General features: G+C 33.6%; 72 protein-coding genes. 42 read left to right on the top strand and 30 right to left on the bottom strand.

Features of this window, described 5'->3' with window-relative positions:
- Positions 1–150: 150 nt before the first annotated feature.
- From tssD to ACZIYX_RS09495, 5 genes are all read left to right on the top strand, one after another.
- Complete coding sequence (gene tssD, locus ACZIYX_RS09515) at positions 151–681, top strand: type VI secretion system tube protein TssD (protein WP_462681991.1); 531 nt, start codon at positions 151–153, stop codon at positions 679–681.
- Positions 644–1,192 carry a hypothetical protein gene (locus ACZIYX_RS09510; protein ID WP_462681990.1) on the top strand — a complete coding sequence of 183 codons (549 nt, stop codon included), beginning with the start codon at positions 644–646 and terminating at the stop codon, positions 1,190–1,192. The genes tssD and ACZIYX_RS09510 overlap by 38 nt, the downstream gene beginning before the upstream one ends.
- Positions 1,193–1,568: 376 nt before the next feature.
- Positions 1,569–2,153 (top strand): hypothetical protein, encoded by a 585-nt coding sequence (locus tag ACZIYX_RS09505; protein ID WP_462681989.1) that lies wholly within the window; start codon positions 1,569–1,571, stop codon positions 2,151–2,153.
- A 150-nt stretch (positions 2,154–2,303) separates the two neighbouring features.
- Positions 2,304–2,894 (top strand): hypothetical protein, encoded by a 591-nt coding sequence (locus ACZIYX_RS09500; protein WP_462681988.1) that lies wholly within the window; start codon positions 2,304–2,306, stop codon positions 2,892–2,894.
- 329 nt (positions 2,895–3,223) lie between these two features.
- Positions 3,224–3,811 (top strand): 2OG-Fe(II) oxygenase family protein, encoded by a 588-nt coding sequence (locus ACZIYX_RS09495; protein ID WP_462681987.1) that lies wholly within the window; start codon positions 3,224–3,226, stop codon positions 3,809–3,811.
- Between the two features lie 23 nt (positions 3,812–3,834).
- On the opposite strand, the gene ACZIYX_RS09490 is transcribed toward ACZIYX_RS09495, so the two are convergent.
- Together ACZIYX_RS09490 and ACZIYX_RS09485 are read right to left on the bottom strand one after the other, a co-directional pair.
- Entirely contained in the window at positions 3,835–4,275 is a 441-nt protein-coding gene (locus ACZIYX_RS09490; RefSeq protein WP_462681992.1) for a PIN domain-containing protein, read from the bottom strand.
- 112 nt (positions 4,276–4,387) lie between these two features.
- Positions 4,388–4,843: a helix-turn-helix domain-containing protein gene (locus ACZIYX_RS09485; RefSeq protein ID WP_462681986.1), complete on the bottom strand. Its 456-nt coding sequence runs from the start codon at positions 4,841–4,843 to the stop codon at positions 4,388–4,390.
- A gap of 351 nt (positions 4,844–5,194) precedes the next feature.
- Here ACZIYX_RS09485 and ACZIYX_RS09480 point away from each other — a divergent pair, with 351 nt between their 5' ends.
- The gene (locus tag ACZIYX_RS09480) at positions 5,195–5,548 is read left to right on the top strand and encodes a GNAT family N-acetyltransferase (protein ID WP_462681985.1); all 354 of its coding nucleotides are present in this window, start codon (positions 5,195–5,197) and stop codon (positions 5,546–5,548) included.
- An 89-nt stretch (positions 5,549–5,637) separates the two neighbouring features.
- Entirely contained in the window at positions 5,638–6,189 is a 552-nt protein-coding gene (locus tag ACZIYX_RS09475; RefSeq protein ID WP_462681984.1) for a hypothetical protein, read from the top strand.
- 143 nt (positions 6,190–6,332) lie between these two features.
- On the opposite strand, the gene ACZIYX_RS09470 is transcribed toward ACZIYX_RS09475, so the two are convergent.
- A complete protein-coding gene (locus tag ACZIYX_RS09470; protein ID WP_462681983.1) occupies positions 6,333–7,358 on the bottom strand; it encodes a helix-turn-helix domain-containing protein in 1,026 nt (341 codons plus the stop codon).
- Between the two features lie 111 nt (positions 7,359–7,469).
- On the opposite strand from ACZIYX_RS09470, the gene ACZIYX_RS09465 reads away from it, so the two are divergent.
- The 4 genes from ACZIYX_RS09465 (at position 7,470) to ACZIYX_RS09450 (ending at position 14,565) form a co-directional block, all read left to right on the top strand.
- Positions 7,470–9,851 carry a TonB-dependent receptor gene (locus ACZIYX_RS09465; protein WP_462681982.1) on the top strand — a complete coding sequence of 794 codons (2,382 nt, stop codon included), beginning with the start codon at positions 7,470–7,472 and terminating at the stop codon, positions 9,849–9,851.
- A gap of 32 nt (positions 9,852–9,883) precedes the next feature.
- Positions 9,884–11,158, top strand: a complete 1,275-nt coding sequence (locus ACZIYX_RS09460) for a DUF4374 domain-containing protein (protein ID WP_462681981.1) — start codon at positions 9,884–9,886, stop codon at positions 11,156–11,158.
- A 72-nt stretch (positions 11,159–11,230) separates the two neighbouring features.
- Positions 11,231–12,409, top strand: a complete 1,179-nt coding sequence (locus ACZIYX_RS09455; protein WP_462681980.1) for a PepSY-associated TM helix domain-containing protein — start codon at positions 11,231–11,233, stop codon at positions 12,407–12,409.
- 1,028 nt (positions 12,410–13,437) lie between these two features.
- Entirely contained in the window at positions 13,438–14,565 is a 1,128-nt protein-coding gene (locus ACZIYX_RS09450; RefSeq protein ID WP_462681979.1) for an SMODS domain-containing nucleotidyltransferase, read from the top strand.
- Between the two features lie 599 nt (positions 14,566–15,164).
- Here the strand turns inward: ACZIYX_RS09450 and ACZIYX_RS09445 are convergent.
- Entirely contained in the window at positions 15,165–15,653 is a 489-nt protein-coding gene (locus tag ACZIYX_RS09445; protein ID WP_462681978.1) for a glycosyltransferase, read from the bottom strand.
- A gap of 179 nt (positions 15,654–15,832) precedes the next feature.
- Here ACZIYX_RS09445 and ACZIYX_RS09440 point away from each other — a divergent pair, with 179 nt between their 5' ends.
- From ACZIYX_RS09440 to ACZIYX_RS09430, 3 genes are read left to right on the top strand one after another with little or no spacing between them, the layout of a single operon-like run.
- Positions 15,833–18,925, top strand: a complete 3,093-nt coding sequence (locus ACZIYX_RS09440) for a hypothetical protein (protein WP_462681977.1) — start codon at positions 15,833–15,835, stop codon at positions 18,923–18,925.
- The gene (locus ACZIYX_RS09435; protein WP_462681976.1) at positions 18,925–20,163 is read left to right on the top strand and encodes a hypothetical protein; all 1,239 of its coding nucleotides are present in this window, start codon (positions 18,925–18,927) and stop codon (positions 20,161–20,163) included. Before ACZIYX_RS09440 ends, ACZIYX_RS09435 begins: the two co-directional genes overlap by 1 nt.
- A complete protein-coding gene (locus ACZIYX_RS09430; protein ID WP_462681975.1) occupies positions 20,160–21,704 on the top strand; it encodes a cellulase family glycosylhydrolase in 1,545 nt (514 codons plus the stop codon). Before ACZIYX_RS09435 ends, ACZIYX_RS09430 begins: the two co-directional genes overlap by 4 nt.
- 443 nt (positions 21,705–22,147) lie before the next feature.
- On the opposite strand, the gene ACZIYX_RS09425 is transcribed toward ACZIYX_RS09430, so the two are convergent.
- The 5 genes from ACZIYX_RS09425 to ACZIYX_RS09405 form a co-directional block, all read right to left on the bottom strand.
- Positions 22,148–23,326: a glycosyltransferase gene (locus tag ACZIYX_RS09425; RefSeq protein ID WP_462681974.1), complete on the bottom strand. Its 1,179-nt coding sequence runs from the start codon at positions 23,324–23,326 to the stop codon at positions 22,148–22,150.
- A gap of 369 nt (positions 23,327–23,695) precedes the next feature.
- The gene (locus ACZIYX_RS09420; protein WP_462681973.1) at positions 23,696–23,992 is read right to left on the bottom strand and encodes an STAS domain-containing protein; all 297 of its coding nucleotides are present in this window, start codon (positions 23,990–23,992) and stop codon (positions 23,696–23,698) included.
- Between the two features lie 112 nt (positions 23,993–24,104).
- Positions 24,105–25,346 carry an oligosaccharide flippase family protein gene (locus ACZIYX_RS09415; protein WP_462681972.1) on the bottom strand — a complete coding sequence of 414 codons (1,242 nt, stop codon included), beginning with the start codon at positions 25,344–25,346 and terminating at the stop codon, positions 24,105–24,107.
- A 114-nt stretch (positions 25,347–25,460) separates the two neighbouring features.
- Positions 25,461–29,498: a DUF6923 family protein gene (locus tag ACZIYX_RS09410; protein ID WP_462681971.1), complete on the bottom strand. Its 4,038-nt coding sequence runs from the start codon at positions 29,496–29,498 to the stop codon at positions 25,461–25,463.
- A 99-nt stretch (positions 29,499–29,597) separates the two neighbouring features.
- The gene (locus ACZIYX_RS09405) at positions 29,598–30,404 is read right to left on the bottom strand and encodes a glycosyltransferase (protein WP_462681970.1); all 807 of its coding nucleotides are present in this window, start codon (positions 30,402–30,404) and stop codon (positions 29,598–29,600) included.
- 571 nt (positions 30,405–30,975) lie between these two features.
- On the opposite strand from ACZIYX_RS09405, the gene ACZIYX_RS09400 reads away from it, so the two are divergent.
- Together ACZIYX_RS09400 and ACZIYX_RS09395 are read left to right on the top strand one after the other, a co-directional pair.
- Positions 30,976–33,072: a tetratricopeptide repeat protein gene (locus ACZIYX_RS09400; RefSeq protein WP_462681969.1), complete on the top strand. Its 2,097-nt coding sequence runs from the start codon at positions 30,976–30,978 to the stop codon at positions 33,070–33,072.
- A gap of 569 nt (positions 33,073–33,641) precedes the next feature.
- On the top strand, positions 33,642–34,124 hold the full coding sequence (locus tag ACZIYX_RS09395) for a hypothetical protein (protein WP_462681968.1): 483 nt from the start codon (positions 33,642–33,644) through the stop codon (positions 34,122–34,124).
- Positions 34,125–34,236: 112 nt separating this feature from the next.
- On the opposite strand, the gene ACZIYX_RS09390 is transcribed toward ACZIYX_RS09395, so the two are convergent.
- From ACZIYX_RS09390 to ACZIYX_RS09335, 12 genes are all read right to left on the bottom strand, one after another.
- A complete protein-coding gene (locus ACZIYX_RS09390) occupies positions 34,237–34,842 on the bottom strand; it encodes a hypothetical protein (protein WP_462681967.1) in 606 nt (201 codons plus the stop codon).
- Positions 34,843–35,704: 862 nt separating this feature from the next.
- A complete protein-coding gene (locus tag ACZIYX_RS09385; RefSeq protein WP_462681966.1) occupies positions 35,705–39,748 on the bottom strand; it encodes a DUF6923 family protein in 4,044 nt (1,347 codons plus the stop codon).
- Positions 39,749–40,102: 354 nt separating this feature from the next.
- Positions 40,103–40,822 carry a LytR/AlgR family response regulator transcription factor gene (locus ACZIYX_RS09380; protein ID WP_462681965.1) on the bottom strand — a complete coding sequence of 240 codons (720 nt, stop codon included), beginning with the start codon at positions 40,820–40,822 and terminating at the stop codon, positions 40,103–40,105.
- Between the two features lie 12 nt (positions 40,823–40,834).
- A complete protein-coding gene (locus ACZIYX_RS09375) occupies positions 40,835–41,155 on the bottom strand; it encodes an Hpt domain-containing protein (protein WP_462681964.1) in 321 nt (106 codons plus the stop codon).
- Between the two features lie 4 nt (positions 41,156–41,159).
- Complete coding sequence (locus ACZIYX_RS09370) at positions 41,160–42,179, bottom strand: sensor histidine kinase (protein WP_462681963.1); 1,020 nt, start codon at positions 42,177–42,179, stop codon at positions 41,160–41,162.
- A 37-nt stretch (positions 42,180–42,216) separates the two neighbouring features.
- Entirely contained in the window at positions 42,217–43,350 is a 1,134-nt protein-coding gene (locus tag ACZIYX_RS09365) for an FIST signal transduction protein (protein ID WP_462681962.1), read from the bottom strand.
- 1 nt (position 43,351) lies between these two features.
- Positions 43,352–44,950 carry a sensor histidine kinase gene (locus ACZIYX_RS09360; RefSeq protein WP_462681961.1) on the bottom strand — a complete coding sequence of 533 codons (1,599 nt, stop codon included), beginning with the start codon at positions 44,948–44,950 and terminating at the stop codon, positions 43,352–43,354.
- Positions 44,943–45,488 carry a heme NO-binding domain-containing protein gene (locus tag ACZIYX_RS09355; RefSeq protein ID WP_462681960.1) on the bottom strand — a complete coding sequence of 182 codons (546 nt, stop codon included), beginning with the start codon at positions 45,486–45,488 and terminating at the stop codon, positions 44,943–44,945. The genes ACZIYX_RS09360 and ACZIYX_RS09355 overlap by 8 nt, the downstream gene beginning before the upstream one ends.
- A 106-nt stretch (positions 45,489–45,594) precedes the next feature.
- Positions 45,595–46,002 carry a response regulator gene (locus tag ACZIYX_RS09350; protein ID WP_462681959.1) on the bottom strand — a complete coding sequence of 136 codons (408 nt, stop codon included), beginning with the start codon at positions 46,000–46,002 and terminating at the stop codon, positions 45,595–45,597.
- A gap of 198 nt (positions 46,003–46,200) precedes the next feature.
- Positions 46,201–46,950: a LytR/AlgR family response regulator transcription factor gene (locus ACZIYX_RS09345; protein ID WP_462681958.1), complete on the bottom strand. Its 750-nt coding sequence runs from the start codon at positions 46,948–46,950 to the stop codon at positions 46,201–46,203.
- Positions 46,951–46,957: 7 nt separating this feature from the next.
- Positions 46,958–50,023, bottom strand: coding sequence for a sensor histidine kinase (locus tag ACZIYX_RS09340; RefSeq protein ID WP_462681957.1), 3,066 nt, complete (start codon positions 50,021–50,023; stop codon positions 46,958–46,960).
- Positions 50,024–50,359: 336 nt separating this feature from the next.
- Positions 50,360–50,932 carry a hypothetical protein gene (locus ACZIYX_RS09335; RefSeq protein ID WP_462681956.1) on the bottom strand — a complete coding sequence of 191 codons (573 nt, stop codon included), beginning with the start codon at positions 50,930–50,932 and terminating at the stop codon, positions 50,360–50,362.
- A gap of 343 nt (positions 50,933–51,275) precedes the next feature.
- Between ACZIYX_RS09335 and ACZIYX_RS09330 the strand changes: the two genes are divergently transcribed.
- On the top strand, positions 51,276–52,628 hold the full coding sequence (locus ACZIYX_RS09330; protein WP_462681955.1) for an alanine/glycine:cation symporter family protein: 1,353 nt from the start codon (positions 51,276–51,278) through the stop codon (positions 52,626–52,628).
- Between the two features lie 6 nt (positions 52,629–52,634).
- Here ACZIYX_RS09330 and ACZIYX_RS09325 read toward each other — a convergent pair whose 3' ends face one another.
- Positions 52,635–54,641 carry an OmpA family protein gene (locus ACZIYX_RS09325; protein WP_462681954.1) on the bottom strand — a complete coding sequence of 669 codons (2,007 nt, stop codon included), beginning with the start codon at positions 54,639–54,641 and terminating at the stop codon, positions 52,635–52,637.
- Between the two features lie 221 nt (positions 54,642–54,862).
- Between ACZIYX_RS09325 and era the strand changes: the two genes are divergently transcribed.
- The 5 genes from era to ACZIYX_RS09300 all read left to right on the top strand — a co-directional run bounded on the left by era (position 54,863) and on the right by ACZIYX_RS09300 (position 60,085).
- The gene (gene era, locus ACZIYX_RS09320) at positions 54,863–55,747 is read left to right on the top strand and encodes a GTPase Era (protein WP_462681953.1); all 885 of its coding nucleotides are present in this window, start codon (positions 54,863–54,865) and stop codon (positions 55,745–55,747) included.
- 173 nt (positions 55,748–55,920) lie between these two features.
- On the top strand, positions 55,921–57,453 hold the full coding sequence (locus tag ACZIYX_RS09315) for a choice-of-anchor I family protein (RefSeq protein WP_462681952.1): 1,533 nt from the start codon (positions 55,921–55,923) through the stop codon (positions 57,451–57,453).
- 310 nt (positions 57,454–57,763) lie between these two features.
- A complete protein-coding gene (gene der, locus ACZIYX_RS09310; RefSeq protein WP_462681951.1) occupies positions 57,764–59,071 on the top strand; it encodes a ribosome biogenesis GTPase Der in 1,308 nt (435 codons plus the stop codon).
- Between the two features lie 258 nt (positions 59,072–59,329).
- Entirely contained in the window at positions 59,330–59,569 is a 240-nt protein-coding gene (locus tag ACZIYX_RS09305) for a hypothetical protein (protein ID WP_462681950.1), read from the top strand.
- Between the two features lie 6 nt (positions 59,570–59,575).
- Complete coding sequence (locus ACZIYX_RS09300; RefSeq protein ID WP_462681949.1) at positions 59,576–60,085, top strand: DUF2335 domain-containing protein; 510 nt, start codon at positions 59,576–59,578, stop codon at positions 60,083–60,085.
- 76 nt (positions 60,086–60,161) lie between these two features.
- Here the strand turns inward: ACZIYX_RS09300 and ACZIYX_RS09295 are convergent, their stop codons facing one another.
- The 6 genes from ACZIYX_RS09295 to ACZIYX_RS09270 are packed head-to-tail and all read right to left on the bottom strand — an operon-like array spanning position 60,162 to position 64,457.
- Complete coding sequence (locus ACZIYX_RS09295) at positions 60,162–60,965, bottom strand: TPM domain-containing protein (RefSeq protein ID WP_462681948.1); 804 nt, start codon at positions 60,963–60,965, stop codon at positions 60,162–60,164.
- A 2-nt stretch (positions 60,966–60,967) separates the two neighbouring features.
- Positions 60,968–61,405, bottom strand: coding sequence for a TPM domain-containing protein (locus ACZIYX_RS09290; RefSeq protein WP_462681947.1), 438 nt, complete (start codon positions 61,403–61,405; stop codon positions 60,968–60,970).
- The gene (locus ACZIYX_RS09285; protein ID WP_462681946.1) at positions 61,406–62,008 is read right to left on the bottom strand and encodes a LemA family protein; all 603 of its coding nucleotides are present in this window, start codon (positions 62,006–62,008) and stop codon (positions 61,406–61,408) included. It lies immediately after the preceding gene.
- A gap of 24 nt (positions 62,009–62,032) precedes the next feature.
- Positions 62,033–62,362 carry a MerR family transcriptional regulator gene (locus ACZIYX_RS09280; RefSeq protein ID WP_462681945.1) on the bottom strand — a complete coding sequence of 110 codons (330 nt, stop codon included), beginning with the start codon at positions 62,360–62,362 and terminating at the stop codon, positions 62,033–62,035.
- Positions 62,363–62,366: 4 nt separating this feature from the next.
- A complete protein-coding gene (locus tag ACZIYX_RS09275) occupies positions 62,367–63,473 on the bottom strand; it encodes a CapA family protein (RefSeq protein ID WP_462681944.1) in 1,107 nt (368 codons plus the stop codon).
- A 6-nt stretch (positions 63,474–63,479) separates the two neighbouring features.
- Positions 63,480–64,457: a M23 family metallopeptidase gene (locus ACZIYX_RS09270; RefSeq protein WP_462681943.1), complete on the bottom strand. Its 978-nt coding sequence runs from the start codon at positions 64,455–64,457 to the stop codon at positions 63,480–63,482.
- 206 nt (positions 64,458–64,663) lie between these two features.
- On the opposite strand from ACZIYX_RS09270, the gene alaS reads away from it, so the two are divergent.
- Positions 64,664–67,297 carry an alanine--tRNA ligase gene (alaS, locus tag ACZIYX_RS09265; RefSeq protein WP_462681942.1) on the top strand — a complete coding sequence of 878 codons (2,634 nt, stop codon included), beginning with the start codon at positions 64,664–64,666 and terminating at the stop codon, positions 67,295–67,297.
- A 62-nt stretch (positions 67,298–67,359) separates the two neighbouring features.
- Positions 67,360–68,307 (top strand): GSCFA domain-containing protein, encoded by a 948-nt coding sequence (locus ACZIYX_RS09260; protein WP_462681941.1) that lies wholly within the window; start codon positions 67,360–67,362, stop codon positions 68,305–68,307.
- A gap of 102 nt (positions 68,308–68,409) precedes the next feature.
- Here the strand turns inward: ACZIYX_RS09260 and ACZIYX_RS09255 are convergent, their stop codons facing one another.
- Entirely contained in the window at positions 68,410–70,167 is a 1,758-nt protein-coding gene (locus ACZIYX_RS09255; RefSeq protein WP_462681940.1) for an aromatic amino acid hydroxylase, read from the bottom strand.
- 118 nt (positions 70,168–70,285) lie between these two features.
- Here ACZIYX_RS09255 and ACZIYX_RS09250 point away from each other — a divergent pair, with 118 nt between their 5' ends.
- The 18 genes from ACZIYX_RS09250 (at position 70,286) to ACZIYX_RS09165 (ending at position 91,410) form a co-directional block, all read left to right on the top strand.
- The gene (locus ACZIYX_RS09250; protein WP_462681939.1) at positions 70,286–71,926 is read left to right on the top strand and encodes a T9SS type A sorting domain-containing protein; all 1,641 of its coding nucleotides are present in this window, start codon (positions 70,286–70,288) and stop codon (positions 71,924–71,926) included.
- Between the two features lie 415 nt (positions 71,927–72,341).
- Positions 72,342–72,911, top strand: a complete 570-nt coding sequence (locus tag ACZIYX_RS09245; RefSeq protein ID WP_462681938.1) for a TetR/AcrR family transcriptional regulator — start codon at positions 72,342–72,344, stop codon at positions 72,909–72,911.
- Positions 72,912–73,016: 105 nt separating this feature from the next.
- Positions 73,017–74,090 (top strand): 2Fe-2S iron-sulfur cluster-binding protein, encoded by a 1,074-nt coding sequence (locus tag ACZIYX_RS09240; protein ID WP_462681937.1) that lies wholly within the window; start codon positions 73,017–73,019, stop codon positions 74,088–74,090.
- An 11-nt stretch (positions 74,091–74,101) separates the two neighbouring features.
- Positions 74,102–75,082 (top strand): 1,2-phenylacetyl-CoA epoxidase subunit PaaA, encoded by a 981-nt coding sequence (gene paaA, locus ACZIYX_RS09235; protein ID WP_462681936.1) that lies wholly within the window; start codon positions 74,102–74,104, stop codon positions 75,080–75,082.
- 68 nt (positions 75,083–75,150) lie between these two features.
- Positions 75,151–75,435, top strand: coding sequence for a 1,2-phenylacetyl-CoA epoxidase subunit PaaB (gene paaB, locus ACZIYX_RS09230; protein ID WP_462681935.1), 285 nt, complete (start codon positions 75,151–75,153; stop codon positions 75,433–75,435).
- A gap of 102 nt (positions 75,436–75,537) precedes the next feature.
- Positions 75,538–76,293, top strand: coding sequence for a 1,2-phenylacetyl-CoA epoxidase subunit PaaC (paaC, locus tag ACZIYX_RS09225; RefSeq protein ID WP_462681934.1), 756 nt, complete (start codon positions 75,538–75,540; stop codon positions 76,291–76,293).
- Between the two features lie 51 nt (positions 76,294–76,344).
- On the top strand, positions 76,345–76,848 hold the full coding sequence (paaD, locus tag ACZIYX_RS09220; RefSeq protein ID WP_462681933.1) for a 1,2-phenylacetyl-CoA epoxidase subunit PaaD: 504 nt from the start codon (positions 76,345–76,347) through the stop codon (positions 76,846–76,848).
- A gap of 73 nt (positions 76,849–76,921) precedes the next feature.
- Positions 76,922–77,701 carry an enoyl-CoA hydratase-related protein gene (locus tag ACZIYX_RS09215; RefSeq protein ID WP_462681932.1) on the top strand — a complete coding sequence of 260 codons (780 nt, stop codon included), beginning with the start codon at positions 76,922–76,924 and terminating at the stop codon, positions 77,699–77,701.
- A 322-nt stretch (positions 77,702–78,023) separates the two neighbouring features.
- Complete coding sequence (locus tag ACZIYX_RS09210; protein ID WP_462681931.1) at positions 78,024–79,202, top strand: 3-hydroxyacyl-CoA dehydrogenase NAD-binding domain-containing protein; 1,179 nt, start codon at positions 78,024–78,026, stop codon at positions 79,200–79,202.
- A gap of 59 nt (positions 79,203–79,261) precedes the next feature.
- Entirely contained in the window at positions 79,262–79,642 is a 381-nt protein-coding gene (locus tag ACZIYX_RS09205) for a four helix bundle protein (RefSeq protein ID WP_462681930.1), read from the top strand.
- Between the two features lie 67 nt (positions 79,643–79,709).
- Positions 79,710–80,132, top strand: coding sequence for a PaaI family thioesterase (locus tag ACZIYX_RS09200; protein ID WP_462681929.1), 423 nt, complete (start codon positions 79,710–79,712; stop codon positions 80,130–80,132).
- Positions 80,133–80,412: 280 nt separating this feature from the next.
- Complete coding sequence (pcaF, locus tag ACZIYX_RS09195) at positions 80,413–81,627, top strand: 3-oxoadipyl-CoA thiolase (protein WP_462681928.1); 1,215 nt, start codon at positions 80,413–80,415, stop codon at positions 81,625–81,627.
- A gap of 641 nt (positions 81,628–82,268) precedes the next feature.
- Complete coding sequence (paaZ, locus tag ACZIYX_RS09190) at positions 82,269–84,770, top strand: phenylacetic acid degradation bifunctional protein PaaZ (protein ID WP_462681927.1); 2,502 nt, start codon at positions 82,269–82,271, stop codon at positions 84,768–84,770.
- A 206-nt stretch (positions 84,771–84,976) separates the two neighbouring features.
- Positions 84,977–85,729 carry an enoyl-CoA hydratase/isomerase family protein gene (locus ACZIYX_RS09185; RefSeq protein ID WP_462681926.1) on the top strand — a complete coding sequence of 251 codons (753 nt, stop codon included), beginning with the start codon at positions 84,977–84,979 and terminating at the stop codon, positions 85,727–85,729.
- A 364-nt stretch (positions 85,730–86,093) separates the two neighbouring features.
- Positions 86,094–86,690: an acyltransferase gene (locus tag ACZIYX_RS09180; RefSeq protein WP_462681925.1), complete on the top strand. Its 597-nt coding sequence runs from the start codon at positions 86,094–86,096 to the stop codon at positions 86,688–86,690.
- Positions 86,691–86,766: 76 nt separating this feature from the next.
- Positions 86,767–88,071 (top strand): dihydrolipoamide acetyltransferase family protein, encoded by a 1,305-nt coding sequence (locus ACZIYX_RS09175; RefSeq protein ID WP_462681924.1) that lies wholly within the window; start codon positions 86,767–86,769, stop codon positions 88,069–88,071.
- A 135-nt stretch (positions 88,072–88,206) separates the two neighbouring features.
- The gene (locus tag ACZIYX_RS09170) at positions 88,207–89,280 is read left to right on the top strand and encodes a branched-chain amino acid aminotransferase (protein ID WP_462681923.1); all 1,074 of its coding nucleotides are present in this window, start codon (positions 88,207–88,209) and stop codon (positions 89,278–89,280) included.
- Positions 89,281–89,346: 66 nt separating this feature from the next.
- The gene (locus ACZIYX_RS09165; protein ID WP_462681922.1) at positions 89,347–91,410 is read left to right on the top strand and encodes an alpha-ketoacid dehydrogenase subunit alpha/beta; all 2,064 of its coding nucleotides are present in this window, start codon (positions 89,347–89,349) and stop codon (positions 91,408–91,410) included.
- Between the two features lie 274 nt (positions 91,411–91,684).
- Here the strand turns inward: ACZIYX_RS09165 and ACZIYX_RS09160 are convergent, their stop codons facing one another.
- Positions 91,685–93,397: a T9SS type A sorting domain-containing protein gene (locus tag ACZIYX_RS09160; RefSeq protein ID WP_462681921.1), complete on the bottom strand. Its 1,713-nt coding sequence runs from the start codon at positions 93,395–93,397 to the stop codon at positions 91,685–91,687.
- Positions 93,398–93,602 lie beyond the last annotated feature (205 nt).

Genomic DNA, 93,602 nt, shown 5'->3' with positions numbered 1-93,602 from the left:
TGTTTGCAGTAGATCACAGATGAAATAGATTTTCTATTGCATAATCTGGGTTTAAATGATTTATTAATTTAGCTACCGGTATAACAGATATGTACTATTAAGCAATTAAACCAAAATAATTGCGAACTCTTAAAACCTAAAACCTAACCAATGACTGTAGCCAAATTATTCGTTTTGGGAACAAAACGAGAATTATTATGGACAGATCTAGAATATCATAGATTTTTAAATCCTAAAACAGGTCGCTGTGGCGAAATCCCAATGGGAGGATTAGTTACACTGGCATTTGCTTCTGGTTGGGAAGATGACAGATTACTGCGTTGGATCACCCATAGTGAAAAAGACGAGCTTTGTAAATTAACCGAAGGTAAAATTGTATTTTATAAAGGCAATTTTGATGGTGTTATCCTTTTTGAATATAAATTTAAGGATGCTGCTTTAATCTACTGGAAAGAAATATTTACCGCTGTGGGAGAAACCCCAATGACAATTACCATGACCATTTCTGCCGCCATACAACAAGTAAAAGGAGTGACTTTGGTAAAACCTTGGCAAGAAAGCTGGGTTACACTAAGTGAGCAAATGCCATATCAGGCTGTAGGGAATGACCAAAAAAAAGAAGCTATAGAAATAACTAATGTAGATGGCCCTTTTGATAAAACAGGGAATAAAATATATTAGCCCTAAACATACATATTATTACCACGCTACTATAAAAAACTATAAAGAAGGAGATGATTTATACCAAATACAATGGTCTGCTACTTATGACGATGAAGATACTGCAAAACATCAAAAACTCATCACAGGCGGCACATATCAAGATGGAATCTTAAAAACACAAATACAAGTAAGTAAAGGCAAATATGCCGCTACAATATATGCTCACATAGACAACCTTAATCCAAATATAAATACCAAAGCCACCTATAAACAGGTAGTTACCTTTTTTATTGGAGGAGCTGGAGATAAAGAACCGTTTTATGGATCGGGAGCTACAAAAATTATGGAAGAGGTTAGAATTAATTTCAATAAAAAAATAAAATCAAAACTAGCCAATAATGATCTGTATACCTCATACTATTTGGGTTACAATGAAGTTAAAGGAGAAAATAATATTAAAAATAATATATTAAGCCAACTTCCTAACAAAGATGGTATACAAATAAACATTGTTGGTCATATAGTTTAGGAGGGTGGAACGGAGCACATTTATCTGATATTTTAACCCAAAAAGAATATATAGTAAATACTTTAATTACTTTAGATCCTGTTGGTGAAGGTGGCGGGGTAACAACTATTTCTGATATACATCTTTTATTTCCATCCCCAAAAGCAGGTTTTTGGGTATACATACATACCGATCCTGAAAATTATAGAGCTGATGATTTAATAGCTGATCTTGGGGGACAATGGATTCCTAGAAAAAATAAACCACATGTCATACATACTACAATATATAATCATGGTAAAGCGAATAATATGTTTAATGAAATTCTATCAAAAACAACAATTTCTGCATCTAGCTTGTTATTATCAACTATACAAAAATTCTTAGACTCTAAACTATGAAAAAGAAGTTTGAAAACATACCTTATCTAATGATTGTTTTTTTTATAATCATATTTTCTAATTCTTGTTTTAAAGATAACGGTATTCCAAAAGCTAATCTTGAGTTTCTAGAATTTAGAAAACATGATTCGAAAGAAAATTTCATAAACACTTACAAGATTAAATTTTTATCTGATGTTGCAATAAATGATAAAGTTTTTAAAAAAGCGGATGCCCCTCACTTAACTTGCTTATTAACAAAAACAAAAGATTTCACAATAAAAGATATTGACAACGCTAAAATTAAAATACTTGGGTATTTTGATGGTCAAAATGTTGGCTCTGAAATTGAGCCTAATGAAAAAAGTGAAGTTTTATATGAAAATAAAAAAAAGGAATATGAAATTGATATCATATTCTATGATAATAAAGGAAGTAATATTATAGATTCACCAGAAAATGATTTAAAAAAACTTCTTCTGGATAAATCTTGTATTCCTTGTAAATTAGAACAAAGATTCTATTTAAATACTAATAAACCATATTTATCCAACCCAATGTGTATACCGAAAGAAGATATTTTAAAAGCTCTAAATGATTAAAAAAAGTAACCTCCCCCTCTAATACATATACATTCATTAACATTAAAAAGTGTAAGAATTTAAAAGATTTATTAATTTAGCTACCTGTATAACAGGTTTACGTGTACTTATAGGTAGTATATTGCTATCAAATATTTTAAAATTACTAAATTGAAAAAAACATTAATCTTAATTATAAGTATACTATCTTTTGGATTAACAATTTCTCAAAATAAAAAAGCAGAGTTATTTTTTAAAGACGGTACTTCTATAGAAGGGTATGCAAAAATCACAGCTAATGATCAAATAAAATTTAGAGTTTCACTTGATCAAAAAGCTGATAAATGGACTGAATTGATGATTGAAAGCCTTACTATGTATGAATATGGAATAGCTGTTAAATATCAATATGTTTCCCTAAGTCCTGATAAACCTTCAATACTTCTTCGAGTACTTGCTGAGGGGAAAGTGAATTTATTTGGCGATATAAAAAGAACAAAAACAGTCATAAACTTTGGAAATTCCAACGATAAGTTCCCAACTAATATGATTTATGGAGAAAACGAAAGAGCTCGATATTATGTGCAGAAAGAAACCGAAAAATACCCTACTTCACTATTTGGTATTAAAGGTTTTAGGAGAAAAGCAAAAGAATATTTTTCGGACTGTATTGGAATTCTAGAAAAATTAGACACTCGTGAATTTGATATTCATAATTCAGGAGAAATGGTTAGCTATTATAACGATTTTTGTGCTGAATAAATATTTGCTTTCGGGGCAAACTCACGAGGTATGTTTCCGAAAATATATCTTGTTTTCAAGACAAGTCTCAGGGAATTAGACCTTCAATTAAAGCAATTAAACCAAAATAATTGTGAACCCTTAAAACCTAAAATCTAACCAATGACCGTAGCCAAATTATTCGTTTTGGGAACAGAACGAGAATTATTATGGACAAATTAAGGATATAATACATTTTAAAACCTAAAATATTTCATTCTCATTCGTAAATCGTATTATTCAAATTAATCCTATATTGTTGTCTTAATAAGATACTATAAAACCAGTAACTAAAACTTATTCTTTTCAAAATGTCGATCAATTATTCTTTTGGGCTTCCTCTTAAACATAATTTTGCAGAATTTATTTATTATGAGGGATTATTCTTGCCTCATGAGATTAATAGGATACTTGATTTTTGGCAGGACCAAAAAACCATAAAGGCCACAATTAGCGGAGAGGAAAAATATAATGATGAACTAAGGAAAAGCTCGGTTATGTTTATAGATAATATACAGGAAAATGATTGGATTTACAACAAGCTGGCATCTTTGGCAATAAAAACCAATAACGAAAGGTACTGGTTTGATTTATTAGGATTTCATCAAGAATTACAACTAACAAGATATTCTAAAGGAGATTTTTTTGATTGGCATTTAGACTTTGGAGCTGGTGAAATTTCAGCAAGAAAATTAAGTATGACCGTGCAACTATCAGACGAAGATGCTTATGAAGGAGGAGACTTGCAATTTATGGTAAATCAAAAAATTGTGAATGCTCCAAGAAAAAAAGGAACCATAGTAATTTTTCCATCGTTTATAATGCACAGAGTAACCCCGATCACAAAAGGAACTCGGCAATCTATTGTAGGATGGGTAACAGGTCCTCCATATCGATAAAAATAAGACTGTTTTAATCCATCTTAAATTAGGGAATGTAGATAATTGGCAGAATTAATTAACCCATTTTTTCTTAGATTATCTAAAACCTCGTATAGGTCTAAATCCGGATTCCTTCGGTTTAAGACTAACTTTCTAAAAGCTTCTAATGCTTGTTCATGATTTAAATCTATAATATCAGCAATAAAGTCATCTGCAGATTTTGCAACCAGCCCAAAAGTAGCAAGATAATCCTCTGGGAAATCTTTTAAATTATTGGTGACTATAATATTTGCATTAGTTTTAATTGCTGCTGCAAGTACATGGCAATCCTTTTCATCAGGTAAAGTTAACCCCGGGATTAATGGTTCATAATTTATGACCAAGGCATCAGGAAATGCTAAATTTGCAATAGCTGTCCTTTTTTTAATTTCTTCTTTGGTTATCCCTTTCCTTTTCATTACATCTTCCCACTCATCAAAAATATGTATGCTCTATTTAGCAGTAAACAATTCATAGTGAGCAAACCAAAACAGTAAGTCTCTAATTTCAATTGGATAAATAACATTAGTATCGAGTATACAGGTAAAACGAACACTATGAATCATATAAGCCTAATTCTTCGTCAGACTTCATCATATCTATTAGAAATTGTTCTTGCTTCAATTTCATTTCTTTCTTATAATTCATTACGTCTTCAAATTTAACTCTACGATGTCTTCCAACCAAAGTATATGGAATATTACCTTTTTCAAGTAGTTTAACAAAATGAGGTCTTGAACAGCCTAGTAATTCAGCCGCTGCTTGAGTTGTCATTTCAGTAGCAATAGGAACCAAAGAAATTGGTTGCCCTTGACTTGTTGCTTTTAATATTTTTGCTAAAAGTTTAAGGGCTTTCAACGGGATTTTTATTTTTTCAGCAGTTTCTTCAATTTCAATTTCTGGGTTCTCTGTACGTAGCTCTTTCAAAGTAGCGGTAAGCGCATTATACGATTTCATCGCTGCAACCTGCTCTTTTTTAGATGGTCTTTTTATAGTATCAAAGTATTCCATGTCGAATTAGTTTAATCTTAGGGTGTTAACAAATATAAACGAAATAAACGAAACGGTATTATAGCAAATGTTAATTTTTAAATTGAAAAATACAAATACTACAAGCGGTAACCATCACTAAACCTATACTATATTATAAAGCGATTTTCAAAACTAAAAAACCCGCAAGGCACAGATACAAAATTTTAGTATATATTTTTTGGAGTATCAAAAAATGTTAGGTTTGTAGAGGAGCTATATTCTTTATTTTTGCTGTTAACAAAAATAAAATTGTTTCAATCCTAAATATAAATGGAGTTTAAAATTGTCGAAATACCAACAGAAGAAACCTTAAATATTCGCCATAAAGTTATGTGGCCTAATAAATCAATTGATTACGTTCGAATACCAAATGATGATAAAGGAAAACATTTTGGCTTATTTGTTAATGATAAAATGATTTCGGTAATTTCTTTATTTATTGTAAATAAGGAGGCTCAGTTTAGAAAATTTGCAACGTTAACAAGGTATCAAGGAAAAGGATTCGGTACAGTATTGTTAAAAGAAATCATGAATATTATCAAGCATAATAAAGTCAATAAAGTATGGTGTAATGCTCGAATAGATAAATCAGATTATTACGCCAAATTTGGAATGACTTTGACAGATAATAAATTTATAAAGGACGGAATTGAATATGTTATAATGGAGAAAACATTCGATTGATTGAACCGCTATAAATTTTGAATTAGGTTATAATTATTATACTAATAAAGGTAACTGTTACATAAACCATCATTTTTTAAAAACTCTTAATGAATAGTATTCAAGAACTCACAGAAAAATATAGCGGGAAATATTCAGAGGATTATCTTAAAAGGATAAATAGCCCGATGGGAAAATACATATACCAACCAAAAAGCGGGGTTATAGAAGTTGACGGAACTAAAATCACTATAAACTTAAATGAAGTTAGTGGAGCTATGCCTGTAACAGAACCGTTTCGGATTACCCTACACTTAGATAAAGTTTATGAAACAGAGCTGGTCATTTACCCCAAAAATTTATGGAATAATTTTTTAGATCTTATTCTGCCAAAAAGGAAAGGTTTTATACCAAAATCCATTAAAAAACAATTTTGGTTTGGTGGTAATAAAGACCTGTTAAAGCAACTTGTTTCAGATATAACTTTCACAGAAAAAATAATAAACGAAAGAATCTATATAGCAACGGGAGATAAACCAATAAACCAAATTGTACTAACCCCACAATATGGAATTAAAGATATGGAGCAATTTGAAAAGTTTGTTTATATTCTTAAACAGATTGAAAATAAAATAAAGAAAACACAAAAAACTAGGACATAAAGAAGTTGTAAAGATTTTAATCTCAAATCTAAATAACCCATAAAAAGCCTATAAAGCACAGACATAAAATTGTAGTATATAGTTTTAGGAGTATCAAAATTTGTTAAATTTTTTGGATAGACGAATATGAGATATAAAGCATGTTATGCTTTTGTATTCTCTAAAACTTCTATATCACTTTGTCTGTATTTTTTGGGAGTTGTACCTTCTACTTTTTTAAAAGCAGCAGTAAAATGAGTAGAATTTTTATAGCCAACCAATTCTGAAATTTCATAAATAGGTTTTTTACTATGTTTTAATAACTTTTTTGCTTTTATCATTCGTAACCCGAGGGCATACTCAAAAATAGTCTTATTAAATACCCTTTTGAACTCCTTTTTAAGTACAAAATCATTTAACCCTACCTTACGGGCTAATTCATGAACAGAGTATTGTATGGTTAGGTCAGAGTTTATAATATACTGTACTTCGTATAATTTTTTGATAAGATTATCGGTAATGGGTATTTCTGGTTTAGCCCTTTTATTGACTTCCAAATGTAAAGAAAGTAATTCTAATGCTTTGGATTCTAAAAATAAACGTTTTAATAGTCCTTGTCTGGTATCGGTAAGTAGTTCTGCTAGGATTTCCTGAGTTTTGCTGCACAAAGGTTTTGCAAAATTTCTGTCTAATTTTTCTACCGCATATTTTTCATGGATTCCGTATTCTGAGTCTAGTTTATGTTTTTTGATGAAATCAGAATGCATTCTGATTTTGATTTCCTTATAGTGTTTGTTTTTATGGTATTGTATAGATCCCGATACTTGAGATATGTATACAAGATAGCTTTCCTGACCCTCATAAATCAAGTCATGGGATTTTCCATCGATTTTAATAATCTGCTCCCCATCAATCAAATAAGATAATTCTATAGCATCTATATTCTGTTCACCATGAATTTTAAAGTCGTTTTTTAATAAAACATCAAATACCCCTATAAATAAGCCGTCAAAACGGTTGTACTCAAAATTTCCGTCCCCAATTTCGGGTAAAAAACAAAATTTTTTTGTGTAGATACCACAATGCTCTTGTTGATTAACTAGTTTAGAAATAGTATGTAAAACACATTTGTTTTCATGTATTACTGGAGTTGATTTTGCAGACTCCTTATTGCGTCTTTTTTTATCCATAATGCGTCATTTTTCTCTTTCCTTAGGCGCTAATTTTGCATCCAATACTTATTTAGACCAAATATAAATAATAATATAAAGTCTAAACTACATTGTTTAAAAAAAATTGTCATGTTAGTGTTTGTTTTAAGAAAAAATAGTTGCCTTTTTTTTCTGCTGTTTGGGATTATGATCTGTACAGGTCAGAGCAGAATAAAAGGCACAATTCTGGATACTCAATCTAATCCAATACCCGAAGCTTCTATACAAATTATAGAACTTAAAAATAAAGGAGCTTTAAGTGATTTTGAAGGAAACTTCGAATTTGATGCTCCATCAGGTTCTTATACCTTAAAAATTAGTTTTGTAGGGTTTAAAGATTATCTTAAAAAAGTAGAAATCAAAGACTCAAAAACCACATCCCTTACTATTGTATTAGAAGAAGATGTTAAAGAGCTGGCAGATGTGTTGGTAAAAGCTAAATCCAAAGCACAAAAAACCAGAGAAAAAGCTTTTGAGGTAGAAGTAATACAAACACAAGGACTTAAAAATGCTAGTGTAGATATAAATTCGCTTTTAACAACAGTTCCGGGAGTAAATGTTAGACAAAGAGGAGGGCTTGGATCTGCATTTGAATTTTCGTTAAATGGGTTATCGGGTAAGCAAGTAAAATTTTTTATAGACGATATCCCATTAGAGAACTTTGGGAGTTCTATGTCTTTTAATAATTTTCCTGCAACGCTAATCGAAAGTGTAGAGGTCTTTAAAGGAGTTGTCCCTATATATCTAGGAGCAGATGCTCTGGGAGGTGCAGTAAATATTATAACCAACCAACGTAAAAATGATTTTATAGATGTATCCTATGATGCAGGATCTTTTAATACCCATCGGGCAACTATAAATACCCAATATTATAGTGATAAAGGATTTGTAATAAAAGCATTTTCATTTTATAACCACTCGGATAATGATTATAAGATTGATGATATCGAAGTAAGGGACGAATTGGGTAACGATACAGGTATCAGACGAGATAATGTAAGACGATTTCATGATGCGTACACCTCGCAAATGATCAACTTGCAAACGGGTTTAGTAGAAAAAAGCTTTGCCGATAAACTTTTAATAGGCATTACAGCCTCTGCAAATAAAAACGAAATACAACATCCTATAGATCCACAAAACCCTTTTGGGGAGGTTTTTACCAAAAATAATGTAATAAACGCATCTTTGATTTACGAAAAAGCAAACCTGCTTAAAGAAAAACTAAAAGTAAAACTATATGCTGCCGTTGGAGAAAATAACGATAAAGTAGCAGATACTTCTGCCAGAAAATACGATTGGTTTGGGGGGTTTATAGAAAGAGGGGATCAAAACCTGGGAGAACTGGAATTTAGTAAAACCCTATTCGAATTTAAAGATAAGACCCATTTAATTAACGCTTTTGCAAGCTATACCATAAATGACCAGAGTGCACTAAATTTTAATTTTACCAAGAATTATATAAAGCGAAAAGGGGAAGACCCAGCAAGAAAAGGAAAAATACCATTTAATGACCCTCATGTTATCAACAAAAATATAGTTGGGGTATCCTACGATTTGGAAGCATTTGATGCTACCTGGAATACCACTGTTTTTGGTAAAGGGTATTTTTTAAACTCAGAAGGGGTACTTGAAGACGTATTGACCAATATTGAAGAAGATCGGTTTACAAAATTTAATAACACTTTTGAAGAACTAGGGTACGGGTTTGCATCTACCTATAAATTTACCGATGATATACAACTAAAAGGTTCTTTGGAAAAAACATTCAGGATACCAGAAGGATACGAGATTTTTGGGGATGGTTTTTTATTGAAATCAAACCCCGAATTATTGCCGGAAGAAAGCTACAATGCAAATCTTGGGTTTCTTTTGCAAACCGATATAAATAAATTTAAAATCCGTTTGGACTCTAATGTATTTCTACGAGAGTCCGAAAACTTTATCACCATTAGGTCCGAAGGTATTTTTTCCAGATATTATAACACTGCTGCAGCTCGAAGTACAGGGGTAGAGGGAGAAATAAGAACCATATATAACGATGCTTTGTTTTTGGAGATAAATGCAACCTATCAAAACATTATAGATCGCAATGTAGGTGCAAATGCAGGAGTAGACTTTTTAAAAAACCAAAGAATAGCCAATATCCCTTATGTATTCGGTAATGCAAAAATAGGATATAATGCAAAAGATATTTTTTCTGCAAATGATAAATTAACTGTGTCATGGAGTTCTTATTATGTGCATGACTATCCCCTTACCTCATTTGTAGAAGGCAGCCCCAAAGAACGGGATATTATACCAGAGCAGTTTTCGCATAACGCACAACTAGGATATTCCTTTAAAAACGGAATGTATAATATATCGGTATTGGCAAGAAACGTAACCGATGCCAAGGTGTATGATAACTTCGAGATACAACAACCGGGCAGAGCCTTTTATGTGAAATTAAGATACTATTTGTCAAACTAAAATCAGTAATAATTATTTTAAATCATATTATAATGAAAACAATAAGTATAATAAAAAATTGGGTGCTGGGAACCGCCATTTGTCTATCTGTATTCTCCTGTAGTAAAGATGATGAAAATGTTGTTGTAACCCCACCAGAACCTACTGCGGTTTCTAAGTATGTAGTCGGTTTTCAGGCACTTCCTGTAGGAGATGCTTCTCCTGTAGACTATATCCTAGAGCTTCCGTCTTTAGAATCCCTTACCGCTGGGGAAATCTCTGTAAAAGGACAAGGAACACCTTTAAAAGGATGGCGGTTTTTTCATAATGTAAAAAATACTGTTTTTACAGCAGGGTATTCCGACGATGATAAATGCATAGCATACAGTCTTGATAAAGAGGGAAAACTAATAGAAAAAGGAAACTTTGCTTTTCAGTCTACATTAGATAATTATGCAGCCATAGATGATAAAACTTTACTGGCAGTAGAACTTACTTATAGTGGTTTGTCTAACAAAAGATTTCATATCATAAATGCAGAAACCGGTAAGCTGGAAAAGATAGTAGAGCACCCTATAGATATAGATAAAGGTGATGGTACGGCAGCAAACCCGGGATCTATTCCTTGGGTAACAGGTATGGTACTGCAAGGAGATAAATTATTTGTTTCTTATCATAAATGGCTTGCAGATGGCTCTTATGTAACCCCAGATGTGGATAGAGCGTATGTAGCGGTTTTTAAATACCCCGAATTTGAACTGGAAAAAATAATTTATGATGAAAGAACAAGCCCCATAGGGGTTAACGGGCACAGTACCGGTATCGAGAAAACCGAAAACGGAGATATTTATTCGTATTCTAGTTCTGCACTAAGCGCAGGTTTTACGGCAGCGACAAAACCATCTGGGATTTTAAGGATCAAAAACGGAACCACAGAGTTTGATAAAGATTATTTCTTTGATGTAGAAAAAGCGCCAAACGGAGGGAAACTATTCTGGATGGATTATATAGGAAACGGTAAAGCAATTGGTAGAATTATTTTAGATGATACAATAGGCCCTTGGGGGGTTTTTAAAGAGGTAGGTAGCTTTTTTAAATTGGTAGTGATCGATCTTCAAAATAAAACCATTACAGATGTACAAGGAATACCAACACATGCAAATCGATACACTTCTCCTATGTTTGTAGAAAGCGGTAAAGCATATATAAGCAGTTTTGCGGGTACAGAAACACATGTTTATATTGTAGACCCAGAAACGGCTACAGCAACCAAAGGAGCCAAAGTACAAGGGTTGGCGCTTAAAGGAATTTTTAAAATAACCAACTAATTTAACCTGTGAGAAGAAACACTCCTGGGCAGGTGTATGTCTGGGGGTGTTATTATTTTTTAAAACATAACTATGTCTTCGCCAAAAAAAAGAAATAACCGTAAAATCATTTTACAAATTCATAAAATACTAGGCCTAATTACAGGAGTAGTACTTTTTATCGTATCGATTACAGGATGTTTATGGGTTTTTAAAGACGAAATTGAAAGTTTTTATACCGATTATAAATATGTAACTCCACAAGAACAGGAGTTTATTATTTCTTCTAAGGTAAAGTCAATTGCAGAACAAGTAATTCCCGATAAAACTATTCATGGTGTTATATATGGGCAACCTAATGAAGCCATAGAAGTCGTTTTTTATCAGGCAGAACCAGAACTGTTTTATCAGAGTGTTTTTTTGGATCCATACTCGGGTAAATTTATTAAAAGGGTAGATAATGATTCGGGATTCTTTGCTTTTGTATTAAAGGGGCATATACGATTATGGCTTCCAGAAGCAATTGGTTCCCGAATAGTATCCTATTCTATATTATTATTTTTGGTAATATTATTTAGTGGATTTTTTCTTTGGATACCCAGAAACAAAAAAAACTGGCGACAACGGCTAAAATTTGATTGGAACAGTAAAACACGCTGGAAACGAAAGAATTTTGATTTGCATTCTGTAACAGGATTTTATATTTCATCTCTGGGGTTACTGTTTGCGTTTACAGGATGCGTTATGGCGTTTAATTGGTTTTATTTTATAGCGTATATAGCTACAGGAGGAGATAAGGCACCACAATTTATTATTCCACAAAATATAAGTACAACCATTACAAAATCAGATACAAACCCGCCATACGATCAATTAATACCTATGCTCTACAAGACATATACCAATGCCAAAAGTTTTGAATTGCATTATCCCGAAAACGATTCTACAACAGTGCTTGTTGAGGTAAGTAACTCTGCAGGGTTGTATTATAATATGGATTATCTGTTTTTTGATCAACATACACTACAAGAAGTAGAAACAACCAGTATTTATGGAAAATACAAAAATGCAGGATTTGCCGACAAGGTGATTCGAATGAATTATGATATTCATGTTGGTTCTATTGGGGGGGTAACAGGAAAAATAATTGCTTTTTTAGCAAGCTTGATCTGTGCTTCTTTACCGGTTACAGGGGTTTTGTTATGGTATGGTAGAGTGTATAAAAAACGACCTCAGGTTAAAGAAAAATTAGCTCCGGCATATAGTGCGTAGAGGTAAATTAACATAAGCCTACGGGTTTTGTGTCGACGAAGTCAACCCATCATCTTTTTGATTTATTATAAGGAAGCTGTTACTTTTTCTATATATATACAAATAGAATAATGTTAAATTTCGTTGATAAAACAGGCATCACCAAACCTTGATTTAATAACATTGGATAAACCCTGCTAAGTATTTATAGCTAAATCAACATAAAATAATAGTAATCTTTCTAGTAAAAAATCGAATTTCTACGTTAAAAATACTCGTCATAGCTCTGCTATGACTGCGTTTTTTGCCTTGAACTTCGATTTTTTCCTTTATAAATCTTTCATGTCATTTCATATTAATTTAGCTATATTTGAATTTAATTTTTTTTGAAATCTAGACAATAGGGTTTGTGTAAAACATTGTAAATCCAATTTTTATTTTAGATATATACCTGCAAACCATTATCGGTTTTCAAGGTGTTCTTAATATTTTAACGATACTTTTTGCTTGTTTATCGATATTTTCTCTCCGATAAACAATTTTTCATTTCTTTTTTAAACAAGAAAAGTAAATTTGATTCAATAATTTAAAAAGCAATTTATTATGAAACATTTCTACAAAACTTTTCGTTTAAAATTTAATAATAGCCTGCTCTTTTTTAAAAAACTTTCCTACTATATCTGCTTAAACAATACATGAGTAATTGTATAAATGAAGTTTTAAGCTATCTGTTGATTTTTAAAAGACATTCTTGGTATTTACGTAAGATTTTTTATTGTACTTTTTTTAATCACGGTACAATTGTACCGCAATTAAATTTATAGTGTTTTTGGGTATACTATCAACAACCGAAAACAAATAAATAAAATTCAGGTAACTATTTTATTTAAAAGCTTTAAGTAGGGTTGAAAAGCGATAATTACTTCAACAACTTTACTCTTGCCATTTATTCTCATAACCCAAAACCAACTCATTAAATAAATAATTCATTTAGCAAAAATTCTTCTTAAAACCATCTAATAATATAAAATTTTATGAAAAGAAATAGTATGGAAAAGAAGATTTATATGGATACATCATTAATGTTCAATTCCTTTTGTGATGATTTCATTATCCCAGAACGTAAAAAATCAATAATCTATTCAAGAGCTAATTCAATATGTAGGATACTAAATATGGAATATTGGGATTTGAAGTCTTGTTCAGGAGGTATTTTTATAGGTAGTTTTGGAAGAAAAACGGCAAATGCCCATGTCAATGAAATTGAACTCATGTTTGAAATTCCCATCTCAATAAAAAATAAATACATTAGAAAAAACAACAACCCTCAATTTGAATTTTTGATGGATGTAAAGAATGTAATTAGTAGGGGTTACACAAATGTAAAAATCAACAAAGAGAAACAGATGATTGAGGTTTGTTTTATAGATGAGATGCTTTTTCATATTTTACCTGTGTTTAGATATTTTGATAAATATATACAAGCAGATATTTCTGAAGAAGGGAATTGGATGGTAATAGATCCTATTTCTGGGATAAATGCAATAAACCAAGCAGATAGGGTTACAGGAGGGAATATTCAAAATTTGTGTAAAATGGCACATGCCTGGAGGTTACATTGTAATGTTCAGGTTAACAAAAAGCTATTAGATACATTAGTCTGTAATTTTCTTTTACAATGGAAAGATAAATGTTGTACTTATGAGCACTATGATATCATGTGCAAAGATTTTTTTAGGTACCTTAAAAGCCAACAAACTTCGCAAAAAATATGGAAAACAATGAAAAGTGACCAAATGATTTGCAATCCTGAAGACTTTATCAATAAAGCCACTCTTGCCTATTATAATGCAAGTAGTGCTATTGATTTTAAAAAAAAGAAAGAATATAGGTTGGCAATAGAGAACTGGAAAGCAATTTTTGGAAATAAATTTGGGCATGTAACAAAAAATAATAGAATAGAAAAAAAATATGAAGAGTTAATATCACGGTATACCCAAATTGGAAGTATAAAGTCTCTAGAAAAAAAAAGTTGCAAGTCAGTATGTTTTCAGGTTCTTTTAGCAATGGTTATGTTTGCCAGTATGTTGCTTATTGGTTATACAGGGGACTTGTATCCTGAATTTGTTATATTTATGGTAGCAACAATACTGTTCTTTTTTGCTTTGGATATTTAAAAAACAGTTAATTTTCTTTTTCAGTAAATTTAAAGTGTAATCGATTGGTATTATTTTTTTAAAAAAATTAAGAACGATATCATGTTTTTTGAAACCATCGTTCTAATAATAAGATGTACTAATAGGTGTTTTATTAAACCTGCTTTATGCAATAGAAAACCTATTACACCTTGTAGCTACTGCAAATACAGGCGCTTTGCTTCGTTTTTTAATTTAACCATAGCAGTTTACCCTGGGTTTATCGAAGGGCTATGCTATAGCTAAATCAACATAAAATAACATTAATCTTTCTAGTAAAAAATCGAATTTCTACGTTAAAAATACTCGTCATAGCTCTGCTATGACTGTGTTTTTTGCCTTGAACTTCGATTTTTTACTTTATAAATCTTTTATGCCATTTCATATTAATTTAGCTATAAAATCAAGAAAATGACTGCATTTATGGCATTTTCAAGCTTCATTACGAAGTTCTACTGCATAAAGCAGGTTAAAGCAATAATGAATTTTTGTCCATAAAAAAAAGAGAGTAAACTTATAATAAGTAATACTCTCTATCCGTACATATATATAGGGGTAACTTCGAGTCAAATAGTGTGCGCTCATTCTGCGAGCCTGTATGTTATAAACGATAAATCAAAAAAACAAAGAATTTGTGTCGTTTTGGATTGTGTACTGGTATTGTGTTTTTTTAAGAATGTATAATAACTGGTATTCATTACATATTTTGAAATAAAATTGGAAACCTTGTTTGTTTTCCATGGTTTTAAAACAGTAGTAAAATCTTTAGGGTTATTAGGGATATCGGTATCTATAAAGCTAATAAATTTTATATCCTTTCTACTTTGCAAGTATCGTACTCCTGCGCGTATAGCAGTTGATTTTCCTGAATTTCTTTTTATATCAACAATACTAACCTTATCCGGAGCTTTAAATTGAATTTCTTTTAAAATATTTATGGTGTTATCTTTAATTACATTAGTTACAAAACATAAATGAAGGTCATTTTCTTCTTGTACTAAGCTTAAAAACACTAAGATATTTAATCTTTTCTCATTAGTATTGCAAGGTATTATAATTCCGGTTTTCATATAGAGTATTTGATAGTTTATACGTCAAAAATAACCTTGTTTTTAAAACAGTAATGCAACATTTAGGTAAGTCGTATATTGCTATCGACGAATAGTATGTCTCTAAAGATTTACTATTGGTCTATCCCGAAGCTTTGTTGTATATTTAAGTCTAAGAAAACGGCGAGAGTTTATTTTATATGGATAAAACCACAAATAAGTATCTAATTAGTGCATTGCTCACAGGGATTGTTTTTCATGGTACGGCTATTTTTTTTACGTTAGAGAGCACTTATGATGCTTTAATTCACTTATTTTTTGGAAATCATTATGCAAATAGTTGGTTCGAACCATGGAACTATAGTTGGTATACTGGTTTTACAGTAATGGGATATCCCCCTTTGGTACACCAAAGTATAGGATTGTTTTCTTATATAGGAGGATTAAAGTTTGGCTTGTTTACAGTTGCACTTATAGCAATCCTTCTTTTTATAACAGGTATATATCGTTTTGCTCTCGTACTTACGTCTAACCAAAAAGTAGCAGGATATACCGCTATTTTTGCAGTATTTTCTTCCGCATTTATAGAAACATTACATATTTTTGGGCAATTACCCAGTATTATAGGACTTTCGGTTTTATTACATGCATTACCAGAGATTTATCTTTGGCTTAAGATAGGAAAATATAAGTATCTGCTCAATAGCTTAAGCCTTATTGCAGTAACCGTAACATCGCATCATGTAACCCCTGTTTTTGGAATGATTTTCTTTATTTTCCCTATAATAGGAATGGTGCTAATGGATGTTTCAAGAGAAACCGCAGGAAGCTATAAAGATGTAAGTTTACTAATCTTTTTCAAAAATTTTCTTTCTCTTTTTAAAAGAATAGTGGTTTTTGGTTTTGGATCTTTACTTTTAATTATCATTTGTATTCTTCCGTACTGGATCAATACCAAAAATAATCCTATAACGCAGGTACCTATACCGCATGGATCGCGAGATAATTTTTTTGAAGTTACATCATCCGGATTAGTGTTTTTTTTAATACCGTGGGGGATTTTATTGTTCTTGCTTCCGTATATATGGTTTCGATTGTACAGCAAACGATATTTATTTTTTGGATTGTCTTTTACTCTTTTAATCATTTTAGGCACAGGAGGAACAACACCCATTCCTAAAATGATTCTGGGAGAAAATGCATTTAATATTCTTACTCTGGATAGATTTACCTTATGGGGATCTATTATGGCGCTCCCCATATTTGGCGAATTTGGGTATCGATTTACAGAAGGGGATCTAAAACAAAAAATCCAAAAAAAATATGGAGGTGTTTACCATAGGGTTTTAGCAGGATTGCTTACAGGAGGAATCATTTTTACTACGTTTTTTACGATGAGTCTCGGGTATTTTAGACCCTTGCAACCTCAAAAAATTAAAATGCTACCCATTTTAAATTTTTTGAGCCAAGATCAACACGACCAATGGCGATATCTTCCATTAGGATTTGGAGATCAAATGGCATGGCTGTCTGCGCAAACCAAAGCAATGACAGTGGATGGCAACTATCATTCTGCCAGGCGATTGCCAGAGCTAACCACAAGGGCAGTAGAGCGTTTAGAAAACTCAAAATTTAGAGGGGTAGAAGGTATAGGCTCCTTACAACAATTTCTAACCGTACCCGAAAAATATAATTTAAAGTATGTATTCTCTAATGATAAATTTTATGACCCTATACTCTATTTCTGCGGGTGGCAACGATTACGGCAATTAGAAAATGGCATAATGGTTTGGGAAAAATTAAATGTTCCTCCCTTATCCAGTATTTTACCTAAAGATAAAACCCCTACGTTTCAAAAGCTAATGTGGGGACTGATCCCTTTAGCTACCGTATTGATTGCATTTATGATTAATATTCAATTAATATGGATACATGCTTTAAAAGCAAAACCAAAAACGATTCCTGTATATTTTAAATATGGGGTATCCTATCACAAGTTTAAAAATATAGTTTTTACCACCTCGTATGTGTGGGCAATTTTGATGCTACTATGTACCGGATATGGATTTTATTGGATATATATTAAAAATGTAAAACAATTAAACCCGATCAATGCAATAGAGTCGTATTATGATGCTTTGGATTTTAAAGAGTTTGAAAGGGCATACTCGTATATAGACCCCAAAACCGATAAGACCAAGGCGCAATATATGCTAGAAATTTCGGTTACCGATGGCTTGCTAAGTTCGTATGCTAAACTAAATGAAATAGATGTAAATGTTACTGCAAAAACAGATAGTACAGCTAAAGTAAAAGTGAATACACATTGGATTACATCATTAGAAAAAATAGAAAAAACGTTTTATCATGAACTGGTAAAATACGGTAAAAAATGGTACATAAAACCGTTAAGGTATGATTTGGATATACCGCCGGATCAATTGTTTGCTGAAAATATCACGTCATTTTATAATCATGGCAGACGAAGAATAAGTTCTGAGCAAACACACCATGAAGATGTTTTAAAACAACCAGTATTAGAGGTGTTATCTGCAAAAATAGTTGGGCATAAAAATGAATATAGCATTATAGGAGAATTACAAAATGTGGATAATGTACCAGCAGATGTAGTAATCACAGGAACATTGTATAATAGTGAAGACCAAAAATTAGCAAAGTTTAATGCTAAAAACCAAATGAAACATAAACTACTACCTAAAGAAATTACTAGTTTCCGTATTAATTTTGAGGGTATAGCCTGGATGAATACAGAGGAGCAAAAACCAAAAATATTTAACCCCGATGAGTTTACCACTTTAGTACTTAATCAAACCCCGGCAAAGTTTAATTTACAATGTGCAGGCAATGTAGTTACGGTAGATTTGTTTAAAGGGGTTACCATTAATGATTTGTCTGTTGTTGATAATACTACAGTAGAAGGTGTTTTATTTAACTCGGGTTTAGAAGAAGTCACCATCCCGATGTTATTGATCTCATATTATACCAAAGATCAAAAGTTAGTATGGGTAGATCATCGGTATTTAAGAGAAGGTATCCGACCACAACGCAAACAATATTTTAAGTATCCATTGTTAGATATATCACATATAAATAGTATAAATGATACTATGGATAATGTTTTTGTAAATGGATTAGCAAACGAAGAGATTAGCAATCAAGTGGTGCCCGATAGAAAATCAGAACATCAATCTTCGCAATTAATCCCTATACAAGGAAAAGGGTTTAGTTATATTAAAATAGAAATTTGCACCTATATAGGAGCTCCAAATTAATGAGGATTAAAAAGAAATATATAACTATAGTACTATCGGGGATCTTGATTTGCGTGGTAAGCATTGCTTTTAAAAGTGTGCTTAAAAAACCAGAAGAGATCTCTGTAACAGTATCTGCACACAAAAAAATAGCAGAAGCAGGAGATCCTATGGTATTAGATTTTAAAATAAATAAAGAAGAAATAGATATAGAACTTTTTTTACACACATCGTATGGCAGTACAACCATACAACCGGATACACAGGGAGGAACACGGTTTACGATTCCGGAATTTATAGCAAATAAAAAAGGAACCGTATCCTATACCTTATTTTATGAAAAAGAAAATCTTTATCAGGGCGAATTACAAATCGAATCTAATAGCAAAACAAAGGTTTGTTTAGAATCCTATATAGGACCTCCCAGTATTATAGCAGGGGGGATTGACTATGCAATGCAAGTAGTTATCCCTGCAGACTCTTATGATAATCCATTGCCAGACAGTACAAAGGTAACAGTAGGACATCAGTTTTTGGATACAGAAAAAAAGAAAGAACTTCGTAGTAAAGATATGATTGCCTGGCAAAATATATTTTCTTATAATCCATCAGGCAGAATATTAGTGTTCTCTAAAGTTAACGAAACAATTTCTAAAGAATTTTCTATCGATGTATTCCCTTCCTTACCCGAAAACTTTCAAATCCAGAGTAACCGAAAGCATTCTTATGCAGATGGTAATCAAATCACACAATTTATCACTTCTATAATAAAAGACAAATATGGTAATATTATAAGTGACGGGTCTTTGGTAAAATTTATTATAAAAAACACTAATGGATTGTTATTACACACCCAGGCAAGTACCGTTAATGGGCAAGCAATGGCCAAAATGTTACACCCCGATCATGAAGATACCTGGCAAGTTAAAGCATATATACATGGGATGGCAGAGAGCAACAGTATCACAGTACAGTATACCAAAGTTTTAGAAGATTTTAATACGCAATTTAAAAAAGGTAATCGTTATGTTACCGTAGGGCCTTTGGTTAGTTTTATGGGGCAGTTAATACCAGACGGAGCAATGGTAATACTCGAAATTTTTAAAGAAAATAAAAAAATAGATACAAAGGTAGAAACTTCGTCAAACGGAGTTGCAAGATTCTTTTTGCAAGAAGGGTTTTATGCCTCCGGGAAATATAATATTACCATAAAAGCATTGGGAGTAGAAAAACAATACAACGATATAGAGTTACAATGATACGATGGAGTAAATATATATATGCAGTATTACTAATTAGTTCCTTTATAGGGGTTATTATATTGTTGCTTTTTGGAATAAGTCAAGCTTTTTCTTTTCTGAATACTGGAGCTGACCGAAGTTCTATGTTACATATTACATTACATAAAGAGCAGGTGTATTTTCCTAAATTAAATTGGATAGATACCATTAATCCCGGGCGACCTATAGAAAAACAAACCCTGCAAGATATAGAGCAAGATTACCTTAATGCATGGTATGTACGCAATGTAGCATACCAAAGCAATACGATGGATGGGGTAAAAGATTATTATACCAAAAGTTCGAGAAAAAATATAGCAAATACCATACGCTCTAATAAAGAAAAAAATATAGAAATACATGGTACTACTACCAATCATAATATAGCTTTGGATTTTTATAGCGCAGATGGGCAATTAGCAATCTTAAGCGACACTAATGTAAAAGAATACCAACGAGTATATAGAGAAGATACATTTTTGACAGAAACACGATTGCAATCCAATTATCAGGTAATGCTACTTTTAGAAGATGGCTTTTGGCGGATACGGCATCTGGTGAAAAAAGGAAATCAGGATCAGGATACTAGTTTGCTATCTAATGGTTTAGCCAAAGTTATTAAGGATAAAATATATATAGAAAATACAGAATACACTATAAAGGGGATTAATTATTACCCTCAGAAAACCCCCTGGGATATGTTTGGAGAGAATTATAATATAGATGTTATAGCAAAAGACTTTGATATTATAAAAGGAGCAGGTTTAAATACCATACGAATTTTTGTGCCTTATGTAGTTTTTGGAAAAGCGAAGGTTATACCAGAAAAACTGCAAAAACTACAAGAAGTACTGGATAAAGCCGAAGATAAGAACCTTAAAGTTATTGTAACCTTATTTGATTTTTACGGAGATTATTCTGTGTTGGATTGGACATTAACACACCGGCATGCAGAGCAAATAGTAACCCCGTTAGCAAATCACAAAGCGATCTTGGCTTGGGATATAAAAAATGAACCCAATTTGGATTTTAATTCCAGAGGAAAAGAAAGTGTATTGGCATGGCTAAAAGAAATGATTTATCAAATACGAAAATTTGATCCTAACCACCTCATTACTATCGGATGGTCGGATATGGGGTCGGCAGATTTATTACAAGAAGAAGTAGATATGGTATCTTTTCATTATTACCTGGATATCGATGAATTTACACAAAAATATAAAGATGTATCTGCAAAAATAAGCAAGCCACTGGTTTTACAAGAATTTGGATTATCTTCTAGCAGAGGGCTTTGGAGTCCTTTTGGAGCTTCAAAAAAAGGGCAGGCAGATTATTATGAGCAATTTCAAAAAATAATAAAGGAACAAAATATAAATTATCTTTCCTGGACTTTATACGATTTTGAGGAAGTACCTACTGCCGTAGTAGGTAAATTGCCCTGGCGTAAGCATAAACAAAAGCATTTTGGATTTATCGATAGCAAAGGAAAAAAGAAACCAGCTTTTGAGTTTATAAAGTAATCTTTGGTTAATCCTTCATTTAGAGTCTCATTACAATGTCGATTAGTTAAGGTTTTAGACTAGGTAATGTTTTTCAAATATTTTTAATGTAATATCTCCTGCACCCCGCGAGAGTTCGATATTTTTAACTTGAGTTCGGTGTAAGAAAATTTACTCGTCTTCAATAGAAAATTGTACTTCGGCAAAACTCAGCATAACTATCGAAGACAAGTAAATTTTAAACCAAAAGCCTTGTCATCTTGAGCTTGTCGAAAGAACGATACAATTTTTCTTCGTTACCTTATGAAAAATCACTCCATTTGACGGCTTTTTTAAACCAAATTTTAAGAAACTTACGTTTATAATGTAGTATCTCCTGCATCTTGCAGCAGATCGATAAGAGGATAGAGCTACTAAGATAGAAACGGTAGTTATACAGATATATTAAAAAAGAAGGATTATTATTATTTTCTGTTCTGTATAGCTTTAAATTGTTGGATATACATATCGGTTATTTTAGGCATTGGCAGGGCAGTGGCAGCTTTGTAATTTGCTTTTCCTAATGCAATACGATATCCAGGATCTAATACAATTTTTTCTATAGCATTGGCAAGGCTATCTACACTTTCAGGATCAAAAAACTCTCCTTTATATCCTTCTTCTTCTACTAATAAACTTAAATCTCCTAAATCCGGCATAACTACAGCTTTACCATAGCTTCCTGCTTGGTGTAATACTCCCGAGCTTCCTGTTGTAGAGGTATACGGAAATACTACCATAGCACTTTCTGTAAAAATTCTGGGCACATCCACCTCTTCTACATAACCAGTAAACGTAAGTTGGGGTACATTAGCATATTTTTCTTTCATAGATTGTAAATACCCTATAACATTAGGGTTATCTGTTCCTGCGATTACAATTTCGAGATTGGTATTGGTTCTGGATCGTACCTTTTCTACTGCTTCAATCATAATCTCTACCTTTTTGTACGTACCAAATTTTCCGAAAGTCATAACTTGTAAAGGGCCCTCAGGAAGGGTGTATATTGGCTCTTCCGGTATTTCAAAAGTACCATGAGGGATCTGTACTATGTTGGTAGCGGTATATTTTTCTTTTAAGATATGTACATATTTATCTATAGTAACAGCAACCATATCTGCCGATAGTATAAACCGGGTAAGCATTGTACCTATACCTGTATATATTTTTTGAAGAATTTTATTTTTTGTAAACCCAGAGTTTTCTAAATCTACTTGCTCCATAATATTATGCAGTAAAACTATGGTAGGGATATTTTTTGAAACACAACGTTTTGGTAATAACAACCCTAATGCTGCAGCTATTTTTTTATCTCCAAACTTCATGAATTGCAGATTAAATAATATAGCATCTGGTTTGGTTTGGTTAATTACTTTCATTACAGAAAAAATGTTGTTATAGCTATTAAATTTCCAGCATTGTTTGACTACTATACGGCATCCTTTTTCGGTAAATGAAATATATGCATCTTGCGGGGAAACATCGGTTAACAATATAAGTTCAGAAATTTCTGCATGTTGTCTAAAATGTTTGACCAAGTGGTATGCGTATTCATTTAAAGTTACTTTACTGGGGGGGTAAGCGGTTACAATAGCTAATTTCATCTATAATTCTTTATGTTGGTTTTTAGAATCAGACAGAGACGAATTAAAACCTATTAGAAACCTTAAGGATAATAAAGGTTTCAAGATTTTAGGACGAACGGGATAGGTCTTTGTTTTTGTAAACTACAATTTATAATAACCAGATTAAAAAACCAACATAAACCAAACAAGAATAACAAGTATTTTTTGGGGTATAGCACGTTTTTATTATTTGAAGGTTTTAGTAACGATGGTTAATAATATTTTCTAAAAATATATTGGTTGTATCTTTTTAAAAGAGCTGCAAAAGCGAAATTACCTATTACTTTAAACGTTCCTGATGTATTTATAATTTGCAGTTTCCTGATATTTTATTTTGGGTATATTCTGTTATACAAAATCACTTTTCAGAACATAGTTTATCTTGCCAAAGGCAGCACTTACTTTTTTATTTTCTTTGCCTATAATGTATAAGATTTTTTTATTTTCGACAGCATTCCTAAATAGTTTATTTAATACGGTAACGCCAGACGAATCAATTTTTTTTACTTTATCCAGGCAGATAATTACTTTGTTTAAATTGTACAATAGCTTTTCAAAATGATGTTGTAAGGATTTAGCATTTTCTGCGGTTATACTTCCTTTAATTTCAAAAACTTCTTGATTTTGGGTAATTTGTAAGGCCATAACTTTTGTTTTATAGGTTATTAATATCTTAAAGTTGCATCTTTTTTTATTGATTTTGATGCTAATTACGGTGAGTTACATATATCTTTCCATGAATAGGTTCTATCGATCGTTATCCTCTTTTTTGATACATTAAAAAGAAGAATAACTGAAATACAAGAAGAACAGCCATTGCTATTATTTGCATAATAACAACCTGTGATAGTGTATTGTGAAAAAATAGGATAAGTACTACCTGCGAAACCCCAAGTAAAGCAGATAATACTACTGGTACATATTGATCCAGAGATAAAAAATAATAAGCAAAAATATTAGAAATAGCAAATAGGGATGTTGCAATTGCATATTTCCATAGTAGTGGTGCTATACTTATATATTCACTACCAAACATTATATTAATTACAAGTTCAGGAAAAAGATAGCATCCCAGTACAATCGCTGCCGAAAGTAAAGTAATATAAGATACATATTTGAATAATACAGGAGTGTGGGCTTCTCCATCCTTTTGTTTTTGTACTACTTTTGGTAATAATAACATAACAAACATCCAGGCAACAAAATATACGACTCTGCCAATCAAGGCTAAAGAAGCGTATAAACCAGCTTCGTACGTTTCAAAATAGTGTTTTACCATAAGGATATCACTATTGTTGATAATGATTTGAGTAAACTCATAAAATGCTGTTAGCAGGAAAAACTTGAGTATATATTTAGATTCTGTAGATGGTAATGTATGTTTTTTTGTGATTTCGATATGTTTAGATTGAAAGGGGAGAAGACCAAACAGAAAAGAAATAGCAATACCCAAAGCTACTAAAACAGAAGATTGTAATTGTGTAGTATAGATTAATAGTAAAGTAATAATAAGTCTGCTAATCATTTCTCCCTGATAGGTTATAGCAAGACTGTAAAATTTTTTGCTTCCTTGAAAAATCCCTCTGTTAACACTCATAATAAAGTATACAGGAACACCAATACCAAACAAAGTAAACATAGTAGAGGACTGGGTGTTAAATAGTGCTTGTAAAGAATTTGCAAACAGGATAAGTAAGACTCCTAAAACAATACCGATAGCACTAGAGTATTTGTATATAATATTGATAAAATTTTTAAATACATCCTTCTCAAAAATTACCGAAAATTTGGCTGTCGATAATTGAAATGTCATAGCAACAAAAGACAAAACTAAAAGAAAAGTGATTAATAGTGCAGCGTCTGCAAACGCTTCGGGACCTAAAATTCTACCCAAAATTAAATTATAAAGATAGTTTCCCCCATTAACGATAATGACACTGATCATAAATTTTTGCTCTGCACTTAATCTTTTTAAAGCAGTATGAATGATCATTTTCATGAGAATAGGTTTTTATGTTGTATTATGTATTTATTATAAAGGTACTTTCTTTTTAAAAAATACTCCTGTACTTTACATTTTTCATAAAGTGCAGGAGTATAGTAAGATATTGTGTTATTGTATTAGGAAAGTTCCTTCGTATCTTTTTTTGAAATTGTCTCCTCTAATAATATATTTATATACACCTTTTTGTAGGTTCTTGGCAGTAAAAGTAAAAGTGTCTGTTAAGACCCCGTTACCTCCAAGATGTTCTTTTTGTACGGCTCTGCCAAGCATATCTATTACCGATATGGTTAGTTTTTTTTGTGGTGTTGGCATTTTGATGGTTGTATTTGTTTTAAAGGGATTAGGAGAGTTAAAGATAGCAGTTGTACTGTTTTCGGGACTAATTTCTACATCCTCATTATCGATTGCTATACCCTCTGTGTTTTCATTACCTGTGGTTGTAGTATCGGTGGTTTCTTCTTGTTCTTTTTCTGCTGTAAATTTAAGCTTCGAAACTTCGATAGTAAAAGGGGTAAAAATTTGGTAATCTCCTTGTATAGAAAACACAACACTTCTTAGATTGTCTATACTAACATCTTGTTTTTTTGTAGTATAAAAACTAGAAAAAGGCAGGGTGTATGTTTGTTTTGTATCGGTTGCTTTTATGGTATACCTAAGTCTGTCGTTCCAATCTGTAAGATCTTTGGTTACCAGGATTACTTCTACCTCTTTATCTGCGTATAACTCAAACTCTACCGCTTTGTATTCTGTTACATTTAGAGTACGATCTCCTCCCAGAATATTTCTAAAAAGATTCATGGTTTCTTTAAGGTTACCACTTACCGTAGCATCTCGTTCTATTAGGTACTGATTAGCTTGGTTTTCCTGATTTTCGTTCTTAATAATATTAAAGTTAGTTATCGTAGCTCCTTGCTCCAGAAAATCAATACCCCACGGGCCATCTGCCAGGTATAATGCATCTGCTTTGTAGGGATCGTTACCCGTAATTGCAAATCCTATATCAAATAAATATCCTGTTTCTATAGTAACAGTTTCTTGATATTCACCAGACAGAGCAATTGTTTTGGTTAATAGTTCTTCATTAGATAATTCTGTTGCTCTTTTGTTTCCTCTAAAGTTAAGTTGGCTTGCTTGCGACTTGTTTATAATACTTAATATAAGTTTACCATTTCTATAATATCCTTCCTGAACAAATACAGGAGGTATATGGTTTGGAATAAAAGTTTTACCAAGTGATTTTTGCACCATCAACTTATCTATAATCGTATTTGCAATTGTTGCAACTTGTGGTATAGAACCACCCCAGATCTGAAAATTAAGATAGTCTCCTTCGGGGTATTGATCCATGTTCCATAAACTATATAACTCGTTTTGATATTCGTCTGTTCGAACAGAAAAATGTAAAGCTTGTTCGATCTCTCCTGTTGCTCTTCTAATTTTGGTATTCACCAAAGTATGGTTTCGGATTTTTAAGGTTCTGATGTCTTCTAGTACAGACCCATTAAGTCTGTCGCATATAGTTTTAGAATGGTCATAAACAGATCCTTTGGTCGCCATGGCCAATGCAGCACCAACTCTTTGATTTTGTTTGTAATAGTCTATAGAGAATACAGAGGTAGCATTGGTAATTCCAATTAAATCATCCGGGCTCGATACAAACGAGGTTTCTGTTCCTGTAGCTCCGGTTGTTGGAAAATAAACACTTAAGTCTACATTGTTACCATTTTTGTATGATTTTTGCCCCGGAGCAAAACGTTGTTGCAAGCTTTTTTGATTGTATATTTTATTGGTTTTGGATCGGGTAAAATTTCTTTTAGCAATTAAATTTGCCAGATCTCCGTTACTTTCTAACCCACCATCATTACCAGAGGTTACAATACCTTCTTCTGTTAGTTCAGGTATATTGGTTGTTTTTAAGGAACTGTATTGCTCTGCTTTTACATGAAACAATACATCGTTAAAATCATGATCTGCTTCTGGATAGTCTCGTCTAATATCTTCAAAACCAAGCACAATAGTTTCGTTGGCAGTGTCTGCTAGCAGGATATTGTGTGGTCGTAGTGTCTCATCACACTCTGGATTGTAATCTGGGTCAGAGTAGATTTGCCATAGCCCGGAGTCTATATTGTTGTTATCCCAGCCATCTGTAAGTAATACCCATCCAATAGCTGTATTTGCAGGAAAACTACCAATATTTACGGTATTACCGGCAGCTAATCCACCACCACCGCCTACTTTTGAAGTATTAGGAAAAACAACAGTAATATTTTCTGGGTCAGGAACCGTTGCAGAAGGATTATTTATATTATACGTATAAAAACCAAGTACATTTTTATAGTTTGTATTTTCATCAATAAAGGTTACTGAAATGGTTGTTGCGCTTTCTAAAATAACATTGGTATCGTAACCCGAGTAAATATAATTAGGATTAAGGTTAGGAACAGAATTACCTTCGGGCAAACCATTTTGTATACGGTTTATGTAATCGGAGGTTAGGATCTGATTAGTGACTAAATAATCTGGAATGCCATTTGCGCCAATTGTGCCCAGATATTGATATCGCTCACCTATACTGGATGCAGGAAAACTGGCAGGGGTTTGGTTGTTGTTATTCGAATCAAAAACAGTTTTTTTTAAATCAAAATTATCATCCAGACCATCTTGATCAAAATCATTTCCAGATGCTGTTGTATCTGCTGTTCCATCGCTATTTGTATCGTATGCATCTACCGTATCTAATGTTCCATCGTTATTAGAGTCGGTATCTAAAAAGTCGGGGTTATCTGTACCATCTGTATTAATATATCCTTGGGGAGTCCCGCCACTACTAGGATCAAAAGCATTATCCATACCATCTCTATCGTCATCCAGACCAGAAAGAGGTATAAAGTTAAGGCTGTTTTGCCCTTCAATAAGGTCAATGATCCCGTCTTGATCAGAATCAATATCGTATGCGTCATAAATTAGATCATTATCGGTATCTGCAGGATAAAAAACAACACCAGTTTGATCTACATCTACAATATCTGCAATACCATCCAGATCCGAATCGATATAATTAGAATCCTGCGCATTAAATTGACCATCACCATTAGTATCATAACTACCTAGTCCGGCTTCTACAATATCAAATATCCCGTCGTTATCACTATCCAAATCCAGTACGTTGGGCACACCATCCCTATCGGTATCAAAAGCTAAAGAAACGCCACTGTTACAGGTAGCTCCAAAATCGGGATCCAAATAGTTAAAAGTCCCATCAGAGTCATCATCTCCATAAGGATCTATACCGCCACCTTCTACAAGGTCAGGAATGCCATCTCCATCGGTATCTTTGTCAAAAGGGTCTAAGACTTCGTCCTGATCGGCATCTATAGGCGATATACCACTGGCACATTTAAAACCATCATTAGAGTTGGTTACTTCGGTGTTATTTAATAAAGCAGCATAAGGGGTTGTACTTTCATAATCATTCACCAAATATAATCCCCCACTGTTACTGGATACATATAGTCTGTTACTGGTATCGGTATAACAAGCACCAAATGTATGGTTGGGCAAATCGGTAACCGTATTGCTGCTAAAAACAGGGGTGGTTGTAGAAAGATCCCATTTATATACATCTCCTTTACTACCACCATATAAATTACCATTAATAAATACAATATCTGCACATGTATTAGGAGAAGCTTGGTTGGATACTACAATTTCAAATACAGGAGGAGTAGAGCCATTATAGCTTTGCAAATGGATTATTTTATGAAAAGATTTCTTGTCTAGTGCATTTTGAAAAACCCATAAGTTTCCTTCGTTGTCTACATCGGCAGCATAACCACCACCAAATGCGATACCTCCGTTAGGAGCAACAGCACCAAGATCTACGATTGCATCTTTTCCTATTCGTAATAGATGTTTATCGCTACTTCGTATTGCATATAAAAAATTATCTACGGGGTTGTACCCTCCTGCGTTATATGCGCTATGGGTATGAAGAGGATCAGAATAGGTCCCCGTTATAGGGTCATAGGATCGTAATGCTCCAGAAATTACTTGATAAAATTTTCCTTCATTACAATCAAAAGGTTGTTGTGCATAAGTACTATTTGTTATAAATAGTACCAGAATGATAACGACGGCTTTTTTCATAATATACAGGCGTTTGTATTTTCTGGTTCTAAACCGGGATACAGACGTTTTTTTGGTAGTTAGAGTATGTTTTTTGAATTGTTTTTTTAAAGAAAGTAGTTATCTTATCATATAGTCATTTATTTTAAGGTTAAAAATATCCGAGGCATTTTTAGTATGAGTTCTGATTTTGAAATAGTTAAACCAGATCATTAATAAGTTAATTGGGATGAGAAAAGAGTCTTTTAAAGTTATTTTAGAACCTTCTACTTCGATCCAACTATCCAATGGCTCTTCGCTAATAGAGTTTAACAGGTTTTTAATCCCTATATGTTTTTTTAAGCGAAGAAAAATTTCGATATCAAATAACCATCTGCTAATAAATCGTTGGCTATATACATTTTTGATAATACTTTTCTTAAATACTTTAGCTCCGCACTGCGTGTCTTTAATAGGAAGTTGAAGAATAAACTGAATAAAGAACCCTACAAAATTGGATAATATTTTTCTGGCTATGGTTCTTTCAATATTATTAGAATCTTCTGTTTTTCTGGATCCAAAAACCATGGTTAGCTTAGGGTTGCTGTTTAATTTGGTTACTAAGTTGTCCATTTCTTCTAATGATGTGGACAGGTCGGCATCCAAAAAGGCAATATTATCGATACAATCCAAACCGGCAAGATAATTAGCTCCTGTTTGTACTGCGGTAGCTTTGCCTTGGTTATCTTCCAGATCGATTACCGATATTTTTTTTGGGTTGAACTCTCTAAGTTCAAGTAGCATTTTTAAAGTGTTATCAGAACTTCCGTCATTAACAAAACAAAAGTGGTAATTTGTTTTTTGGTTTAAAAAGTCGCAAAACTTTTCTTTATCCAGTCTATAATATTCATTATAGCATGGAATAATAATTCCTGTAGTTTTCGTCATTTTTTTTTAGATTTTGGGGCATACTTCCGGGGTAATAGAAGTATTGGTTTTTAAGAGCAGCCTCTTTATTTTTTTTAGGCTTTTTATCTTTAAAAATATGTTCAACATTCTTCTGGGGATTTTTGAAGACTATCTCACATTTTGACGAATTTACTTTTTGTAGAATTAACTATATAAATGTTAATTATCAACTGTATGTAAAATTAACATCTGTTTTCGAGATTTCATTACGGTAAAACCTCAAAATATTTACGAAGGGACTAAAATTGTGTATTTTGTCGATAATTATGTGTTTTTAAATAAAAATTTAACACTTTTTTGTTAAAAAAAGAAGGTTAAATACTACAAATGTTAATAAATAAAAGGGTTTTTTTAGGAAAAATAATGTTAAAAAAGAGCTTTTTTTTTCTATTTTCAGTAATAATTATATAAAGTTATGTTAAAAACATCAAGATTTCTTAAATAAAAGAAAATTAAAAATATAATTTTAATAAAACTTAGAGGGTTTTTGATTGCTGTTGTTTTTGTTATTCTTAGCTTTAACAATATTAACCTGTTATTACACAAAACAATGTTCTTAAAACCCTTTTTTTTAAGTTTTTTATTTCTTTTTCCGCTTTCCTTTTTATCTGCGCAGGATATGCAGGAAGGTTTTGGTTATCTCGAAACGGGAAAGTATGATAAAGCAAAATCTTTTTTCAACATCATTTTAGAGCAATATCCTACAAATAGAACCGCTCTTTTGTGCTATGGCAGGTCGGTGGGTTTATTAGGGGATTCAGAAAAAGCAGTATCTATTTTTACAGCGTTAAAAAAAGATTACCCAAATGATTTTGAAATTAAGTTAAACTATGCCGAAGCACTACTTTGGGATAAACAGTTTACAGATGCAGAAAATTTTTATGAATCATTAATTCAGGAGGATAGCACAAGTTTTCCTGCTGTACTAGGATATGCCAACACATTATCTAATCTCAAAAAGTATAAAAAAGCATTAGAAATAGTGAATGAAGCACTGGTACTGCAAAAAGGAAACCCAAATGCTTTGTTATCCCGAAAATATATTCGTTTGGGGTATGCCAATATATTGGTACAAGACAAAAAATATAAAGAAGCTATAGAGTTACTGGATCAAAACCTTATAGATTTTCCTAAGGATAAAGACACATTTCTAAATAAAGCTACTATTTATTTAGTTACCAATAATTTGGAAGAAGCAGAAAAAGTGTATACGGATTTAGCGATAAACAAAGAGGATAGTATAATATCTTTAAATGGTAAAGCTTTGGTTGCCCATAAAAAAAATAAAGAAAAAAAAGCACTGAAAATAGCAAGTACCGCTAAAGAAAAAGTAGTGGATTTTAAAGATAATAAAAACCTTTATCTGTCTACACAAGAGCGATATATACAAGCATTGTTATGGAACAGAAAATTTAAGACAGCAAATAATGAAATTAACAAATTACAATTAGAGTACTCTAATAATAGGATATCTGCTTTGCAGGCAACACATGGTATGTATACCAGTAACTTTAAAACAAGTCTGGAAAGTTATACTTCTATATTAGAGAAAGACAAAAGTTCTTTTGATGGTAATTTAGGAATCGCAAATGCATATAGGGCAGTAGGAGAGGATATGAAATCTTATGTGTATGCTTTTAAAACATTACAATATTATCCAAAACAACAAGATGCAGAAAAATTGATAAAGACTTTAAAAAAGTCTCATACCCCTTTTATCGAAGAAAAAACAGCATTTACTTTTGATAATGGGGATAATGAAGCCTTTATGATAAATCTAAAATCAGAAATTCCTTTATCAGCAAAACTTACTACAGAGTTTCAATATGAGTATAGAACAACAAAAAATACGATAAGCAAAAACGAAGCTACATCAAATGATTTTTGGTTGGGATTGATGTATAAATTTAATGGTAAGCTCTCGTTACAATCTAAGGTGGGTATTACCAATGCAAATGCATTTACAACAGATTATACAGAAATGCTGGCAGAGATAATACTGAAGACGAAACCATTTAAACTTCAAAATCTGGATATAGGATACAAGAGAGAGTTACAAAATTTTAATGCAGATTTATTAAATAGAGAGATTGTAATGAATAATTACTTTTTGAATTATAATCTTAGTACCAATTTTAATTTAGGTTGGTATACACAGTATATATATACCCCGCAGACCGATGATAACGTAAGAAATCTATTGTTTTCATCTTTATACTATACTTTTTTACAAAAACCTATTATAAAAGGAGGTGTAAATTATCAATATTTATCCTTTAAAGAGCAAGTACCTGTAATTTATTTTAGCCCCGGACAATTTAATTTGGGAGAGATATTTTTGGAGATTGTTAGTGATGCCGAAAAAAAATGGTTTTATAATGCTAGTGCAGCTTTGGGTAGACAATTTGTAGAAGAAGACCCGGGATCTTCAACTTTTAGAGCAGAAGGAAAATTTGGATATCAATTTTCAGAGCGATTTAAGGCAAACCTATATGGTAAATATAGTAATATAGCTTCTGCTACAGCAGCTGGTTTTGAATATACAGAACTTGGTTTTCAGTTAAAATGGTACTTTTTGTCCAAACCTGTTTTTGATAAAAAAATACAAGAGTTGCAAAAGAACGAAGATGTAACTATGTCTAATTGATTTTAAAATATGGGTTTAAATGTGGATGACACTTTGTAGGAGATGTTAGTGTTTTTGTAATCAGTTATATATAGGGAGTTGTTTGTAATCCGAAACCAGATATACTTATGTTGGATGGAGAGTGCAAAAAAAAAATACAAGGCAGAGATGTCATGAAAAAAATATTGTAAGTCATTTATTGTGAGTGTTATATTGTTCTTGTTGCCATCTGTTTTGATAGTATTCATGCATAAAATTCATGGTTTTACCACAAAGCAAAGAGCCGTAATTTACCTAGTTTAGATACTATAAATGTATCCAATACAAAATGAATGTATTTTTCAGTAACAGGAACTAAAAAAATGGATAAGAATCAGTGTATTATTGCCTTTTGTTGCATGTATCTGAAGAGGGAGCAAAATTATTTTTTTTATTCAAATCCAGAATTTGAGATCAGGCAACCAGAAAATCTTCTTCTTTGCATAGCTCAGAAGAGAAAAGAAGGATTTAGGAATGATCGATGGCTATAACAGATATATCATATAAAGACATAAACTACATATATAAAGGCGGCATATATTTTTTTATTGATGAAAGATATCATTAAGTTTCATATTACTAGTAGTATTTTAAGCGCTTCTATTATAGGAACGTTTATGGTTGTACATGACTTAATTACTGAAAGAATTGACTATTTTTTTTCTATCAGGATTCCCATATATTTTAATTTTATCTATCTTATTTCTGCATTTGTTGTTTCGTGGGTGGCTCCTTTTATGATTTATAAAATAAAAAACTACAAAAAACATTTTTTTGTACTACTCGTATTTTACGGGATACTGATTTTGTCTTTTTTGATATTCGAATACATTAGTGATTTAGAACATACAGATGCATATCATGGAAGTTTGGGGTATTTAAAACACTGTATTACAACTGTAATAGTAGAGGAGCAAACTATACTAATTTCTATTTTATTGTCTGCCGTTATTTATTGCTGTCAATTGCTTGTGGGCAGAGTGTTTATACCTATATCGTACGGAAGCGAGACCATCAAAGGTAGCAGGCTGTGATTTGGGGATTTAGCTTTTTACTTATAGCCTAAAAAAAATAGTTGCCAATCAACTATATGTAACTACTTTTATTTCTTGCGCCATTTTAGTCAGGCGCAAACTTAAATTTATACTATTTGTTGATTGCTGTAATTTTTCTTTTCAATGTGTTGATCTGATCGTTGGTGAACTCTTTTCTTAAGTGGGGTTTGCTTCGACACATTATGTTTCCCTCTTTTTCCAGGTGTCCCAAACCTAATGCATGTCCGATTTCGTGAGGGCTTGTTGATTCGTTTAAGAATTCATCTGTTATCAAAGCTCTTTGTGATGTTCCCATACCGGCTATTGCAATAATATTAGACCTCTTTATTATATAGATATTCAATCGGTCTGATTTGAAAGATTCGTTGGTTTCATTCATAAAAACTTTAGACTCATTTCCTCTGTTGTCTTTTAAATCATATAAATCATCATTTATGATAATCCTGGATTCTCCAAGAATGAGTCCAATATTATGTTTATGAAAGTAAAAGCCATTTAGATTTTTAATATAATTAGACTCGTCCAGATTGTATATAGACTTATCATGGTTATTAGATGGCAGCACATAAATGATGTCTACAACTAAAGTTTTTTCTGGATTTTCAATAAATATAAGTTCGTCATTTAAAGGTGCGTGGTTGTCTATAGTACAGGATACAGATATAAACGCGATGATGATTTTTATTAGGTTTTTCATGGTAAGGGGTATTAGGTTTATTTTTTTTTTTTTGAACAAGTGTTTTTATCTTTTCATACCTTAAATTAGTTTAATTTTGGTTGGTTTTCAGTAATTTACGATGAGTAGTGTTTTTCTGTCGTTTTGACAATATTTTTATATCGATGAATAGTTTTTGATCAAATAAGTTATGATTACATGTACTTTGATATATAAAAGGGGTATCCAAGAATTAAAGCAGTATGATTACTCTTATATGAAATTATCGTAAAGGAAATTGAATCTCTGACCAAGGGTTTTTGTTTTCTGGGATTTGCCTTAAAAACAAAATGTATTTTTTTTGAAAGTATAGTTTATGTATTGACTTAGGAGTTATTGATTTGTTTTTTTTTAAAATTGGATACGCTTAAAAAAATAACAACTCTAACCACACTATCAAAACCAAGAAAAGCCTTTTATTTTTATTAAGCCCTAAGTTTATTCAGGGGTTTGGGTTTCAGGAATCTTAGCCACAATCCCGGGGTCAATTCAATTTTACTCAGCATAATAAACAAATCCCGAAGCGCTCGAAGGGTGAGTTTCGAGAACCTCAGCTCTCTGGTTCTATAACCCTGAGGCTCCTGAAAGGATGAGGTTCTAGAAGGGTGAGCTTTGAGAGTTTCGACCTAGTGTAGTAAGTCGTTTAGTTAAGTTTTGAGTTGTCAATAAGAGGCTGTCGAAAACATTAGAAATCGTAAATTAAAAGCACTTCGGCTTAGTATGACAAAGAATTTAATAAAATAAAGACACTTAAGACACAAAGTGTGTAATTAAAATAGCGGGGATACACCTATTAAAGTATCCTCGCTATTACCCAAACCCTGAAGGTATTTATTTTTTGTGATTATTGTATTACAAAACGACCTTTGTATTTTTGCTTGTTGTTTTCTTTTAGGATATAAAAGTATATACCCGGAGTTAGGTTTTTGGTTTCAAAGGTTAGGGTGTTTTTATCTAAAATCCTGTTTTGTTGTCTAACTGTTCTTCCTACCCGATCTACTACTATTATTTCTAAAACTTCGTGCTTGCCAGGTACATAAATGGTGGTCGAAGCGCTAAAAGGATTAGGGTAGTTTCTAAGTTTTGTATTGGGGATTTCTTCATTTTCTGCGATAGCAATTTCTTCTTCTGTAACTTCTGTATTTCCTTCTGTTTCGGTATTTGTTTCTGTTTCTGTTTCAGAATCCGTTTCAGAATCAGAGTCATTATCGGTTGTTTGCTCTCTGGTAAATACAAGGTCAGATACCTCTAGGTAAAAGGGTGCAAAATTTTGGTAGTCTCCTTGTACAGAAAACACAATGCTTCTTATTTTTCCCAGGTTTTTTTTTGTATCCTCGTTATTTGTAAAGTCAGAAAATACAATTGTATATGTTTTTTTATCTTCGTTTTTTTCTATTTTGTATCTAAGTCTGTTGTTCCAATCGGTAAGGTCTTCGGTAACCAAAATTACTTCGATATCTCTATCTGCTTGCATGGTAAACTGTACGGCGTCGTACTTAGATACATCCAAAGTAAGCTCTCCTGCAAGGATATTTCTAAACAAATTTATAGTTTCTTTTACGTTACCTTGTACTACAGCATTACGCTCTATAGTATAGGTGTTTTCTATCGCTTCTTTATCTTGCGCGGTTACTGCAAAGGTATCTATTTGCACTCCTTGCTCCAGATAGTCTATACCCCAAGGGCCATCTGCCAGATATAATGCATCTAATTGCGGGGAGTTTGCTGCGGTAATAGAAAACCCGATATCAAAAAGGTATCCTGTGTTTATAGTTATTTGCTCGTTATAGGCTCCCGATAGGGATACGGTTTGTATCTTATTTTCTTCAGGAGACAATTCTGTTTTTCTGATATTACCATTAAACGTGATGTGGTTTGCTCCAAATTTATTTATAAGATTTAGGGTAAGTTTTCCGTTGGCATAGCTTCCTTTTTCTACAAAAACAGAAGGTACTCTTTGGTTTACTTTATGGCTTCTTAAGGGTTTGTTGGCGATAAAAGAATCTAGTATATGATTGGCAATATTTGCTACCTGCGATACAGATCCACCCCATACCTGAAAGTTGGTATAATCTCCTTCGGGGTATTGCCCAATGTTCCACAAACTATAGATTTCATTTTCTGCTTCTCCTTTTTTGATTGAAAATGTTAGTGCATACTCTATCTCTCCTGTAGCTCTTTCTATTCTGGTACTTACTATGGTATGGTTTTTAATATCTACGGTTCGCACATCTAATAATTTAGAGCCATTTAACCGATCGCATATTGTTTTGGAGTGGTCATACACAGATCCTTTTGTTTGGGTAGCGAGCGCTGCTGCTACTCTTTGGCTTGCTTTATAGTAGTCTACAGAAAATACTGCTTTTGCATTGGTTATACCCAGCAGGTCTTCCGGACTGGATACGTAGGTGGATTCTGTACCAAATACTCCTGTTTTAGGAAAATATATGCTTAAATCTTCGCCATTAGCAGATCTATACGATTTTAAATCAGGTGTAAATCTTTTTTGTGAACTTTTGGTATTATATACTGCATTTGTTTTTGTTCTGTAAAAGTTGCGTTTGGCAATTAAGCTGGCTAAATCTCCATTACTTTCTAAACCACCATTATTAGCCGAAGTAACATCGGTTGCACTATCTATATGTGCATAATTATCGGTTACCATTGCGGTATATGAGTTTGCTGTAATATAGAACAGGGCATCGTTAAAATCCTGATCACAAGATGGATAGTCTCTTCGGATGTCTTCAAATCCTAGTATGATTCTTTCGTTATCGGGATCGGATAGTAATACATTATGGTATCGTAAGGAAGGGTCAGTCTCTGGATTATAATCGGGATTAGAATGTAATTGCCAGTATCCTGTTCCTACACAACTATCTGCCCATGCATTTGCCAGTAATACCCATCCTATCCCTGTATTAGGAGGAAACGTACCTATTTTTACTTTATCTCCTACTTGTAATCCACCACCACTACCAACGGCAGATACATTAGGGAAAATAATGGTAATATCCTCTGGTGTGGGCATGGATGGGGATGGGTTATTTATATCGTAGGTATAAAACCCTAAAGTATTTTTGTATCCTGCACCTTCTCCTACAAAGGTTACCCAAATATCGGTTTGTTCTTGTACTACCACATCGGTGTCATACCCAGAAGAGATATAGTGTGGATTAAAATCGGGAACGGGGTATCCTTCTGGCAAAGCATTGTGTATACTGTCTAAGGTTGCTTGGGTAATGATATCTTTTTCATCAAAATATAATGGTGTCCCATCCTGGGTGAATTCTCCAAGATAGTTATATCGGTCACAAATCACTGGTAAAGGAAAACTGTCTGGTGTTTGTCCGCCGTTTTCTGGATCAAAACTACTTTTTCTTAAATCAAAATTATCATCTAGTCCATCGGCATCGTTATCGATACCAGATGCAGTAGTTTCTGCTACCCCGTCACCATCGCTATCATAAGCTTCTGTAGTATCTAATATGCCGTCATTATCAGAATCTACGTCTAAGTGGTCATAAAGACCATCGGTATCGGTATCTACCTTGCCGTTTGTGGTTCCTCCAAAATCGGGATCAAAAGCATCATCCAAGCCATCGGTATCCTGATCTGTATTAGATAATTTTTGATAAGAGTTACTATATTGGCCTTCAATAATATCAACGATTCCATCATTGTCTGAGTCTGTATCATAGCAGTCATATATAGAATCGTTATCGGTGTCGTTTGGCACAAAAGTGCTACCGGTTTGGTCGGCATCAAAAGTATCTGCAATACCATCATTATCGGTGTCTGCGTAATTAGCGTCCAGGGCATTAAATACCCCATCGTTATTGGTGTCTACAGCTCCTTGTCCTGCTTCTGTAATATCATAAATCCCATCGTTATCTGCATCGATATCTAAAAAATCGGGGTTACCATCTTTATCTCTGTCATACGCATCTTGTACTACATTATCACCATTACCACTGGTATCATTATCTAGGTAGTTGTATAAACCATCGCCATCGTCATCGCCATAGGGGTCATTACCGTTGCACTCTACGGTATTTGGGATTCCGTCCCCATCTGCATCTGCATCCATAGAGTCTAAAATCCCATCCTGATCTTTATCTAAAGGCGAAACACCATTGGCACATTTAAAACCATCATTAGAGTTTGTGGTTTCGGTAAGATTAAGCAGAGTAGCGGTTGGTGTTGCGCTTTGGTAGTCGTTTATTAAGTATAGCCCTCCGTTATTATCGGATAAATACAAACGATTATTTGCATCTGTATAAGCAGCTCCAAAAGTACCGCTAGGCAAATTAGTTACTGTTTTACTAGAAAAAACGGGTGTGCCTGAGGATAGATCCCATTTGTATAAATTTCCTCGGCTCCCCCCATAAAAAGAACCATTAATATACGCTATATCAGCACAAGTACTAGGGGATGCCTGATCTGCAAAGACTACTTCAAAAACTGGTGAAGAGGAACCATCATAATCTTTTAAATTGGTTATTTTATGAAAAGCGTTTTTGGTATTATTCTGAAAAACCCACAGGTTACCATCTGCATCTACATCTGCAGCATAACCTCCTCCAAATGCGGTAGTACCACTTGGGGCTACTGCACCAAGGTCTACTACCATATCTTTGGCGATTCTTAATAGATGTTTGTCGCTGTTTTTTATAGCATACAAATAATTGTCTTCAACATTATATCCACCAGCATTATAAGCAGCGTAGGTATGTAAGTCTTCAGAATAGGATCCTGTTATAGGGTCGTATGCCTTCATTACCCCGGATATAACTTGATAAAAGGTACCATTATCACAATCAAAAGCCTGCTGGGCATTTGTATATATCGTAGTTAGCACAACCAAAAGGGTAATTAATCTTTTCATAGTAGTAGCTTTTTTAGTTTTTTTTCAGATACTTAAAGGTACTCTAGATTATTATTTTTTTGTAAGATATTAGATAGAAGGAAGTTAGTTGTAGACGAATGGTTTTTGTCGCTCTTTTGACAAGTTAAAGATGACAAAGTTTTTGATTAAAAATTTACTTGTCGTTGATAGTTCTACCGAGTTTTGTTGAAGGACTATTTTTTATAGAAGATCAGACAGATATAAATTTTCTTAGATCGAATTGAGATCTAAAGACTATAAGATTTGTATGGTTTTGTAAATAAAGAGATTAAAGTTTACTTTATTGAAGAGTTTGAAATCTTTTTGTTAATTTAAAAATGTCATTTTTAATGGTTATAACATATTTAATCGTTTCATTAATTCTGGTCTTTTAGAGCGGCTAACAGGTATTACATCTTTGGCAATTAATACACTGTTGTCTTCAATATCAATGATTTTTTTGATATTTATAATATACGAGCGATGTACTTTTAGAAAAAGATCTTCGGGTAGTTTTTCTTCAATCTTTTTTAGGGTAGAGTGCACAGTATAGTTTTGTTGTTCGGTTTTGATAAAAATGTAGTCTCCTCTTGCTTCGATTATATTAATGGTAGGGATATTAATTTTAATCAACCTTCTGTCTATATTAATATATAGCTCCTTTTCTTCGGTGGGTATATTTAAGGGAGATTCTGTATAGGTTTCTTTCTTTGCAGAAACTATAGGTGTATTATTTGCTTTTTGAATAGCTTTAAGAAATCTGGGTATGGTTATGGGTTTTATTATATAATCAATAATGCAATCATATTCAAAAGCCTCTAGGGCAAAGTTTTTGTCTGAGGTGGTTAATATTACCTTAGGAGGGTTTTTTAAGCTGTCTATAAAATCAAAACCTGTAAAATCTGGCATGTGGATATCTAAAAAAATAAGATCCACCTGCTCTTTGTTTAAAAATTTAATTGCTTGAATTGCATTTGGAAAATCCTGAATAACATTAAGGGACTCTACTTGCAAACAAAGTTGTTGCAGGATAATTCTTGCGGTTTCTTCATCATCTATAATAATACAATTCATAGTAGGTTGGCTTTAAATGGTTTTAAGAAAGTGTTCTGTAGATTCTAAAATTAATATAAATTTGGGATATAAAGATGGATTATTGTCTTTTAGTTCTTCTTCAAAATCCATAGCAATTTGATATCCTGTTTCAAAACCAAGCAGTCCAATTTTGTATTTTATTTTATGAACGTTTTCTGCGGTTTTACTATATGCCATTATATTATAGTTATCAAGGAACTCGTTTTTTTCTTTCAAAAATTCCCGTTTTATAATGGCAATCAACTTTTGTTCAAATGCTATAGAGCCGTCTGCTAATTCTTTAATATATGTTAGATTTGGGGATTCACTCATATTTTTATTTTTTTAAGGTGAAGTAAAAAACACTTCCGATTCCTTGTTGAGACTCCATCCATATTTTGCCGTTGTAAAACTCGACTACTTTTTTTACAATAGATAAACCAATACCAGTAGATTTTTTTTGGTCATCTAATGTTTGAAATATCTGAAATATTTTGTCATGATATTTTTTTGCAATCCCAACTCCGTTATCTTTGATCCTAAATTCCCAAAAGTTTAATTTTTCTTCGTATTCAATACCTATTTCTCCTTTATCTTTGTTCATAGCTTGTATCGCGTTGTTGATAAGGTTTTGAAATATTTTTTGTATTTTTACAGGGTCGGATTTTATGATTGGAAGAGTGTAAGGAATAGTAATTGTAATGTTTTCGGGCAGTTGTAATGAAGACAGGATTTCTGTTGTCAAAATATTTATATCTACGTTTGTTTCTGGTGTTCTGGATACATTATCAATCACAGAATATTCTAAAACCCCATTGATAAGATCATCCATTCGTTGGATATTTTGTTGAATTAGTTCAAGATTGTTTTTAACAGGGGTTTCTATTTCACCTTTGGTATCTTCTTTAATCCAGTGGATAAGGGTATCTATATTACGTAGTGGGGATTTTAAATCATGAGAAACTATATTTGCATATTCGTTAAGTTCTTTGTTTCTTTTTTCTAAGTTTTTAAGTAATATATTTTGTTGTTTTTCAATTTCAGAAATCTGCAAAGCTTGTTGTTCAATAAGTTTTGCCAACTCAATTCCTGTAAGTTCTTTATTTTGGTTACTTCCTTTTGGTCTTTTAATAGTTATGGATTGTAAAATTTGAGTAGCGTCGGTAAGGCTGGCAATCACTTTTTTTTGATGCTCGGCTTCTTTTTTTAGTTTTTGACTTGCTTCAAATAACTCTTGGGAGCTAATAGACATTGCTCTTTGCAGCATATTAAATTGATCTTCATAATTATAATAGGATCTGTCGATAGCATGGATAAAGCTTTCAATACTTTTTGGGGGTATCGAGCTTTTTTTCAAAAACTTTCTTATTTGTCTTTCGAGTAAAGAATGCATGCTATTCACTAAATAAGGTTAATGTCATGGTTTGATTATGTAATTCGCAATTTATGTTTCCTGTAAAAGGGGCAAGTTCTCCATACGAATAAAAACCACCTATTACAGCTTGTGAGCCTATTGTTTCTATTACCTCTTCTATTTCTTCTTCTACACGCTGATCCATCACTAACTTTCTGCCAATACAACTTACTAGCAGAGCAAATTCTGGTTTGTTTTTTCTGTTTTTCATTCCTATTTGTGCAGCTTGTATGGCCCCGTCTACAATATGATCTATATTTGCCATCATTAATTGTACAACAGATCCTTCGGGGACATCCCCGGCAAGTGTCATTGTATTAGTTTGTTCATCTATGGCTAAAATTGTTCTAACAATAGATTCTTTTTTGTTTTTTGTTTTTACGCTAAGAGGATACAATAAAGCAGATTTTGGAAGCTCTGCTACTTTGCCTCCCAAGTATTTTTTATATAAGTCCAAAGCAGGTTGATTATCTAGTTCGTACAAAATATTTTGATGCGATTTTGTAATAATACGTTCCGGACCAAAAGGGGTCCAGCCACCATATTGTGCAAAACTAATTTCCAGAGATTCTCCATAAAAAGCAATTAATAGGACTTCGCCTTCTTTTGGGTTTTCATTATAACTTGATATAGTCTTTTCAAACCTGGAATCATCGCCGCACAGACCACCTGTTATAGCTACATTGTTAACCCCGGTTTCTAAGCCTTCGATTAGAGCAGAACCGTTTATAAAACTCCCTTCAGATATAATAACAATATGTTTTAGCCCTTCTTTTGGGATTTTTTGGATAAGTTTGTTTCCCAACAATACAGCATCTTTATTATGCTCTAAGCTGTTTTCTCGAAATATGACATAATTACTTTTTTCGAACTCTATTGCAGTAATGGTTATAGAATCCTCTAAAACCTGATTGCCAATTATCTCTCCGGCGGTAGAGCCAAAAACAATTTCGCCATCAGGAAAAAGTTTTTTAACCTCGATATAAATTTCCGGAGCCTCCAGCGCATATCGATTTCCGAAAACTAAAACCAAAGGTTTTTGTAGTTTTAAATCTGCACCAGTTAGGCAAGACCATTCCTGGTTTTTTTTCTTTTCAAATTGTTGAAACCTCATATCATTGTTTTTTTAGTGTGAAGTAAAATGTGGTGCCAATACCCGGAGTGCTTTCTAACCATATATCTCCTTCATATATGGCTATGATTTTTTTTACTATTGCAAGCCCTATACCCGATGAGTTTTTATTATCCCCCACAGATTCGAACATTTTAAATATTTTGTCGTGATATTCTTTTTTTATTCCTACACCATTATCTTTTATGCTAAACTGGTAGTGGCTCTTTTTATCCTCATAATCAATTTCTACGGTTCCATTTTGTTTATCCATATAGATTACTGCGTTTCCTATAAGGTTTTGAAAAAGTTGTTGTATCCTGGTTGAATCCCCGTTAATAACGGGAAGTTTATTTTTTATGCTAACTATGGTGTTTTGTGGTATAAGAATTACATTTTTAATTTCATCTATAAGTATATTAAGATCTATTTTATTGCTTTGTAACTCGTCTTTATTACTTACACTAGAATAACTAAGGATATCATTTATTAATGTTTCCATCTTTTCTAGTGTTTTTTCGATCATAGCAAGATGAGTTAGCCCAATTTTATCAAAAGCAGAACTGTAATCCTCTTTGATCCAATTTACAAGGGCATAGATGTTTCTTAATGGGGATTTTAGATCGTGCGAAACGATATGTGCATAATCTTTAAGGTCCTGATTAGTTCTTTCCAGATTTTCCAGAAGCTGCTCCTTTTGTTTTTCAGACTTTAACTGCTCTGTAATGTCTTCGATTAAAGCAACTTGATATTTGATGCTTCCATCTGGGTTACGTACTGCGGCAACATTGGTTTTTGCCCAAAAAAAAGTACCGTCCTTTTTTTTATATCTTTTGTTTACAGAAAAAGTGTCAATTTCTCCTGCAATCATTTTTTTTGTATAATTAGAAGAGATGATGTATTCATCTTTTATAGAGAGATCTATAACTTCTTTTTTTAATAATTCTTCTTCTGTATGTCCCAATAAGTTTTGAAACGCTTTATTGGTTTGTAATATTTTCCCGAATTGGGTAAGTGCAATTCCTAATGAAGAGTTATCAACAATTGCAGAAAGTTGTTTTTTTTGTTCTTCAAAAATTCGTTTTTGCTCCAACTCATTGGTTATATCTGTTACAATACCTTGTGCTCCAATAGGAATACCATTTTTATCTTTAATAATACTAGCGTTTATATGTACATTTCTAACACCATTATTTTTTGTATACACTCTGGCTTGGTAATCTATAAATGAACCTTTATCAATTAGTTGCTGAAAGGATTGTATTGCATATTGATAGTCTTCTTTATAGATAAGTTTTACAACGTTTAGTTCTTCTTTGGTGATATCATACCCAAATAATTTGTTTGCAGCATGGTTCATTTCCAAAACATTTCCGGATATATCTATAAGTACATAGGCATCGACCAAATTATCAAAAACCCCTTGTAAAGTAGATTCTTTTTTACCTATCAGATCTTCAAGTTTTTGATTGGCTTGTTGTAGTTCTAGGGTAAGCAGATAGAGTTCTCTGGATTTGTCTTCCAGGATTTTTTCGGCATGTTTTCTTGCCGTTTTTTCTCTTAATAGTGCTCTTTTAAATATTTCGGGGTCTACATTACTCATTTGTTATTATAATACTAAATTTTACTTCTGTTCCATCAGGTTTTAATTTTTTTAGAGTAATATCTGCGGTAGTATTAAAATGCTCAAAAGTTTTGTGCATTAATCCAAGCCCAAAGCTATACATAGCTCTACTGGATTTATAGATCATAACCAGCTTAGAATCTGTTTTTTCCAGAATTTCAAAAGTAGGAAGCTCTGCGTCTGGGTATATTTTTCGAACCTCGACATGAATATGGTTTTCTACAGAGGATAACATTTCGAGTGGATCGCTATATTGGCTTACCAAATCGGGGTAACTATTGACCAATACATTAAAAAAATGCTCAGAATAGGCAAGGAGCAGGTCATCGATACTTAATTGTGTGTGTTCACTAAGGTGTTTTAGAAGTCTCAACATTTCAGAAAAATCATACGTTCCTATTGCAGTATATGCTCCTTGTGATGGTAGATTAGATTGTTGAATAATTTTGTCTACTACTTCTAACCCAAATTTGTCTTCAACTAGTTCTAAAAATTCTGTAAATACAATACCTTTCATATAATAAGTTGGTTATAGGTTTATTTGTTAGCGTTTTTTTTATGGTTGGTTAAAAATTATCCATTCAACAATGATTTAGGTATTATCTGCTTTAAGGTTATGTTTTTTATACTTTAAAAATTTCATTAATACTCCAATACTCGATCAAACACTTTATTTTGTATACATAATCCTCATATTTTAAAGGTTTTACTATATATCCTGCAGCTCCTGTTTTATATGCTTCCTTAAGGTCTTGAAGGTTATTAGAGGTGCTTAATATTATTACAGGGATATACCGTAAATCTGCATTGGACTTTAGCTCTCTTAAAAATTCCAGGCCATTCATTTTTGGCATATTAAGATCCAGAAAAATTAAATCTGGCAGCTGTTCTTTTTGGGCTAATTTGTCTAAAGCTTCTTCGCCATTTCTGGCTTCTATAATGTTGTGGGGGTAATTATTTTTTTGCAGAACTCTTGCAAATTTCAGTCGTTCTATTTCATCATCATCGATTAATAAAAAATTTAAGCTCATTATTTCAGATAATTAAATTAAGTTAAAAATTGTTCTTTAACAATAATAAAGATGATCTTTTTATAAATGAGTTTATTATTTCTTTCGTCGAAACTTATTTTAGTGTAGATGAATGGTAATTTTATATAGACGATCAGAAAAACATTTTTTCTGTTCTTTGGACTTATAACCAGAAGGATATTGTAATACGACTATTTTTTATCGGTGCAGTCGATCCAGGATTTCCATTACTTCAATTTTTTTTCTGACAGATACAGGTATGTTTTCTCCATTTTTTAACATAAGATACCCGCCATCGGTTTTTATAAAAGCACTAATGCATTGTAGGTTAACTAAGTGACTTTGGTGTACTCGCAAAAATTGATAGCTTTTAAGCATATCTGCAAAGTATTTTAGTGTCTTGGTAACAAATATTTTTTGCTCGTCTTTTAAGTAAAAAATAGTGTTATTGCTATCAGACTCACATCTAATGATATCATCAAGGTTAACGATAATGATTTTATCCAGAGTATGCAGAGATATTTTATCTGGTTTTTGCCCCGGGGCAGATAAGGTGTCTTTAAGGATGTTTAAACGTTCTTTGTTGGGTTGGATTTGTTGCTTTGCTCTGCCAATGGCTTGTGCCAGTTCTTCATTAGAGTATGGTTTTAGAACATAATCTATGGCTGCAAATTTAAAAGCTCGAATGGCAAATTCATCACTTGCTGTAACAAAAATAATTTTGGATTTTAAATCCGGAAATATTTCCAAAATGTCAAATCCTGTGCCATCTCCCAACATAATATCCAAAAACAGAATATCTGGCTGGGTAGCACGCAAAGCTTTTGCGGCTTCGACTACACTTTGTGCAGTGTTTACTATCTTTATTTCTGGATGATTGTTTTTTAAATCACTTTTTAAGAGTTGCAATGCATCTGGCATATCCTCTACAATAATAGCTGTAAGCATAATAGTTTTAATAGTCGGTTAGTAATGGTATTTTAAATGAAATTTGGGTTCCGGTAACAGAGTTGCCATTCTGTATTTCTTTTATAATCAAAGAGTCTTTTCCCGAAATAGATTCGAGCCGCTCTCTGGTTACTGTAAGTGCCATGGATTGATGATCTGTTTTTGCTTTGTTTTTTTGAGATTGAAAAATCCCTTGACCGTTATCCAGTATGGTACAATGCAAAAACTCTTCTGTAGTATGAAACTGTATTTTTAGCTCTCCATCCCGGGTTCCTTTAAGAATACCATGTCTTACTGCATTTTCAACAAATGGCTGTATTAGCATTGGCGGGATAAGAATTTCTTCAGGGTCATAATCAGATTCAATAGATATATCATATATAAATGGCTTACTGGCCATTAATTGTTCTATCTCTATATAGTGTTTTAAAGTTTGCATTTCCTGGCCCAAAGTAATATAATCTTTTCTGGAGTTGTATAGGGTTTCTCTTAATAAGGTAGCAAAAGTATTGATTGTGGTATTCATACGAATAGGATTACTGGTTCCCATTGCTTTTATACCATTAAGAGCGTTAAAAATAAAATGAGGGTTCATTTGTAAACGTAGTGCTTTTTGTTCTAAAGAGAGTAAGTGGTTTTGCATTTGCAGGCGCTCTTGTTCTACTTTGTTTTTTTGTTTTACCCTGCGTATATATGAAAAACCGTACCCACCTGTTATTAAAATAATAAGACCTATTACAGTTAATTGAAACCAAAGTTTTTCATAAACAGGGCTGTCAATAAAAAACCGAAAAGTGATTATATCGCTTTCTTCCCATCGATAGTTACGGGATTGTGCAGAAAAATAATGAGCTCCATAAGCTAGTCCGGCAAGATTTTGTTTGTTGTCTGGTGACCATGGGCTCCACGCAGAACTATTTAATCTCCATCGGTATTGTACATCATTTGGGTGATCCAAATCTACCGTTTTATAACTAAAGGATAATTCGGTTTGCTTTGGGGTAAGTTTTAAAACTTTTTTATTATTTACCCAAGTGCTAAGTTGAATAGAATCAACGCTGCTATATGCTACTTCTACATCTTCAAAATATAATTCGGGTTTTACGGTAGTTTTGGTTATTCCTGTTGGTTGATATTTGGTTAAACCATATATGGCACCAAACCAGAGGTTACCTTCTTTGTCTTTATCGATGGCATTAAGACTGGTTTCCATTCCTAAAAAACCATCATTCCTTCCAAAATGAAAAATATCAACAATGACATTGGATTGGTTTAACTCAATTTTGTCGACTCCTCTTTCGCTTCCTGCCCATAAATTATTGTTACTATCAAAAATCATTTGATAAATATTATCAGAATATGGTCTTTTTCTGCCTTTTAATTTCTTAAACTTAATATCTCCATTTAAAGGAGACCACCAGATTCCTCGCCCTGCTGTACCTATATAGATAGTGTTTTTATGAAAGAGCAGAGTGCTTATTGCGGTTTTTTGATTTAAAACATTGCCCAGATGAGTAACTTTATTGTCTTTGATATATCCCAGATGGCCATTTTGAGTGGCGTACCAAATAGTACCATCATAATCTTGTTTCATATCTCTGATCTGTAAGTCTTCTATACCATCTTTTCTTGTAAATTTTTTTAAGGATATAAGAGTTTGTTTTTTGGGATTGTATTTGAATCTGGATATGCCACTAGAGTAGGATGCAACCCATATAGTGTTATTTACCACCTGTATGGTTCTTATCCAATCAGACGGTAACCCTTTATCGGTATCGATTATATGGTTTTTGTAAGTTGTTTTTGTAATAGTATCGGTCATTACAACCGGATCTTCATTTAACCTGTTACTATCTGTAATGGTATCGGTAATTATACTGTCTGTTACTTGTTTAATTTGCTTAAAAAGGATTCCTTTGCCATCGGTTCCTGCCCAAATGTTTCCAAAAGTATCGCTGGTGATAGTTTTGATTTTCACCTCAGATATACGCTCATCCTGAGGTATATGATGAATAATCCCCAGCGAATCGATTTTTATTAAACCTATCTCAGGATTAGATGCCCAGATATCATTTTTTATACTGTGTACTGCATACACATGATTACCTTTTAATCCATTATTTTGATCGTAATGCGTAAAATTATTCTGAAAATATTTGTAAAAACCTCCACCAGAGGTGGCAATCCAAATATTAGATTGGCGATCCATAATGGTTTTTCTAATATGAGAGACACCTAGGCCATTGTTTCGGTCAATCTTCTTTTTCTGCTCATATAACTCAGAGTCTATAATTGTAATACCATCATTATCTGTTGCAAACCATAATTCGTTATTGTTGTGTTTGGATATATTGGTAACTCTTGTAACTTTTTTTATCCAACGATTACCGTATGTTTTTGCATTGGTATTTAAAACTAAAATACCGTGATCAAAAGAAGCTGCAAAAATTTTGTTGTTATAAAATATTGCAGCAGTAAAATCAAAAGGACTATGCCTTTCTATAATACTGGCATCTTTTTGAATGTTGTTTAGTTTCCAAAGACCTTTGTTTGTTACTATCCAAAATAGTTTATTGTCAAAAGTAATATCATTGATAACACTGGTATTGATTTTGGGGTTAAGATTGATTTTTATTAACCCCCTGTTTTTTCGATATTCATAAACCCCTATATTGGTAGCCAGATAGATTTTGTTTTTAATTTGACATATTTTATTGATTCTGGGACCGTTGATATTGGTAAATTTATTTTTGGTCTTTATACTAAGCCCGCTTTTGGTACCTATAAAAAGACTATCACTTACAAACGCAAGAGAGTGAATGTAATTGGATTGAAGTCCATCATTTTCATTCCATATTTTAAATTCTTCTCCATTAAATCTGCATAGCCCTCCTCCCTGAGTCCCCAACCATAAATACCCTGTTTCATCTTGTATAATATCATATACTTGTGATTGTGGTAATCCATCTTCTAAAGTGTATGCTCTAAGCTGATTGTTTTGAGCTAATAAAGGACTGATAAAACCTGATATCAAGAAAAAAAACTGAAGAATAATATTGCGTGTCGTGTTCACAGAAAGAATTATCGAGTTAGTAGCAAATATAATCAAACCTGTTTTTGTTTGATATGTAATACCACTTTAACTTTGAAATAACACTAATAAATTCAATTTCTATACACATGATTTCGAAGTTAAACAGGTATTGGCTTTAAACCCTCAACAACGGTTTGATTCCCCAAGGTTTGCTTCAAAAACAAGATATATTTATGAGAAGCGTGTGCCTCATATACTTACCCCGAGGTTGTTGATTGTAAAAAAACCGACACCGCTTTTTGAAGCGGGTCGGTATAATAAACAAAAGATTCCCCCTTTTTGCTTATTAAATTGAGTAAGTGTTAATAGTTATTTTTAATAAGATGTTATAGCGGTTGTATTTAATTCTTTAATAATTTTATCTTTCCAAAGGAAGCTTTGTTTTAAGCTTACATATTTAATATCTGTAGTTTCTCCTTTGTAAAATGTTTGTGTTTCCAGTATATTACCCTTTATGCCATACTCTTGATTTGGAAAAATGTATTGGTAGTCTGTATCTGAGTTTTCGCAGTATACGTTTTTAAGTTGAGGTAATGCAACAACCGAAAGATCATCTTTTATCATGTAGTAAAATGCTTCTACATGAGCACAACAGGCAAGATATTCAATTTCCATTTTAATAACCTTAGAGACCCCCTCTAATCCGGGGTTCTCTAAGGCAGATATAAATATATCCTCAAAAAGTTCTGTGTCTTCAATGGTAAGAGTAGATATGGTATTAGTATCCTCTCCCGAACTGATCAGGTCAATAACGTATGAGGGGTGTTCTTTTTCCTGATCCATAATTTTTGTTTTTACCAAAAACTCCTGAGTTTTGGTAAAAACATTTTGCGCATTAATGCCTTGAAAACTTTGTAATAGAATAATGATTATGGCAACATTTTTCATAACAGACATTTTTGAGGTTGGCTATTTTGTGTAAAAGTAACTGCTTAATTTTTTTTAAAAGATATAATTCTAGAATTCGTAAGGCTTTAATTAGAATTCGTTTTTTGTCAAATTACTGTGGTATAATTAAGTCTTTTTTAAAACGTAAATTAAAAAATATCCATTCAAGATACATAGCGACTAATCATGGTTTTACTTATATTGTTAGAGCTATTGATTTTTTATTTACCTCACGATTGATGAAACCGGATTTATAAGAAATCCTTATTAATTGCCAAGATCTTCTTTTCTTAAGGTATATAAAGCTATAAATTATTAATTATTGTTACTACCTTTAAAGTCTATGTTCAAATCTTTCGAAAATTTTATTGCCAATTTTAGTTCCTGGGTTTGGGATTGGCCTTTGTTGATATTATTGATAGGGGGAGGCTTGTTTTTTTTGATCTATTCAAAATTTACTCCTTTTTTTTATTTTAAACATGCTATTAAAGTTCTTGGAGGCAAATACGATGATACCCATGCCCCCGGGCAGCTTAGCCATTTTCAGACATTATCCTCTGCTATTGCGGCAACAGTTGGTATGGGCAATATTAGTGGGGTAGCCATTACTATTGTTATGGGTGGTCCAGGGGCTGTTTTTTGGATGTGGATAAGTGCCTTAATTGGTATGGCAACTAAGTTTTATACCTGCTCACTTTCTGTAATGTACAGGACTGAGGATGAGCAGGGCAGGATACTTGGCGGCCCGATGTATGTAATAACAAAAGGTTTAGGGAAACGGTGGAAACCGTTGGCAATTTTATTTGCCCTGGCTGGATTGGTGGGAACGCTTCCTGCGTTTACTGCAAATCAATTAACACAAACATTGGTAGATGTTTTAGGATGGGAGGATGCGTATAAATGGCATATCGGGATTGCATTAGCAGGAATTACATCTCTGGTAATTTTGGGAGGGGTTAAAAGAATTGGTGCTGTAGCAAGCAGGATGGTTCCTTTTATGGTTGTTTTATATTTTATAACTGTTGTTACTATTTTGATATTGCAAATAGAAAAGGTGCCGGGGATGTTTGTTCTGATTTTTTCGGATGCTTTTTCCGGAAAAGCAGTTGCGGGTGGAATGTTGGGATACTTGATTAAGACGGGTGTAAAAAGAGCAGCTTTTTCTAATGAAGCAGGAATAGGAACTGCGCCAATGATGCATGGTACGGCAAAAACCAATGAGCCTATTAGAGAAGGGCTGGTGGCGATGATTGGTCCTGCAATAGATACATTGTTGGTGTGCACATTAACGGCTTTGGCAATTCTTTCTACAGGAGTTTGGCAAAGTACAGATGATAATGGGATTTCCCTGACTTTAATGGCATTTAACTCGGTTTTGCCTAATGGGTCAGGGGATATTGTCGTTATGGTTATGGTTATGGTATTTGGGCTTTCTACTTTGTTTTCGTATTCGCATTATGGTACAATATGTTTGGGCTTCTTAACCAAACCTAAATATGGAAAATACTATAATTTTGTATATATATTGTCAATTATAGTTGCAGCAGTGGTAAAGATAGAATTTACAATTGACCTTATTGACAGTGCTTTTGCAATAATGGCTATACCTACGGTAATTTCAGGATTGTTATTGGCTCCTAAAGTAAATGCCCGAGCAAAGATTTATTTTGAGAATCTAAAGAAACACAACTACTAATTTTTTTTATTTCCTCACAATAAACTCGCTTCTTCTGTTTTCTTGATGTTCTTCTTCGGTACAAGGCACATTATCTGCACATTTATTAAGCAATCTTCTTTCTCCATACGCTTTACCTCGTACGCGTTGCCAATTAATACCACCTTTTTCTGTTATGTATTTTACAGTAGCCCTCATTCTTTGCACACTTAATTTTTTGTTATACCAATAACTTGATCTGCTGTCTGTGTGAGAACGAACCTCTATTTTGAGATCAGGATATTTGTTCATTATAGAAATTATTTTTTGCAATTCCACTTCTGTTTCTGTAGTTACTATGCTATCATTTAAGCCAAAATAGATAGGTTCTAATTGTAAAGTTTTGGATAAATCATCGCCAACATTTATTTCTATAGTGGTAGGGAGTAAACTTTCTTTATTTATTAATGAAATATTTATTTCATTAATAAATTCAAAAGCATCCGTTGTTTCTGCCAAAATGTTTCTTGGAACAAAATCCTTATATTCAGCTTTTATGGTATAATTTTCATTACAAGGAACTTTGAGCCTGTAATTTCCATTTATATCAGAAATTATTTCTCTTATAACCCCTCCATTTTTATCCAATAGCATTATGTCGGCACTAGCCAGAGATTCTCCGGTCATATCATTTGTAATAGAGCCTTCTATATATTGCATACAAGAAGTTATTAATTCTCCGGTTTGTTTAAAACTATAGATATCATCGTTTCCTTCGCCTCCGTTTCTATTACTGGCAAAGTATCCTATTTTGGTTTTTTCGTTAAGAATAAATGTGAAATCGTCTTTAGGACTATTAATCGGTTTGCCAATATTATAAGAATCAGAAAAACCAAACTCATCAGGGACAGAAACAAAAACATCTAATCCCCCCAATCCCACATGCCCGTCACTAGAAAAATATAAGATACCACTATCACTAATGTATGGAAAAGTTTCTCTGCCCTCAGTATTGATTTTGCTTCCTAAATTTTTTGGCTTGCTATATTTGTCATTTTCCAATATATCTACTACATACAGATCAGACTGCCCAAAAGAGCCCGGCATATCGCTTGCAAAATATAGTTTTTTATTATCGGGGCCTAATGAAGGATGAGATACAGAATATTCATCACTACAAAAAGGAAGCTCTGTAATGTTTTCCCAATTACCATTGTTTAAAGTAGCTTTATATAATTTTAATAAAACCACCCCTTTTTTACTTTTACCTAATTTATTATTCAAATAATTATTTCTGGAAAAATATACAGTTTTACCATCTTTGCTAAAACTAGTTGAAGATTCGTGAAATTTTGTATTTATTTTGCCTTTTAATTTTACAGGCTCTTCTAATGTTATATTGTCTTCCTTGATATTTGAAGCAAAAAGATCTAAAAACGGCATTTCATCCCATTGGTGGAGTTTTATGGAGTTTTTTTCTTCTCTTGAAGAAGCAAAAACGATTTGATTAAGATGATTAAAACTCGGGGCATATTCAGAATTTTTAGAATTTATATTTAGTGAGTAGACCTCAAATTTATCAGACTGCATTTTAATAAAATCAAGGTAATCTCTTCTTTTTGCAAAGAAATTAGCCCGGTTGTCATTTTTTGTAATAGTATAAAATTGATTCATAATTGCATCTGCCTCTGGATAGTGTCCTACACTTTTTAAGCTTTGAGCATATCTAAAAAGATATTCAGGATGTATGATATCAGGATATGTTTGTATTAACTTTGCATACCACTCTACAGAATCTTCAAGGTTTCCTGTAAAATAAAATGAGTCTGCTAATTTTGAATATAGACTGGGAGAGGAATATCCTTTTTGGGCTACATCCAGATAAATAGCTCTGGCATCTACATAAGCATAAGACTTAAAGTTTCTATCTGCTCTTGACAATCTTTTTTCATGGGTTTGTGCATTTATACTAAATGATAATAGTAGCAAAACAACAAAACAGGTTACAATTTTTATAGAAACTATATATAAAGGAGCAGATGAATAATTTTTCAAAGGAAGTTTGGTTTTAAGAATGAAAAATGTTTTCACGGGGTTTTTGAAAACTTAGATATGTTAAATCTATGAAAAAAATCCTTGAAAATTTCTGGTTTGTAGGTCATTTTTTACAAGTTCTTTTAGAAAATGAATGGTAGAATATGAAAAACAAACTTAATTATTCGTAATCAGGTATTTTCTTTTTGATTATTCATCTACCTTTGTATTAAAATTAATATATGACGCATAAGGCTGGTTTTGTAAATATAATAGGTAATCCTAATGTAGGTAAATCTACATTGATGAATGCTTTTATAGGAGAGAAGTTGTCTATCATTACTTCTAAGGCGCAAACAACAAGACATCGTATTTTGGGGATTGTAAATGGAGATGATTTTCAGGTAATTTTATCGGATACTCCGGGTATTATAAAACCCGCATACGAGCTTCAGGAGTCTATGATGGATTTTGTGAAAACTGCTTTTGAAGATGCAGATATATTAATCTATATGGTAGAAATCGGAGAGAAAGAATTAAAAGACGAAGCTTTCTTCAATAAAATAACCAATGCAAAAATCCCTGTTATTTTATTGATAAACAAAATTGATCAATCTAATCAGGAACAACTGGAAGAACAAGTTCAGTTTTGGACACAGAAAATGCCAAATGCAGAAATGTACCCGATATCTGCACTTGAAAATTTTAATGTAAGAGAAGTTTTTGATAGAATTGTAGAGTTATTACCCGTATCCCCCGCTTTTTATCCAAAAGATCAGTTAACAGATAAACCAGAACGTTTTTTTGTAAACGAAGCAATTCGCGAAAAAATATTAATAAACTACAAAAAAGAAATACCGTATTCTGTAGAGGTAGAAACCGAAGAGTTTTTTGAAGATGAAGATATAATTAGGATTCGTTCAGTAATTATGGTCGAGCGGGATTCACAAAAAGGAATTATTATAGGTCATAAAGGATCTGCTTTAAAAAAAGTAGGTACAGAGGCCAGAAAAGACCTTGAAAAATTCTTTGGAAAAAAGATACATATAGAACTATACGTAAAGATTAATAAAAATTGGCGCACCAATGAACGTCAATTAAAACGTTTTGGGTATAATAATAAATAATATTTCTTGCTTTTAGAAACGTATATCCACATCGGTATACTTATAGTTTTTCATTTATTAATGTTGTGTAGTGAACAACCAGATTAATGTTTGTAATTTATTCTTAACATAACGTTAAGGATATATTTATTATCAACATTTGGGGTTTTTAATCACACAAAACAACATAAGTAATGAAAATTTTTAACAAAACAGTTCTTCTTTCCACAGTGGTATGTGTTCTTTTTAGTGCCTGTAATATCGATGATTATCATGGCGGTAGCAGTAATGATAAACTTACATTTAAGAAAATAGGAGGCTTTGTAAACGGTACAGGAGATGAAGGATTTGCAGAAATATCTGCATTTGATCCTAATACCAATAAACTTTTTGTGGTAAACCCTAAAAACTCTGTGATTTCTGTTTGGGATATTTCTAATCCGGATTCTCCCATACAAGGCGCAAATATATCCCTTACGGGTACTCCAAATAGTGTTGCTGTAAGTAATGGTATAGTAGCGGTCGCTATAGAAAATCCTAACAATAAACAAGCCAACGGTACCATAGCGCTGTATAGTTCAGATTCGCAAGCTTTAATAAATACATATCCGGCAGGAGCATTACCAGACATGGTAACCTTTAGTCCTAATGGAGAGTATATCGTTGCTGCAAACGAAGGAGAACCTGATGATACATATACAAATGACCCAGAAGGTTCGGTTACTATAATAGAAGTTGCCAGTGGTCAGGTTTTTAATGTTGGTTTTACAGCGTTTAACGGACAGACTATTGGTAATTATTTTCGTGTTTTTGGTCCGGGTGCTTCTTTAGCTCAAGATGCAGAACCAGAATATGTAGCAATCTCTCATGATTCTAAAACAGCATATATTACGTTACAAGAAAATAATGGAATTGCAATAATTGATTTAAAAACAAAAACAATAACAGATATAATAGGATTAGGGGTAAAAGACTATTCTTTGCCAAATAACCAAATAGACGCAAGTGATAAAGATGATATAGTTGGAAATTTTCAAAACTGGCCGGTTTTAGGGTTTTATCATCCGGATGCTATAGCTTATGCAAAAATTAGAGGAGGAAGATATCTTATAACAGCAAATGAAGGAGATTCCAGAGATTATGACGGGTATTCTGAAGAAAAAAGAGTAAAAGATCTTGCTCTGGATCCTGTTGCTTTTCCGGATGCCGAAACATTGCAGTTAGACAAAAACTTAGGAAGGTTAAAAACAACTATAGCCAATGGGGATACCGATGGGGATGGGGATTTTGACAAAATTTATGCTTATGGCGCAAGATCTTTTACAATATGGACTACTACAGGAACAATTGTTTATGATAGCGGAGATCAAATAGCAAAAACTATTTTTGAGCTGAACCCAAGTGTATTTAATTCCAGTGAAGGAGGGGCAGCAGATAAAAGATCTGATGATAAAGGGGCAGAGCCCGAAACTGTAACCACTTTAAAGACAGGAAATAAAACATTGCTTTTTGTAGGTTTGGAAAGAACGGGGGGAGTTATGATTTATGATATATCCAACCCATCCAACCCGGTGTTTTTAGAATGGATAAAGGACAGTGTGGATATTGCGCCCGAAGGATTGATTGCCGTTAAAGCAGAAGATAGCCCAACAGGCAATGATTTGATTATAATAACTAATGAAGTATCTAATACGGTTGCTATCTACGAAATAAGTAAAAATGATTAAAATTTATTTAAAAACAACAAAAAAAAACAGATAAAACATAGTGAGAGATACTGTTACAACTGCATCCATAAAAAGTTTGTTGTTTTACAGTAACCAACTTAATAATAATACTTGGTATATTTACATAAGTAATTATTTCACTGACTGACTATCAATTATGAAAAGCTCCATCGACCTGAAACATTGGTCTTTGGGCTTTTTATTTTTTCTGCCGATATTTTCCTAATCTATTCTTAATGAAATCCCAATATGTATAGTATTGCTTAAATAAAAAAGTCTAATTTTGCACAAAATTTAGAAATAGATAGTAATGAGTGGTATAGTAGCAATTGTAGGGAGACCTAATGTAGGAAAATCAACTTTCTTTAATAGATTGATTCAAAGAAGAGAGGCTATTGTAGATGCTGTTAGTGGGGTGACCCGTGATAGGCATTATGGAAAGAGTGATTGGAACGGAATAGAGTTTTCATTGATAGATACCGGAGGTTATGTAAAAGGAAGTGATGATGTCTTTGAAGCCGAAATAGACAAGCAAGTAGAACTGGCAATCGATGAAGCAGATGCAATTATCTTTATGGTAGATGTAGAAGCAGGGATAACAGGAATGGATGAAGATGTAGCTAAATTACTTCGTAAAGTTAAAAAACCGGTGTTTCTTGTTGTAAATAAGGTAGATAATGGTAAGAGAGCCGAAAATGCAGTAGAGTTTTATAATTTAGGGCTTGGAGATTATTATACTATCGCAAGTATTAATGGAAGTGGTACAGGAGATCTTTTGGATGATTTGGTAAAAGTGTTGCCAGAAAAAGAAGAAAGAGAAGAAGATGAGCTGCCTAGATTTGCCGTGGTAGGAAGACCAAATGCAGGAAAATCTTCATTTATCAATGCTTTGATAGGAGAAGATAGATATATAGTTACAGATATTGCAGGTACGACCAGAGATGCCATAGATACCAGGTATAATCGTTTTGGCTTTGAGTTTAATCTGGTAGATACCGCAGGAATACGTCGTAAATCCAAAGTAAAAGAAGATTTAGAGTTTTACTCTGTGATGCGATCTGTTCGTGCTATCGAGCATAGCGATGTTTGTATCATAGTTTTGGATGCTACCAGAGGCTTTGATGGGCAGGTGCAAAATATATTTTGGTTAGCAGAGCGCAACCGCAAAGGAATTGTGATTTTGGTAAACAAATGGGATCTTATTGAAGATAAGGAAAGCAATACCTTAAAAGAGTTTGAAAAATATATTCGTAAAGAAATAGAGCCTTTTACCGATGTGCCTATTGTATTTATCTCTGCGCTAACAAAGCAAAGAATATTTAAAGCAATGGAAACCGCTGTAGAGGTATATAAAAACAGATCTAAAAAGATTAAAACCAGTGAACTTAATGATGTTTTACTGCCAATAATCGAGCGTAATCCGCCTCCTGCATACAAAGGGAAGTATGTAAAAATAAAATACATTACACAATTACCAACCCCACAACCTCAGTTTGCATTTTTTTGTAATCTGCCACAATATATCCGAGATCCATATAAGCGTTTTCTCGAAAATCAACTTCGTAAAGAATTTGATTTTAATGGGGTGCCGGTTTCTGTGTATTTCAGGAAAAAGTAGTTTTGAGGTAGAAGAAGTTAAATTTTTTCAGATAGTTTTTAGGTTATAAAGAGTAGGTTAGTGAGTGTTATTAAAAGGAACTTGAAGTAGTTATACACTGTGCTAATTAAAAACCCAGTTGTAAAAGGAGTAAATCAAATTTGGTACAGGATTAGTTATTTTTCTTTGTGTATTTTTGATTTTTTTTAAATCTTATTTTGCTTAAGTTTTCTAATTCATTTATTTTTACTATATTCAAAATTAATAATTCAAATAATTATGAAAAAAATAAATTCAAAATATAAAACCAGTAATCTTTTACCCAAAAATAATTTTTGGGTTGGAATGGGGTCTGTTTTAAATTTGGCAGGTAGTTATTTTGAATATAATTACTCTGATTCTGGAAAAGAGGCTGATTTCAACGCGATTATGTCGGATTGGAAAAATATTGGCGAAGATATTAAAGGATCAAAAGAAAAATTTGAAAATAAACATAAGCAACAGCTTTGTGTAAAATAATTTTTTGTGTCAAAAAAATCTACAAATAAGCCATCATCATCAGTTGAAAAGGCACAGAAGAAAGTCCCCGAAGAATTACAAGAAATAGAAGAAGATTTAGTAAGCTTAAATCCTGAAATTTTTAAAGGTGTCCCTGATAAGAAAAAAATGGAAATATTACAGAGTTTTTCCATTGTATCTATTCAGCAAAGAAGTCATTCGGGACCTTTGCCTGATGCTGAAACTCTAATTAAATATGATTCTGTAATTCCTAATGGAGCTGATAGAATAATGAAAATGGCTGAAGCTCAACAGTCTCACAGAATGAGTATAGAGAATAAAGTTATTACTAGTCAATCAAGTCAAAGCAAGTTAGGTCAAATATTTGGGCTTATAATTGGTATTGTTGGTATAGGAAGTGGAACGTTTTTAGCAGTTAATGGAGAAACAACTGTTGGAGGGATAATAGCAGGAGGAACTGTAGTAAGTTTAGTTTCTGTTTTCGTAATTGGTAAAACTGTACAACGAAAAAGTTAAAAGAATAGATTGATTTAAGCCTGTAAAAGAGAAAATCGCTAATTGACTTACCTAGAAATTAATAACTTACAACACTTTACCAGCTGCCTCCAGCACCGCCACCACCAAAGCCGCCTCCGCCGAATCCACCACCAAAGCCACCTCCACCAAAACTACCACCGCTATCACTACCGCCACCAAAGCCACCTCGTCCCAGATTGCTTAAAATAATCATATCCAGGAGACTATCGCCTCCGGATCGGTTACCGCGATTTCCTCTTCCGTTATTTCCATTATTTTTTTTAGAAAAAGATTTTATGATAATAATGAAAAAGACAAACAATAAAATCATTTCCAAAACAGGGGTGTCTTTCTTTTTGTTTTTTCGGGCTCCTTTAAAAGTGCCTTTTAAAACCTGAAAGATAGCATCGGCTCCTTTGTCTAAGCCACTATAGAAATCTCCTTTTTTAAACTCTGGTGTAATAATTTGATCGATAATGGTTTTTGAGGTAAAGTCGGTTAGTTTTTCTTCTACGCCATATCCTGTAGCAATCCAAATTTTATGGTCATTTTTTGCAACGAGAACAAAGATTCCGTTATCTTCTTTTTTTTGCCCGATTCCCCATTTATGTGCCCACTCTGTAGCATATAAACCGATGTTCTCTCCTTGCAGAGAGCTAATGGTAGCTATTACGATTTGCGTAGATGTCGTGTCTGAATACCTGACTAACTTATCTTCTAAAAGTTTTTTCTGAGAGGCAGAAAGCATTTCGGCTTCGTCATATACAGAGGTTTGAGTTTTTGGTACAGGTGGTATTTTTCTCTGAGCATTTAGCGTTGATGAAAAAAGTATTCCCAGAACAAATAATACAGGAAGGATGATTTTTTTGGTAAGTTTCATAACTATCCTTTTGAAATTTCGTTAGAGAGTTCATTAGTATCATTATGATCCCAAGGAAAATAGGTTTGTAATTCTTTTCCGGCAAGCAGTATACCTTCAACCAGACCTTTTGTAAAATTATCTTCTTTAAAATGGTGCAGAATTAAATCTTTAGTATTTTGCCAAAAGTTTTTTTCTACTACCGCATTGATTCCTTTATCTCCATAAATAGCAAAACTACGATCTTCTACAGCTACATAAATTAGTACCCCGTTTCGTTGAATGGTATTATCCATTTTTAACCAGTGAAAAACCTCTGCGGCTCTCTCCAGTACATCCAAATCGGTATGTTTTTCGAGATGTACCCTGATCTCTCCAGAGGTAGTTTTTTCTGCACTTCTAATAGCAGCTACAATTTGTTGCTCTTGCTCCGGGCTAAGAAAATCTTCTACTTTAGACATTTATTTAAAATCAAAATCTACATCTGGTGCTTTTTCAGTACCTTCTTCAGCTTTAAACCTTGCCATTTCTTCAAAACGACTAAAAAGGCTTAGTACAATATTATTAGGGAATTTCCCGGTATATTTTGTATAATCCCCCACAGCCTCATTATATCGGTTGCGTTCTACATTAATTCTGTTTTCGGTCCCCTCTAGTTGTGTTTGCAGATTAAGAAAATTTTGATTTGCTTTTAGATCAGGATAACGTTCTACAGTAACCAATAATCTGGATAGGGCAGAGGTCAGGCCGCTTTGCGCTTGTTGAAACTGTGCCATTTGATCCGGAGTGATATTGGCGGGATCAATATTTATAGAAGTAGCTTTTGCACGGGCATCGATCACCTCTTTTAGCGTGTTGCGTTCAAAATCGGCGGCTCCCTGTACAGTTTTGACTAAGTTGCCAATAAGATCGCTACGTCTTTGGTAAGCACTTTCTACATTGGACCAAGCTGTTTTTGCATCTTCTTGCAGAGTGACGGCAGTGTTATAGCGACCTCCAAAAAAGAAATAGAGAACGATAATTATTGCTGCAATCACCAATATTGGTGTTAAAAGCTTTTTCATGAACTAAGATTTTGTGTTTGTTTTTTAAAGTTGTTCTTTAATTTTAAGTAGTTGTCCTTTGATGGATTCTAATTTCCTGATAATATCAAAGCTATCCAGAGCCTCTTGTTTTTGTTCTTTAAGATGGATCTTGGCTCCTTCCAGAGTAAAACCACGTTCTTTTACCAAATGGTATATTAGTTCGAGATTTTTAATATCTTCAGGAGTAAATTTTCGATTTCCTTTTGCGTTTTTTTTTGGTTTTAAAATATCAAATTCTTTTTCCCAAAAACGTATCAAAGAGGCATTAACATCAAATGCTTCTGCTACCTCACCGATACCGTAATACATTTTTTTTGGCAAGTCTACATACATATACTTATTGTTTTTGTTGTGTAAAACTTCCGTCTTCTTCAAAAATGAGCTTGCTTTCTGGAAAATCCTCTTCGGTTAATTTTTGAATAGCTTTTAAAGCCCCTTTTTTTTCATCTATAAAAGGATATATTTCATCTATTTGTTTTGCAGAATGAAGTTTGCCTTTTATAAAGTTACCATCTGTATTTATTTCAATTTCTGCAATGGGAGCGTATCCTTTGATACCACCTAAGCTAAATCTGGAGTACGTACAAAAATTACCTAAACTGTAGGCTATGAACTTATCTTTGTATACCTCAAAAGCTCTCGAAACATGTGGCCCATGCCCTAAAATAATATCTGCCCCTGCATCAACCATAGTATGTGCAAAAAGATAGACATCCCCGCGGTCTTCTCCATAAAAGCGCTCTGTTTTTCTGGGAACATGTGTGTGTTCCAGACCTTCGGCCCCGCCATGAAAAGAAACAATCACAATATCTGCTTTTTGTTTAAGTTCGGTTACTATTTTTTTTGCATTGGTTAAGTTATGAATTTTTAGGCAATCTTTGTTGGGTGCAAAAGCACAAAATCCATAGGTGATTCCGTTTTTTTCAAAAATAGTAAAAGGTTTTTCAAATACCCCTGCGTAAGCAATATTATGTTTTTCCAGGGTTTTAGAAGTGTTTTTAATTCCTGTAGCACCAAAATCACCGATATGATTGTTAGCAATGCTCATTACATCAAATCCGGTCTCTTCCAAATACTTTCCAAAATACTCCGGAGACCTGAAAGAGTAACACTTAGACGGGTCAGAACAGTTTTTAGCATTTTGTCCTTCATCGGTTAATGTTCCTTCTAAGTTACCAAAAAGTATATCGGCTTGTGATAATATGGTATTGACATCATCAAAAGGCCCTTTGCCTTTTGGGGGCAAGTAACTTTTGTTGGGAAAATCGGTTCCCATCATGATATCGCCAACAGCCATAATTTTAATTAACTTTGGTTTTGCAAGTTTAAGTTGCGTATTTTGGACAATAATATACATAGAGTCCAATGCTTCTTTCGTATATTTTTGAGCTTGTATTGAAGAACAAAAACCAAAAATAAATACAATAATAAATAGTTTACGCATCAATAATTAGTCTAGAGTTTCATTAATTAAATTAGAAGCTTTAAGCATTTCATCAAATTCTTCAGAGGTTAAACTTCCATAATAAAAATTTCTAGGATTAATTTTTTCACCATCTTTAAAAATCTCATAATGTAAATGAGGAGCAACAGATCTTCCGGTACTTCCTACAAAACCAATAACATCTCCACGTTTTACTTTTTGTCCCACCTCTACATTATATTTACTTAAATGTGCATATAAGCTAACATAATTAAAGCCATGGTCAATACGTATATGTTTTCCGTACCCCGAAGAATTAGCATCGGCACGTTTTACAACCCCATTGCCAGACGCATAAACAGGGGTGCCTGTGGCAGCAGAGAAATCCATGCCATAGTGAAATTTTCTGGCTTTGGTAAAAGGATCACTTCTCCATCCATAACCAGATGCCATGCGTTTTAAATCAGAATTTTGGATTGGCTGAATCGCGGGTATAGTAGCTAATAATTCTTCCTTTTGTTCTGCCAGAGCTGCAATTTCATCCAAAGATTTAGATTGTACAACAATTTGTTTGGTAAGTTTATCTATACGCTGACTACTTTCTATAATCATATCAGAATTATCATAGCCTTCCAGGTTTTTGTATCTGTTTACACCTCCAAAGCCCGCATTACGAAGTTCTTCGGGGATAGGGTTGGCGCCAAAATAAAGACGATATATATTATCATCTCGTTCTGCTATCTCTTTTAAAATAGTTTCATCTCGTTTTAACCTTTTATTCATTAAATCGTATTGAAACTGCATGTTTTCAAGCTCTCTTCGATAAGCTTTTTCTTTTGGAGTTTCTAATTGAGGAATGTTGAGGTATATAACAAGAAGGATGAAACCAGCTAAAAATGCACCAATTACTCCTAGTGCAGCGATACCAAATTTCCTTCCTTTTTTTTGCTCTATTCTACGATAAGAAAGAGTCTCACTATCATAGTAATATTTAACCTTTGACATAATCTAAAATATGCTATTTTTGCAGGATATCAATCAATAAGTGATTGGTAAAAAACCCAGACATTGCAACAAATATAATAAATTGTGGCAAAGTCCAGAAAAAACTGACAAATATCAATTCAAAATCTTTTTGTAAAAATAGCGTAAATTAATGATTACTATTGTATTAAGGTTTTTGTGTTGAAAAATAGAAATAAATAGAATTAATGAAATCCCAAGAAATAAGAAATCAATTTTTAGAGTTTTTTAAATCCAAAAAACACGATATAGTGTCTTCTGCACCAATGGTAATAAAGGATGATCCAACTTTAATGTTTACTAATGCTGGGATGAACCAGTTTAAAGAGTTCTTTTTAGGCAATGGTACTCCAAAAAATAATAGGATAACAGATACACAAAAATGTTTGCGGGTAAGTGGTAAACACAATGATTTGGAAGAGGTTGGTATGGATACCTATCACCATACCATGTTTGAAATGCTGGGGAACTGGAGTTTTGGAGATTACTTTAAAAAGGAAGCTATACATTGGGCTTGGGAGTTGTTGACAGAAGTATATGGTGTAGATAAAGATATTTTATATGTTTCGGTTTTTGAAGGTGCAAAAGATGAAAACCTGGAAATGGATCAGGAAGCCTATGATCTTTGGAAAGCAATTGTGCCCGAAGACCGTATAATTATGGGTAATAAAAAAGATAATTTCTGGGAGATGGGCGATCAGGGACCGTGTGGGCCTTGTTCAGAGATTCATGTGGATTTGAGGTCTGAAGAAGAAAAAGCCAGAGTGCCCGGAAGGGATTTGGTAAACCAAGATAATCCCTTGGTAGTCGAGATATGGAATTTGGTTTTTATGCAGTTTAACCGAAAAGCAAATGGCTCTTTAGAGAAATTACCAGCACAGCATGTAGATACAGGTATGGGGTTTGAAAGATTATGTATGGTGTTACAAGGAGTAAAATCCAATTATGATACCGATGTATTTACTCCTTTAATCAGAGAAATTGAAACGATAACTAATTCTACATATAACAAAAACAGCTTGCCAACCAATACAGATGGTAAAGTAAGTGTAGCAATTAGGGTAATTGCAGATCACGTTAGAGCAGTATCGTTTTCTATTGCAGACGGGCAATTACCTAGTAATACAGGAGCAGGATATGTGATTCGTAGGATTTTGCGAAGGGCAATTAGATATGGGTTCACTTTTTTAGACACAAAAGAACCATTTATTTATAAATTGGTAGAAACATTAAGTAAGCAAATGAGTGTCGCTTTTCCAGAATTAAAAGCACAGAAAAATTTAATTACGAATGTAATTAAAGAAGAAGAACAATCTTTTTTAAGAACATTAGATCAAGGGCTCGTATTATTAGAAAATGTAATTAAAAATACGAAAGGCAATACAATCTCCGGAGAGAAAGCTTTTGAATTATACGATACTTTTGGTTTTCCTATTGATTTAACAGCATTAATTCTTAGTGAGCAAGGGTACGAATTAGATGAAGAGGGGTTTGAGACAGAACTGCAAAAGCAAAAAGATAGGTCAAGAGCAGCATCCCAAGTATCTGCAGGAGATTGGGAGGTGCTAAAAGAAGACTCTTCAGAAGGATTTATTGGATATGATAACCTTACTGCCGATGTTACAATTACAAGGTATCGTAAAGTAGATAGTAAAAAAGATGGAGAATTATATCAGTTAGTATTTGATAAAACACCATTTTATCCGGAAGGAGGAGGGCAAGTCGGGGATAAAGGATATTTAGAAGTACCAAATGGAGACGTAGTATATATTATAGACACCAAAAAAGAGAATAATTTAATTATTCACTTTACTAAAAATCTACCCAAACATATAGGAGGAACTTTAAAAGCAGTAGTAGATTCAAAACAGAGATCAAGATCTGCTTCTAATCATACAGCTACACATTTAATGCACCAGGCATTACGAACTATTCTGGGGACTCATGTAGAGCAAAAAGGGTCTATGGTGCATAGTGGTAGTCTTCGCTTTGATTTTTCTCATTTCGCAAAAGTTTCTGCAGAAGAGTTAAAAGAAGTAGAGGATTTTGTAAATGCCAGAGTACAAGAACAATTACCATTAGAAGAACAGCGGGATATCTCCTATGACCAAGCAGTTGCAGAAGGGGCTATAGCTTTGTTTGGAGAAAAATACGGAGATACAGTAAGAGCTATACGATTTGGAGAGTCTATGGAGCTTTGTGGGGGGACACATGTAGAAAACACAGGAAATATATGGCATTTTAAAATTATATCAGAAAGCGCTATTGCAGCTGGTATTCGCAGAATTGAAGCAATTACAGGGGATGCGGCTAAAGAATATTTTACAGCACAGTCTGAGGCATATAATAATGTAAAGTCTGTTTTAAAAAATGTTAATGATCCGGTAAAAGCGATTACATCGTTACAAGAGGAAAATAGTCATCTTAAAAAACAGATAGAAGCACTTCTTAAAGATAAAGCTAAAAATCTAAAAGGAGAGTTTAAATCAGAATTTCAAGAAATTAACGGGATTAACTTTTTAGCCAAAAAGGTAGATTTAGATGCTGCTGGGATTAAAGATGTATCCTTTGAAATAGGAGGCGAGTTAGATAATGTTTTTATTGTACTTGGAGCAGAACAAGATGAAAAAGCTTTATTATCATGTTATATTTCTAAAAATTTAGTAGAAGAAAAAGCATTGAATGCAGGACAAGTAGTTCGTGAGTTAGGTAAATATATTCAGGGAGGCGGAGGTGGACAACCATTTTTTGCTACCGCAGGAGGAAAAAACCCTAAAGGAATAGAAGAAGCATTAGAAAATGCAAAACAGTATTTGAAATAATCTTTAATAATTAAAAACTCTATCTTTTTTTATCTAAGAAAAGGAATGGATGGAGAGGGCTTATGAACCTACAAACCAAAATACCATTATATGCCAAAGAGCCTAAGGTAGATTATAACTCAGAAATCGTACTATTAGGTTCCTGTTTTGCAGAAAATATAGGAGAGAAATTTGAATATTTTAAATTTAAAAATGAGAATAATCCGTTTGGGATTTTATTTCATCCTAAGGCTATTGAAACTTTTTTGTGGATGGCTACCCAGGGAGATCAGTACACAGAAACCGATCTTTTTCAGATAAACGAACAATGGCATTGTTTTGATGCACACTCTTCTTTGAGTAGTTCAAATCAAGAAACAGCACTTTCAAACCTGAATAATGCATTGGTTGTTGCACAACAGAAAATTAGAACTGCAACACATATTTTTATAACCTTGGGGACTTCATGGGTGTATCGTTTAAAATCATTGGATATGATTGTGGCAAATTGCCATAAGATACCGCAAAACGAGTTTCAGAAAGAATTATTATCTATAGAAGATATTACACAATGCCTTCAAAATAGTGTTCACCTAATCCATAGTCTTAATCCATTGGCAGAAATTATTTTTACAGTTTCTCCTGTAAGACATACTAAAGATGGTTTTATAGAAAACAACAGAAGCAAATCTCATTTAATAGCATCCATACACCAGATCGTTAATGGGTATAAAAAATTAAGCTATTTTCCATCTTATGAAATTATGATGGATGAACTTAGGGATTATAGGTTTTACGATACAGATATGGTTCATCCCAGCAAGTTAGCTATAGAATATATTTGGGAGCGCTTTGTTAAAGTATGGGTTTCTGAAGACGCTATAAAAACAATGGATAGGGTTGAAGAGATAAAAAAAGGGATAGCACACAAACCTTTTAATCCAAAAAGCAAACAATATCAGCTTTTTTTAGAAAAAATAGAGTTTAAGAAGTATCAGATACAGCAAGAATATCCATTTATGGATTTTTAAATAGTATGCTCCAATCCTGTTTCTCAGTATTTTGTGGTTATTCTTTTTTCTTGAAGTTTTAGAATACTCAAATTTTGAAGCGGTAGAAAAATAGCCAAATAATTATACAATATAGGCTTTGTCTACGATTTTTAAACCACTGTTAATTAAATGTTTGATTTTTGGTCTTTTAGTTTTTAGATTTTCTAAATGGTTCAGGACTAGCGAGGCAAAGATTGAATTTTTGTCATAAACTAATTCATAAATCTCCAAAGGAAGCAACCAATCATCAGGGTGATCCTTCTCTAATATATCAAACGTTGCTTCTAATGAAAACTTTGTGTTTTTTCCTTCTCTGATGTTTTTAACAGATTGGTATAAAGAATGTAATTCTATTTCTTTTTCAGAGTATTTTCGTTTAACAGTCGTAGAAGAGGTGTTGTGGGTTACCAAATCAAATGAATTGTCATCTGCTGGTCCCGAAAAAGCAGAAACAATTTCTTTTCCAACAGCCAGGTCAAAAGTTCCCCATTCTGGTTTAAAAAGATATTCTTCTTTATATTTAATAGTACACTCACTAAACTGAATTAAGATTAATTCGCCTTTGACATTTCTCATACCGGTAATATTGTTTCCGGCTACAGTGATACCACTTTCAAACTCAAACTCTATATATTCACCATCATAAAAATTATACGCTTTAAGATCTCTTGGAGACATGTTTTCTATGGCAAGATTAATTCCTTTTAATTTGCCCAGAGGAGACCTGAAACCATTTGGGTGTGCACCAACTCCATGACCAATAAGTTCTTTTTCTCTATAAGATAAAGCAGTAGCCGCTTTGGTTTCAAAATAAATAACTTCGTTGTCCTCATTTTTTATCATTCGCGTAAAAATCCCGGATATCTGTAAGCCGGTGCTTAATTCAATAGTTCCCAGATTTTGAGATTCTATTAACTTGGCAAGCCCCCTGTGTCCTCCTTTTCTTAACGCCATAGAATCAGCAAACTCTTCTAATACCTGACATAAATATGCAAAATCCGGAGTTACAAAAAGTTGCGGTTGCGGTTTGGTAATATCAAAATCCTGAAAGGCAGCATTTGGCGAATAAGGAAGTTTTTTAACACTATCTGTCATGCACCATTCACTCTCTCCAATAGAGGATAAAAGTCCGGCACCATATATTTTTGGTTTTTCTACGGTTCCTATTAGCCCGTATTCTACTGTCCACCAATGCAAATTGCGTATCAAAGCCATTTCAGAAGGATTTTCCTTTTGATTTTGTAATTCTTCTATTTTTTTTTCGGCTTGCTCAATATCTTTTGGATCTGTATTATATGCTTCTTTTAATATAGATAAACTGCGTACAGCCTCATACATATCATAATCTCTTTTTGAAGAAATAGCCTTACATCCTATTTTTCCAAAACGGCGTAAATATTCAGCATAATCCGGATTAGCAATAATAGGAGCATGTCCAGCAGCCTCATGAATAATATCCGGGGCAGGAGTATATTCTATATTTTCAAGTTGCCTTATATCTGAGGCAATAACAAGAATATTGTATGCCTGAAACTCCATAAAAGCATTAGGAGGAATAAAACCATCTACAGCTACAGCAGCCCACCCTATTTCTTTTAATATTCTGTTCATTCCATACATACTTGGTATTTCATCTACAGAAATCCCTGTTTTGTTAAGCCCATTTAGATAAGAATGATGAGCAATTTTGCTTAGCGAAGCAATGTTTTTTCGCATAACATACCTCCATACAGCCTGATCTGCAGGGGTGTATTCTTCATAGTTTTGAGGTTTTATAAATTGCTTAAGATGAGGAGGTAACTTATCAATTAATGGATTAGATGTTATGTTTACAGACATGTTTTTAAAAAAAAAATTAAGGTCAAGGCAATTTAACTGGGAAATTAACAGTTTTATTTTGATATTGAAGTATCTTTAAAAGGTTAAATTTGTTTTATTAATTAAAAAATAAAGTATTTTGAGATTTAAGCTAATAATATTGGGGGTATTGTTTATGTTAGGTTTAGGAGTAAATGCTCAAATTACTAATGAAGGCTTGCCAGTTAGTTGGGGTATACAAAGTAAAAAAAGCATAACCCCTATGCTTATGAAAAGTTTTGATTTGAGAAAAATCAAAGCCGAAGATGCTAAAAATGATCTGGACACCTCTATGCCATGGAGGTTTGGATACGAACTTAAGGTAAATTATGGGTTAAAAAACTCTGGAGTTTGGGATGAATTTCCAAATGGGGACAGGATATGGCGTATAAATATCATTTCTGCGGGAGCCAAAACTTTAAATTTCATTTTTGATAGCTATAAAATTCCCAGGGGAGCAACTTTGTATATTTATAATAATGACAGAACAGATTTACTGGGAGCATATACCAATATTTTTAACAGATCAGATGAGATGTTAGGTACTTGGCTGATCGAAGGAGATAATGTTTGGATTGAATATTTTGAGCCAGTATCAGTTGCAGGTAAAGGCAGGTTAAATATATCCAAAGTAATACATGGGTACCGGTCTGTTACAGATTCTGAAATTAAAGCAAAAGGATTAGGGAGTTCTGAAAGTTGTAATCAAGATGTAGAATGTACTGTAGGAGGGACGTTTGACCCCTTAAAAGACAGGTTAAAGCATTCTGTGGCATTTATAGTAATGCAAGGTTTTGTTTGTACAGGAACATTGATAAATAACACAAAAAACGATAAAGCCCCTTATTTTTTAACAGCAAACCACTGTAATTCCGGAAGCGAATCTACATGGGCATTTCGTTTTAATTGGATTAGTCCGGATCCTTCTTGTGCAACAACAACTCCTAGCGCAGATTCTGTAGTTAATCAAACCACAAGCGGAGCAACTTTATTGGCATCTAACCCAGAATCTGATTTTAAATTATTAAACCTGGATGGAGGATTTGATCCATCCTGGGATTTAGAGTGGGCAGGTTGGGACAGAACTGGTAGTGTACCCAGATATGCAGTAGGTATTCATCATCCAAGTGGGGATATAATGAAGATATGCAGAGAAAATGATGAACTTGGTAAAGTAAAAACTTCTATACAAGGTATACCCGATCCGGTAAATTGCTGGCAGATTAATGATTGGGATTTGGGCGTTACAGAAGGAGGTTCCTCTGGCTCAGCACTTTTTGACTCAGAAGGAAGAATAATAGGACAGCTTTCTGGCGGAAGAGCTAAGTGTTCAGGTACTAATGATAATGGAATGCCGGATTATTATGGCAGATTTGATATATCCTGGGATTTTGGAAAAACAGATGATACCAGACTTTCTAACTGGTTGGATCCAATAAATTCAGATAAACAAACATTAGATATGCTTAATCCTCCTGCAGTTCCTGAAGGTGAAGAAGTATCTGTGTTTTTTAATACAGCAAAAGCAGTGGTAACGGTTTCTAATAATTCTTCAAATACCGTTTTGGATTATATGGTTTATGATATTTCCGGGCAGTTGGTAGATTCAGGAAAATTGTTTGGGGACAGACAAGATATCGATATGCAAAATAAATCTTCAGGAATGTATTTTGTGCATATTACAAATATACTTAATGGAGCGTCTTTCACAAAAAAGATAATTGTAAACCAAAAGTTTTAATCCCGTATTGCAGTTCTTGACTTCTCAATGATTTTCTGAAAACATGTTTTGTTTTCAGAAAAAGATGACACATAAGCTTATGTTAAGAATATTGATTTAGTACTCAATTTGAACATCAGGAGATAATATTCCTTTAAATAATTACCTTTCAATAACAAATAATCCTTTTTTAAAACCTTTGTTCCGATCTTAATAAGGTTCTCCAAAGAGTTTTTTCGATTACAGCATTTTTTTACAATACAATCCTGGTTAGAAATAAAGGCTAGGAGCATAAAATAGCATGAAAAATTAGATATTTCATAAGTTTAAAGTTTTTTGAAGAAGTAAATTAATGATAATCCGGGTTTTTAGAAGTAAAAACACCTATTATATAAGATTAAAATTTATTTTTGATTGCAAATCAAAGAATTTGTAAATGAAAATCGAAAGCAGAAAGCAAGAGATTGTTAGTGCAGCATCTGTTCTTTTTAAAGAAAAAGGATATAGCGCAGTAACTATGAGGGATCTGGCAAAGGCCATGGGGATTAAGGCAGCAAGTTTGTACAACCATATCCAGTCCAAACAAGAGATATTATCTACAATCATCATAGAACTCGCAGAAGAGTTTACTACAGGAATGAACAAAATTGTGACTTCCAAAGATAATGCAATTCAAAAATTAGAAAACATTATAGATTTGCATATAGATGTTACTTTGCGAAACGCAGACGGACTTGCCTCTCTTAATAATGATTGGATGCATCTGGAAGAAGATAATCTTCTGTATTTTGAAAAAATGAGGGAAGAGTATGAAGACAATTTTAGAGAAATTGTTAGAAATGGAGTTGATGCAGGTGAAATAAAACCTTTTAATATCGAAATTATAGTGTTCTCTACCCTGTCAACACTAAGAACATTATACCTGTGGTACCCAAAACAGAAGAATATTGATGCCAATATTTTAAAACACGATATGATATCTGTACTTCTTAAGGGAGTAGTATAATCAAGACTCTAATTATTAAGTTTTTAAAATTAACAAATAAATATTTGTATATAAAACTAACAATTGTTAGTTTTGTTTAACTATAACGATATAGTTAAATACGGTATGACTGATTTTTATCCCATTCGCGTTTCCGAATTAACCAAAGAAACTAAGGATTGTGTATCCATAACCTTTGATATACCAACAAACCTTAGAGATACGTTTTTGTATAAACAAGGACAGTATCTTACTCTTAAAAAAAATATTGACGGCAAAGAGGTGAGACGTTCCTATTCTTTGTGTTCAAGTCCTGTAGAGGATAAATGGCAAGTTGCTATAAAAAGAATTGACCAGGGAATATTTTCTAACTATGCAAACAACCAACTAAAAGAAGGGGATGTTATTGAAATAATGCCGCCAAACGGAAAGTTTTTTGTAGAAGTAGATTCTTCAAAAGCTAAAAACTATATAGTTTTTGCAGCAGGAAGTGGTATAACCCCTGTGTTATCCATACTAAAAACACATTTGGCAAAAGAGCCAAATAGTACTTTTCAATTATTTTATTTGAACCGAAACGCTAAATCAATTATCTTTAAAGAAGAGATTGAAGCACTTAGAAATAAGTATTTTGGGAGAGTAGAGATCTTTTATTTTTTAACAAAAGAGCAAAGGGATATTCCTTTGTTAAATGGTCGTTTTACGGTAGAAAAAATAAAAGAGCTTACACAAAATATAATTAATGTTTCTAATGTAGACGAATGTTTTGTATGTGGTCCGGAAGAAATGATATTTCTAATACGGGATGAATTGATTAAAGCAGGGTTGTCTAAAGATAAAATTCATTACGAACTTTTCTTTTCAGGAGCTTCAGAAGAAGATAAGAAAAAAGCAGCAAAAGTAGTAGCTCATAAATTTGAAGGAACCCAAGTTACCATTATAGATGGAGGAAAAGAATTCCACTTTATGATGGATGACGATAATGATAATATCTTGGACGGCGCTTTGGCCTCTGGAGCAGATCTTCCTTTTGCTTGCAAAGGAGGAGTGTGCAGTACTTGTAAATGCAGAGTCATTGAAGGGGCTGTAGAAATGAAAATAAACTATGCATTAGAAGAGGATGAAGTAGCAAAAGGTCTGGTGTTATCCTGTCAGGCAGTACCTGTTACAGAAAAAGTAGTAGTGGATTTTGATGTATAAAACATAACGTTATGAGCGAAAAAGAAATAAAAAATCAAGGAGAAGGGCAAAGTATAAGTCTGGAAGAAATTTTTGACCAAAAAATTGCTCAGGATGAAAAGATTGAACCCAAAGACTGGATGCCAGAAAAATATCGACAAACACATATTCGACAAATTTCTCAGCATGCACATTCTGAAATTGTAGGGATGCTACCCGAAGGTAACTGGATTACCCGTGCGCCCTCGTTACGGCGTAAAGTAGCTTTATTAGCAAAAGTACAGGACGAAGCAGGCCATGGATTATACTTATATAGCGCTTGTGAAACTTTAGGGGTTTCGAGAGATGAGTTGTATGAACAACTGCATACAGGTAAAGCAAAATACTCTAGTATTTTTAATTACCCAACCATTACATGGGCAGATATGGGAGCGATAGGTTGGCTGGTAGATGGTGCAGCAATTATAAATCAAGTACCTTTATGTAGTACATCGTATGGTCCTTATGCAAGAGCAATGATTCGTGTTTGTAAAGAAGAAAGCTTTCACCAACGTCAGGGTTATGAAATCATGATTACATTGGCAAACGGTACACCAGAGCAAAAAGAAATGGCACAAGACGCATTAAACAGATGGTGGTGGCCATCCTTAATGATGTTAGGTCCAACAGATGCAGAATCTGTGCATACTGCCCAATCCATGAAATGGAAACTAAAAAGAAAAACAAATGACGAATTACGTCAGCAGTTTATCGATCAAACCGTTCCTCAGGCAGAATTAATAGGACTTACTATACCAGATCCGGATTTAAAATGGAATGAAGAAAAAGGATGCTATGATTTTGGAGAAATAGATTGGGACGAGTTTTGGCAAGTAGTAAAAGGTCATGGCCCTTGTAATAAAGAAAGATTATCTGCAAGAGTGAATGCCTGGCAAGAAGGAGAATGGGTAAGGGATGCAGCCATGGCGTATGCCAAAAAACAAGAAAATAAAAAGTTAAAGAAAGCAATATAAATAAAACTCCTTGCTACTCCCTTCTCATATCAAATCAAGAGGCGGGCTGGAAGTAAGGGCTCATGATTATGAAAAATAACTGGCCACTTTGGGAAGTGTTTGTAAGAAGTAAAAATGGTTTAGAACATCGTCATTTTGGAAGCCTTCATGCTGCAGATGCAGAAATGGCTTTAGAAAATGCAAGAGATGTATACACTCGCAGAAACGAAGGCGTAAGCATTTGGGTCGTAGAATCCAAAAATATTACTGCATCTAATCCAGAACATAACGGAGAACTGTTCGAACCAGCAAACGATAAAGTATACCGACATCCTACATTTTATGATTTGCCAGAGGAGGTAAAACACATGTAATTCTTGTATCTACAAGAATTACATTTTCCGTGAATACGGAAAACTTATTATTATTGAAATAAAAGTTCTCTAAATAAGATACCCGTTTTTACGGGCAGTATTATGAAAAACGAAAATAAAATACAATACATCTACGGTATCGCAGATAATGCCCTGATTTTAGGGCAGCGTTTATCAGAATTATGTGGTCATGGGCCAAATCTGGAAACCGATATAGCATTAACCAATATGGCATTAGATTTATTGGGGCAGACCCGAAGCTATTATCAATATGTAGCAGAACTATCCGGAGAAGATAAAACCGAAGATGATATTGCTTTTCTAAGAACAGAAAGACAATATAAAAATGTACTTCTTGTAGAACAGCCTAATAAACACTTTGGATACGTCATTACAAGACAATTCTTTTTTGACGTTTTTCACTTGCTATTGTTAGAAAAATTACAAAATAGCCAAGATGAAACATTGGCAGCAATTGCAAAAAAAGCAATTAAAGAAGTAAGTTATCATCAAAGATTCTCTTCAGATTGGATAAAAAGATTGGGAGATGGCACCAAAGAGAGTCATCAAAAAGTTCAGGAAGCTGTAGATGATTTATGGACGTTTACCAACGAGCTATTTCTAATGACAGAATCAGATCAATTAGCGTTGGACTATAAAATAGGTGTAGATACTACAGAGCTTAAAGAAAAATACTATCAAAAAGTAACAGAAATATTAGAAGAAGCAACGCTTAAATTACCAGAAACAAAATGGTTTCAGAAAGGTGGAAAACAAGGAGTTCATAGTGAGCACATGGGGTATTTGCTTTCAGACCTGCAATACATGCAGCGCACCTATCCTAATATGAAATGGTAGAATAATATAATCTTTCATTCCAGCGCAGGCTGGAATCTATGCACTTAAAAAATGCCAATAAAACTTGAACAACATATAGATCCAACTCTAATCCCTATTCTGGAAGAAATTAGCGATCCGGAAATACCGGTATTATCTATAATGGATATGGGAGTTGTTTGTTCGGCTATCTTAGAAGATAACATAGCAAAAATTACCATAACCCCTACCTATAGTGGATGTCCAGCAATGGATGTGATAGGAGAGGATATTACCAAAGCTTTTGCAAAAGAAAACATAGAAGCCAAAGTATCCTTGGTTTTATCACCAGCCTGGACAACCGATTGGATTACACCAAGAGGCAGAAAAGCTTTAGAAGAATACGGAATTGCTGCACCTTTAAATGAAGAAGCAGATAAAGAAGCGTTGCTCGGAGGTAAAAAAATAGTAAAATGCCCCCAATGTGGGTCTACTAATACGAAAATGATAAGTCAGTTTGGTTCAACAGCCTGCAAAGCTCTGTTTCAATGTAATGACTGTTTAGAGCCTTTTGATTATTTTAAATGTCTTAAATAAGTTTGCAGAGAGTAACAATAAAGAAATCATTAGAAATAACAAACAATATTCAATTCAAAATAGAAAACTAAATATGCCTTCCATCGAATTGCAAATTGAAAATGGCGTTGCCAAAATAACATTCAATAGACCAGAGACTTTTAATAGTTTTAATAGAGAAATGGCATTATTGCTGCAAAAAACGCTAGATGAATGCTCTGTTAATTCAGAGGTAAGAGCCATTATACTTACCGGTAACGGAAAAGCATTTTGTGCAGGTCAGGATCTTAAAGAAGTGACCTCGCCAGAATTAAACCCGGGGTTTAGAAAAATATTAGAAGAACATTATAATCCGATAATAGAAAGAATAAGAGCTATCGAAAAACCAATTATTGCAGCAGTAAACGGGGTAGCAGCAGGAGCAGGCGCTAATATAGCTTTAGCTTGTGATATTGTAGTAGCATCAGAAACAGCAAGTTTTATACAAGCATTTAGTAAAATAGGATTGATTCCGGATAGTGCAGGAACCTTTTTTTTACCAAGGCTTATCGGTTTTCAAAAAGCATCCGCCTTAATGATGCTGGGAGATAAAGTAAGTGCAAAAGATGCAGAACAATTAGGAATGTTATATAAAGTATTTTCTGTAGAAACTTTTCATGAAGAAGTAAATGCTTTAGGAATACAATTAGCACAAATGCCTACCAAAGCATTAGGATTGACCAAAAGATTATTAAATCAATCCTTAACTCATAATTTAAAAGAACAATTGGCAATGGAGTCTGATTTACAGATTGAAGCTGCCGAAAGTGAAGATTATGCCGAAGGAGTAAACGCATTTATCGAAAAAAGAAAACCAGTATTTAAAGGAAAGTAATTAGGAATAATCAATAATGAATAAAAGAATATCGAATACTAAAGTTTTAAATATGAAAAAGAATATAACATTGAAGCTGTTACACTAATGCTGTCACACTGAGCTTGTCGAAGTGTTGTTGAAGCCTTGTCGAAGTGTTGTTGAAGCCTTGTCGAAATGTGTCACACTGAGCTTGTCGAAATGTGTCACACTGAGCTTGTCGAAGTGCAATTAAATAAAAAGCTGAAAAATAATAAATGAAAAAAATAAGGAATGCTTATCTAATTACTGAAAATAAATGCTTCAGTATTCAATATTTAACATTCAGTATTCAAAATTAATTATGATTGTAGGAATAATAGGATCAGGAACAATGGGTAGTGGTATTGCCCAGGTAGCAGCTACTTCTGGATGCAGAGTAAAAGTATTTGATACCAAACAGGAAGCACTCGATAAAAGTAAACAAGCTTTAGAAAAAGTTCTTTCTCGTTTAATCGAAAAAGGAAGAATAGATCAAAACGAAAAAGCTCGTATCCAGGATAACATTTCGTATGTAAGCTCTTTAAAAGATCTTAAAGATGCAGATCTTACTATTGAAGCTATTATAGAAAATCTGGATATTAAGAAAAAAGTATTTTCAGAATTAGAAACGTATGTTTCTAAAGATACAATTATAGCATCCAATACCTCGTCCTTATCCATAGCATCTATAGCATCCTCTCTGCAAAAACCAGAAAGATGCATAGGTATTCATTTTTTTAACCCCGCTCCGTTAATGAAGTTGGTAGAAGTGATTCCGGCAGTGCAAACATCCCCTCAGGTTACCGATAAAGTAACAACTATCATTAAAGACTGGAAAAAAGTAGTAGCACTGGCAAAGGATACCCCGGGATTTATAGTAAACCGCGTAGCAAGACCTTTTTATGGAGAATCATTACGTATTTACGAAGAAGGATTAGCAGATATAACCACGATAGACAAGAGTTTAAAAACTTTAGGAGGGTTTAGAATGGGACCTTTTGAGCTAATGGACTTTATAGGTAATGATATTAATTATACCGTAACCGAAACCGTTTTTGAAGCATTTTATTACGATCCAAGATACAAACCTTCCTTTACACAAAAAAGGTTGTCAGAGGCAGGATATTTGGGAAGAAAATCAGGGAAAGGGTATTATGAATATGATAAAAACGGAACTGTTGTTTCTAACAAAACCGATACAGAGGCAACTAATGATCCGGTACAGGCACAATATATTTTTGACCGGGTGTTAGTGATGCTAATTAATGAAGCAGCAGACGCATTGTTCTGGAAAATAGCCTCGGCAGAAGATATAGATAATGCAATGACCAAAGGGGTGAACTATCCAAAAGGATTATTAAGCTGGGCAGACGAAAAAGGGATAGATTGGTGTGTAAATACCTTAGATGATTTGTATAATGAATATCACGAAGATCGATACAGATGTAGTCCGCTATTAAGAAAAATGGCTAGAGAGAAAAGAAGTTTTTTTAGTAAGTGAGTATTATTAGAGTAGATGAGTAAAATATACACACAGACTCTGTAACTAATAGTAATATAATGAAAAGTAAATACCATTTTAAATTTGAAGATTTGATGATTTACAACAAGGCAATTGACTTTGGCGAATCCGTAAATAATCAAATAAAAACTTTTCCAAAAGAAGAAATGTACAGGCTTGCCCCTCAATTTATAAGAGCAGCAGATTCATTAGCACTAAATATAGCAGAAGGATCTGCAGGTTCTGAAGAGCAGTTTAATCAATATTTAGAAAGAGCATGGCATAGTGCTCACGAATGTATAGTTTGTAGTACAAAAGCAAAAATAAGAGGATTTATAAGTCAAGAACAAGATGAACAAAATAGAGAAGATATTACAGAATTATCCAAAATGATAACCTCTTTCAAAAGACATTTAAAATCAAAAGTAAACAAAGGGTAGGATAATATAGGGAAGGAAATGACTCGATAACTCAACAATTAATAAATTCAAATACTCAAACACTAATATGACTCAAAAACCTATAATCTCCAATCGTATACCAGAACGAATGCTTAGTCAGGATCCGTTTAGCCAATGGTTAGGTATTGAAATTATTGAAGTCGAAAAAGGAAGATGCAAAGTAGGTATGACCGTTAGAAAAGAAATGTTGAATAGTATGAGTAAAGCCCACGGAGGAATATCGTATAGCCTTGCCGATACAGCCTTTGGTTTTTCTGCCAATACGCACGGTAAATATGCTGTATCTATAGAAACCTCTATAAATCATATAGAAGCCTTAGAAGAAGGGGATTATATTACTGCAGAAGCAGTAACCGATATTGTTAAAACAAGAGTAGGATTTAATATAGTAGAGGTAAAAAGAGGAGAGGATATTGTAGCACTCTTTAAAGGAGTAGTATACAGAACCAGCAAAGACTGGGAAGAATAGAATCTGAAAAATGATAAATATAAAACGCAAAATGTAAAAGTGAAAAGTTTGTCATTCTAAGATGTCACACTGAGCTTGTCGAAGTGTAAGATAGAATCCATTATTAAAACTAAGAAGAATATAAAACCAAAAAATGTAAAATTATAAATTATTAAAGAAGTTGCTAATAACTTCGAACTTTTACATTTAAAATTTAATAATAATATAGCATTGTAAAATAAAATAGGCATAAATAGTTTACACTTTTAACTTTATCATTTTACATTTAAAATTTAATATTTTGAAAGACGCATATATAATAGATGGGATACGTACCCCGATAGGAAGTTACAAAGGAACATTGTCAGCGGTTAGAACCGATGATTTAGGAGCTTTAGTAATAGAGAAATTAGTAGAAAAAAATCCAAACATCCCAAAAGAGGCCTATGACGATGTTATTATGGGGTGTGCAAATCAAGCAGGCGAAGACAACCGTAATGTAGCCAGAATGTCTGCATTACTGGCAGGTTTACCTTTTACTGTTCCTGGCGAAACTGTAAACCGCTTATGTAGTTCTGGGCTATCGGCAATAATCCATGCCAATAGAGCCATCAAAGCAGGAGACGGAGATTTGTTTATTTCTGGTGGAGTAGAAAATATGACACGTGGGCCGTATGTAGTTGCAAAACCATCCTCCGCCTTTGGTAACGATTCTAAAATGTATGATTCTAGTTTTGGATGGCGATTCGTAAACCAAAAAATGCACGATCTGTATGGTACCGATGGTATGGGGAATACCGCCGAGAATCTGGTAGAAAAATACAACATATCCAGAGAAGATCAAGATGCCTTTGCCTATTGGAGTCAGAGCAAAGCAGCAGCAGCTCAAAAATCAGGAAGATTGGCAAAAGAAATAACAACAGTCGAAATTCCGCAATACAAAAAAGATCCCATTCTATTTTCTAACGACGAGTTTATAAAATCCAATACGACTATAGAAATATTAGGAAAATTACGTCCCGCCTTTAAAAAAGACGGTAGTGTAACCGCAGGAAACTCCTCTGGATTAAACGATGGAGCAGCAGCAACCATAATAGCATCAGAAGATGCAGTTAAAAAATATAATCTAACGCCATTAGCCAGAATCGTAAGCTCTGCTGTAGTAGGAGTAGAGCCCAGAATTATGGGTATTGGACCCGTTCAGGCATCTAATAAAGCATTAGAAAAAGCAGGGATTACCATGGCAGATATTGATGTGATCGAGCTTAACGAAGCTTTTGCATCCCAAGCCCTGGCATGTATAAGAGAATGGGGATTAGAAGATAATGATTCAAGGATCAATCCTAACGGAGGATCTATTGCAATAGGACACCCACTGGGAGTAACAGGAGCAAGAATAGCATACTCTGCCGCTTTAGAACTAAAAGAACAAAATAAACGCTACGCCCTGATTACTATGTGCGTAGGAGTAGGACAAGGATATGCTTGTGTAATAGAAAATGTAAATAGGAACTAAGTAATCGATTATGTTTTGTCACGCAGAATTGTCATACTGAGCCTGTCGAAGTGCTGTCGAAGTGCTGTCGAAGTATTGCCGAAGCGTAGGCTGTAATCTATAATTGGTGCAAAATAGAATATAAAACCGAAAAATATTAAATATTAAATTTTAAATGTAAAATGATAAAGTCAAAAAGTGTATAGATACATTTCGTTGACGCTTGGATTTGGATAAGGTCAGAAGATCTTTGGATGCACTTGGTGAGTGTTTGGATAAGGTCAGAAGGTCTTTGGATGCACTTGGTCGGTGTTTGGATAAGGTCAGAAGGTCTTTGGATGTACTTGGTGAGTGTTTGGATAAGATCAGAAGGTCTTTGGATGCACTTAGTAAGTGTTTGGATAAGGTCGGAAGGTCTTTGGATGCACTTCGTCGATGTCAAGATGAGGTCGGATGGTGTCCAGATGCACTTCGTCGATGTCAAGATAAGGTTAGAAGATGTCGAGATGAGGTTTAGAATAGTAAAAGAAATAAGTTTGTCATTCCAGCTTACGCTGGAATCCATAACCGAAACTAATTGGATGCGTAAACAGTATAAACTTTGGTTGGAGAATATACTATAAAAGAATAAAATTTCCCTTTGGGAACTAAAGATCTAGAGTATGAAAAAACTAGAAAGCTACATAAACGGAAAATGGGCTTCAGGCTCCGGAGACGGAATCTTAATGCATGATGCCGTTACCGGAGAGATTATCGCAGAGTCTACTACACAAGGATTAGATATTCCAGAGGTATTACAATATGGTAGAACCAAAGGAGGAGAGATTCTTCGTAAAATGACATTTCAGGAACGTGGTAATATGCTTAAAAAATTAGCATTATACCTTACCAAACGCAAAGAGGACTTTTATGAACTAAGTTACCGTACCGGGGCAACCCGAATAGATAGTTGGATAGATATCGAAGGAGGATTTGGAAATCTTTTTGCCAACGCATCCTTACGTAAACTATTTCCAAACCAGCCTTATCATGTAGAAGGGGATCCAATAGACCTTTCTAAAGGAGGAAGATTTATGGCACACCACATTTTAGTACCTAAAAGAGGGGTAGCCGTACATATTAATGCTTTTAACTTTCCTATATGGGGAATGTTAGAAAAATGTGCAGTTAATTGGATGGCAGGAATGCCAGCAGTAGTATTGCCAGCACCACAAACAGCCTACTTAACTGAAGCTGTAGTACGCGTGATTGTAGATTCTGGTATACTGCCAGAAGGAGCATTACAACTACTTAGCGGGATGACCAAAACGATTTTAGACACCGTACAATCTCAGGATGTAGTTACCTTTACCGGGTCTGCACACACAGGAAGAATGCTAAAAGCACATCCAAGATTGATAGAAGAATCCGTGCCTTTTACGATGGAAGCAGACTCATTAAACGCTTCGATACTTGGTAAAGATGCAGTACCGGGAACTCCCGAGTTTGATCTGTTTATTAAAGAAGTAAGAAATGAAATGACCGTTAAATCTGGTCAAAAATGTACCGCAATCCGTAGGATTATAGTCCCTTCTAATTGTATCGAAGATGTACAGATCGCATTAGCACAACAACTCGATAAAGTTACCATTGGAGACCCAAGATTAAAAGAAGTACGAATGGGATCTCTGGCAAGTAAACAACAAGTAGAAAGTTTTAGAAATAACGTATCCGAAATAGCAAAAACAGCACAAATAGTATACGGTAGCTTAGATAAAATTGAAACTATTGGAGCAGATGCACAAAAAGGAGCATTTGTAAGTCCAATACTACTTAGAGAAGACCAACCATTTAAGAATAATGGAGTTCATGAAATAGAAGCATTTGGGCCAGTATCTACTCTAATACCTTATGATACTATTGAAGATGCAATTACTTTATCCCAAATGGGCAAAGGATCTTTGGTATCTTCAATTTTTACGTATGACGATGCCATAGCAAAAGAATATGTAGTAGGAGCAGCAACACATCATGGTCGTATATTGGTTGGTAATCGCGAAAATGCCAAACAAAGTACAGGACATGGTTCTCCATTACCATTACTTACCCATGGCGGTCCGGGACGTGCCGGTGGTGGCGAAGAAATGGGAGGAATACGTGGTATAAAACACTATATGCAACGATGTGCAATACAAGGAACTCCAACCACATTAACAGAGATTACTGGTATTTATCAGGCAAACTCGGCATATAAAGAAACAGAAAAACATCCGTTTGCGTACCATTGGGAAGATATCCAACCGGGAATGTCCCTTAAAACACATAACCGTACTATAACCGATACCGATATTATTGGTTTTGCAAACCTTACCTGGGATCACTTTTATGCACATACCGATATAACATCGCTAGAAGGAAGCATTTTTGAAAAACGTACTGCCCACGGATATTTTATTCTTGCAGCAGCAGCAGGATTATTTGTATATCCAAACAAAGGTCCCGTAGCAGCAAATTATGGATTAGAAGAATGTAGGTTTTTAAGACCAATCTATCATAACGATACCGTATATGTACGTTTAACCTGTAAGCAAAAAGTAGATCGGGACGTTGCAAGTGCAGAGCATCCCAGCGGAATCGTAAAATGGTTTGTAGAAGTTTTTGATACCGAAGATGAATTAGTTGCTGTTGCCACTATCTTAACAATGGTACAAAAAAAGCAAACTACCTTAGTAGAAATGACCGAAGCAAAAATTGAAGAATGTTTGCATAAACTTACAGCAGATACAAAACCTAAATGGGGAATCATGACACCACAACACATGATCGAACATTTAGAGTATACCTATAAAATAGCCTCGGGAGAAATACAGGATTTTGAAATTGCAACCCCAGAAAAGATTCTTGATAAAGTACATAACAGTTTGTATAACTATGAACCTTTTCCTAAAAATACAGAGTTTCCGTTACTTAAAAAAGGAGTGGTAGAAGACCTGAATCATACCGATCTGGCAACTGCAATTATAAAGTTGAAAGAAGCAAGAGAAGTATATAAAACTTATTTTAAAGAAAATCCGGAAGCAAAATTAAAAAACATTGTTTTTGGAGAACTAAATAAATACGAATGGTATTTATTAGAAAGAAAACATTTAAACCATCATTTCGATCAATTTAATCTATTAGATTAAATAGGATAGAAACCTCAAAGGTTTTCGAAACCTTTGAGGTTTTAGAAAAAAATAAAGTTTTTAAAGAAAGATTACTTTAGACTTTTAGATTTAATATTTTTAATAGGATATTTAAAACAATGTAGAACCGTAAAATGATAAATGATAAAGTTGAAATATAGATACTTTGGACTTTTGGATTTTACATTTAAAATTTGATATTTATTTTGACACAACCATACGTAACCTTAGAAATAGAGAATCAGGTAGGAACCATAGAGTTTTTTCACCCTGCACATAACTCATTACCGGGAGATATTCTGGCAAAACTAGCGCAAACTATTACCGATGCAGGAGCTAATGACGATATTAAAGTAATTGTATTAAAAAGTGGAAAAGACAGAACATTTTGCGCAGGGGCAAGTTTTAAAGAACTAATTACTATTAATGATGCCGAAACCGGAAAAGTGTTTTTCTCAGGATTTGCCAATGTGATCAATGCCATGCGCAAATGTCCCAAATTTATTATCGGGCGGGTACAAGGAAAAACTGTTGGGGGTGGAGTAGGATTAGCCTCTGCAACCGATTACTGTATGGCAACCAAATACGCAGCAATAAAACTAAGTGAACTTAATGTTGGGATAGGACCATTTGTAGTAGGTCCGGCGGTAGAACGTAAAATTGGGTTATCTGCAATGACCCAGATAGCAATAGACGCAAATTCGTTTTATGAAGCAGAATGGGCAAGAGATAAAGGATTATTTACTAAAATTTTTGAAGATATAGAAACGCTGGATGCTGAGGTAAAAGCTTTTGCAGAAAATCTATGTACCTATAATCCTGAAGCAATGAAGGATATGAAAAAAGCATTTTGGACAGGAACAGAAGATTGGGATACCCTTTTGGCAGAAAGAGCAGTAATTAGCGGAAGATTGGTGCTAAGTGATTTTACAAAAGAAAAATTAAAAGGGTTTAAGTAATTTTTTTTTTTGCGTGCCATCCTGAGCTGTCACACTGAGCTGTCACACTGAGCCTGTCGAAGTGCTGTCGAAGTGTTGCAGAAGTGTTGCAGAAGTGTTGCAGAAGTGTTGCAGAAGTGTTTCCGAAGCGATATCGAAGAAGGATAACAGAAACCTCAAAGGTTTTGGAAACCTTTGAGGTTTTAGAAAAGGAAAGAAAAGAAAATGTCATTCTGAGTTGTCACACTGAGCCTGTCGAAGTGCTGTCGAAGTGTAAGCAGGAAATAAAATATAAAACCGAAAAATGTAAAATGATAAAGTTACAAGTTGGATCGTTGATTACTTTAGACTTTTAAATTTTACATTTATAATTTGATATTTAATAATGATTTACAGTTTTAAAGGATATATACCCGTAGTACACCAAAGTAGTTTTGTGCATCCACTAGCGGCAGTTACGGGTAATGTGATTATTGGCAAAAACTGTTATATCGGTCCTGGAGCCGCAATACGAGGAGACTGGGGCGAAATTATTTTGGAAGACGGAGTTAATGTACAAGAAAACTGTACTGTGCACATGTTTCCCGGTAAATCTATAGTACTTAAAGAAAGCGCACATGTAGGACACGGAGCAGTAATTCATGGTGCTAATTTAGGGCGCAATTGCCTGATTGGGATGAATACAGTAATTATGGATGATGCCGAGATTGGAGACGAATGTATAGTAGGGGCAATGTCCTTTGTAAAAGCCAATACAGTATTTCCAAAACGAAGTTTGATCGTGGGCAATCCGGCAAAGGTAATAAAAGAGGTAAGTGATGACATGATAGCTTGGAAAACAAAAGGTACACAGCTGTATCAACAATTACCGGCAGATTGTTTTGAATCACTTAAAGAAGTAGAACCACTAAGAGAGGTACCAAAAGACAGAGCAACACAAGAAGCATTTTATAAAACGCTGGAAGAATTTAAACAAAAATAGAAAAGAAAAGACCTTCAAGGTTTTAAAAAAACTTGAAGGTCTTTTTAAAAAAACTAACAAACATTAGTTAACCAAAATGTCGAAAGTAGAATTAAAAATGCCCAAAATGGGCGAAAGTATATCCGAAGCTACCATTCTTAATTGGTTAAAGAATGTAGGGGATACCGTAGAAGAAGATGAAACGATTTTGGAAGTAGCTACCGATAAAGTAGATTCTGAAGTTCCTGCTCCTTGTAGCGGAGTAATTACAGAAATACGTTGTCAAGCTAATGAAGTAGTTAAAATCGGACGGGTAATTGCCATAATCGATGCAGATACAGAATCTGCAGTGCCAGGTAAAAAACCAGAAGAAACAAAAACTGTAGAAAAACCAAAAAGCGCACCAGAAATACCAGTTCGGGAAGAGTCGGGAACTTCAGGCTTCAGGCTTCAGACCTCTGACTTAAACGATGGATTCTTGTCTCCTTTGGTAATTAGTATTGCTAAAAAAGAAAATGTAACTATCGAAGAGTTGCAAAATATTGCAGGTACAGGAACAGAAGGGCGTATTCGTAAAAGCGATCTGATACAGTACCTAAAAAATAGAAAATACCCTTTACCAAGCAGGCCACAATCTCAGGCACAAACACCAAAGTCAACCTATAAAGCACCTCCAATATCTTTTGTAGAAGGAAAAGACCGCATTGTAGAAATGGATCGTATGCGGACTATGATTGCAGACCACATGGTGTATTCTAAACATACCTCACCCCATGTAACCAGTTATATTGAAGTAGATGTAACCAATATGGTAAATTGGAGAAACAAGGTAAAGACATCATTTCAAGAAAAACACGGAGAAAAATTAACGTTCACACCAATTTTTGTTGAGGCGGTAGCAAAAGCTATTCAACAATACCCGATGATTAATGTATCTGTCGATGGTAAAAAAATTGTGGTACACAAAGATATTAATGTAGGTATGGCTACGGCATTGCCTAGCGGTAATTTAATTGTTCCGGTAGTTAGAAATGCAGATGAAAAGAATTTGTTTGGATTAGCAAAAAATGTAAATCATTTAGCAAATAGTGCAAGAAACAATGCATTAAAACCAGACGAAATAGGAGGTAGCACTTTTACCATCTCTAATGTAGGAACTTTTGGCAGTTTAATGGGTACACCCATTATCAATCAACCCGAAGTAGCAATTTTGGCATTGGGTATTATCAAAAAAAGACCAGAGGTAATTACAACAGATAAGGGAGACGAAATAGCAATTAGAAGTATGATGTACCTGTCCCTGTCTTTTGATCACAGAGTAGTAGATGGATTTTTAGGAGGATCGTTTTTACGTAAAGTAGGTGATGAATTGGAATGTTTTGATATAAACAGAGAAATATAATATAACAATAAATGCGCAAGGGATAGAAGCGACATCCTTTTTTTATAAAGTACCCTGAGGCTCTCGAAGGGTACTTTATAAAAAAAGATATAGCAGATAGCCCGACCCGATAGGGATGCGCCCAAAACAATAATAATGGAGCAAAAAATCAAAATTACAAAAACCTCAAATTCAAAATTAAAGGATATCAATTTTGATAATATACCTTTAGGAAAAACTTTTACAGATCACATGTTTATCTGTGATTACAAAGATGGGGCATGGCAAAATCCTCGTATAGAACCTTTAGAGTTAATACCAACACATCCTGCAGCAATGGCTTTGCATTATGGACAAGCTATTTTTGAAGGTATGAAAGCTACAGTAGGTACTAATAACACTCCATTATTATTTAGACCAGAAGAGAATGCAAAACGTTTAAATCATAGTGCTGCCAGAATGGGAATGCCGGCAGTGCCAGAAGAACTTTTTGTAGAAGCGGTAAAACAAATAGTAAGTGTAGAGCAAGGATGGATCCCTCCGCAAGAAGGGAGCGCATTATATTTACGTCCGTTTATGTATGCCGATGAGCCTTTTATTGGGATGCGTGCAGCAACTAGCTATAAATTTATAGTAATCTGTTCTCCCGCAGGGCCGTTTTTCACCAAAAAGATCCGGTTATATGCTGAAACCAAATATATAAGAGCCGCAGATGGAGGAACAGGCGAAGCAAAAGCAGCAGGTAATTATGCTGCAGCAATCTTGCCAACAGAAAAAGCAAAAGCCAAAGGATACGATCAGGTATTGTGGCTAGATGCTAATGAGCATAAATATATTCAGGAAGTAGGAACGATGAATATCTTTTTTAAGATAGGGGATAAATTTATTACGCCAAGTACCAATGGATCTATATTAAAAGGAATTACAAGGGATAGTGTGATTACCTTATTAAAAGATAAAGGTTTTGAAGTAGAAGAGCGCCCAATCACGATCGATGAGATTATAGGGTACTCTAAAGAAGGAAAGCTGGAAGAAGCTTTTGGAACAGGAACAGCGGTTGCTATTGCTATGGTAGAAGCCATAGGCTATAATGATGAAATTGTTGTTTTGCCGGATACAAACCCTGTAAGTCAGGATATAAAAAACACGTTAGACGAGATTAAAGTACAGAAAAGAGAAGATACACATGGCTGGATTATACCGGTTACTGTGGGAGAAAAGGTAAAGTAAAAGCAATCAAAGTTTATTAGTGCAATTCTAGTGCAAACTAGAATCATACATCAAAAATTGAATAAAATGTTAGCGGAAAAAACAATAGCAAAAGAAGTATTACAAAAAGCATTTAAAACACTTTGTACTGCCAAAGCAATGACAGAGTTGTATGAAGAAAACTTTAAAGTAGTTTCTAAATATGTACATGCTACCTCCAGGGGGCATGAGGCTATACAGATAGCTACGGCAATGCAGTTATTACCTCAGGATTATGCGTTTCCGTATTATCGGGATGATGCAATGTTATTAGGTATAGGGATGCGACCGTATGATTTGATGTTGCAATTGTTAGCTAAAAAAGACGATCCTTTTTCGGGGGGTAGAACGTATTATTCGCATCCAAGTTTACGGGATGCCGATAAGCCTAAAATTCCACACCAATCTTCGGCGACAGGTATGCAAGCTATTCCCTCTACAGGAGTTGCATTAGGAATGCAGTATAAAGAATTAGTAGGTCTGGATGATAAAACATTACAAGATGCACCTTTGGTGGTTTGTTCTCTGGGAGATGCATCGGTTACCGAAGGAGAGATTGCCGAGGCTTTCCAGATGGCAGCTTTAAAGCAGTTACCTATTTTATATCTGGTACAAGATAACGGATGGGATATTTCGGCTAATGAAGAAGAAACCAGGGCACAAAATGCGTTTGAGTATGCACAAGGATTTAACGGCTTAGAAGCAATTTCGATTGATGGTGCAAATTTTACCGAAAGTTACCTTGCAATACAAGAGGTAATCAAAACTATTAGAGAAGAAAGACGCCCTGTTTTGGTACATGCTAAAGTACCATTACTAAATCATCATACCTCTGGTGTGCGTATGGAATGGTATCGGGATGATTTGGAAGAAGCCCGTTCCAGAGATCCATACCCGGTATTGCGAAATCAATTACTTGCTAATGGTTTTACAGAACAAGAATTATTGTCTATCGAAGAGGAAGCAAAAACAGTAGTTGCTAAAGATCTGGAAGATGCAATGAAAGCCGAAGATCCAACACCACAAGATTTGTTTACGCATGATTTTGCTCCAACACCAATTACAGAAGAAAAAGGAGAACGATCTCCTGCCGATAAAGAAGAGGTAGTCATGGTAGATTGCGCCTTGTTTGCGGTAGAAGAATTAATGAAAAAACATAAAGAGTGTTTATTATATGGTCAGGATGTAGGAGGAAGACTAGGAGGTGTATTTAGAGAAGCAGCTACTTTGGCTCAAAAATTTGGGGACGAGCGCGTATTTAATACTCCCATTCAGGAAGCGTTTATTGTAGGATCTACAGTAGGAATGTCTGCTGTTGGATTAAAACCAATTGTTGAGGTGCAGTTTGCAGATTATATCTGGCCAGGACTCAATCAATTATTTACAGAGGTAAGCAGATCCTGTTATTTGTCTAACGGCAAGTGGCCGGTATCTATGATTTTACGAGTTCCTATTGGGGCTTATGGTAGTGGTGGACCTTATCATTCGTCGTCGGTAGAATCTGTGATTACCAATATACGAGGGATTAAGATTGCATATCCTAGTAACGGGGCAGATTTAAAAGGATTGATGAAAGCTGCTTATCATGATCCAAACCCGGTAGTGATTCTAGAACATAAAGGATTGTATTGGTCTAAGGTAAAAGGAACAGATGCCGCCAGAACCATAGAGCCATCAGAAGATTATGTATTACCTTTTGGAAAAGCCAATGTAGTACAACGTATCTGGCCACAAGATGAAAAAGAAACCATGACGATTATAACCTATGGTATGGGAGTACATTGGGCATTAAATGCTACAAAAGATAGTAAAGATACTGTAGAGATTGTCGATTTACGAACGTTATATCCTCTGGATGAAAAGACTATTATGGAGTCGGTAAGAAAGACTAAAAAATGTTTGGTAGTAACCGAGGAGCCTACTAATAATTCTTTTGCAAGAGCATTATCAGGTAAAATACAAGAAGAATGTTTTAGATCTCTCGATGCTCCTGTAATGACTATTGGATCAGAAAATATGCCTGCAATACCATTAAACAGTACATTAGAGCAAACGATGATTCCTTCTACAGAAAAAGTAAAAGAAAAGATTGAAGAGTTGCTAAAATATTAGGTAAGATTAATTAGGGCATCTTAATCTAAATTGCAAGGGTCTATTTATAAACTATATTGAAGTTCGACATAGTTTATAAATAGGCTCTTGTTTGTTAAATAATTTATCCCCATATGAGACTAGTTTTATGAGACTTGTCCTTTAAAAATAAAATATATTTTCGAAAATATAACTTTAGAGCTTATTTCAATAGTGTTAGTTGTAGTATTTAAATTCATAAGAAGGCTTCACTAACAATAGTAAAGCCTTCTTGAGATTTCTTTTATATTTTAATTTATATAGAAATAATGAACTTTTTAACAAATTCAGAATTCTTATTTTTTACTTTACAAAAATACATGCCTCTATTTAAATTGGATACATCAATATGCAATTTATTATTGTCGGTATTTTGAAAATATGTTTTATTACTCATCATTCTACCATTACCATCTAAGATATTTACGTTTATTTTATCTTTATTTTGAAAATTATGAGTAATAACCAAAATATCTTTTACTGGGTTAGGAGAAAGTTTTATATTCACATTATTGTCGGAGATTAAATTTTTTGGTAAGATAGGAAGAGGGTCTGACCCTCTAATAGAAGTTATTCCACTTGGAGCAATAAATTCTTTGATAAATGGATAAATATCTTTGAAGGGGTAATAAGAATCCTCAGAATCTCTTGAATCACATTCAGAAAAACCTCCATGGAAAACACCAATAATCTCTCTTCGTTCATTATATAAAGGGGCACCAGATGATCCCTCTGCTGTTATACCTCTGGACCATATTACCTTTTGAACATTTCTTTCGTTATCAAAAGAAGGTAGTTTTGCTGGCGATGATTGAGATACTTTTTTTGGAGAACCAAAAGGATGATGGATTATAGATATTTTTCTTGGCTTCTCACTAGTTGCATCCCAACCACTATAATATGGATCATAAGCTAAAGGTGGTGTTTTAGATAATTCTAAAAGTAAAAAATCTTTAAAACCAAAATCTTTATCAACTTTTACTATTCCATGAAATGGCCAGGGATCATATATAATTTTAGTTCCAGAGATAGATTGATCTGTTGATCCTTCATCAATTTGACAATCACCTTCATAATTAAAAACTACCATCCATTTTCTAGGGTCGTCTCTTTCGCTATCTCTAATTTGCCTTGGAGTTAACGTCTGTCCTGGAAGTACTTTTTGAGAAAAATGTCTTTTACAGTGTTCGGCAGTAAGAAGATAAGGTGTAGCATCTACATTCGAATTATTTATTAAAGCCCCTGTACAAATACGTTCACCACTAGAGGTAAGAATCATTACTACAGATTGTTTTTCTCTTTTTAGACTACCTCCTATATCACTATCACAATTTGCTCCAATAAAACAGGGGTTTTCATCCGCCATCTTTTGTCTGTTTTCGGATTTAGCCATTGCTTTTGCAATTTTAAAAATATCGGAGTAATCATGAGCAATAGTTTCTAGTTTAAAAATTGGTTTTTCTTTCACCTGTTTGGGGATATAAAGATTAAAGGTTACCTGATCCCCTCGTACTGGAGCTATAGAAAAAAAACCGCTTTTATTATTATTTTTATGAGTAAAAGCCCCTTTAATATCCGATCTATCTTTATTATAAACAAAGAGTTCTGTTCCTTCGGGCAAATAAAAATTAGAAAAAGTGAAACTGAGTGATTTGGCACCTTCAGATACTATATTTAATATCCAAAATCTATCACCATTACTGGCGGTATACAATTGACCAGAATTGTTAAGGTTTAATTGGACTTCATGACCATATGCAAATCGCATTGCTATATTTTCGTTAGTTTCATCTTCTTTGTCTTCTTTCTGGATCTTAGTGTAATCTAATTTTGGTAATACTACTGTTTTACTACCAAATGATTTTGATGCTATTTGTTCGTAAAAAAATCTGGGAGAGCCACCTTGGCTTATTTGTCCTTGCATGGTCATGGATAAAACCAATAATACAATAAATAGGTTTTTTTTCATTTTTTTTAGGTTTAAAGATTGTGATTTTTACTTAGTTAAAGTTTTAAAGTCAGCAAATTTAAATTAATCAATTGGTTAATTTATTTGTAAATGTATTAAGCAAGAGAATGAATGTATTAAGGAAGAGAATGAATGTATTAAATTACTTATACCATTTCTTATTTGATATTACTGTAATAATTTGTATTTTGTAATATGCCAAAAA

The organism is Aquimarina sp. (assembly GCF_977115655.1).
Note: the sequence above shows the minus strand (reverse complement) of the source record. Positions and strands in the feature narration are given on the sequence as shown.

What these genes read in the sequence shown, in the direction of transcription:
- ACZIYX_RS09350 (WP_462681959.1), bottom strand. Translation starts at nt 46,002, where the DNA reads ATGAGCTTAAATTTTTTATTAATCGATGATGATGAAATAGAACGACTG.
- ACZIYX_RS09380 (WP_462681965.1), bottom strand. Translation starts at nt 40,822, where the DNA reads ATGAATTGTATTATTATAGATGATGAAGAAACCGCAAGAATTATCCTG.
- ACZIYX_RS09485 (WP_462681986.1), bottom strand. Translation starts at nt 4,843, where the DNA reads ATGGAATACTTTGATACTATAAAAAGACCATCTAAAAAAGAGCAGGTT.
- ACZIYX_RS09470 (WP_462681983.1), bottom strand. Translation starts at nt 7,358, where the DNA reads ATGGATAAAAAAAGACGCAATAAGGAGTCTGCAAAATCAACTCCAGTA.
- der (WP_462681951.1), top strand. Translation starts at nt 57,764, where the DNA reads ATGAGTGGTATAGTAGCAATTGTAGGGAGACCTAATGTAGGAAAATCA.
- ACZIYX_RS09315 (WP_462681952.1), top strand. Translation starts at nt 55,921, where the DNA reads ATGAAAATTTTTAACAAAACAGTTCTTCTTTCCACAGTGGTATGTGTT.
- ACZIYX_RS09355 (WP_462681960.1), bottom strand. Translation starts at nt 45,488, where the DNA reads ATGAAAGGTATTGTATTTACAGAATTTTTAGAACTAGTTGAAGACAAA.
- paaD (WP_462681933.1), top strand. Translation starts at nt 76,345, where the DNA reads ATGCCAATAAAACTTGAACAACATATAGATCCAACTCTAATCCCTATT.
- ACZIYX_RS09455 (WP_462681980.1), top strand. Translation starts at nt 11,231, where the DNA reads ATGTCTTCGCCAAAAAAAAGAAATAACCGTAAAATCATTTTACAAATT.
- ACZIYX_RS09260 (WP_462681941.1), top strand. Translation starts at nt 67,360, where the DNA reads ATGAACCTACAAACCAAAATACCATTATATGCCAAAGAGCCTAAGGTA.
- ACZIYX_RS09330 (WP_462681955.1), top strand. Translation starts at nt 51,276, where the DNA reads ATGTTCAAATCTTTCGAAAATTTTATTGCCAATTTTAGTTCCTGGGTT.
- paaC (WP_462681934.1), top strand. Translation starts at nt 75,538, where the DNA reads ATGAAAAACGAAAATAAAATACAATACATCTACGGTATCGCAGATAAT.
- ACZIYX_RS09290 (WP_462681947.1), bottom strand. Translation starts at nt 61,405, where the DNA reads ATGTCTAAAGTAGAAGATTTTCTTAGCCCGGAGCAAGAGCAACAAATT.
- ACZIYX_RS09400 (WP_462681969.1), top strand. Translation starts at nt 30,976, where the DNA reads ATGTTCTTAAAACCCTTTTTTTTAAGTTTTTTATTTCTTTTTCCGCTT.
- ACZIYX_RS09205 (WP_462681930.1), top strand. Translation starts at nt 79,262, where the DNA reads ATGAAAAGTAAATACCATTTTAAATTTGAAGATTTGATGATTTACAAC.
- ACZIYX_RS09480 (WP_462681985.1), top strand. Translation starts at nt 5,195, where the DNA reads ATGTGGCCTAATAAATCAATTGATTACGTTCGAATACCAAATGATGAT.
- ACZIYX_RS09440 (WP_462681977.1), top strand. Translation starts at nt 15,833, where the DNA reads ATGGATAAAACCACAAATAAGTATCTAATTAGTGCATTGCTCACAGGG.
- ACZIYX_RS09170 (WP_462681923.1), top strand. Translation starts at nt 88,207, where the DNA reads ATGGAGCAAAAAATCAAAATTACAAAAACCTCAAATTCAAAATTAAAG.
- ACZIYX_RS09415 (WP_462681972.1), bottom strand. Translation starts at nt 25,346, where the DNA reads ATGAAAATGATCATTCATACTGCTTTAAAAAGATTAAGTGCAGAGCAA.
- paaB (WP_462681935.1), top strand. Translation starts at nt 75,151, where the DNA reads ATGAAAAATAACTGGCCACTTTGGGAAGTGTTTGTAAGAAGTAAAAAT.
- tssD (WP_462681991.1), top strand. Translation starts at nt 151, where the DNA reads ATGACTGTAGCCAAATTATTCGTTTTGGGAACAAAACGAGAATTATTA.
- era (WP_462681953.1), top strand. Translation starts at nt 54,863, where the DNA reads ATGACGCATAAGGCTGGTTTTGTAAATATAATAGGTAATCCTAATGTA.
- ACZIYX_RS09180 (WP_462681925.1), top strand. Translation starts at nt 86,094, where the DNA reads ATGATTTACAGTTTTAAAGGATATATACCCGTAGTACACCAAAGTAGT.
- ACZIYX_RS09270 (WP_462681943.1), bottom strand. Translation starts at nt 64,457, where the DNA reads ATGTCAAAGGTTAAATATTACTATGATAGTGAGACTCTTTCTTATCGT.
- ACZIYX_RS09335 (WP_462681956.1), bottom strand. Translation starts at nt 50,932, where the DNA reads ATGAAAAATGTTGCCATAATCATTATTCTATTACAAAGTTTTCAAGGC.
- ACZIYX_RS09505 (WP_462681989.1), top strand. Translation starts at nt 1,569, where the DNA reads ATGAAAAAGAAGTTTGAAAACATACCTTATCTAATGATTGTTTTTTTT.
- ACZIYX_RS09240 (WP_462681937.1), top strand. Translation starts at nt 73,017, where the DNA reads ATGACTGATTTTTATCCCATTCGCGTTTCCGAATTAACCAAAGAAACT.
- ACZIYX_RS09395 (WP_462681968.1), top strand. Translation starts at nt 33,642, where the DNA reads ATGAAAGATATCATTAAGTTTCATATTACTAGTAGTATTTTAAGCGCT.
- ACZIYX_RS09375 (WP_462681964.1), bottom strand. Translation starts at nt 41,155, where the DNA reads ATGAGTGAATCCCCAAATCTAACATATATTAAAGAATTAGCAGACGGC.
- ACZIYX_RS09460 (WP_462681981.1), top strand. Translation starts at nt 9,884, where the DNA reads ATGAAAACAATAAGTATAATAAAAAATTGGGTGCTGGGAACCGCCATT.
- ACZIYX_RS09390 (WP_462681967.1), bottom strand. Translation starts at nt 34,842, where the DNA reads ATGAAAAACCTAATAAAAATCATCATCGCGTTTATATCTGTATCCTGT.
- paaA (WP_462681936.1), top strand. Translation starts at nt 74,102, where the DNA reads ATGAGCGAAAAAGAAATAAAAAATCAAGGAGAAGGGCAAAGTATAAGT.
- ACZIYX_RS09275 (WP_462681944.1), bottom strand. Translation starts at nt 63,473, where the DNA reads ATGCGTAAACTATTTATTATTGTATTTATTTTTGGTTTTTGTTCTTCA.
- ACZIYX_RS09280 (WP_462681945.1), bottom strand. Translation starts at nt 62,362, where the DNA reads ATGTATGTAGACTTGCCAAAAAAAATGTATTACGGTATCGGTGAGGTA.
- ACZIYX_RS09450 (WP_462681979.1), top strand. Translation starts at nt 13,438, where the DNA reads ATGGAAAAGAAGATTTATATGGATACATCATTAATGTTCAATTCCTTT.
- ACZIYX_RS09435 (WP_462681976.1), top strand. Translation starts at nt 18,925, where the DNA reads ATGAGGATTAAAAAGAAATATATAACTATAGTACTATCGGGGATCTTG.
- ACZIYX_RS09160 (WP_462681921.1), bottom strand. Translation starts at nt 93,397, where the DNA reads ATGAAAAAAAACCTATTTATTGTATTATTGGTTTTATCCATGACCATG.
- ACZIYX_RS09215 (WP_462681932.1), top strand. Translation starts at nt 76,922, where the DNA reads ATGCCTTCCATCGAATTGCAAATTGAAAATGGCGTTGCCAAAATAACA.
- ACZIYX_RS09410 (WP_462681971.1), bottom strand. Translation starts at nt 29,498, where the DNA reads ATGAAAAAAGCCGTCGTTATCATTCTGGTACTATTTATAACAAATAGT.
- ACZIYX_RS09200 (WP_462681929.1), top strand. Translation starts at nt 79,710, where the DNA reads ATGACTCAAAAACCTATAATCTCCAATCGTATACCAGAACGAATGCTT.
- ACZIYX_RS09465 (WP_462681982.1), top strand. Translation starts at nt 7,470, where the DNA reads ATGTTAGTGTTTGTTTTAAGAAAAAATAGTTGCCTTTTTTTTCTGCTG.
- ACZIYX_RS09360 (WP_462681961.1), bottom strand. Translation starts at nt 44,950, where the DNA reads ATGAGTAATGTAGACCCCGAAATATTTAAAAGAGCACTATTAAGAGAA.
- ACZIYX_RS09255 (WP_462681940.1), bottom strand. Translation starts at nt 70,167, where the DNA reads ATGTCTGTAAACATAACATCTAATCCATTAATTGATAAGTTACCTCCT.
- ACZIYX_RS09175 (WP_462681924.1), top strand. Translation starts at nt 86,767, where the DNA reads ATGTCGAAAGTAGAATTAAAAATGCCCAAAATGGGCGAAAGTATATCC.
- ACZIYX_RS09210 (WP_462681931.1), top strand. Translation starts at nt 78,024, where the DNA reads ATGATTGTAGGAATAATAGGATCAGGAACAATGGGTAGTGGTATTGCC.
- paaZ (WP_462681927.1), top strand. Translation starts at nt 82,269, where the DNA reads ATGAAAAAACTAGAAAGCTACATAAACGGAAAATGGGCTTCAGGCTCC.
- ACZIYX_RS09285 (WP_462681946.1), bottom strand. Translation starts at nt 62,008, where the DNA reads ATGAAAAAGCTTTTAACACCAATATTGGTGATTGCAGCAATAATTATC.
- ACZIYX_RS09420 (WP_462681973.1), bottom strand. Translation starts at nt 23,992, where the DNA reads ATGGCCTTACAAATTACCCAAAATCAAGAAGTTTTTGAAATTAAAGGA.
- alaS (WP_462681942.1), top strand. Translation starts at nt 64,664, where the DNA reads ATGAAATCCCAAGAAATAAGAAATCAATTTTTAGAGTTTTTTAAATCC.
- ACZIYX_RS09365 (WP_462681962.1), bottom strand. Translation starts at nt 43,350, where the DNA reads ATGAGGTTTCAACAATTTGAAAAGAAAAAAAACCAGGAATGGTCTTGC.
- ACZIYX_RS09425 (WP_462681974.1), bottom strand. Translation starts at nt 23,326, where the DNA reads ATGAAATTAGCTATTGTAACCGCTTACCCCCCCAGTAAAGTAACTTTA.
- ACZIYX_RS09495 (WP_462681987.1), top strand. Translation starts at nt 3,224, where the DNA reads ATGTCGATCAATTATTCTTTTGGGCTTCCTCTTAAACATAATTTTGCA.
- ACZIYX_RS09385 (WP_462681966.1), bottom strand. Translation starts at nt 39,748, where the DNA reads ATGAAAAGATTAATTACCCTTTTGGTTGTGCTAACTACGATATATACA.
- ACZIYX_RS09430 (WP_462681975.1), top strand. Translation starts at nt 20,160, where the DNA reads ATGATACGATGGAGTAAATATATATATGCAGTATTACTAATTAGTTCC.
- ACZIYX_RS09295 (WP_462681948.1), bottom strand. Translation starts at nt 60,965, where the DNA reads ATGAAACTTACCAAAAAAATCATCCTTCCTGTATTATTTGTTCTGGGA.
- ACZIYX_RS09445 (WP_462681978.1), bottom strand. Translation starts at nt 15,653, where the DNA reads ATGAAAACCGGAATTATAATACCTTGCAATACTAATGAGAAAAGATTA.
- ACZIYX_RS09510 (WP_462681990.1), top strand. Translation starts at nt 644, where the DNA reads ATGGCCCTTTTGATAAAACAGGGAATAAAATATATTAGCCCTAAACAT.
- ACZIYX_RS09475 (WP_462681984.1), top strand. Translation starts at nt 5,638, where the DNA reads ATGAATAGTATTCAAGAACTCACAGAAAAATATAGCGGGAAATATTCA.
- ACZIYX_RS09165 (WP_462681922.1), top strand. Translation starts at nt 89,347, where the DNA reads ATGTTAGCGGAAAAAACAATAGCAAAAGAAGTATTACAAAAAGCATTT.
- ACZIYX_RS09305 (WP_462681950.1), top strand. Translation starts at nt 59,330, where the DNA reads ATGAAAAAAATAAATTCAAAATATAAAACCAGTAATCTTTTACCCAAA.
- ACZIYX_RS09405 (WP_462681970.1), bottom strand. Translation starts at nt 30,404, where the DNA reads ATGACGAAAACTACAGGAATTATTATTCCATGCTATAATGAATATTAT.
- ACZIYX_RS09245 (WP_462681938.1), top strand. Translation starts at nt 72,342, where the DNA reads ATGAAAATCGAAAGCAGAAAGCAAGAGATTGTTAGTGCAGCATCTGTT.
- ACZIYX_RS09345 (WP_462681958.1), bottom strand. Translation starts at nt 46,950, where the DNA reads ATGCTTACAGCTATTATTGTAGAGGATATGCCAGATGCATTGCAACTC.